We start from the raw sequence: 113,971 nt of genomic DNA on the forward strand, positions 1-113,971 counted from the left end.
TTCGGCAGGCACAGCCGATAGACCCACAACGCCAACCGCACAGATCAGTGCGACGCCGAATCGCCTTCTACTCATGTAATAACCCTCTCCACCCCGACATTGCGCTTGATGGATTCGCCCCCGTGACTCGTCTGAGACGCGCCACGCCGAGGAGAACGATCATTCACGGCTGCAAGCATATGTCCAGCGAACGATCTACACTGCCAGAACAGAGAATTAGCTTATCAGTGTGAACGGACGGTCACCATGTCGATGGAATGCGGCTCACCCTGCGGCGAACGCCCGCGGCTGCGCGCCAACCGTGCCCCGAATGTCCGGCCGGAGACCGGCAAGCAGTCCGAATGCCTTGCACCGGAGAGCTTGCCGGTCCTGGTCGAAGCGGCACAGCCGCTTCGACCAGGCGTAGGAGCCTGGGTCAGAGAGCGCCCCCGGCATCGATCAACTGCGTTGTGCCCGTGATGAACTTGGCGTCGTCGGAGACCAGGTGCAGGACGGTGCCGGTGATGTCTTCCGGCTCCAGAAGCGCGACCGGAAGACGGTTGAGCTTCGCCGTGACTTCTTCGAAGTCCGCGCGGCCCGGATTCTCCAGCTCCGGACGGAACAACCGGTAGGCGGCCTCGTTGAGCATCATGTCCGTGGCGACGGTTGTCGGATGCACTGTGTTCACGCGGATATTCTGCGGGGCAAGCTCTTTGGCCATCACCTGCATCAGGCTGACCAGGCCCGCCTTGGCCGCCGCATAGTGCGCGGTGTTCTCGTGGGCGAGCACGGTCGCCAGCGAGCTCGTGATGACCACCGAACCGCCGCGGCCGCCGGCGATGATGTGCGGCACCGACGCCTTCAGCGACTTCCACACACCCGTCAGATTGACGTCGATCGTGTCCTGCCAGACCGACTCACTCATTTCGAGCGTCGGCGCCGTGCTGCAGATGCCCGCGTTGGCGACGACGATGTCGAGACGGCCCAGGGTGGCCACTCCCTGTTCGACGACGGCGGCCACGCCCGCATAATCGCGCACGTCCGCGTCCCCGGTGACGACGCGCCGCCCGGTCTTCTCGATCAACCGCGCCGTTTCCGCGAGGTCCTCGGCGGTCGCCAGCGGGTACGGGACGGTGCCCACCGTGGCCGTCGTGTCGATCGCGATGATGTCGGCGCCCTCACTGGCGAACCGCACCGCGTGGCTGCGGCCCTGCCCGCGTCCCGCACCAGTTACGAAGGCGACCTTGCCATCCAACTTGCCCACGCATCTCTCCAATCATTCGCAGGCTTCGACCGGCCGCCGCAACTGCGGCGGCCACGAGACCGGCACCAAATTTAATGGTGTTACTAATGTGCCACTGAAGCATAGCGCGTCAACCCCACACGCAGGAAGACCCGGCGAAATTGCAAGCTGAAGTAGTGTTGACTCCGTCACAACATAATTGCACAATGCTTAGACAGCTCCGGTGGTACAGCCCGTCCGCGGAGCGCTTTCGAGAACTCGCCATACCCATGACGAAGGAACACCGATGAACACTGACCTGCAGAACGCGGAGAACTTCCGCACCGGTCCCCCCTACGAGATCTACAAGTATCTGCGCGAGAACGACCCGGTCCACTGGCAGGAAGAGCCGGATGGCCCGGGGTTCTGGGCGCTCACCCGGCACGCGGACATCAAGCAGGTCGAACTCGACAGCGAGACCTTCTCGAACGAGCCGACGGTGACGATCTCGGACAAGAACCAGGTCGGCGACGAGACGCACAAGCACCTGATCTTCTCGGACGCGCCGCACCACACCGCGCACCGCGAGATGCTCGGCGCGGAGATCAGCCTGAGCCGAATCCGACCCGCCCGCGAGGGCATGGAACGGCTGGTCAACTCGATCATCGATCTGGTGATCGAGAAGGGCGAAGCCGACCTGGTCTTGGATCTGTCGGGCAAGATGGCCAGCTTCGCCATCGCCGACCTCATGGGCCTGGATCGCGACCACTCCCTCGCGATGTTCCACGCCGCCGAGGTCCTGACCCGGTCCATCAGCACGACCGAGGGCATCGGCCTGGAAGCCACCATGACGCTGTTCCAGCATGCGACCGACGCATGGAACGAGCGCAAGGACACCCCGCTCAACGACACCCTCAGCCGGATCGCCCACGCCGAGATCATGGGTATTCCGGTCGACGAGTTCCAATTCCAGATCGACTTCCAGCTCCTGGTGAGCGCGGGCAGCGACACCTCCCGCAACGTGCTCTCGACCGGCATGCTTACCCTGTTCGAGCATCCCGAGGCGCGGCAGGCCATCGTCGATGATCCGCGGCTGCTGCCCAAGGCGCTCGAGGAGATCCTGCGCTTCACCCCGCCGATCATGGCCATGCGCCGCACCGCCACCCGCGATACCGAGATCGGCGGCACGAAGATTCGCGCGGGCGAGAAGGTCGTCATGTACTACGGCGCCGCGAACCGCGACCCCGAGGTGTTCGAGAACCCGGACACCTTCGACATCACCCGCAAGCTCAACCCGCACCTGACCTTCGGCGGCGGCCGCCATCACTGCCTCGGCGCCCACCTCGCGCGGCTGGAGCTGACCACCATGTTCGGCGCGATGATCCGCCGGATGCCCGATATGGAACTCGCCGGACCGGTCGACTGGCCCGAGCTCGGCGAGCCGCCGATGGTCGGCGGACCGCACGGCATCCCGGTGCGATTCACCCCCGGACCGAAGGTCGCCGACGGCGCGGTCGAACCGATCTTCGGCTGAGCCGTCGTATCGAATCCGAAGGGAAATCATGAAATTCGCTGTCGACCTCGCGGTCTGTCAGAACATCGGCCAGTGCAGCTTCACCGCGCCCGAGATGTTCACACTCGATGACGACGGGAAGCTGTCGTTCCGCAACGAGGCCACCGACGAGTACGTCTCGCCCGAGCTGACCGATGACGACGCCGATTCGGCACAGAGCGCCGCCGCGCTGTGCCCGATGCAGGCGATCCGGGTCGACTGATCGCACCGTAGGCCCGCGTGAGCGGCGCAGGGGTGGCAGTCGAATGCGGAACTCGCCCGTGTCACCGGCTTTTCAGGTCGGTCCGGTCGGCTCGGTTCATCCCCGAGTCGGCCGGACCGCGGCCGGAGAAATCTACCCACTTCAGACGAATGTTCCAATCATCCACCAAGACAACACTTTCCAAGAACGCGAGGCCGGAGCCAGTAATGAGCGCACACTCGAGTGAGTCGGAACCGACAGCGGCTCTGCTGGTTTCCCGGCGGGCATCGCTGACCTCGGAGGTCATCCTGCTGGAGCTACGCCACCCCGAGGGTCGCGAGCTTCCCGCGTGGAGTCCCGGCTCCCACATCGATCTGCTACTTCCCGACGAGATGGTCCGCCAGTACTCGCTGTGCGGCGACCCGGCCGACGCCACCACCTGGACAGTCGCGGTGTTCCTGGAGCCGGAGGGCAGGGGTGGCTCGGCGTATATCCACCGATCGTTGCAAGAGGGCACCACAGTCCGGACTCGTGGCCCGCGTAACCATTTCGCCTTCGGATCCGGCAAGCGAGTCCTGTTCATCGGCGGCGGAATCGGGATCACGCCGCTCATCCCGATGATGGCCGAGGCCACCGAACGCGGTCTGGACTGGGAACTCCACTACGGCGGGCGATCTCGGACCACGATGGCATTCGCCGACGACCTCCTCACCCGGTTCGGCTCGGACCGCGTGCACCTGATTCCGCAGGATGAGCGGGGACTCATCGACCTCGAGACACTCATCGGCACGCCCCGCACGGACACCACGATCTACTGTTGCGGCCCGGCGCCCCTGCTCGACGCGGTGGAAACCCGTTGTGCGGCATGGCCGACCGACGCACTCCACATCGAGCGGTTCACCGCCAAGGCGGTCGATGACGACCAGAACACCTCGTTCGAGATCGAACTGTCCGCTACCGGTGTGACGCTGACGGTTCCGCAGGATCGCTCGATTCTCGACGTGCTCGACGATCAGGATGTTCCGGTGCCGAGCTCCTGCCGGGACGGCACCTGCGGCACGTGCGAAACCATGGTCCTGGAAGGGGTCCCCGAGCATCGCGACTCCGTGCTCAGCCCTTCCGAACAGGAGAGCAACGAGACCATGATGGTGTGCGTCTCACGATCGCGAACTCCACGCCTCGTGCTCGACCTCTAGGTAGCCCTTCACCCGGCCACGGCCGACTGGGAACCGCTCCTCCGCAACACCTATCGTGAAAGATAGGACAATTAAAACATAAGTATGGCAGGAGTACTCTCGATGTCTTTCGCCGACTCGCGTTTCGATGCGGACGCGCTCCGCCGCCGTTACGACGCCGAGCGCGAGAAACGGCTGGCGGGTCCGCGCCGGGACATCGCGGATCTGACCGGGACGCTCAGCCGGTACCTCGACGACCCGTACACCCCGGTCGTGACCAGGCATCCGGTCCAGGACTCCGTGGAGGTGCTCGTCGTCGGCGGTGGCATGGCCGGAATCGTCGCCCCGGCCGAGCTACGCAAGGCCGGCGTCACCGACACCAGGATCGTCGACGCCGCAGGCGATTTCGGCGGGGTGTGGTACTGGAACCGTTATCCCGGGGCGATGTGCGACGTCGAGTCGCTGGTCTACCTGCCATACCTGGAAGAGCTCGGGTATGTACCGCGCGACAGGTACGCTTCCGCCGCCGAGATCTGGGGTCATCTCCGGGCCGTCGCGCGCCATCACGATCTCTATGACACCGCGCTCTTCCACACCCGCGTGACCGGCATGGTCTGGGAGAGCATGTCCCGGGGATCACCGAGATGAGCTGCCACTCATTCCACACCAGCCGCTGGGATTACGACTACACCGGTCAGGACCTGGAGTACCTGCGCGACAAGGTTGTCGGCGTGGTGGGTACCGGCGCCACCGCTATCCAGTGCATCCCGCCGTTGGCCGCGAGCGCCGCGCAGCTGCCAGGTCTGGTCACGACGCCCTGAACAGCAACGGGCGTCATCGAACGGTGTCGCCGCCGAGTTCACAGACGTGGTTCATCACGTAATGCCGGTGGCCGTGGTGGTTCGCCCGTGCCCGGCAGTGAACTTCATATGCTCTCCCACTCCGGTTGCTATCGACCCCTTCCAACATAGTTACTGGACCACCATAAAGCGTCATTGACAGTCATTACAGACATGATACTATTGTGTTCTAGATCATAAATCTAGTACCAGTGCGGGCCTCACCCGCCGAGGCCCGCGCCGCTAGTGGACACAGGGAGTCAGAGGAGCCAGCGTGGACGTCAATCTGCTCGACCCGGCCGCATTCCGCACCCGCCAGCCGTACGAGGTATACCGGTGGCTGCGCGCGAACGACCCCGTGCACTGGCACGCAAACCCGGAAGGTCGCGGCTTCTGGGTGCTGACCCGCCACGCCGACATCAAGGTCCTCGAGACCAACTCGGAGGTGTTCTCCTCCGAGCCCAACACCCTGCTCAACGACGAACACCTGGTGGGCGACGAGACCCACAAGCAACTGCTCTTCTCCGACCCGCCGCGCCACACCGCCCACCGTCGCTACCTCGCCGCCGAACTCAGCCTGACCCAGGTCCGGTCGAAGCAGGCCGACATGGGGGAGTTGGTCGACGCGGTCATCGACGAGGTGATCGAGAAGGGCGAATGCGACCTGGTGGAGGACATCTCCGGCAAACTCGCCAGCTTTGTCATCGCCGACCTGCTGGGACTCCCCCGCCAGGAATCGCTCGAGCTCTTCCACGCCTCCGACGTGCTCACCCGCGGCGGCAGCCTGCTCGAGGGCCCCGGCGCGGAAGCCCTGGCGGTGATGAACCAGCACGCCGGCGACGCCTGGAAGACATTCAGCTCAGGCCAGGGCAACGACGGTGCGCTGGCGCGGATCGTGCGCACCGAGATCGACGGGATGCCCATAGATCAGATGCAGTTCGCCATCGACTTCTACCTGCTCGTCGCCGCGGGCGGCGACACCTCCCGCAACGCCCTGTCAACCGGCATGCTGGCCCTGTTCCAGCACCCGGAGCAGCACCGGATGCTGGTCGAGAACCCGTCCCTGGTACCGCAGGCGGTCGAGGAGATCCTGCGCTGGGACCCGCCGATCATCTTCCAGGCCCGCACCGCGACCCGTGACGCCGAGGTCGGCGGCCAGAAGATCGCCAAGGGCGAGAAGGTGGTCTCCTACTACGGAGCGGGCAACCGCGACCCCGAGGTCTTCACCGACCCCGAAACCTTCGACATCACGCGAAAGTCCAACCCGCACCTCACATTCGGCGCCGGCCGCCACTTCTGCCTCGGTTCCCACCTGGCACGCCAGGAACTCGTCATCATGTTCACCGCGATCATGAGCCGCATGCCCGACATCAAGCTCGCCGGGCCCGCCCAATGGCACGACCTGCCCGAAGTGCCGTCGGTCAGCGGCCCCGCGTCGATTCAGGTCTCGTTCACCCCCGGGCAGCGGAAATCGGCCGCCTAGCCAGCAGGAACCCTCATCCGGATTCGAAAGGAATCAGATGACCGATCTCGCGGATGCCACCGGCACCCTCGCACCGGCCGCCCTTGCCGACGCCTGGCTCGCCGACTTCGAGGCGGCGCTCGCCGCCCGCGACGCTTCGGCGATCTCGGCGCTGTTCGCACCCAGCGGGACGTTCCGCGATCTGCTCGCGACCGACTGGGACATCCGGCATTTCGCCGGAGAGCAGGAGGTCGGCCGGCGGCTGGCCCGGGCCGCGCGCTCGGCGGCGGTGACCGGTCTGCGCATCCGCGACACCGTGGACGGGGCATGGCGCGACGCGAGCGGGGCGACCCCGGCGATCAACGCATTCGTGCGCTTCGCCAACGACGTCGGCACGGGCGAGGGCGTCATCCGTCTCATCGAGCAGGACGGGAGCCTGGTCGCCGCGAACGTCGTGCTCGAGCTCACCGAACTCGCCGGCCGCCCCGAGGCGGTCGGCGACCGTCGCCCGATCGGCAAGGTGCACAAGCCGGTCGTGGGGCGGCCGTCGTGGGAAGACGAGGTCGACGCCGATTTCCGCCGCGCCGATCCCCAGGTCGTCATCGTCGGCGCCGGGCACAACGGCCTCATGCTCGCGGCGCGGCTGCTCCGCATCGGCATCGGCGCGCTCGTCATCGAGCGCCATGGCCGGGTCGGCGACAACTGGCGCACCCGGTATTCGGCCCTCGCGCTGCACGACCCGGTGCAGGTCGAGGCGCTTCCCTACCTCCCGTTCCCGGCCGGCTGGCCGACCTTCACGCCCGGCTCGAAGTTCGGGGACTTCCTCGAGTCCTATGCGACGCTGCTCGACATCCCGGTCTGGACCGGCGCCAGGCTCGGCGAGGTGCGGTACGACGCCTCCGCCGGGCGCTGGGACGTCGAGGTCACGCGCTCCGACGGCGAGCGGCGCACCCTCCGGACCGGCCATCTCGTCGTCGCCACAGGCGCGCACAACAAGCCGCGCATCCCCGAAGTGGCGGACCGCGACGTGTTCTCCGGCAGCGTCGTCCACGCGACCGACTTCGGCGGTGGCGCGAGCTGGAGCGGGAAGCGGGCGATCGTCGTGGGGACAGGCGTGAGCGGTCACGACATCGCCCAGGACCTCGCCGAGCACGGCGCCGAGGTCACGATGCTGCAGCGCGGCGCGACCTACGTCATGAACGCCTCGACGAACCATGAGCTGTCGTTCACCGGGTACCTCCGGGGCGAGCGGCCGATCGAGGACATCGACCTGATGGGCCAGCTCGTGCCGTACAGTCGGCTTCCCGAACTCGGCAAGACTCGGACGGCGATCGGGAAGGAGCGGGACCGCGAGACGCTGGAGGGTCTCGCGAGGGCCGGCTTCGCGCTCACCGATGGGCCTGGCGGAGCCGGGAACGTCGGCCTCGTGTTCGGCCAGAACCGGCACGGCTACTACTTCAACATCGGAGCGTCCGAACTCATCATCGAAGGCCGGATCGCGGTCCGGAGAGGCAGCATCGCCCGCTTCACCAGAGGCGGCGTCGTGCTCGACGACGGAGCCGAGATCCCCGCCGACCTCATGGTCTACGCGACCGGCTACGAGAGCGTGAACGAGTCGAACCGCGAGCTCCTCGGCGACCTCGTCGACGAGCTGCCGCCGATCTGCACGATCGGACCGGACGGCGAATTCGCCGGCATCGCGCGTCACACCGGCCACGACCGCCTGTGGTTCCTCGCGACCCTCGGCATACCTCCGAGCCGGACCTACTCGAAGCTGCTCGCGATTCAGATCGCCGCGATCGAGGACGGACTCGCCCCCGCGTCGCGGTGACGGCGGCGTTACCACACTTACAACATAATTGTGACACCGGCGCTCTCAGTGGCGGCGGTCGGTTGCGATGGAGGAACTGGACATGACAACGAGTACTGTGCCTGAGGAAGCAACTCACCGGGGCGAGGCCGACGACCATTACGATGCGATCGTCGTCGGAGCAGGCCAGGCCGGCCTGTACGCGCTGCACCTGTTGCGGGAACGCGGACTCCGGGCTCGGGCGATCGATGCGGCATCCGGCGTCGGTGGCACCTGGTTCTGGAACCGGTACCCCGGTGCGCGGTTGCACTCGGAGAGCCACAGCTACCAGTACTTCTTCTCGGAGGAGATGCTGCGCGAGTGGGACTGGAGCGAGATGTTCGCCGGCCAGCCGGAACTCGAGCGGTACTACAACCGCGTCGCGGACGTGCTCGATCTCCGCAAGGACATCGAACTGGAGACGCGCATCGACTCGTTGACCTTCGATGAGACGCGCGATGAGTGGATCGTCGCCACCAACACCGGCAAGACGTATGCCGCAAAGGTCGTGATCGCCGCGACCGGGCTCTTCTCGGCGGCGCCGATCTTCCCGGACGCGCCCGGCCGGGAACGGTTCAAGGGCGAGGCACACCACACGGCCCGGTGGCCGAAGGAGCCGGTGTCGTTCGCGGGCAAGAAGGTCGTCGTGATCGGCACCGGATCGACAGGCGTCCAGGTCATCCCGAACGCGGCGAGGGATGCCGAGCGCGTCACGGTGCTGATGCGTACGCCGAACTGGGTCGTGCCGCTCAACAACCGGCCGATCCCGCCGGAGGAGATGGCGGAGATCAGGCGCGGCTACCCCGAACTGCTCGACTGGCTCAACAGCACCTACGGCGGCTTTCTGCACGGCTTCCAGCCGAAGACGACCAAGGAGTACACCGAGGAAGAGCTGCACGCGCTCTATGAGGAGCAATGGCGCAAGACCGGCTTCGCCAAATGGTTCGGGATGCCGGCGGACGTCCTGTTCGACGAGGACGCGAACACGCACTACGCGAGGTTCATCGAGGGAAAGATCCGCCCACGCCTCGACGATCCGAACGTCGCCGACATGCTCATCCCGAAGCACCCGTTCGGCGCCAAGCCGGTCGACTGCGAGACCCTCGACTACTACGAGGTCTACAACCAGGACAACGTCGACCTCGTCTCGGTCGTGGATCACCCCATCCAGGAGTTCACCGAGACCGGCATCCGGCTCGACGACCGCGAGATCGAGGCCGACCTGATCGTGTTCGCGACCGGGTTCGAGGCCTTCGTCGGCGCCCTCAACCGGATCGACATCACCGGGCTCGACGGGCAGAAGCTGAAGGACACATGGGCCGACGGCCCCAAAACGCTGATGGGCGTTCAGGTGTCGGGATTCCCGAACCTGTTCCTGATCGGTGGTCCGCACGGCAAGGGCGGACACGGCAACTCGCCCCGATGCGCGGATCAGCCGTTGCAGTGGATCGCGGACCTCGCGCGCAAGGTCGTGAACGAGGGCATCCGGCGCATCGACCCTGAGCCCGAAGCGCAAGAGGCATGGACCGAGAAGGTCCAGTCGTCCGCCGAGGGCAGCATCCTGGCGAAGGCCAGGTCCTACCTCTTCAGCGACAACATCCCGGGTAGGAAGCGCACCTACGTCGCGTACTCGGGGGCGCTCCGCGATTTCGTCAACGGACTCGAGGAGTCGGCCGCCAACGGGTATCAGGGATTCCGCATCGTCCGCTGACGCACCAACGCGGCTCGCCGTCGACCGTCACCGCCTCACGACCGGCAACGCCCGGCGTGAGGCGGTGGGAAACCCCGGCACACCGTCACCGAACCGGAAATCGGATAACCGACTCCCGGCGCAGGACACCGGCTGGGGAATCGTCACGGAGTGGGCGAATCCACGTTGAACAGAATCATGTTGCCGCCGTCGACGACGAGCGTCTCACCGGTGATCTGCTGGGACAGCGGCGAGACCAGGAACAGCAGCGCCGTGGCGATATCGGCCGGGTAGGAGAGCCTGCCGGTCGGGGTCTTGGCGATGTTGGCGTCCAGCAACTCCTGGGTCCACTTGGGGTTGGCCTGAGCGCGCGGCGTGCGAACCGTACCGGGCGCAACGGCATTGACCCGGATGCCCGAGGGCCCCAGCTCGACCGCCGAGGTGCGCACCAGCGACATCAGCGCGGCCTTCATCGCCCCGTAGGCCGCGAGTTTGGGTGAACTCTGCAGTCCCGCAACAGAAGCCACCATCGCGATAGCACCGCTGGTTCCGGTCTTCTGCCAGAAGCGGGCCGCGTACTCGATCGCCAGATACGCGTGCTTGAGCACGATCTCCAGGTGCCACTGCCAATCGTCGTCGGTCAGGTCCACCAGCGCCTTGTAGCGGGCCAGGCCCACGATGTCGACCACACCGTCCAGACGGCCCAATTCCCGTTCCACGAAATCGAAGATCGCGGCGACCGACTCCCGGGAGGTCAGCTCCCCGACGTACGGAACGCCACCGACCTCGGCGGCGACCGCCTTGGCACGCTCGTCCTCGCGGTCCACGCACACGACGGTCGCCCCGTAGGCGGCCAGTGCGTGCGCGCTCTGATAACCGATACCCTGTCCGGCACCGAGAACGACGTGAACCTGGCCGTCCAGGCGCATGAGTGCAGCGTAATCAGGGACGACATTGGCGTCCGGCTCGATCGGCATCGGTAGATCTCTCCTGTTGGTATCGGACCGGTGGTTGTCTCACTCGGCGGACGGCGGACGGCGACGCCAGTCGACAGCGCCGTCCTCGACGGTCGCGTGCGCGACCTTGTCGTCGTGGATCTCCGCCCAATGGGCGTGATTGATCTGGTGGATGCTGAAGGCCGCCTGCATCGCGTTGGTGAAACCCTGGATGTCCTGGGTCTGATTGACCGCCTCCTTGATCAGCAGTGCCGCCACGGTCGGCCGCGCGGCGACCGTGCGTGCCAAATCCAGTGTGCGGTCGGCCAATTCGTCGGCCGGGTAGATCTGACTCACCATTCCGACCCGCTGGGCCTCGTCGATCCCGATCGCGGCGCCGGTGAGCAGCAGCTCCTTGGTTCGCCGGATGCCGAACTCCCAGGGATGCGCGAAATATTCCATGCCGCACATGCCGAGCCGGACACCGACGGGGTCGGTGAAGGTCGTGCCCTCCGCGCCGACGATGAGGTCGCAGGACCAGGCCAGCGTCAATCCGGCGGCCATCACATCACCCTGGACCTGGGCGATGGTGATCTTGCGCAGATTCCGCCAGCGCATCGAGTTCTGGTAGTAGTAGTGCCACTCCTGCAGCATGCGTTTCTCCGCGCCCTGGCGGGTGGCGCCGTTCAGCTGGAAAGTGGGGTGCTGATCGGGTCCCGGGGCGCGCTCTTTCTCGCGCTCCGCCGTCCCGAGATCGTGTCCGGACGAGAATGATTCGCCCGCGCCGGCCAGAATCACGACCCGGACATCGTCGTCGGCCTCGGCGCGCAACATCGCCTCGTCGAGCTCGACGAGCAGGGTGCGACTCTGCGCGTTCCGGTATCGCGGACGGTCGAGCGTGATCCTGACGATTCGTCCCTCGTCGAGCGATTCGTAACGGATAGCACGATAGTCGGACATCACAGCCTCACCTGATAGCGATCGGATTCAGCGGCGCGCCCACCGCGCCGGATACGGGCAGCGGAGGAGCGCAGAGCATGAAGTCGTAGCGGCCGTCCGCCGCGCACGCGGTGGCGAGCGCGTCGAGGTCCCAGATCTCACCGATGAGCACCCCGGCGTTGACCAGCAGCACGACATGCATGCCGAACTTGACCTCGGGCAGCGACTCACACGGGACGACTTCCAAACCCCATGTGTCCGAAGCGATTCCAGCTACCATGCGCGGCAACAGGTAGTCACACGCGCTCAGCCCCAGGCCGGGCGCGGGACCGGCGGCGTAATCACCCCAGAACTCTTCCTGCCGACGTCGAGCCATGTGGCCCGTCCGCACGAGTACGAAATCACCCTCCCCGATCTCCACGCCCTGCGCTTGCGCGCAGTCGGCCAGGTCGACATCCTGGATCGCCTGCTCCGGCTCCAGCCACGGCACGTCGAAGTAGCGCGCGACATCGAGCAGTACTCCGCGGCCGGTGGTGGTTTCGACCACCTCGGTGATCGCGTTGTGGCTCGCGCCCTGGCTGGTGACCGTCTGCGGCCCGTGGCCGTTGTAGGTCTCACCGTCGAAGAAGACGTGACAGAAGGCGTCCCACTGGGTGCCCGCCTGCAATGGCATGTAGACGCCGTCGTCGGTGGACTGCATCCCGTGCCGGGCGTTGTCCCAGTCCGCGAGCAGGTCCCCGCCGTGCTTGTACATCACATGTTGCGGATTCACCCGCGCGCTGCCGGGCCTGCCGCGGTTGGGCCCCGTCCGGTCCAGCGGGATGCTCAGCGAGAAGACCTGTCCCGTCTGCACGAGACCCGCCGCGGCCCGCACCGACTCGGTCGTGACGTAGTTGGTCGAGCCGCGCTCGTCGTCGGGCCCCCACTGGCCCCAGGTGCGATATCGCGAGGCCATCTCACGGACGTCGGCCGCACTGTAGGACCGGCGAGCGGAGATCGGCCGCTGCGCCACTCTCGGCTTCTTCGGTGCGCTGATGGGAGCTCCTCGGGGTGAATGGACCGTGCCGGATGGCACACGCTGTTGCGCGCCACCCTTGCAGTTTTAGATGCTACTGTTGTGTATGTCAACAATAACGCAGGTCGGTGGGCTCCTTTAGTTATGTTAGAACATGATACGTTCTTCATGGCGGACATTGCGCAGTCCGCCCACCGACTTTCCAGGAAGGGCGCGTAATGACAGCCCCGTCGACCGTTCCCGACGCCACGACGATCGAATCACTCGCACGGCAGGTGGTGAAAGAGCACCCGCCTCGGGAGGTGCCGCTCACCGAACTCATGGGCGCGTGGTACGACGCCGGGCTCACCTGGGTCCACTTTCCCGTCGGACTCGGCGGCCTGAACGCGGCGCGTGCGCTGCAACCGCTGGCGAACAGCATCATGCGCGAGGCGGGCGGCCCGGAACCTCGCACGGTGAACACGATCGGATACGGAATCGTGGCCGGTACGATCCGCCGGTACGCGTCGCCGGAACAGGCCGCGGCTCTGCTGCGTCCGCTCGCCACCGGCGAGGAGAAATGGTGCCAGCTGTTCAGCGAGCCGGGCGCCGGTTCCGATCTCGCGGGCTTGGCGACGCGTGCGGTGCGCGATGGCGACGGCTGGCGGATATCGGGGCAGAAGGTATGGAACAGCCTCGCCCACATCGCGCGCTGGGGTGTTCTGCTGGCACGAACCGATCCGGACGTCCCCAAGCACAAGGGGCTGACGTACTTCATCATCGATATGCACTCCCCCGGTGTCGAGGTGCGGCCACTGCGCCAGTTGACCGGACGCGCGCAGTTCAACGAGGTGTTCCTCGACGGGGCCTACATTCCGGACAGCCAGCGCTTCGGCGACGTCGGCGCGGGCTGGATCGTCGCGAACAGCACGCTCGGCGATGAGCGCACATCGCTGGGCGACCGGGTTCCAGCACGCGGCAGCGGCGCCATCGCGGACGCCCTGGAACTGTGGCAGCGCTACCCCGAGCGGCAGACGCCGGTGCTGCGAGAGCGCCTGGCGCGCTTGTGGATTCGCGCGGAAACCCACCGGCTCACCAGCAACCGGGCGAGAGTGTCGGCCGCGACCCGCGGCGTAGTGGGCCCGGAAAGCGCCATCACCAAGCTGGTCGGATCCGAACTCACCCAGCACATCTACGAGTTCTGCATCGAATTGCTCGGCCCCGAAGGCACCCTGATCGACACCTATTCTCCCGACGCCCCCGACGACGAGAGCGGCCCCACCGGCATCCAGCGCAAGTATCTGCGATCCCGCGCGAACACCATCGAAGGCGGCACATCGGAAATCCTGCGCAACGTCCTGGGCGAGCGGGTCTTGAAGCTCCCGCAGGAAACCCGCAACGACAAGCGCATCCCCTGGCGCGACGTGCCCCGATGACAGCTCAGCCCGACCCACCGCAAGGAAGTGCGATGCCCCAGGAGTTCGAATTCACCGACGATCTGCTCGAGCTGCGATCGATGATGCGCGACTTCTGCGACGCGACCTCACCCGAGCCGGTCGTGCGCGAAACGATGCTCTCCGACAGCGGTTTCGACCCGGCCCTGTGGCGACGCCTGGGCAGTGAGATCGGTGTGCTCGGACTCGCCGTGCCGGAGGAGTACGGCGGCGGCGGCGCGGGCCTGGTGTATCAGGCGATCGTGTTGGAGGAGCTGGGTGCATCCCTGTTCTGCGGTCCGGTGCTCGGTCTGTGCCTCGCGGTACCGGCGCTCACCGCACTGTCCGACGAGGAGATCAAGACCGGCTATCTGCCGGAAATACTTGCGGGCGAACGGATCGCGACCCTGGCGGCGCCGATCCGGAACGGTGTTTTCGACAGCGATGCGGTCACCGTCTCGGCGGAGCGGGCCCAGGACGGGTGGGTGCTCGACGGCACCGCGGCATTCGTGCCCGACGGCGCGAGCGCCGATCTCATCCTGGTCGCGGCCACCGTCGCGGACCAGGTGGCGCTCTTCGCCGTCGAGGCCGACGCCGCGGGGCTGACGCGCACGGCCCTGTCGACGATGGATCTCACCCGCCGCCAGGCCGATCTCGCGCTGAAGAACTGTCCCGCCCGGCAGATCGCGGATCCGGCCGAAGCGCCCGGGGTCATCGAGCGCGCGACTCTGGTGGGCGCGACGCTGCTGGCCGCCGAGCAGGTGGGAGTGGCCCGCCAGATGCTGGACACGACGGTCGCGCACGTCAGCGGCCGTCTCCAGTTCGGCCAACCCATCGGCGCGTTCCAGGCGGTGAAGCACCGTTGCGCGAACATGCTGATAGCGGTGGAACAGGCGCGCTCGGCCGCCTATCACGCCGCCTGGGCACTCGACGACGCCAGCGATCATCCGCGACTGGCGGTCAGCCTGGCCCGTGCCGTGGCCTCGGAGTCGTCGACCTGGATCAGCACCAGCGCCATCCAGATGCACGGTGGCCTCGGGTTCACCTGGGAAGGAACTCCGCACCTTTACTTCAAGCGCGCCACCACCGACGCGCTGGTGCTCGGCACGCCGGAACAGCACGTCGACGAGGTCGCTCGGGCAGTACTGGACCCGTTGGCGGGCGCGGCCTAGCGGTGCGGCGTCGGCTGTGGCCGGTCGATACGGGCCACAGCCGACGCGGTGCAGCGGGCGGCGCGGTCGAATGGCACCGGCGCTGCACAATCGATTCGCTTCTGGAGCATTGACGGCTATTCGGATCTTAAATATGGTGTAACACAGTTAACAACTCAGTTGTAACTGATATTTACACCATAATGTGCAAGCAGTCCGGTAGCGTCAGACGTCCGGACAAGCCTCGCGCCAGCACTGGAGGCAATGATGCCCGCAGGTCCGCAGAGCAAAATCACCGATTTCAGCCATCACGACGTCGAGTTCGCCCGCGACCCCTTCAACACCCTCGAGCACCTGTTGGAAGACAAACCGGTGGCCTGGTCGACCAAGCACGGCGGGTTCTGGGTCGTCAACCGATTCGCCGATGTCACCGCGGCATTCCGCGACTACGCGACGTTCAGTTCGTGCAAGGGCGCCGCGATCCCGGCGCTCAATCTCGGTGGCGGGCACATCCCGGTCTCGCTCGACCCGCCGGCGCACTCCGCATACCGCAAGGTTCTGAACCCCTGGTTCACCGCCGAAGCGATTACCAAGCGCGAGAACGGTATCCGTCAGTTCGTCCGGGGTGTCATCGAGCCACTGGCACAGGCCGGTGAGTGGGATTTCGTCCGCGATGTCGCCAACGTCGTGCCGGGTTCGATGATCCTCGGCATCATCGGCCTCGGCGCGGAACGTCGCCAGGAGTTCCTCGAACGGATGGAACTCGGCATGACACATCAGGGCACGGACGATCCGGATGTCCTGGCGCGGGTTCAGCGTGACAAGGAGTGGATCGACAACGAGATCCTCACCTGTATGCGAGCGCGGCGCGAACACCCCGAGGACGACCTCATGTCCGTACTGGCCAACGACCCGCTGGGCGATGGCACCGTACTCACGGACGAACAGATGCTCGGGATCGGCATGTTGCTGGTGCTCGCCGGATTCCACACCACCAGTGCGGCATTCGCGGCGATGATGGTTCACCTGTCACTGCATCACGATCAACGAGACCGGCTTCGGGCCGACCCGGCACTGATCCCGGCGGCGGTCGAAGAGATCATTCGGGTGTACTCACCGGCGACGGCCGAGGGCCGGTACCTCACCCGGGATTGTGAACTGGGCGGCGAGACCCTCGAACAGGGCGATATGGTGCTGCTGAACATCGCGGCCGCGAACAAGGATCCGCGCAAGTTCGAAGATCCGTTGCGGGTCGACTTCGATCGCGACAACCGACGTGCCATTTCCTTCGGATGGGGTGTACATCGTTGTCTCGGACAGCATTTGGCTAAGGCCATCCTGCGCATCGAGATCGAGACGGTACTGGAACTCATGCCGGAATTCGAGATCGATCACGAGAATACGGTCCGCTCCGATGCGATGGGCGTCGGTTTCGTCCACGATCGGGTACCGGCTCGGTTGGTGCGGCGATGAGGGCCGGAGTTCACCGCGAACTGTGCGAGAGCAACGCCGTCTGTGTGGCGTTGGCGCCCGACGTCTTCGACCTCGATGAGAACGGCCTCGTGACGGCGATCGACGACGATCTCGAAGACGACCAGGCCGAATCGGTCCGGTTGGCAATTCCCAGTTGCCCGAGGGCGGCTGTCTTCCTGCGCGAAGCCGGCAGCACCGGCGTGGACGACGCATAGACAACCCCGCTCCGCAAACGAATTCGACCTCAGGCTCCCCTCGCGAGCATGAGGTCGAATTCGTTTGCGATCACGCGCATTTGGGCATCACGACCGGCGATCGTGAACGCAGAGTTATTCGGCGGGATCTTCGGCAGCTATCCGGCCGACACCCGGCATCAGTCGACTGTCGGCTCCAGCGGACGCCGGTAGGACAGATCGGTGCGGTCCCGGGTGATCGGACCGGGCTGGACCCGCTGCACCGGCGGCAGATCGGGATCACCCAATCCGCCGACCCACTCCAGCAGCGAGGCCCGGTACGCGATCGCCCACCGGCCGTCGCGTCGTTCGAACCGATCGACGTATCGCCCGCCGTGCAACGTCAGGGGCGTGCCGTTCTTGTTCTGGCCGAGCATGATGAAGTACGTCTCGGTGTGCGCGGTGTCGCCGTCGAGTTCGCAGCTGTGGTTCGTCACGTAGTGCTGGTGGCCGTGTTGATTCTTGCGGTGGCCTTCGAACGCCCACGTGATGAATTCCGCCACCGGCGCTTTGATGATGCCGTGGTCGTCGATCGCGTCGGGGTGGTACGCGGAGGCCAGCAGTTCAGCGTCGTGCCGGTCGATTCCCCGGCAATAACGATGTATGCAGTCCAGAATTTCCTGGCGATCCAGGAGTTCCCGGATCGCCTGTTCCGTCGGCTGCGCCATGACGTCCTCCCTCTGGTGTCGTATCTCTATGAGTGCGCTTGACGAATGAGCGAGGCGGCATGCCAGGCGAGGGCTTGCGTGGGTGCCGAGGTGTTGCCCGACGGCTGGTACGGGAAGACGGACGCGTCCACGACACGAAGCCCGTCCACCCCGCGCACCCGCAGGTGAGCGTCGACCACATCGTCGTCGTTCGGGCCCATCGCGCAGGTACCGAGCGTGTGGTAGCCGCTGGCACCGGCGACGAGCGAGTTGTGCAGGAACTCGTCCTCGGTGCCGATCTCCGGGCCCGGGTAGATCCGCTCCCCGACCAGATCGGCCACCGGCCCCTTCGCGAACAGTTCTTCGGTCCGCGTGCTGATGTGGCGGATCATCTGCTGGTCGTATTCGGTGGACAGGTAGTTCGGCCGGATATCGGGGCCGTCCGCGGAACCACTGGTCCACCGAATTCTCCGGCCCGTACGGCGCGACGGTGAACTTCTTCGTGTACTTGGGCGACTGCATCGTGAAGAAGAAGCCCTTCGGCACCAGATGCATCGGGTGCCGGTCGCGGCCTCCCGCCTCCAGGACGAGCACGGACGCGGTCGGGTCGGCACTCAGGCGTTCGGCGACGACCGAGCCGCCGGCGCCGCTGCCGACGATGATGTAATCAAACTCCATGAGTGTCTCCCGTGACTCTCCCGCTACCTAATCTTAATACAATTATCCTACTAGCAAGTTATAACACAATTAATCGCCTCAGCCCGCGGAGCGGACCAACCTGCCCGGACGGGCACCGGTGGCCTCGCCATCGCGGTAGGTGACCTCGCCGCCGACGACGGTGGCCGTGTAGCCGTCGGCCTTCTGCAGCAGACGCCGACCGCCCTTCGGAAGGTCATAGGCGGCGTACGGTGAGCCGAACGTCAGGCGGTCGAGGTCGATGACGTTGAGATCCGCGCGCAGCCCGCGCCGGATCCGCCCGCGGTCCCGCAGACCCATCACATCGGCCGTATCCGAGGTCATCCTGCGCACGGCCTCGCCGACCGCCATCACGCCACGCTCCTTGACCCAGTACGTCAGCATCCAGGTCTGGAATCCCGCGTCGAGGATGAATCCCACGTGGGCGCCGCCGTCGCCCAAACCCATGATCGCGTTGGGATTGGCCAGCATCTCCTCACAGGTGCGCAGGTCGCCGCTGGCATAGTTCGCGAACGGGACGTGGATGAAGCCCATGCCGCCGTCCTCGAGCAGCACGTCGTAGGCGACCTCCTCGGGACGACGACCCGCACGCTGCGCGATCGCCGCCAGCGAGTCCGCGACGTCGGGGGTGTAGTTGGGCGGGTTCTCGAACCGGTACATGCGGTCGTAGGTCAGGTTCTTCGCCAGCGGCCAAGTACTGAACTCGAAGCGGTCCTCGGCGAGGATCTGCTCCTTGACCTGCGGGTCCCTCATCCGCGCCACGCGCTCGGCGAGGGGCAGGTGAGCCATGCCATGGTAGGTGGCCGTACCGGCGAACGGATGCTGACTGCCCTCGAGCCCCATCAGCAGCCCCACCGACCGCGGCGCCACCACCGGGCGCAGATTCACACCCTGTGCCGATGCCTCGTCCGAGTACTTCATCAGGTCCCGCCACAGATCCTTCTCACCGGCCCCGGCCTGTCCACTCTGCACGAGGCTGTAGACGCCCGGACGTCCCGACTTCCGCAGGGCCCGGCGCATCATCTCGAATTCGCCGATCACATCGGGGTCCTGCACCTCGGCGACGAACTCCAGGAAGCCGCGTCCGCCGTCGGCCATTCCCTGTGCGAGAGCGACCAATTCGCGTTCACGGGCCAGTAGCGTCGGGGTGAACTCACCCGCGAGATTGCGGTGGGCGGTCGAGCGTGAGGTCGACACCCCGAACGCACCGGCCAGCACCGCCTCCGCGACGAGCCGGCGCATTTCGGCCACATCGTCGGCGGTCGCGGGCTCCAGCCGCAACGCGCGATCACCCATGACGTACACCCGCAGCGGCGCATGCGGCAGCAGCGCGCACACGTCCACATCCCAGCGCCTGCCCTCGAGCACGTCGAGGTAATCCCCGAAACTCTCCCAGTTCCACGGCAAACCCTCGTGCATCACGGGAGCGGGGATGTCCTCGACACCCTCCATCAGGTCGATCAGTCCCTTGCGGTTCTCCGGCTTGCAGGGTGCGAAACCGACACCACAATTGCCCATCAGCACGGTGGTCACGCCATGCCACGCGGACGGGGCGACGCTGTCGTCCCACACCACCTGACCGTCGTAGTGGGTATGGATATCGACGAAGCCCGGGGTCACGATCCGCCCGCGCGCATCGATCTCCTCTCGTCCGGCCCCTCGGACCTGTCCGATCTCCGCGATTTTCCCGTCCAGCACGGCGACGTCGGCGGTGAACGGTTCGCCGCCGTCCCCGTCGTGCACTTCGCCACCCCGGATCACGAGATCGAACTGCGCGCTTGCCATACCTTGCTCCTGTTCGGACACCGCGGTCGCAGCACACGACGGCGGCCTGAATATTGTTGTGCGACACACGAATGCGTGTACCGGCGGCGCGGCGGCCGGCGCGAGTTGCCGACCGCCGCGCCGGAGCTGGTCGGCGCCGCGCGCGGCACGGCGCACTTACACGGCGCCGGCCACGCATGCCGACAGCCGTCAGAAGGAGGTGATCACCGATCGCGCGATGCCGCCCTTGGCGAGTTCCTCGTACGCCTTGTTGACGTCTTCGATGCCGATCGTCCGGGAGAGCAGGTCGTCGAGGTTGAACCGGCCCTGCAGGTACAGCTCGGCATACAGCGGGATATCCCGCTTGAAGTTGGTGCCGCCCATATAAACCCCGCGCAGCGCCGTCTTGTTGAACAGCAGCTCGGCCGGGCTGATCTCCATGATCTGCGACGGCGACTGCGCGCCGACCACATAGGCCGTGCCGCCCGGCGCCAGCATCCCCAGCGCCTGCTGGAGCGTCTGCTTGATATTGCCGATGACCTCGAAGGAATGATCGACGCCACCATCGGTGAGTTCGCGCACCGCCGCCACCGGATCCTGCTCGGCCGGATTCACCACATGCGTGGCGCCGAATTTCTTCGCCAGCTCGAGTTTGTCCGGCAGCAGATCGATGCCGATGATCTTGCGCGCACCGGCCAGGGCCGCGCCCTGGATCGTATTGAGTCCCACACCGCCACAGCCGATGACCGCGACGTTGTCGCCGACTCGGATGCCCGCCGAGTTGATCGCCGCGCCCGCCCCGGTGGTGACGCCGCAGCCCAGCAGCGCGGCCTGCGGGAAGGGCACCTCGACCGGAACCTTCACCGCGTTGTTCTCGTGCAGCAGTACCTGTTCGGCGAAACCCGAGATCTCCGAGAACTGGCTGATCGGCTCGCCTCCCAGCCGCAGCCGCGGCGGCTGGTCCGCGGTCCGCTGGGTGCCGGTCGGGTAGTTGCGGCACAGGTTCGTCTCGCCGACCAGGCACCGATCGCAATGCCCGCAGTAGCCGTCGAGACAGGCGACGATGTGATCGCCCACCGCGAACTCGGTGACATCCGGTCCGATCTCGAGCACGACTCCCGAGACCTCGTGACCGAGCACGATGGGAACCGGCGTACCGAGACCGGCCTGGGTCGCTACATAGATATCGCTGTGGCACAGCCCGCTGGCCTTCACCTCGACCAGGATCTCCCGACCCAGCGGGGCGTCGAGGGTCAGGTCGTCACGAACGACGAACGGTTCGCCGATCGCGCTGATGACAGCTGCTTTCATGATGTCCTCTCTCCGTGGTGCCATCTTGTCTTGACGAAGATTTGCAACACCACTTCCGCATACCTATATGGTACTCCTAATCAAGCTAGTATTGTGATAGCCACCACTGCAATAGGTGTGTAGGCAACGAGGAGTCAACGATGTCCGTAGTATCCGCAGTCCGGCCCGAAACGAGCCGGTACCGGACGATCAATCCGGCAACCGGTGAGGTGATTCGCGAGTGGGATCCGCTGACCGACACGGAGGTCGAGGCGCAACTGGCGAAAGCCCACCGTGCCTACCAGGTTTGGCGGGATGTGCCGCTGGAGGAGCGCGTCCGGCTCTTTCGCAAGGTCGCCGACCTGATCGAGGCCAAGCTGGATGATCTCGCCTGGCAGGTGACCCTCGAAATGGGGAAGATCCTGCCGCATGCGAAGGCCGAGGGAGTCGGCTCGGTAGATATGTTCCGCTACTACGCGGACCGCGCTCACGAACTCCTCGCGGACGAGGAGGTGGAAGTACCCGGTATGTCCCGGGCAATCCTGCGCCGTGAACCCGTCGGGGTGGTGCTCGGCATCGAGCCCTGGAACGCTCCCCTGTTCCAGGCCATGCGAGCAGCTGTGCCGAACCTCATGCTCGGCAACACCGTGCTGGTCAAACCCGCCGCGCCATGCGCGGGCTCCACGACGATGTTCGACGAACTCTTCCTCGAGGCCGGATTCCCGGAAGGCGCCTACCAGACGCTGCTGGCCTCGTCGGCCCAGGTCTCGCCCCTCATCGCCGACCCCCGGATCCGCGCCGTCACGCTGACCGGCTCGGATCGCGCCGGATCCATCGTGGGCGAACAGGCGGGTCGGCACATCAAACCCGTCGTGCTCGAACTCGGCGGATCCGACGCTTTCATCGTGCTCGACGATGCCGACATCGCGAAGGCGGCGGCCACCGCCGCGAACTGCCGTCTGATCATCGGCGGCCAGGCGTGCGCGCTCCCGAAGCGGGTCATCGTCACCGAGCAGGTCGCCGACGCGTTCACCGCTCAGTACAGCGAGCTGTTCGCCGGCCAGAAGCTGGGCGATCCCTTCGACCCCGAGACCACGGTCGGCCCGATGTCCAGCGCTGCCGCGGCGGACGAACTCCAAGCGCAGTATCAGGACGCAATCGACAAGGGCGCAACGGTACTCGTGCCGGGCGGACGGGTCGACGGCCCCGGCGCGTTCTTCAAGCCCGCGGTCGTCACCGGCATCACCCCGCAGATGCGGCTCTACTCCGAAGAGGCATTCGGACCACTGGGCATCGTCTTCCGCGTGCCGGACGCCGACGCGGCCGTCGCACTGGCGAACGACACGATATTCGGTCTCGGCGGCACCGTCTTCTCCGAGAATCTCGACGAGGCCCGCCGCATCGCCGGACTGCTCGACACCGGCGGTGTCGGCATCAACACCTGGCTGGGCGCCCCCATCGAAATCCCATTCGGCGGAACCAAGGCATCGGGCGTCGGCCGCGAACTCGGCCGATCCGGAATGGACCAGTTCGCCAACATCAAGACCTACAGCTGGGCCTGAGCCTGCCTGGATACGAACACAAGGGCCGGGATCGGGGACAACCGATTCCGGCCCTCATGTTCGGGCGACGGTGTCAGGACTGCGCGGCAGCCATCACCAGATCCCGATACGGCAGCTGCACGACAATACAGTCAGCGATACCGAGTTCATGTTCGATCCGTTCCAGGGCCGCTACCGCTGCGTCACGGTCGACCGCGGTGATCTCGGTTTCGACGAACACACCAACCCCTGCGACGACGTCGATCGCAATGAGGACGTTGTCGTGCTCGGGATATTGGTACTGAGTTCGCGCCTTCTCGACCTTCGCCAGCTCGATCATCCCGACCGACGCCAGCAGCGCCATCGCGGCATCGGCCTGTTCCGGTTCAGACAGTCGGACGTTAGTCTCACGTTTTGCGATCACATCGCCGTCCCGGTGAGTATCGGCCCCGGACGGCGGCTTATACGTGATCTCCGCGAACCCGTCACGACGCCGAACTCTCAGGCACTCAACGGTTTTCATGAAGTCGACGTCAGGCCGACTGTAGTAGACGTCGGTCTCGTCGAGGCGCCAGGCTTCGCGGTAGCCGCGCTCAGCGAGCCGCTGGCGGAGGGTGTCGCTGTCGGGGAGTTCGCGTTTGCGTTCGACCTCGATCAGGTGCATACGGGGATCATCCTCTCCAGTGGATTGCGGTGTGCGAGCGAGCCGTCCATCCAGCTGATCGACACGAACTTGCCCTCGGCGGTCGCCTCGGCCGCCGTGTCCAGATAGCCCTTGACCATCCGGTGCAAGTTGTCGAACTCGTCGGTGTCCCGCGCGCTCGCGCGGCAGTGTGCCGCCCAGTTGTCGACCCCCTCGCGTTCCTCGGGCAAGGTGAAACTGCGGACCTCCCCGCCGAACCGCCCGAACAGGTAGGCATCCATGCCGATCACTGCGTCGAGACCGGTGCGCTGTGATGTCCGTGGTGCATGTACAGCACCGCGACCACCGCCATGCCGCTGATCACCACGGCGAGGCTGATCATCACGATCGCGAAGATCACGATGTGACGATGCTGCCGATCGGTATAAGTCACGTTCTCACTCCAAGACTTCAGCTAGGGCCGCAAGCGGTGTCGCTGCGGCGCAACAGGTTCCGATACAGGAACAGGCCCTCGTCGGTGAGCCAGTAGACCGGCTCGCGGTGCCGCCCGATGGTGGGCGATGTTCCCGTGGCCACGTATCCGCTCTCCAGCAGCCAGCGCAGCGTGGCGATGGTCGGTGCGAGCGGGAAACTGCCGGACAGACTGCGGGCCGAGATCGGCTTGGCGATCAACCCCAACGCTCGAACAGCCCGAGTCAGGCTGCGGGAGAACTCCACATGGTCACCATCAGGATCCGATACTCGATCCGGCCCGCCCATTCGGGTTAGATGGTTCCGCACGAATTCTCTTGGACTGTAAAGAATTCCGCCCAGTATTCGCCGCGAATCGCGTCCCACAGCTCCGACAGTTTCGGGTACCGCTCCCGCATCTCCGCCAAGTCGGGGGCAGCAGCGAGCACGGCAGCCGAAAACAGGGGGTCTTCCTCGGATTCATTGCGCACCAGCAGAATTCGCACGCAGTGGTGATCCAGGCTCCAACGCGCGACCCAGCCCACCGCCTCGGTACAGCGCTCACTCATCAGGGCCCCTCGAAAAGGTTATCGACCGTCTTCGCTGGCAGGTGCGCTCGCGGTCGGGGCGGATGAGCCCAATACCGAAAGCTTGCTCAGCACATCGCGGATCGTCTGCGTAGACGGCTCGCCGGGGCCGTTCGATTCAGCGGGAAGCGGAGGGAACGCGAGCCCTCGCGCGGCGGCACGCTCCCGCGGGCTCCACCTCGGCGGCATGAGTCGGCCCGCATCCACCAACGTGCGATGCGCCGCCGCTTTCCACATGCACCGATCGACCCGGCAGACGAGATGCCGCCGCATAAGTTCGTGCGCCAACTCGACGTCAGCACGGTCACACACCTGCGGCGATGCCACGATCACCACCGCGCCGGTCACGCCGCACCCGATTCGATCGATGCTGAACGCGAGGCCCGCACCCAGGTCTCCGGCGGGTACACGGTTTCCAGGTCGAAGTCGTCACAGACCAGCGCCGGTTGGTTGTCGACCTGCGCCAGGTCGTACACCACGACCGCCGCCGCATCGAGCCCTGCCGCGATACCCAACGCGTAAGCAATCGGGTCGACCGCATCTCGCGGGGGTCGCACTGTGTATACATACCGATACCCCAACCCGGTCGCGTGACGCTCCACCTCGAGCGCGTGGCGCGGCGCATCGAGGACCGAGACGTCCCCGCGCACGAGTCCGACCGCCTTCGGTCTGCGGTCGCGATCTGGGATATCAGGTTCTGCGGGTTGCATGCTCTCACCACCAGTAACTGTCAGTTGGATTGCGAGTGAGGGGGAATTCGGCCCGCTCACGCGGTGGCGCTGGCAGGGCCGGGGAGTACGTCGTCGCCGAGTTGCTCGGCGACAAAGCCGGTCGCGAGGGTCAGCGCCGCGTCGTGCCCATCGGCGGCGAGCGGGAGCCATGGCAGCGCCAGTTCAGTCATCACAGCCCCGACATGACGGTCGGCCAATGCCCTGAATTTCTGGTTACCGTCGCGAACCTTGTTGGTACCCAACGGAATATCCGGATCGAGCTGGGTGCGGAAGACGAGGTGGTAGCGGTCGCTGTGGGCGCGGGCCAACATCTCCAGATATTCCAACCCTTCCGGGGCGCAGACTTCACCGCGATACTCGAGCGCGGCCCGGTAGTAGCCGAGCGCATCAGGGACCGCGCGGTCGACCAAAACCACATCCCCGTGCAGCCAAGCTTCGAGTTCGTTGCTGATCCCGCGCGTCATGATCCACAACGTCGAAGTCCAGGTGTGATTCCACAGGATCGGCAACCCCATACGTTGGGCTTGTTCGCCCAGGTCCGCGACCGTGGAGACCTGCAAGCCCGTCCGCCGTAGCTCGTGAGCCAGCCGGGCCAGGAAGGTGCTCTTACCGGTGGAATGGGTACCGACCACCGCGATGGTGACCGGCTGATCGAGGGTATTCACCACAAACCTCCTTCAGGTTCTGGGGCAGACAGGAACTCGGGAAGGCCAGCCGCAGTGACCAATTCGGGCCAGTCCAGGTCGCCATCGGTGATCAACGCGCACAGCAACTGCCATGCGGCCCAGGTGTCGTATCCGGCGCGGTGATAGCCCTGTCCGACAATGGAATTGGTGTCGAGGTTGCCGCGTTCGATGAGCTTGTCCAGCGCATACGAGTCCAACCCCGCCCAGACCGTCTTGGCCAGCCGCAAGGTATCCAGGATGAGCGGCGGGTTCCAGTCCGGCAGATGTGCTGCGAGAGCTTTGCGCTCGACAGTTGCGTTGTGGGCGACCAGCACGCGCCCGCACAGGGCTTCCTCGATTTCCTCGGCGACGTCATGCCAGGGCGGGCAGTCGGCCAGGTCGCCGTTGGTGATTCCGTGGACTTTGCGCGTGACGATCGAGGTCACCGGCTGTTGCGGCTGGATCAGCCACGCCCGCAACGCATCCGGAGTTGTCGGCCCATCGACCAGCAACACCGCTATTTCGATGATCTCGGGCGGATTCTGCCCGTTGCCCTCCACATCGACCACCGCCAACTGCCGCTCGTGCAGGGCGGTCGGGAACGGAATCGGGGTCATGATCGCGTGTTCTCCCTCGTGGTGGGCCAACCGAGATCGGCGCGGCCGTGCCGATAATGGTGGTGCGGCTTGTCAATGTCATGGACCTGGTAACCGTGACCGTGTTGCAGGAAGTAGCGGCGTTGTTCGTCCAGCCCGGCCACGGGACAGATGTCGCACAGTTCCCGGATGCCGTAATGACCGTTGTAGTCGGCGATTTCGTGAGCGTATGCCACAGCGCAACTGGTCTTGCGGAACGGCAACGCAGCGGCAGCGGTGCGCGCGGGCATGGCGACGGCCAGATGAACGGCATGTCGCCGATCAGGCCGCCGATCTTCGCGGCACTCTCGTAGAGGTCAATGACCGCGCTGTGATTAACGGCGAACCGGGCCGACCGCCCTCGGCAGCCTCGAGAATCCGCCGCTCCAACTCTTCCGGAAACACCTTGCGGCGGGCACCGTCCGGATACGGTTCGGGCAATCCGTTCGCCCGGTAGTAGTCGCGGATCTGATCTTTGAAGAACAAACCGGTGAACACCGTCGCATGCGCATGGTGGCTCAGCGCGAGCGCGCGGCGTAGATGCTCGTCCGAATCGTTGAGCCCCGGCACGATCGGCCGCCAGTACAACACCACCCGATACCGGTCCGCGCGCTCGAACGCCGTCGTCAGTGACTGCGCCGCGATCGACGAGTCCACCGGCTCCACACGGGGATCATCGATTCCCGAATGAGTCACCAGCACAGTAACTTTGAGATTCTTGATCGAGTTCAAGACCGCGCAGTCCTCCGGCTCGATCCGCCACCGGGTGATCACCAGGACATGATTGGTCAGCCCGCGCGTGTCCAGTAGTTTCAGCATGTTCAAGGTGTGCTGCTTGACCCTCGGCAACATCGGATCGGTAGCCCGATTCAGCAACTGAATCGGCGTCACGTGCGGCCGGAAGTACCGATGACCGGTCAGCAGATCAGCGGCCTCGCGATCGTCCATCAGTGCGCGCGGCACCTTCATTTCGAAGTTCTCGAACAGATGCCGCACGCAATACCCACAATCCAACGGACATCCGACGATCCAGTTCAGACTGAGCCCGGACTTGCGGTACTCGATCACCTCCGACAGTTCCGGCCGCATCCTCGCTCGCTGCGCCGCGTCCAACAGCGGAACGCCGTGGCGGGTAGTCGTTGTCATGGCCTGCGCCTCCCACTCGATTCCAGGCCACCGGTTTCGCGGTGCCTGGATAGAGCAGACCGCCGCAGCCCCCGGGCAAGGAAGATGGCAAATCGCCGGAAAGCTGATTTGCCACCCCCAGGTGGTGGGTAAGAATGAACCAATGCAGGGGGTACCGATGAATGACCCAACCAGCGAGCCGGAACACGAACCGGCAGGCATCGCCGACGAGTTGGCGTGCGAAATCAAACGCCGCAGGCAGGCGGCGGGGCTGAGCCAGCGTCAGCTTGCTGCCAAGATTCGCTACACCCGTCAGTACGTCGGCATGGCCGAAAGGCAAGACGCCGTGCTCCCGTCGCGCGAACTCGTGGCCGCGCTGGATGCCGAGCTAGGTGCTGACGGTGTACTGGTCGCACTGCGCGCGCAGGCACACGACGTACAACGCTCTACGCGCAAGCGCAACAGGGCGACCGCCCCGGAGGACACGGGCACAGACGCCACAGTCATGTTGCGGGTTATCGTCGACGGCCGAGTCGTAACCCTGCCTCTCGACCCGCGTATCGTCGGTGCGGCGGGCGGCGGCCTTGCCAGTCCCGCTCGCAAATCCGAAGACGATGAGGATTTTTCTGTGATAAACCGTCGCGCACTCCTCACTCAAGGAATAGCAGTAGCGGCAACCGGCGCATTAGACCCCGACCTTATTCGAAACTCCGACCCTGTTGATGCTGTTGTTCGTACACGGCAAATTTCCGAACGCACTCTAGCTAGTTTTACTGCCGTGACACGCTTGCTTGCGGGTCAGCGGCAAAGTATTGCACCCGACGCGCTGTTGACACTCATTTCGGCGCATCGAAATTCGGTGACAACGCTGTTTCGGAGTGTGGCCGACGAGCATGTCAAAAATCAAATAGGTTTCCTCCTGGGTGAAACTTCAATCGTGGCGAGCCGTCTCTGGAGCGCGATCGGAGATCGTTCAATGGCGCTGGCGGGTTGCGCTTTCGCCAAGCGCCTTGCGGACGATATCAAAGACCCGGCACTCGGCGGTATCGCAAGAATATTCGAAAGCAATCTACGCTCGGACGCGGCGACCCTGATCGGATCGGATGGAGATATCGTAGATGGCCTCCATTTACTCGGGGAAGCTGCCACCGTCGCCGATGCTCTGCCGCCCTCGGCGCAAGCTCGGATAGCGGCTGAGCAGGCTCAGGCGTTCGCAGTGTTGGAGCTTGCCAGGGAATGCCGGGAAGCGCTGGCGCGTGCACGTCGCGCTGTAGATGAGATCACAGAGCCCGATCAGACTGGCCTTTTCAGCGATTGGAATCAGACACGACTTATGGTCTACGAAGGAACATGCTGGCTGTTCCTCAACAAACCTCGAAAAGCGATACATGCATTGAATCAAGCCATCAGTGCAACGGCTGCGGATAATCGAAATGTCGCACTCGCGGCCCACGTCGACCTCGCGAGCGCCCATGTATTGAGTGGTGAACTAGAGGAGGGGTGCCGCATGCTGGGAGACGCATACGAAAGTCTCGTTGCGATGGGAAACTCGCGAGGGATCGACCGCGCCCAGCGCGCGCTTAGCCGATTCAAGCCATGGCATACCGAAACATCAGTTCGGGACCTTCGAGAGAGGATAGAAACCCTCAAGGTGTCTTAGCATCACCAGTCAAGGAAGTTATGGCCGAGACCACCATATTTGCGTCCAGCCGGTCCAAAGCCGCGTCCGGCGAATGTTGCTCCAGCTCATTTCGGGACATTCGGTGCGCGACGGCAATAACGTAAAAACCTGCGTGACGCGCACACGCAATATCATTCGGAGCATCGCCAATGACGACCGTCCTACTTGCATCGAGCGTTGTGCTGTATCGAGCGGCGAACCGTTCGGCAACCACAGCAGGAAGCTCGAACCGGTCACGTGCGTCATCACCGAACGCGCCGATATCCAGATCCAGATGTTGGTCCAGTCCGGATACGCGAAGCTTGACTTCGGCTGCAACACGTAGGTTTCCGGTCAACACCGTCTGCACGAACCCGTGTTCGTGCAGCGAGGCAATGGAATCGAAGGCACCGGGATACGCTGGCTGATCACGAGCAAGTTCCTGTTCCCCATCGGACATGACGCGAGCCAGTACCTCGTGAAACCGCGAAACACCTTGTTCGGCAACTTCGGATGGAACCCCCGAAGCGGCAGCAGTCTCCACAACGATCGACTGATCGGTGTAGCCATGCACGCGCGCCTTCGGAAAGACGATCGACTCCTCCGGCAGGCCATAGGTGCGGGCGACAGCCCTTCGGAGCCAACGCAAGTCAGCCGGAATCAAGGTGCCGTCGACATCCCACACGACCAGCCCCGCGTAAGCCGCACTCATACCGAACATTCTGGCACGCGGCCTCTCGGGGCCGCACTCTGCGCACCGTAGGGCTAGTTGTGCAACCTTGCTGCCGCAGTTGTAGTCGGCCCCGGTGCGTGCTCAGTTTCGGTAGCCGCGATACTCGACGGGTGACAGTTGGGGAATACGCAGGGATTTCGCTACAAGATGTCAACGACACGTGGCGCAATGGCGCAGTCTTCCTCCTACGAAAGCCCGCACGAGCATCTGCCTCTGTGGCGATGGACAGCTGGGTCACGTCCGTGATCCAGGGCCAGAAGGCGGTCGTGAGCTGTGGGCCGACCTCGTCGACAGACATCAGTGGAACATTCGCCGAGGCGTTGAACGCTGCCAACCGAGCGTTGGACTACTTGTCGGTTACCGGACGGGCAGACTGCGCGATTCGCGATGCACCTGACGATTCTCTGGTTTGGTGGCCGGATCCCGCAGCGGGCGGCGTGGTCATGCGATGTCAATTCGTCCAGCCGCTGGCGATCGAGATCAGTGCGACGGCCGTGGTACACGATGCGAACGGAAACATCGTACCTTCGCTACCACCCAAGCCTTCGGCCGACGACGCGTTCAGATTCGTCCGAATGGCTCGAACTTCCGACGATCTATTCGATGCATATCGCAACATGTTTCTGGCCTTCGAGTCGATACTGAGCGATATACGGCCCCGGGAGCGGGTACGTCTAAAGCAGCCGAGACTCATAGAGTGGCTACCGTGCGTAAAAAAGTCACGCAACTCGGGCAACACAAAATGGGAAACCGAAAACGACTGGTTCCTTGACGCGCTGGACTGTGCAGATCAGCTCGTGCCCCTCTCCGACCTGACGCCGCCAAACGTGACGAACCATAAGAAGTGGATCCTCCGGCGGATCTACAGCGCTGAGCGGTCGGCCCTCATGCACGCCAAGCGCGGACAGAACTACCTGCTGCCTCACGACGCGTCAGATAAAGCGGAGTTGGTCGAGTCGCTGGGCCGACTTTGGTACTACGTCAAGAACCTGATCGAAAAGCACTTCGAGGTCACGGGCCAGTCAAGCCACATGACGCCCTACACGATGAAGCTGCTAGCACAGGAGTTTCTACCGCAGTTCGGCCTAGTCGTCTCGGACTATGATGGGCCAGCTCTTAATCCAGAGGGTGACAACCCGATTGGTGCCGACGCGCGCGTAGTGCACCTGCACGCGTCGGCACCACGAGTAGATCCCAACGACCCCAACCTATGGCGATTGTTGGCACATTGCGATGCAGCCGACGTCGTCCAGCTAAACGCGATTCGGCGATTCGGTCTAATGTTGCCGGACGGCAGCGGAGCGTGTCACGCCGTCTCGGAACTTGTGGGCCCGCTTATATTGGGCACCACAGTTGTGCGACTCGAAATGGACCATGGATTGCGTTACATCAGCCCGACAGGGCCACCGCGCCAGTTCTCATCCTGACGCGACTGTTCGAGTTCCCGACCGGCTGGTTACAGCGATAGCTCTCCGTCGGCCACCAACATTTGGCCGGTGACGAACGACGGCTTCGTCCGAGAGCAGGAAGGCCGCCACGATGCGTTCATCACGCAATACAGCGAGCTACCGTTTCCGGTGACTCCGATGCGCAATCGGGTTGCGCGGCGGAGTCACCGGAGAGTCGTCACCGCTGCGTGACCGTCTCGGTCATCGCCTCGTAGAGCATGGAGGCGCGTTCGGGGCCCATCGTGTCGCTGATGAGCATCGCGCTGGTGCCGGCCCTGCCGTGCAGGTCCGCCATGGTGCGCTCGATGTCATCGGTCTCGATGTCGTAGAGGGCCAGGTACTTTCCCGGCGGAGGTACTGCGCCGTGCTCGTTGCCGGTGATCTTGAAGCGCCGGGCGGAGACGAATCCGGGCACGGCGAGCACGTCGGGAACGTGCGTCCCGTCGTACCACTCGTTGTATTCCGAGTCCTGTCCTTCGACAGCATTGGTGAAGACCACGAATGTGTACTTCGGCATCCCGTTCTCCTCGAATTGTTCACGGTCACTCGCGACCGTTGAGCCGTGGCGAGTAATGCCGGGCAGGTACCGGCATGTACTCCTGAATGTCCCTGCTGTCAGATCAAGTCGAGGGCGCGAAGACTGCGCACATAGTTGTCGATGATCTCGGGAGTGATGTGCGGAATGTCCTCAGCGCCTGCGATTCCCGCGGCGCGAACCGCGTCTCGGAACCGATCGGCGGGCGCGCTGGCGCCGATGGACGCCGGTGCCGGCTTGACGTAGCTGTGCAGAAGCGGCAGTACGGAGTGATGCTTGAGCCGATCCGGCAGCGCCTCGATGGCGGCGCTGAACTGCTCGAACCACGTCTGGTAATCCCCGACCCGGGTGATCGCCTCACCCCGCCCGATGAGCCAGTCGATGTACTTGTCGAAGCCGATGCCGTCCTCATGCGGGTTCATCGTGTGGTAGGTGCGATATCCATCCGCTTCGATCAGCGCATAGATCGCCGAGGCCAGGAAGTCGACGGGCAGGGCGTCGTGGTGTCCGCGGGCCCGCGAACCGTCGGCGGCGAGCGGGTGGAACGAGTCCGGCGCCAGTCCGGTGGCCAGGACGCTCTGCAGCAGGCGGGTGAACATGTCGGGCACGTTGATCTGGCCGGTGTCACGCTCGTTGGCCAGGATCATGTCGCACCGGAACACGGTGACCGGGAGCCCGAACCGGTCGTGTGCGTCGCGAAGCAATACCTCACCGGCCCATTTGCTGTTGGCGTAACCGCTGGCGTATCCGGCCTCGACGCGGCGAACCGGGCTGACCTCGCGAATATCGGCATCCTCGACGAAAGACCCCCGCGGAATCTGGCTGCCGACGCCGACCGTGGAGATGTACACATACGGCTTGCGTACCGTGGTGAGCGCGAGCCGGATCAGCTCCGCGGTCCCGAGTACGTTGGGGCCGAAGAGTTCTCGGTACGGCAGGACGTGGTTGACCAGCGCGCCGGAATCGACGATGAGGTCGACATCTTTTGTGAGTTCACTCCAGGTGTCGTTGTCCAATCCGAGCTGGGAGGCATCCTTGTCTCCGGCGACTACCCGTAGATGTCCCTTCGACAGCGAACGGAACTCCTCGAGCAGAGCGGTCCCTTCGTTTCCGAAGGTCGCATCGAGCCGGGCCTCGGCGGCCGCGTCATCGCTCGCTCGGACGAGGCAGATCACGGTGCCATCGTTGGCTTGCGCACGCCGGAGCCATTCGAGCGCGAGGTACCGGCCCAGGAAGCCGGTGGTGCCGGTGATCAGCACCGTGCGCGGCTCGAGCGACGCGGCAGGCAGTGTGGCGGCCTTCGCGAGAATGTCGGCGCCGATGAGCTTGTCGACGGTGAGATCGCTCGCGCGCAGGTCCGCATTTCCGTCTCCGTGCACCGACTCGAGGGTCGGACGCGCGAACGCGTCCGGGTTTTCCAGGAATGCGGCGAGCGAGGCGAGATCCGTCGCGGGTGAAGTGATCAGTCCGACAGGAACTTTCACATCGAAGATGTCGTGCAACGTCGAACCGAGCGTCAGCGCGTTGAGTGAATCCCCGCCGAGGTCGATGAACCGGGAAGCCGGTTCGACCTCACCGTCTCGCAGGTCCAGGAGCGCCGTGACCACTTCGATCAGGGTGTCCACAGCCGGTCGGCTCCCGGACTTCTCGTGAGCGGCACGCAGCCTTCTGCCGCGCTCGTCCTCCAACTCGGCGTAGAAGGACTCCAGTCGGTCGCCATAATGCTTCTTCAGCTGCGGGCGCGCCAATTTTCCGATTCCGGTGAGCAGTCCGTTCTCGAGCGAAAAGGGCGTCAGCTCGACGATGACGTCGCGAGGAATTTCCGCTGCCGTCAGACCGGCGCTCTCACCGATCTCACGAATTGCCGCGAGCAAATCTTTTCGCAAGGAATCGAGGTCCCCGCCGGCGCGGGCGATCGCGTCCCCGGTGGGTACCGCCACGCAGAGCAGATACGGTCGAGAGCTGTTCCCGTAGACGAACATCTGACGAACCGGCGCAACTGTCAGAGTGGATTCCACGTACGAGATCGTGATGAATTCGCCCTGGGAGAGTTTGATGACATTGTTGCGGCGGTCAAGATAACGCAGCTCGTCCGGCCCGACCTGGGCCATGATGTCCCCGGTCTTGTAGAAGCCGTCCTCGTCGAACACCGTCTCGGTCAACTCGGGACGGCGATAGTAGCCCATGAACATGTAATCGGTCTTGACCAGAAGTTCGCCGCGTGGAAATGGGCGGTCGGTGCTGTAATACCCGAGTTCGGGAACGTCGACGAGTTTGTAGTCGTTGACCGGTGGCCGCATCACATGTCCGTTGCGCAGGATTGCGCCGGCCTCGGTGGAGCCGTATCCCTCGGTCAGAGTCGCGCGGATGAGTCGCTGGACGAAGTCCGCCACCTCCGCCGCGATGGGAGCCGAACCGGTAAACGCGCGAAGCGGCTGATCGCCGAAGTACCGCTGGCGCAACCGGGACAATGCCGTTGCTTCGTCATGCCCGCGGCCACAGTCGGCCTGGAGTTCCTGGTAGAGCATTTCCCAGATACGCGGCACGAAATGCAGCTGGTTCGGCTGTACATCGGCAAGGTCATCGAGAAGCGAGGAAAGGTCGCCATGCCGCGTGAAATATGCTGTGCCGCCGTTCGAGAGCGTTTGATACAGGGTGCTGCGCGCTCTGGCATGGCTCATCGGCAGGAAATTCAGGGTAATCCAGCTCCGAGCCTCGACCCCGTCGCTGATCAACGGGAAGCCGCCGAAAAGCCAGCGCACGATGGCCAGCTGCGAGTACATGGCGCCCTTGGGCGTTCCGGTGCTGCCGGAGGTGTAGATCAGCATCGACAGTTGAGCCGGGTCGCATTCCTCGAAGGCAACCGCGGCGTCCGAGACTCGCTCCAACTCATCCAGAGTGACCGTCTCGACGCCGGGAATGCTGGTATCGGCCTCTGTCGCAGCCGTCGGTACGTCGAAGACCACCACTCGGCCGGTGGCCGCCGGGCCCATGTCGGCCAGCACGGTCGCGAGTTTGGGAAGTTCGTTCGCGGCGACAGCGATCACGCGCGGTTCGGTCTCACGCAGGATCTGTTCCCAGTTCGACAGCGGCGCATTGTTCTGCAACGGCACCGCGACCGCGGCGAGAGGGCCGATCACAGCGAGATCGATCAGCGTGTACTGCGCACTGGTGAAACCGATCGTGGCCACGCGGTCGCCGGGACGGACCTGCAGGCGCGTCGAGAATGCCGAAGCCACCACTAGGACTCGATCCGCGAGGGCCGCATAGGTCATGGACTCCCAGCTGTCGTCGTCACCCCGCCACCTCAGGGCTTTTCGGTCGGAGTATCCGGTAGCGAGGTTCCTGAGCACGCCGGACACCGTTCGTTCAGCGGATATCGCTCGGGACACGGCGATATCGGCGCCGAAGAGGCTGGGCACTTCGCCATGGGACGACTCGGACAATTGAGGTCCTCCAGTACTAGATTTTTTGCGCGTCGCACGTCTGCGGTCGCGAATCGCGAATCGCGCCGTGAACTGCTGGGCGGGCTCAGGATTGCCTCGGTGGCGACTGCGGCCGATCCGGTGGCACAGGCGGCGGTAACCCGCATGCCGTCGTCTACATCACTTATATCATGTAAATAACATAGTAAAGTGTCAGGGGTGCCGTAGTCCACATTTATGGACTACCACTTGTAGGCGACAGGTGGATCATTGGAGCGGCACACCACTTCAGGAAGGTTCGGGATGAGTAGTCTTGCGGGCAAAGTCGCCCTGGTATCGGGCGGCGCACGAGGTCTCGGCGCCGAGTACGTCAGACATCTCGCCGCGGCGGGAGCAAAGGTCGTGTTCGGTGACATCCTGCACAAGGAGGGCAGCGCCCTCGCGGCCGAGCTCGGCGCCGACGTGCGATTCACCGAACTCGATGTGTCCCAACCGGATCAGTGGTCGACCGCGGTCGGCGTGGCCGTCGAGGAGTTCGGCGGCCTCGACGTACTGGTCAACAACGCGGGGATCGTCGACAGAGGGCCGATCGAGGACTTCGCCCTGGAAGCATGGAACAGGGTGATCACCGTCAACCTCACCGGCACTTTCCTCGGCATGAAGGCGGCCATTCCCACTCTCAAGCGGTCGACGAACGGTCCCTCGATCATCAATCAGGCATCTATCGCGGGGATCAGCGGAGTGGCGGGATCGAGCGCCTACAGCGCGTCCAAATTCGGCATCCGCGGACTCACCAGGTCGGCGGCGAAAGAGCTTGCCGGAGATGGAATCCGGGTCAACGCGGTGGTGCCGGGAACATTCGCCACCGCGATGACAGCCGGGTACTCCGGAGTCCCCCCGCAGATTCCGTTGCAACGGATCGGCACGCCCGCCGAGATCGCGCCCACGGTCGTCTACCTGGCCAGTGACGACGCCGCGTACGTGACCGGGGCGGAGTTCGTGATCGACGGCGGATGGCTCGCCTGAGCTCCCCGCGCGTCAGATCCGGGTCAGCACGAAAACAGGGATAGGCCGATCGGTCTTCTTCTGGTAGTCGGCGTAGTCGGGGAAGGCCGCCACCGCACGCTCCCACCACAGGGCCTTCTCCGCGCCGGTTACCTCCCGCGCCTCGTAATCGTGCTTGTCGGCGCGATCCTGCAGTTCGACAAGCGGATTCGCCCGCACGTTGTAATACCAGGACGGGTGCTTCGGCGCACCGCCCAGCGACGCGACGATGGCGTATTCCCCGTCGTGCTCGACCCGCATCAGCGGCGCCTTGCGCAGTCGGCCCGACTTGACTCCGATCGAGCTGAGGACGACCACGCGACAACCCCGGACCGTTCCCCCCTCCGCTCCGTCCGACGCCTCGTACTCCGCGAGTTGAGCGAGAGCGATGTCGCTGGTGCCGGCTTCGTACTCACCCGTCAATGGCATTCGCTTGTTCTCCTTGTAGCTGCTGTGTACGTGCTCCCGGAGTGAACTCGACCGGGACGCGAGCCGGACCGTTCACCGCGGGCAACTCGTCCAGCTCATGCCACGACGGCTGACCGGCGAGGCGCAGGTCCGGCATGCGGGCCAGCAGCGCGGTGAACATCAATACGAGCTCCTGGCGCGCCAGGTGCGCGCCCAGGCAGAAGTGCCGTCCGGTGCCGAATGTCAAGTGCGGATTGGTATTTCGGGTGATATCGAAGGTCTCGGGCTGCTCGAAGACCTCCGGGTCGCGATTACCCGCCCCGTAGAAGGACACCACCTTGTCGCCCTCGGCGATCGGAGTTCCCGCGATCGTGGTGTCGCGAGTCGCGGTGCGGCGCTGATAGATGATCGGCGGATCCCAGCGCAGGATCTCCTCCACCGCGCCCGGTACGAGGCCGGGATCGTCGAGCAGCATCCGGTGCTGTCGCGGATGCTGCAGCAGGGCGATCACCCCGGTGGAGACGGCATTGCGTGAGGTGTCGCTGCCGGCGTTGACGAGCAGGTGGAAATCCATCGCGAATTGCTGCTCGTCGACCGGCACGCCCCCGATTTCGCCGTGCGCTATCCGGGTCAGGGTGTCGTCGCCGTCAGCGGCGCTGAACTTCTTCCAGGCTTGCGCCGAATGTTCGGCGAAGACCTGCAGTGCGCGTGCTCCCGGCCCCTCGGTCCTGCTGTTCGCGCGGGTGAGGATCTCCACCGCCCAGAAGAGTTCGAGCGCCTCCTCGCGGTCCAGGCCGAGCAGGTCCGCGATCACGAAACTGGCCAGCCGACCGGAGATGTCGCTGACCAGGTCGCACTCGCCCCGCTCGATCACCGCGTCGATGATGTCGTCGATCAGCTGCGTCATCTGCTCGTGGCTTCGCCGCACCCGCGGCAGCCCCAGCTCGGGCGAGAGGAACTTGCGGTGCGCGGTGTGGTGCGGCGGGTCGGAGAAGATCAGATGCCGATGCGTCTCGTCGCCCATCACGGTGTCGGTGGCCAGCACCGTGTTCGGCTCGGACGAGAACGTTTCCGAATCCGATTCCACCGCACGGATATCGGCGTGCCGCGTCAACGCCCAGAAACCGGGGCCGTACTTGGGATCGTCGTGCCAATGCACCGGATCGTGTTCGCGCAGCCATCGATAGACGTCGTAGGGCTGCCCGCCGCTGAACAACGCGGGGTCGAGCAGGTTGATCTCCATGTTTCTCCTGGTCATAACGAGAGCCCGCCGTCGGCGACGAGCAGTTGGCCGGTGACGAACGAGGCCTCGTCCGAGAGCAGGAAGGCCACCACGGCGGCGACTTCCTCCGGCGCGGCGACCCGGCCCATGGGGATCCGCTCGCGCAGCTTCCGCTCACGTTCGGCATCGCTCATCAGGCGCTCGATCATCGCGGTGGACATGTGGCCGGGACCGACCGCGTTGATCCGGATTCCGCGGCCCGCGTAGTCGCGGGCGGCCGCCTTGGTCATCCCGACGACGGCGTGCTTGGAGGAGGCGTATGCCGTAATGCCTTGTGCGCGAACGACAGCGCCCGCGTAAGAGGCGACATTGACGATCGAACCGGCATTCGCCGCCACCATGGCGCGCAGTTCCGCACGCAGGCAATGGAACGTGCCGCGGAGATTGATCTCGTAGGTGCTGTCCCACACCTCATCGGTCAGCTCGGCGGCCGGCGCCGGAGGCGGACTGACACCCGCGTTGTTGACCGCGCAATCCAGACGCCCGAATTCTTCGAGGGTGACCGCCACGAGACGCTCCACCGCGTCGAGATCGGTCACATCGGTGGGCACGGCCAGTGCCCGGCCCGACGCGGCGGTGATCTCCCCGGCCACCTTGTCGCACAGATCTATTCGGCGACCGGCCACGACGACCGCGGCGCCTTCGGCGGCCAGCCGGAGCGCACACGCGCGCCCGAGCCCGCTCGTCGCGCCGGTCACCAGGACGACGCGGTCTTCGAAACGACGCATCTGATCAGTAACCTCGCGGGCCGAGTCGCACATCGGTCGAGACGTCGGTCGCATCGGTGGGAGGCTCTTTCCTGTCCGGGTCGAAATCGAAGCCCGGCATACCGATCAGCTCCGGTGTGATGCGCGGCTTGCGGCCTGGGCCATAGTGTTCGCCGTCCAACGGCCAGTCGTATCCTTCGAGGTCGTCGGTGTCCTTGCCGAGGATCTCGCCGGTCTTCTCGTACTCCGCCAGCACGGCGTTGAGCCCGAACCGCTGCACCGGGCAGACCTTCATGCAGATCGAGCAGCCCGCCACCTTGCCCATCACCGGCAGGCAGCGCTTCGTGTTCAGCTTGGCCTTGACCACGCCGCGGCTGGCCTTGCGGACCGCGGGGATCGCGCCCGGGGGGCACCGGCGAACGCAGATCTGGCATTCGTCACAGACGCCCTCCAGCCCGAAATCGACCGGCTCGTCGTGCACGAACGGAGCGTCCGTCGTCATGACATGCAACCGGCAGCGCGAGCCGGCGTGTGGTGTCAGCAGCTGGCCGTTCAGACCTAGCTGACCGAGCCCGGCGGCAACGGCGTAGGCGATGTTCATCGATTCGCCGACGAAACCCTCCGGCCGAGCTCGGTAGCCCTGGTCGCGAATCCACTCCGCCAGCAACCGCATTCGGTCCTCGAGCACCCCGTAGGCCGACAACGCGGCCTGTTCGGAACGGACGCTCGGAATCATCTGCGTGGAGTCGTAGTCCTGCTCCAGGATCCCGACGATGACGGTGTCGCCGACGTTCAGTCCGTGATATTCGGCGAAGTTGTACTTGATGTCGTACGCGGTCAGTCCGATGGCGCTGAGCCCGAGCCGGGCCGCCTCCAACCGCAACGCCTGGGTCAGCGCGGCGGGGTCGACATTCCTCGGCGGACGCGGCGGTTCGAGTTCACGGACGAAGCGGGCACGGCGCCGTGCGGCCCGCTGGATCCGCGGGGCCAGCAGCAACGTGGACATCCACAAACCGGCTGTGGGACTTTCGTTTCCGCGCATGCCCGGGTGCAGCTCGAGGAAGTCGTGCAGCGGGTGGTCGTCGAAGGCCTGCTGTTGTTCGTCGCGCAGAAGCCGGATACCCGGTTGCGTCTTCAGCGCTTCCGGCGGAGCAGCGATGGGCTCGGTCCACACATCCTCCTCGACGCGTCGTCGGCGTAGACCGGGAGCGAGCGTCGGGAGCCACCACATCTTCGGGCGGTACGGGAGGCCGTACTTCGCGATGGGGGTCAGGGCGTGCTCGACCTCGTGCACCACACGGTGCAGCTCGCGCTGCAGACGGTTACGCGTGTGCCGCCGGGCCTGGGCGTCGGCGGTCTCGCACGAATTCCCGGTAGCCGGGTTGAGCAGCCGGAACATTCTCTTCGGCATCGTCATAACCAATCTCAACGTGTCGGATCCGGCCCGACCTGCACGAGCTGCTTCCCGAAATTGGCTCCGCCCAGAAGCCCGATGAATGCGGTGGGCGCGGCCTCGAGCCCGTCGACGATGTCTTCCCGGTAGCGCAGTCGTCCCTCGCGAACGGCCGGAGCCGTCTCGTCCAGGAACTGCTGCTGGTGCGATGCGGTGTAGGGCCCGAAGGTGAAGCCCTGCACGGTAATAGCCCGCGAGAGGATCAGCGACATCATCCCGGGCAGCCGGTCCGGCCCCGCGGCGGGCCGCGTCCCGTTGTATTCGGAGACCAGGCCGCAGACCGGCACCCGCGCGCCCGCGTTGAGATGCGGCAGCACAGCGTCGAGCACCCGGCCGCCGACGTTTTCGAAGTAGATGTCCACACCGTCGGGGACGGCCGCCGCCAATTCGTCGGCGAAGGCGGGTGAACGATGGTCCAGCGCCGCCGCGAACCCGTTGTCGCGCAACCACGCGACCTTGTCCGGTCCACCGGCGATGCCGACCGCGCGACATCCGGAGAGCAGTGCCAGTTGCCCCACCATCGAACCCACGGGACCGGTAGCCGCCGCGACCACAACGGTCTCACCGGGATTCGGGCGGCCCACCAGATTCAGCCCGACGTAGGCGGTGAACCCCGGCATGCCCAGCACGCCCAGCGCGGTGCTGACCGGCGAGACATCGGGATCGAGACGACGTACCGTCGCCGCGCTCCGCACACCGGCGCTCTGCCAGCCCAGGTCGGCGAGAACGATGTCTCCCTCGGTGAATTCCGGGCTGCCCGAGTCCACGACCTCGCACACCGTTCCGCCGGGAAGTACCTCGTCCAGAGGCAGCAGTGGCGATGCCGACCGGTACGTGTGGGCGTAACCCAACCGGCCACGCACATAGGGATCGAGCGAGAGGTAGATCGTCCGCAGCAGTAGCTCCCCCTCCTGCGGACGCGGCACCGGCACCTCCTCCACCCGAAAATCGCTCGGCCTCGGAGCCCCCGCCGGTCGCGATGCGAGAACGATCCGCCTACTCATGGTCACGTCGTCTGTCCATTCTTTTTCATTGACGCCTGGGCTGATCCCATTCATTATTACACCACCATTGTGTGACGCTAGCAACAATATTGCGTCGGGTCACTCACCTTTCGGTCGACGGGCGAACCCGCCCCGACCTGCAGAAAGTCAGAAGGATTCTTTGATGAACGAGCTCATGCCCTTCGTTGTCGCAGGGCTGGTAGCGGGCGCAGTGCTCGGCATCGCAGGGGCCGGACTGGTGCTCACCTACAAGACGTCGGGCATCTTCAACATCGGCCACGGTGCGATCGCCGCGGCGTGCGCCTTCGTCTTCTACTGGTTGTACGTCGGACAGAACTGGCCCTGGTGGCTGGCGGGATTCGTATCGGTGCTGGTGCTGGCGCCCGCGCTCGGACTCGTACTGGCCCTCGTCGTTCGCCGCCTGGCCGAGCAGCGACCAGCGATGAAGATCGTGGCCACCGTCGGCATCGTGCTCGTGGTCCAGGGTCTGGCGACGGTCAAGTTCGGGTACAACACCCTGCGTGTCCCGCAGTACCTCCCGCACGGCTCCGAGGTGCTCCACATCGGCGGGGCGAACGTCTCCTACGCCCAACTGACCGTCATCGCGATCTCGATCGTCGCGGTGGCGTGCCTGTTCTGCTTCTTCCGCTTCAGTCGTACCGGCCTGGCCATGCGCGCGGTGGTCAACGATCCCGACCTGGTCGCCCTGCACGGCACCAATCCACAAGTGGTGCAACGCTTCTCATGGGCCATCGGCTCCACGTTCGCCGGTCTGTCCGGAGTGCTCATCGCCCCGATGACCGGTGTCGACTCGGTGGCGCTCACGTTCATGGTCGTCCAGGCCTTCGGCGCAGCCGCCGTCGGCGGCTTCTCCAGCCTGCCCTGGACATACATCGGCGCCCTCGTCGTAGGCGTGGCGGCAACCATCACCACGAAATTCGCCATCGACCACACCGCGCTCAACGGCATGTCCTCGGCGCTGCCGTTCCTGGTGCTGGTGATCGTCCTGATGGTGACCCCGAAGCGCAAGCTCGACACCCCCGCGAGAGCAGAACGCGCACCGAAGATCCCGTATCAGGGGCCGACCGGCTCCCGGCTCGTCGCGGGCGTGGTCGTGGTCGCCCTCCTGGCTTTCGTTCCACAACTGTTCACGAGCCATCTGTCCTATTTCACCATCGGCCTCACCCAGGCGATCGTGCTGCTGTCGCTCGGACTGCTCGTGCGCACAGCCGGTTTGGTCTCGCTGAGTCAGGCGACCTTCGCCGGAATCGGCTCGGTCGTATTCGCGCTGCTCTCGGCGCACACTCATCTACCGTGGCTGGTCGACGTGCTGCTCGGCGCGCTCGTCGTGGTCCCCGTCGCCGCGCTGCTGGCGCTGCCCGCGATCCGGCTCCAAGGGCTGTTCCTGGCCCTGGCGACACTGGGTTTCGGGCTCACCGTCGAGCAGTGGATCTACCCGCAGGGCTGGTTCTTCGGGACGACGGGCACCGGCCGACCGATGCCACGGCCATCCGGGATGAGCACCGATACCAGCTATTACTACGTCGTTCTGTTGTTCTTCGTGGCCATCGCCGGGGTGATGATCGTCATCCACTACTGCCGGCTGGGCAGGATGCTTCAGGGCCTGTCCGAAGCGCCGCTGGCCGTGCGAACCCTCGGGTTGAACACGAGCCTGCTCAAGGTCGTCGTCTTCTGCTTGGCGGGGTATATCGCCGGGATCGGCGGAATTCTCTACGGCTCCTCGGTCAACTTCACCGTTCTCGGCGACTCCTACTACTCGTCGTACTATTCGTTGGTACTGGTCGCGACGTTGGCCCTCATGCCGTTCCGCGAGCCGTGGTACGCGATCGTAGGCGTGGTCACGGCGATCATCCCGGCGTACTGGCACGACGTCAACGCCGGTGCGTGGCTGAATGTGCTCTTCGGCGTATTCGCCGTCCAGGTCGCCATGCAGGGTGGTCCGGCCCCGCTGCCGCAACGCGCCCGCGCGGTGATCGACCGGATCTTCGGCGGCAAGCCGAAATCCGCACCGTCCGTGCTCGAACGCGCGGATCCGCGCAAGACCCCGGCCGCGGCCACGGGCATCGAGGTCCGCGATCTGACCATGCGCTACGGCGGACGCACCGCGGTCGACAACGTCGGCTTCGCCGCACCGACCGGACAGATCACCGGACTCATCGGTCCCAACGGTGCCGGGAAGACCACGACATTCAACGCGGTCAGCGGGCTGCTCACGCCGACATCCGGCCGAATCCTCCTGCACGGCAACGACGTGACCCGCTTGGACTCGGCGGCACGCGGGCGCCGGGGCATCGGACGGACCTTCCAGCTGATGCAGCTCGCCAATTCGCTGACCGTCGCCGAAAACGTCGCTCTCGGTATGGAATCCGCAATGGCGGGCTCGCGACTGCGCGCTCAGCTGGTCGCCTCCCCCGCCGAGCGACGTGCCACACGCGAGGCAACCGAATACGCCATGGATCTGTGCGGCATCGGCCATCTCCGGGACGTCAGCGCCGGTGAGCTGTCCACCGGTCAGCGGCGACTGGTGGAGCTCGCCCGTTGTCTCTGTGGACAATTCGACGTCCTGCTGCTCGACGAGCCGACCTCCGGCCTGGATCCGGTCGAGACCGAACGCATGGGCGAGACCCTGACGAACATCGTGAACCGCCGGGGCTGCGGAATCTTGCTGGTCGAACACGACATGGGCCTCGTCCTCGATATCTGTGCCGATATCTACGTGCTCGACTTCGGCGAATTGCTGTTCCACGGCACACCGGATGAGGTCCGCACCAGCCCCGTGGTTCAAGCGGCGTATTTGGGATCGTCCAACGAGCTGGATATGGCTCTCGATGAAAGTGCACTGTGAAGATGAGGAACTCCGCGCCGAACGAGGCGCCGACTCGCACCGCGACCGACTCGCCCGCCCTCGAATTACGCGGGGTGAGCGCGAGTTACGGAACAACCGCGGTGTTGCGTGATGTGTCGCTGCGTGTGGCGCCCGGCTCGGCCACCGCGCTGCTCGGCCCGAACGGCGCGGGGAAAACGACCACCCTGCGCCTGGCCTCCGGCTTGATGAAGCCGTCCACGGGCACCGTCGAGCTGTTCGGGAAGGACATTACCGGCACCGCGCCCCACCGCCGGGCAAACGATGGACTCTGTCATATCCCCGAGGGCCGCGGCGTCTACCGCAACCTGACCGTCCGCGAGAACCTCGCGATGCAGTCGACCAAGGCGACCGGCAAAGACGCTGTCGATAAGGCGATCTCGGCCTTTCCCGTACTCGGCAAGCGGCTGTCCCAGAAGGCGGGCACCCTGTCGGGCGGAGAGCAGCAGATGCTCGCTCTCTCGGCCGCGTACCTGTCCGAGCCGCGCGTAGTCCTCGTCGACGAGCCGTCGCTCGGTCTGGCGCCGATCATCGTCGACACCGTTTTCGAATTCCTGAACACACTGCGTTCGTCGGGAATCGGCCTGCTGCTCGTCGACCAGTTCGCGCTGCGCGTCCTCGAAATCGCCGACCACGCCTATGTCCTGCGCCGCGGCGCGATCGTCTACGACGGTGATCCCCAGACGCTGCTCGACGGGAACATGTTCGAGAAATACGTCGGAGAAACGGAATGAACCGACAGATCCCGAGGCTCTCATGACCCCGCAGTCCTGCGCTCCCAGCCCCATCGCCGAGAAACTGGCCCGGCTCTACGCCTTCGACGACGAGATCATCGCCGATCCGTTCCCGGTCTACCGAGCGATGCGCGCGCAAGAACCCGTAATCCGGGTGTCGTCCGTCGTCGCGGTCTCCCGCTCATGATGCCGCGGCATTCCCCGATCCCGAGTTGCTCGACATCGGCCGCGCGAACGCGCGACAGCATCTCGATCTCGGCTACGGCATCCATACCTGCCTCGGCCAGTGGCTCTCCCGGCTGGAGATCGACGTCGCCCTCGCCGCGCTCTACCGGCGTTACCCGGACCTGCGGGTCGCGGGGCCGGTCACCTACCGGCGCAGTATGAGCTGCGCTACCTGTCACGTGATGGTCGACGACGTCTGGACCGACACCATCGGGGCGCCCGGCCAGGACGAGCTGGGCATGCTCGATCAGACAGCGGCTCCCGCGACGGCAACGAGCAGGTTCGGCTGTCAGCTGATCGTCGAGGAGACATTCGACGGACTCGTCCTACACGTTCCCCCGACACAGGAGTAACGACGACCTATGCACGAAAGCGCCTCTGTCGCAATCATCGGGGCCGGTCACGCGGGCATAGAGCTCGCTTCCGCGCTGCGCATGAACGGATTCGGCGACAGTCTCGTCGTCATCGGCGACGAGACACATCTGCCCTACGCCCGCCCCATCCTGTCCAAGGGATACCTGCGCGACGGCATCGCACCGGAGCGAATCGCGTTGCGGCCCGCGAACTTCTACGAGAAGTTCGATGTCCGGATCCGGACCGGTACGCCCGCGACCCGAATCGACCGCGCCCACAAGGAGATCGGGCTCGCGAACGGTGATCTGATCAGCTATGGCACACTGGTCATCGCCACCGGTGGCCGGGCCAGGACGCTGCCCGCCCCGGCGCTGCGCGGGGCCGCCAACGTTCATCATCTACGCACCGTCGACGACGCTTCCGCACTGCGCGAACAACTCACCCCGGGTGCCAGGCTTGTGGTGCTCGGCGGTGGATACATCGGTCTCGAGGTGGCGGCGACGGCCCGCGGGCTCGGGTTGGAGGTCACCGTGATCGAGGCCGCCGGCCGAGTACTCGGCCGGGTCGCGGGTACGGCGCTGTCCCGTCATCTCCAGGACCTCCACGAGGCCGAATCCGTTCGGGTGCGGGTCGATACGCGGGTCCGGGACCTCCGCCGGGAGGGTGACCGGATCACCGCGGTCGAACTCGAGGACGGCACGGTCCTCGACGCCGACCTGGTTGTCATCGGTGTCGGGATCGAGCCCAACGACACCCTGGCCGCGGAATGCGGCCTCGCGGTATCCGACGGGGTACTCGTGGACGAATTCTGCCGCACAGCCGATCCGGCGATCTTCGCGATCGGGGACTGCTCACGCCATCCCGACCAGCAATGGGGCGGTTCGCGAAGGCTGGAATCCGTGCCGAACGCCGCCGAACAAGCGCGCACCGTATCGTCGGTGATTCTCGGAGAAGGCAAGGCGTACACCAGCATTCCGTGGTTCTGGTCCGACCAGTTCGGTACCACCGTGCGCACCGTCGGGTTGTCCGGAGCGAGCGATACCGTCGTGCACCGGCACGTCGACGGCAAGCTGCACGCCGTCTTCTTCCTGCACGACGGCGAGCTGCGAGCCGCGGAAATGGTCAACGACACAAAGGGTTTCGCCATCGCCCGCAAACTCGTCGCACAGCGCGCCCGGATCGAGACAGCATTGCTCGCCGACCCGGATGTTCCGCTGGCGTCGATCCTGGAGTCGCTGGAACCGGATCACGTGTGAGCCGCAGCCCCGGACGCCTGGCGTCCGGGGCCGGAAGTCCCTCGATCCGACCAGCGGATCACATCGACACCGCGGGGTTCGGCACTGCGCCCGGGGCGGGCGAAGCGGTGAGCCACGGATGCCGCAACGGGCTGATTCGACCTATTTGGCCGGGACGAACGGCTGGTTGATCGTGCTGAAGTACTGGATCGCCGCTCCGATCGCGATCGGAGCCGTGACGAAAATCTGACCGAGCAAGGTACCGACGGCACCGACAGCGAGGACGCCGGCGACGCAACCGACAGCCGCAGCCGGGATGAACGCGCCGAACAGGCCGATGATGGTGGCCGAGGCGACCGTCGCACCGGCGATACCGCCGAGGACGCAGCCCAGGGCGCCGCCACCGAGGCCACCGACCAGGGTGCCGATGGTGGCGCCCGTGGTGATAGAGCTGGTCAGGCGGCTCCAGGCGGCCTGCTCGCGGTCATATTCGGTCTTCCACGGTGCCTTGTTCTCATACGGCAACGCGACCGGCTTGTATACCGCGTGCTCGCGATCGATCTGCGGAGTCAATGTAGCGGTGCGACCGGAAATCTGTGCCGCGATCGGGAATTCGAAGTCGTCGATGCGGAACTTCAGCGGGGTGCCGGCGAGTACGGCGCCATTGGCCGCCTTGATCTCGAAGATGCCGTGTTCGACAGCCAGCGAACCCGCGCTCGTCGTGATGATCGATGAATCATTGACCGCCTTGGCAGTGAAATTTATTGCGCCATTGCGGCTTTCGGGCGCGGCCGGGGCAACCCCGGAGGTACCCGCGGCCACGCCTACGGACGGCACAGCCGGTCCGGTCGGTGCCGCCCAGGCGGTACCCATGCCCGCTCCGACAATCGAAACTGTCGCCGCGGTGCTCACCACGATATGCGCCAATTTGCTCATGATTCGACCTCATCTCGAATTTCCATGTTTTGATCACGACTTCAGGGCAGTCGCCGCCACGGCTGGCGATACCGGCGGCCATCGCCCGTCGATGGACAGGCGTATACCTAGCCGGCCAATTCCCGTAGACGAATTACGCCTCAGGAGTGGACTTTCCAAGGGAAAATGCTGGGGGACCGCAATCGCGGGACAGGGTGCCGACGCTGTTCAGGTCGGCGACCACGAATCACAAATGAATATCCTCGATCGGCGGGCTACCGGCGATCGAGGACAGTTGCCACGCTCTCGAGCGGCGAAGACATCGAGCCCTTCCGCTCAATCATGCTGGCTATTGCTTTCAAAGTAATCCAACGTGAGCAAGATCGCAAGTGTTCAGCCAGATCATGCCCCTGACATGGGGATTCCCTTGTAACCAGCAGCATAATTACGGGGTCTGCCATGCAATCTACATCACATATGGCCATCGGCGTCCGGGACCGGAGCGGTCGCCGGCCCGCTACGCGAACAGCCCGAGCAACGAATGCGGATCTTGCTCGTCCAGGACCCGGACGGCACGTTTCACCAGTTCGACGAGTGGCTCGACCAGCTAGCGGCCGACAGCCGAACATAATTATCTTTAAAACATGTTCAAGTGATGCATGACTCATCTAGTGTCTAGCCGACCCGGTCCGCCGCCCGACGGACGGGCAGCACTACGAGGAGCACGAACGTGTCACCGATGAACATCCCCAGCAGGCGATTCTTACGATATGGCGTCGCCATGGCCGCCGGATGCCTGCTGCTGTCCGCCTGCGGCGGCACCAGCACGAGCGACAGCGACGGCGATACGGGTGCCGTCGCGAATATGCCCCCCGGCACACCGATAACCATCGGCTACGTCGCCTCGGAATCGGGCCCCCAGGCGAACAACGGCATCACCGGAGTGGCGACGGCGAAGGCATGGGTCAAAGCGACCAATGCCGCCGGCGGCATTCTGGGACACCCGGTCGTGCTGAAGGTCACGGACTCGAAGAACACCGTCCCTGGGGCCCAATCCGCTGTCCAGGCATACAAGTCCGACAGCAGCGTCGACCTTCTGATGCTGACCGACCTGGTCGCCGAGACGGCGATGAAGGGCGTGCTGGCCGATACGAATATGGCCGTCCTCAGCGGTGGCGGTTCGTCGGACGACGCGACGTGGGGCGCCGCGCCGAATCTGTTCCAGGACGTCTCCGGTCAGCGCGCGGTGGTGCAGTCGATGATCCAGGGAGCGAAGTCCGCGGGGGCGACCAAGGTCGGATTCGCCGCGTGCGCGGAAGTCGCCGTCTGCGCGCAGAACGCCAAGCCCGCGGAAGCGTACGCGTCCCAGCTCGGCTTGAAATTCGGTGGTGCGCAACAGATCTCAGCGACGGCTACGAGCTACACCGCGCAGTGCCTGGCGTTCCGGAACGCCGGTGTCGACTCGATCGCGATGAACATCGGCGTCGATGTCGGCGTGCGCCTGATCGCCGACTGCCTGCAGCAGGGATACACCGGAACCTTCGCCATGCCGAACTCCGGCTTCGACCAGACCAAGGTGGGCAAGGTCTCCGGGGCGAAAACCGTCGACGCGACGCAGGGCTTCCCATGGTGGGCCGATACGCCCGCGGTAGCGGCGTTCCGCAACGCGATGAACAAGTACTCTCCGAAGACGCCGTACACCAGCGGCCAGGCCACCTCCGTCTGGGCATCGCTCGAACTGCTCGCGAAGGCGCTGAACAACGCCAAGCCCGCCGAGATCAACCGGGACAGCGTGATGTCGGCGATGTACACGATTCAGAACGAGACGCTCGGCGGCCTGCTGGCCCAGCCCATCAGCTACGCGAAGGGGCAGAACAGTCCCACCGTGTGGTGCCTGTGGGAATTCAAGTACAACACCGGCGACAAGGATCCGACAGCGATCCCGCCGACCGGTCCGTCGGGCAACGGCGCGACCGGTGACCTCGCGAGCACCTGCGTGAAGCCGGTCTCCTGAGCCGCTGGCGACCCGTCGAACCCGCCATTCGGCCGGGCCTGCCGGTGTCCCCTTCCCGGGGACTGCCGGCAGGCTCTACGCACGCTATGGGCCCACAACTGTCATGCTGTAATGTTGCAGTAATAATGCAATGATGAATTCGGTCCGGGGCAGGAGGAAACAGCATGGATGACACCCCATTGCCGACCCAGACCTGTCCTGCCGCACCCGAGAGCGATATGTCGGCGGCGACATCGGCCGCTGGAACTCCCGCGGCCGCAGGTGCGCTCACCGGTGTCCGGGTGGTCGATATCTCGCGCGTTCTCGCCGGACCGTACGCGGCACAGCTGCTGGGTGACCACGGCGCCGATGTCATCAAGGTCGAGCCGCCCGCGGGCGACGGGACCCGCGCCTGGGGCGAGACATACGGGGAGAATGTCAGCGCCTACTACGCCGGGTTGAACCGCAACAAGCGCCATACCAGCGTCGACCTGGCGACTCCGGGCGGACGGGAACTGCTGCTGCGCATGCTCGACCGCGCGGACGTCCTCATCGAGAATTTCAAACCCGGCACGATGGAGCGCTGGGGCCTGGATACCGAGGATCTCCTGGCCCGATTCCCGCGCCTGATCTATTGCCGCATATCCGCTTTCGGCGCCGAAGGCCCGATGGGCGGGCTACCCGGATACGACGCGGTACTCCAGGCGTACGCGGGCATCATGCATCTCAACGGCGAGCAGGGCCGGGGGCCCCTGCGCGTGCCCATGCCGATCACCGATCTCACCACCGGACTGCACGCGTTCTCGGGCATCCTGCTCGCCCTCTACGAACGCGCGGCGTCCGGCCGGGGCCAAGTGGTCGAGATCAGTCTGCTCGACAGTGCGATCAGCCTGCTGCATCCGGCGGCCGCGGCCTACTTCCTCGATGGCAAGCGGCCCCAGCGCATGGGCGCCGGGCATCCGAGCATCTCCCCGAGCAACATCTTCCGGACCGCCGGTGGCCATGACATCTACGTCTCGGCGGGTACCGACCATCAATTCCGGCTGCTGTGCGATTTTCTCGATGCGCCGGAGCTGGCCGAGGACACGCGTTTCCGGTCCAACCACGACCGCCTCGAACACGACGGCGAGCTGACGGAGCTCCTGGCGAAGCTCATCGCCGATCTGGCCACGGACGACGAGATGGTTCGCCGAATGATCGCCCAGGGCATTCCGGCGAGTGTCGTCCGGCCGCTGGACGAGGTGCTCGACGACCCCCAGGTCCAGCTCAACGGAATGGTGCAGGCGGTCGGCGATTTCCGGGTTCTCGGTATCCCCGTCAAACTCGGCCGCACGCCGGGCAGCCTTCGAACTCCCCCCGCCCCGCAGGGCCGGGACACCCGCGAAGTGCTGATCGATATGGGTCTGACCGATACGCAGATCGATGAACTGATCGCCCAGGGAATCGTGGCCCCGCCTCTGCCCTAGCCCCCTCCGCAAGCACGAAAGGAACGCGATGGAGTTCGACAACATTCTGTACAAGGTCCAGGACCGGATCGCAACGATCACCTTGAACCGGCCCGAGAAACGCAATGCGCTCAGCCCCGGCCTGCGCCGTGACCTTCTGACGGCGCTGAAATCCGCCGAGCAGGACGACGATGTGACCGTCGTCCTGCTCGAGGGCGCGGGTCAGTCGTTCTGCGCCGGTTACGACATGAACAGCTACGCCGGCGGCAGCAAGAACCCCGAGCGCCCCGAGGGGTGGAATCACAGCCCACTCTACGAGTCCTGGACGGGTCAGTTTCCGCGCAGTTGTCTGCGCGACTGGCTGACGATCTGGGATCTGATGAAGCCGGTCGTCGCCAAGATCCACGGTCATTGCCTGGCGGGCGGATCGGAAATCATGTCGATGTGCGACATCGTGTTCGCCTCGGACGACTGCCTGATCGGATACCCTCCCACCCGCGCGCAGGGGACGCCCGACATCGAGTACTTCCCGTGGAAGATGTCCATGGCGCAGGCCAAGTATCTTCAGCTCACCGGTCATTCCGTCACCGGCGCCCGCGCGGCGGAAATGGGCTGGATCGCAAAGAGTTTCCCCGCCGAGGACCTCGACGAGCAGGTGGCGCGCGAGCTGCGCCCGATCGCGAAATTGCATCCGGCGATGCTCGCCGCGAACAAGTTCACGCTCAATCAGTCCTACGAAACGATGGGGTTCCGGGCCGCGTTGCAGGCGTCGGTGCCGTGGTACGTGCTGGCCCGCAGTTTCCGGCCGGGCGGCGGCGAATTCCAGACCAAGGCCGCCGAAGAAGGGCTCAAGAAGGCGCTCGCCTGGCGGGACGGTCCCTTCAAGGAAGAAGGGTTCCCGCTCTGAGCCGCGGCCCCGACAAGCACACCGATAGACCACCACTACAGAACGGATCCGCACGATGACAACGGCGGCAGTCAAGGAACTCAATCACGTCGCGATCGGTGTACGCGACCTCGACGCATCCCTGCGGTTCTACACCGAAGGGCTCGGGCTGCGGAAGACCCTCGAAAAGCCGGTCAGCGACCTGACCTGGCGTTTGATGCGGTTGCCCGAGAACACGACCGGGCTGTCGGTCTTCGTGCAGGGGCCCTCCCGGGTCGGGCAGCTCGAGCTGGTCAAGTGGGATCTGCCCGAACCCGAGGGCGATGCCCCGAAGTCCCCCGGGCGCATGGGATACGGGCAGCTGTCCTTCCCGGTCGATCCCGAACACATCCACACCATCTACGAGCGCCTCGTGAGCATGGGATACGACGTCTATTCGGAGCCGACGACGACGATCGTCAAGAACTACGGCCCCGTCACCCTGTTCCTGTGCGAGGACCCGGACGGCAACCAGATCGAGTTGATCGCCCTTCCCCCGGCCGATGTCGTCAAGGAATTTCGCGCGAAACTTCTTGCGGAACAACAGAACAGCTGAATTCGTCCGGCGATCGCCGATGGACCGCGGATGGTGTCGGATACGACTCGCCGCGTGGCCTTCGCCGATCGCCGATCGTGCGGGACGAATCTCTCTCGCAGCACGAGCGGCGGCGGGCGCGCGGATCACCGGGCAGCCTTCCGCCGCTGCGGCATATCGCGAACCGCATCGGCATCCATGCCTCATCCAGATCGGGCGAGTAATGACCAAATATCCCTCATCGGGCGACGACCTCATCACCGAGGAAATGCGGGCGGCGATCGGTCGCGTGGTGGACTGGCAGGTGTCATTCCCGATCGCGGAGTCCGACATTCGGCGATGGGCGATCGCGGTCTACTACCCCGATGCCCCGCCGCCGCGGTTCCGGAGGTCGAACGGGCAGTTACTGGTCGCGCCCGAGGAGTTCAACCCGTTCGCATGGTCGGTCGACCAACGGATGACGCCGGTCATCTCCCCTGGCCGCCGCGATACCGACAGGCTGGAGAAAGCACTGGGGTTATCCGGCCCCGGACTGCGTCATCAGCTCAACGGCGGATCCGAGGCGGAATACGGGGTGCCGATGCGTGTGGGCGATGTGATTCATTCCGAGACCAGACTCGCTGACTATCGGGTCACCGCGGGGCGACTCGGACCGATGCTGATCACCAAGACCGCCGTCACCTGGACGAATCAAGATCACGAACTGGTCCGCACCGGAATCGACACCTCGATTCGCTACGGCCGCAATGGAAGTGAGCACTGACGATGCGGAATACGGCAGCGCACGAAGCTCGGGTGGGCATGGTGATCGAGTCCCCGCACCGCACCTCGGGCCTGGCGGAGTGGAACCGATTCGCCGCGGTGAACGACGAGTTCGTACCCATCCACATGGATGACGACGCGGCCCGTCAGGCGGGCTATTCCGGCGCGATCGGTATGGGACGACTACAGTGGTCCTACGTCCACAACATGTTGCGCGAGTGGCTGGACGGAACCGGGCGAATCGTCACGGTACGCCTGCGGTTCCGCGCTCCCGCGCTGAAGGACGCCGGATTCGTCTGCCGCGGCGTCGTCCTGGCTGTGCGCGACACCGACTCGGAACGGCTGCTCGATCTCGACATCGCTGTCGTCGACGACGAAGGCACCGTGCTGGCTCCGGGTACCGCCACCGTGGCGATTCCCGGAAAGCCTTGATGCTCAACGGTATCCGCAACCGAATGTCACGACGCGTCCTACACGGCCGACTCGTCAACCATCGCACCAGCGGCTGCTCGATCTCGGCAACGCCGTGGCCGCCGACGAGGGCACCATGCCGCCCCCGGCCACCATGGCAACACCCAGAAGCCTTGACACTCAACGATATCCGCAACCGAATGCAAAAAGGTGCGCCCTGCCGCTCGATCTCGATAACGCCGCCACCGAAGGCATCACGCCGGTCCCGGGCATCGTCACCAGACGATGCCCGGAAAGCCTTGACGCTCAGCGGTATCCGGTACCGGCGACCGAGTGCAGCGGCTCACCCTGCACGACCACACCGGCCTCGATCAGCTCATCGACCTTCGAACTGTCGATACCCGCCTCGATCAGGATCTGCCTGCTGTGCTCACCCATACCGGGCGTGGTCATCATCGGGTTATCTGCATGGCGGCCGAATGCCGCGTACTGGCGCGGCATGTAGGACCGGTTTCCGTCGGGCCACGTCACCACGCCGATATGACCGTCGGCCAACGTCACCTCGTCGAAGAGCAACTCTTTGTTGTCCCGTCCGCGAGCGACGGTGCCGCCGTGCGGCTCGACCAGGGCCGCGATCTGCTGACTGGGCAGTTCCTTGCAGGCCACGGTCAGTGCGGCGGCCAGCGAATCGTCACTGTGCAACGCCGCGGCGTCGGCGAGACCTGCTTTCAGGGCTGTCTCGGCCGACGGGAGGTGCACCCGGACCCAGCCGTCGGCGCACTCGTAGTATCGCGAAATCGCCGATGGGCCAGGGTAATCGCGCCCGCCGGACTCCGCCGGACGACGACCGGCGAAACGAACCAGCTCACCGTTCTGCATGTATGCCGACGTCGCGGCGAGCGAGGTGGCCACCGCCTGACCGCCGCGACCGCTGATCTGCTGGTACAGCGCCGCGCAGGTGCCCAGTGCGGCCAAGGTCGCGACGCCGACATCGTTGACCGACACCGTGCAGAAGACCGGCTCCGCCGCGCCGCCCTGGCCGCGCATGATGCCCGACAGCGCCTGAATGACCGGATCGTAGCCGGGCTGCCGGCCGAGCGGGCCTATCCCGCCGTATCCGGTGATCGACGTGGTCACGATGTCGGGGCGGAAGGCGCGCAGATTCTCCAGATCGATCCGCAACCGTTCGACGACACCGGGACGGAAATTGTCCAGAACGACATTGCAGGTACCAGCGAGCTCGCCGAATGCCGCATAACCGCGCGGATCCCTCAGGTCGATGGACAAACCTCGCTGACCACGGTTGATCATGTAACCGCGCACCCGGAATTCGTCGCCGCCGGTCGTTTCTACCTTCACCACATCGGCGCCGAGACCGGCCAGCAACTGTCCGGCATAGGGACCGGCCAGCACGGTGCCCAGGTCGAGCACACGGATGCCGTGCAGCGGCCCGCGGCCGGGAAGAGCGCCGGCATCCTGTGGCGCTCGGCGAGCGTGCCGCTCGTGTCGGTCGTCTTCCCATTCGACTGTGTCGGAATAGGTTCGCGCCTGGTAGTCCGGCTCGGGCAGCTGAGAGAAGCGAACGGGGTTGCCGCCCATCACTACTCGGCCGACCTGCGGATCATCGATCTCGATCCGCTGGCCCAGGGCGATGATCTGCGGGTGATCGAGCCAGGTGTCGCGGTCGCCCACCGCACTGGCCGGGCAACCGGCCTCGGCGAATTCGGCGAGCCAGGCGTCGCGGTCCTTCGCACGAAAACCCTCGGCGATCCGCGCCCGGACCTGGTCGCGGAGATCGACCGCGTAGATCTGCTCCCGATTGGCCGCGATCCGCGGGTGTTCGGTGATATCGGTCGTGCCCAGCAATTCGAAGGCGATGTCCTGGAACTTGACGCCCAGCGCCCCCAGGAACAGCCACTCACCGTCACCGCACTGATAGGTGCCGAAAGCCGGATTGGGGCCGCCCGGCCCGACACTCGTGGTGGGCAGGGAGACCAGCGGGTCGGCGAACATGGTCGTGGTCGCGGCGACTATCGCGCCGTGCAGCGGATCCACGACCACCCGCTGTCCGACACCGGCGGTCTCGCGGCCGACGAGGGCGGCGATCGCCGACGCGGCCGCCCAGGTGCCCTGGAGGTAGGTCGCGAACGGATAGACGCAGTCGACCGGGCCGCCGCCGAACGACGTCTGCCGCCGCGCGATCCCGTACTCGGCCTGCATGAAACGATCAGCGGTGAGCGGATCGAGGTCCTTACCGGCTCCCCAACCCGGCACGTGCAGGTGGACCAGGCCGGTGGGTTCGGGCCCGTCGACCGGTACGCCGAGGGCAGCCGCGGCCTGCGCGCCACTCGTCACCACCACATCGGCGCCCGCCACGAGTGCGGGACCACGTCCCATGGACGTAATGGTCTTGTTACGGTGCCACATGACCGAGCCCGGCAGGTCGGCTCCGGCATCGTTCAGGCCATCCTGCAGGCGGATGACCTGGGCGCCGAAGTCGCCCAGGATCATCGATGCGATCGGACCGGCGATTCCCGACGTCGCATCGATGACCCGCACGCCCGCGAGAGGTCCCTCGGATCGGCGACCGCTCATGCTCGCCTTCTTTCGTAATCGAAGTGTAAATCAAAACCAACATAGTTGTATCACAACTAAGCTTGGTGGTGAGCGGCTCCCGAGGCATGAATGATCTGCTCGATCGACCGCACAGTGGCCTCCGGCGCATCGATCGGTACATGGTGGTACGCGCCGGGCGCGATACGACACGGCACGTCGCGGCCCAGCACGGCGGACAGATGATCAACGGTCGTCTGGTCCACCAGCTCACTGTGTTCGCCGTAGAGGAACTCCACCCGGCACCGGATCCCCGACGTCGCGGCGTCCAGCTCGTCCCGCGGAATGCGCCCCATCGCATAAGGATCGAATTTCCAGCGCCAGCCCTCGGCGTCCTCCCGCAAGCCGGCGGCGGCAATACGGGCCAGCGTCTCGTCGTCCGCGATCGTGCCCCGCGGACGCAGCCGGAAGCGGGCAATCCCTTCCGCGTGCGAGCGGTAATGAAAGACCTGACGCGACAGCGGCCGCAGGACCGGCCTGCTCACCACGGAACTGTCGATCAGCAGCAAGGACCGTACCGCCTCGGGATACTCCGCCGCCGCCAGCATGGCGACCAGACCTCCCATGCTGTGCCCCACCACATGGACCGGACCGGCTCCGAGTCTGCCCACGACGGCCGCGATCTCAGCGCTCCACGACTGCGCGGAGTACGACGTCCGATGCGCACTGTCACCGTGCCCCGACAGCTCCATCACGACCACGTCGTGATCCGCCGCCAGCACAGGAGCGACGTGGATCCACCATCCCGCGTGCGCCGCACCGCCGTGCACCAACACGATCGGCGTCCCGCCGGGACGGCCGAAACGGCGATACCGGATCTGGGCCCCGTCCACCACGACGGACTCGGTACTGCGGTCGAGCCAGCTCATCGGACGACCGACACCCACCGGGCTCGGACGCTGATACCGCCGTTTCGCATCGTGACGTCGGCCCCTTCCTTCTTGTCGCGCGGCATATCAGCTACCGATCAACGGCGGATTTCGACCACGCAAACATGTTCAGCAAGCTTACATCAGCATTATTGGTAGGCCGTACGTGGCGTCGGACACCACAATCAGGCCAGGAGCGAGTCGATCTCGGTCTTCGCGATCGCGTAGCTCTCGTCCTCGGTGAGCGACTGCCCACCGGCTTTCAGCATGCGGGCCGTGCCGCGGCGAAGGTCGTCGGCATACCGCGCCTCGATCACGTCGAATTCCAGATTCTTGACATAGATGCGCAGGCGGTCGCGCAGCGCGCTGTCCGAATCCGCCGCCTCCACGACACTCGGCAGCGTATTCGTCTGCACCAGCAGCGCGTGCGAAACGCGGCGGGCGTCGTCGTCTCGGAGCCCGATGAGAATCTCACGCTCCGAGGCGCGAATGAGATGGTCCTTCCACCAGTCGAAGTCTTCTTCGGCGTCGATGGCGACCAACTCGATGAATGGTTGGGCGAGGGTGCGAGCCAGCGTCTCGACGGCGGTGCTCAGATACAGCTTGCGCTGCGCCGACGGCAGCGCGCCCAACGTGGTCGTCAACTCAGCTCGGGCATCGGCCGTGGAGAAGCAGTATCGCCTGATCCCGTGTATCGAGCCGTCCAGCAGGCCGTACTCGTAATTGAAGACTCGGAAAGGATTGACCGCACTCGGATTGCGCGTGGGCCGCCCGACCGCGGCGGCGGCGTCCTTCGTGAAGGCCCAGACCGGGCCGTCGAGCCGACTGCCACGCAGGATGTCGTTGTGAATCGGCGCTCCGTAGAAACGTTGCGGCAGAACCGCTCCCGGGCCCCGCGCGTACGCGATCGTCACGCCGGAACTCTGCGCCTGACGCAGAAAACGGTTGTTGTCCAGGTAGGTCAGCGACGCCGTATAACGGACCAGCGGCGGGGGGCGAAGCCCGCCGACGCTGGACACGGCGTCATAGAGCCGGGCCGTCCAATCCTCACCCCATACCTCTCGGGCGGCGTCGGCGATCGTGTGCGCGACCGCCGTATCGTCACCGCAGAATCGGGTACCGACAGTGGCCACCCCCAGCAGACCCAGTAATGCCGTTGCCGCGGAATCGAATCCGGATACGCCGACAGAGGAATGCACCAGCAACCCCAGAGATTCGGCGAGCCCCCCGAAATCGGTGGTGGTGTCCAGGACGAACTCGGGACGCAGATCGGCGAGGCGCCGTACCCCCTCGGCGGTGAATTCGCGCTTGCGGTCGCCGCTTTCCATCGCCGCGACGACGAACTCCTGCAGGATTTGGGAACCGTGCGAATAGTCGCCGGTGCCGGAATCCTCGGTCAGCGAGTCGCGCAGGCTGCGGGCGAGATCTCGCGCCCCGATGCCGCGGATGCGCTCGAGGAAGTCCATCAACTCGCGGCGGGCGACCGGTGAGAACGCCGCCGGCGCCCGCCGGTTGGCCGCGATCGCGACCTCGGACAGCGACACTCGCGGATTGCTCCGCCCCCCCGCACTGCCCGATTCGTAGATCCGCAACGTGCCTTTGCGCACCCACTGATTGACCGCCTGGCGACTGACCCCGACGACACGCGATGCCTCCGCCTGTGTCACCAGGTCGGGTGGCGCCTCGGACGGCTCGTAACGAAGCCGGAGTCGCTCCGCCGCGCGCTCGAGGGCCCGCACGAGTTCGCCGACCGGAACCGCGCCGTTCTCGCCGAGCGTGATCGCCAGGCGTTCCAGCGCAGCGGCCACTGTTTCGGTCTGCTTGTCCATGGTCGCCTCAGAATACAAGTCCGACGAGCCGCTTCCGCCGCCAGGTATCGTGTCAATAGCATCACTTGACATGATCTTGGGCCGTGACTACCGTCACAGGCGGTGAACGTCAGCGAGACCGAGGAGCACGCCCATGAAGATCGAACAGATCCGAGACCTGGCGCAACAAGCCGCTTACCTGCTCCCGGCCGCACCGATGGACAATGACGCGCTGAATTGGCTCAGCTGGCGCGAACTCGTGTGGGACACGGCCCATCGCCTCTCCGAGATCGGCGGAACGGCCCTGGCCCAAGCGGGCTATGCCCCGTCACACGATGTGGACCGCGGCGTGGTCTCGGCCGAGGATCTACTCGGACTGGCCACACAGCTGTATGCCGATATCGGACCGGCCGGCGCCTGCGAACTCAGCCGCGACCATCGATAGGACCGCGCCGTGCGACCGGGCTCGTCACGCCGATCGCAAGCCCCACTTACCTAGCGTCCTTATACATCTGCAGCCAAGTTAGACATAATAGTCAGCATGGTTACTGCACAATTAGGAAATTCCGGCCCGGCCGCTGACGTCCTCATCGGCGGCCGGTGGCGCCAGGGCGGGGCGGGCGAGTTCCCCGTCCACAACCCGGCCGATCGCAGCGTTATCACCACCGTTTCCAACGGCGATGTGGCCGACGCGAACAGCGCCGTCGACGCGGCCGCCGACGCCCTGCCGGGCTGGGCCGCGACGCCGCCTCGCGAAAGATCCGAGATCCTGCGTCGCGCCTTCGAATTGATGACGCAGGACCGCGAAGAGCTCGCGGCCCTGATCGCCGCCGAGAACGGCAAGTCGCTGTCCGACGCGCGCGGTGAGGTCGGATACGCCGCCGAGTTCTTCCGATGGTTCGCCGAGGAATGCGTTCGCAGCGGCGGCGGTTTCGGATCGTCGCCCGCCGGTGGCACCCGGACGATCGTGACCCACAAGCCGGTCGGAATCGCCGCCCTGGTCACACCGTGGAACTTCCCCGCCGCCATGGCAACCCGCAAACTCGCACCCGCTCTCGCGGCGGGGTGCACGACCTTGCTCAAGCCCGCGTCGGAAACGCCCCTGACCGCCCTCGCCATCGCTCGGCTGCTCACCCGCGCCGGGGTGCCCGACGGGGTCGTGAACATCGTGCCGACCCGGACATCCGGCGCGGTAGTGGGCACATGGCTGGCCGACCAGCGAGTACGCAAGATCTCCTTCACCGGGTCGACCGAAGTAGGACGTGTCCTGCTGCACCAGGCCGCCGACCGAGTCGTGAACGCCTCGATGGAGCTCGGCGGAAACGCACCGTTCATCGTCACGCAGGACGCCGACCTCGATGCCGCCGTCGCGGGTGCGATGATCGCCAAATTCCGCGGCGGCGGCCAGGCGTGCACCGCCGCGAATCGTTTCTATGTCCACGCGGACGTCATCGATGACTTCGCCCGGCGTTTCGGTGACGCGGTCGAGAAGCTGACCGTCGGCCCGGCCGCGGCGGGAGCGGATATCGGCCCGCTGATCTCGGCCAAGGCCGTCGAGGAGGTGACCGCGCTCGTCGACGGCGCCGTCGCGAAGGGTGCCCGGATCGCGCGGCAGGCGACCGTGGCCGACGGGGTCACCGGATTCTTCTTTCCGCCGACCGTTCTGGTCGATGTTCCCGCCGACGCGGACGTCGTACTTCAGGAGATCTTCGGCCCGGTCGCCCCGCTCGTCGCCTGGACCGACGAGGCAGCGGTGATCCGGGAGGCGAACCGTACCGAAATGGGTTTGGCCGCATATGTTTACGCGGGCGAATTGCAGCGGGCAGTGCGTATCGCGGAGGCGCTGGACTCCGGAATGATCGGCATCAACCGCGGTCTGGTGTCCGACCCCTCGGCCCCGTTCGGCGGTATGAAGCAGAGCGGCCTGGGCCGCGAGGGCGCCCGAGCCGGACTGGAGGAGTTCCTGGAGACGCAGTACTTCAGCGTCGACTGGTCGTGAGCTGACTTCGGTGCGGCGGGTCGATCCGACGAGGCGACATTCCGAATCGGTGGTGTTCGATCCGCCGCAACGTACTCGACGCGGTCATGGGCGGGTGCGTTCAGCACACTGAACGCACGCACCCAGCCGACGGCACCGGGACTCGAGTCGCGACGTATGCCGCGATGACTACTCGGCGAGGCCGACCGCGGCCGACGAGTTCGGATTCCGCCGCGACGAGTCCGCGGCCGACGGTGTAGCCGCGGCGAGGTCGCTCGTGCGGGTCTCCGGCAGGAAGCAGGCGAACCCACCACTCACCACGGCCGCGGCGATCATGAAGACCGCGACCCACACCGCGCTCGTGCCACCCGTGGCGGCGAAGATCGCGGCCGCGGCCAGCGGAGACAGTCCGCTGCCCAGCACCTGGGCGATCTGATAGGTGGTCGACACCGCTGTGTAGCGGATCTCGGTGGGGAACAGCTCGGTCAGCAGGACCGGAGCCACGGCCATCACGCAGGTGTTGATCGCGGCGAAATACACGAACAGCGCGGCGACGACCGCCACGGTCGAGCCCGTGTCGACGAGCAGGAAACAGGGGTAGGTGAACAGCGCGGTGGCGATGATCCCGCCCAGCACGACCGGTTTACGCCCGACGCGGTCCGACAGCGTCGCATAGAACGGCGTCGTCGCGATGGCCGCGATCTGCGCGAAGGTGACCGCCAGCAACGCTGTTTTCGCCGAGAAACCGGCATGCGGCGCGTACGAGATGATGAAGACGCCGAAAACCCCTTGGCCGCAATAGGCTCCGGCCTGGAAGAACACGGCCTGAACCACGTGGCGCGGGTACCTCCGCACCAGGGCGACGATCGGCATGACAGGTCGGCTCTCGGACCGCTGACGGACGAACAGCGGACTCTCCGGCACGCGGGATCGGAAGTACAGCCCGACACCCAGCAGCACGAAACTCCCCAGGAACGGAATTCGCCAGCCCCAGGACACCAGGTCCGGCGTCGGCAGGGACGCCACCAGGAACATGATCCCGTACGACAGCACCGATCCGCTGGGAGCTCCCATCGCGGCCGCGCTGCCGAACCGGCCGCGCCGCCCGTCCCGGGCGTGCTCGGTAGTCATGAGCACCGCACCGCCGTACTCACCGCCCACCGCGATCCCCTGGATCACTCGCAGCAGCACCAGCAGTACCGGTGCGAGACTGCCGACCTGCGCGTAGGTGGGCAGTAGGCCGATGATCCCGCTGGACAAGCCCATGATCGTCATCGTCGTGACCATCACCGTCTTGCGGCCGAGACGATCACCGAAGTGCCCGAACAGGATTGCGCCACCGATCCGGGCGAAATGGCCGGTGGCCAGGGTCGCCAGCGACACGATGGTGCCGACCAGCGGACTCAGGTCGGTGAAGAAGACCTTGTTGAACACCAGCGCCGCGGCTGACCCGTAGAGCAGGAAGTCGTAGTACTCCATCATCGTGCCGAGATAGCTGGACAGTGCCACCCGGCGGGCCTGACGTACTCGTTGTGATGAGGCCTCGTCTGGATACATAGCGTGGATCTCTTTCGAAAACAGTGCGATCCGGCGCAGCGGCCGGGGCAGATTGCCGTGCTCGATCGCGGCAGATCCTGTCGAATACGTCACTCCGGCAAGACAATCGAGATCGTCATACTATCATGCACAAATTATGTTGTAATGGAGTTTATGCTCGAAGACGAGGTTATGAACCACAACATCAACGTGCTACAGGACCGACTCGAGATCGAGGCCGCGCTGCGCGCCTACGCGTACGGACTCGATGAACGACGCTGGGAAGCATGGGAACTGGCCTTCACCGACGACGCGATCATCGACTTCACCCCGATGGGCGGCAAACGCGAGACCCCTGCCCAGATGCAGGCGCGGCTGTCCGTGCCCGACCCCGCCTGGCTGTTCGCGCAGCACCCGTTGATCAACACCGTCATCGAGATCAAAGGCGATGAGGCGCAGGCGTTCTCGGATTACCAGATGGAGACCGGTCGTCGCACGGACACGCCCGGTGAGATCATCCGCGTCTCCGGTGGCGGCTCCTACTCCGACCGGTTGCGCCGCACCAGCGACGGATGGCGCATCTACAACAGGTCGATCTCCTTGAAATGGCGTGAGCGTCGACGGGTTACGGACGAGATCTCCCGCTGAAGGATCTCACCGAGGACGGACCGCGGCTGATTGCTACCGCTGCCGATGATCGGCGGCGCCGGCTCGTTCGGGGTGCGGGTACGGGTGCGCGGCCACGGTCGCCTCGGACTGCATGACACGCAGTCCTGACATCGCCTCGCCGTACGCGGCGATCACGCGATCCTCCGCTGCGTAGTCGAAGGCGTCGATCATGTTGTCCACCACCTTCTTTCCCGGCGGATGGTCCAGGTACCAGCGCACGGTCGCGCCGAGCGCCTCCCGGGCCGGGACGATTTCGGTGTAGTGCAGCCGGTCGATGGCCTTGTGCACATCGACGAGGACATGGGCGGTGTGCGCCAACGGAAAGAGCCCACGCCCGGGTCCAGCGAACTCCCATGGGACAGAGACGATCTCGATCGTCCGTTCCATCGCCGCGGCCGTCATCTCGATCCACTGCGCCAGACTGTACTGCCGCAGATCGCCGGCATTGAAAACCTGCCCCGAGGCCCGCTCCGGGTTGTCGACCGCCGCCATGAGGAAACCGGCGGCGTTCTCGGCGGCGCAGCGCATCAGTATCGACAGCCCCGCGTCGGGAACGATCAACTGCCGCCGACCGTCCATGATCCTCTTGATGATCGACCACTCCCGCGGGTACAGCTGCCGCGGCCCATAGATCGACGGGTAGCGAAAGATCGTCGCGCGGAACGCTTCCCGACGGTGCAGATCGAATACATGGCGTTCGGACTCGTGGATGAGACGAGAGAACCGCTCACCATCGGACTCGATGTCCACCGGCGGGCGGGCGACGTCGGACGCGAACTCATCAGCCGAAACAGGAAGTCCGGCGGGAACGAGTCGCCCGGGTTCGTGATAGCCGGGATAGACCGGCAAACCGCTCACGGCGATGAACGCCTCGCACATACCGGCGATTGCGTCGGCGACATGCCGCAATCTCCCGTAGGTGGCGATCACGAGATCGAAGCGGCGGGAGCCCAGCGCCTGCTCGATCGATTCACGGAAATGCGGGTCGGCATGGATGTGCTCGAGGTCGTCCTGCTCGGCGAGTTCGTGCGAACCACGGTGCAGGACCACGACCTCGTATCCGCGCTCGGCCAGCCCGCTGACGATGTGCGGGCCGGTAGGTCCGGTTCCACCGATGACCAGAGCGGTTCTACTGGTTTCAGGCATCGGTATGTCACCGTCCGGGACGGGACGCGGGTATCACTCGCTCGCCCGCAGTATCCGCGCCGTGTCGGGCGCACCCACCATGCGGCGCTTACGTTCGGCGACCTGCCAGCGGCCGTCGACCCTGCGCAGGTGCCATTCGTTGATGGACGCGCTGACCAGCCGGATATCGAGACCGTCCTGGTGCAGGATGAACGAGTAGTTGTTGGCGACGGCCGCATCGCCCCGCACCGTGATCGACTGATTGTTGCCCTGCATATGCAGGCTGCGGCCGACGAATCCGTCTCCGTGTGCGGCGCTGCGGACGGAGAGGAAGTTCTTCATCTCCGCCAGGCCCTCCCAGCGAACGATGGCGTATGGATCGGGCTCGCGATCGGTCGACACGTCCATCACACAGTCCTCGGTGAACAGCCCGAAGTACTCGTCGTCGAGCTGAGCATCGGCGTAATAGCCGTATCTGGCAAGGAGTTCCCGGATCGCTTTCTCGTCCTCGAGGACGGCGAGCCGAGCCTCGAGGGCTTCGATTCGGTCGGCCAGGCTCCGGTCATGGCTCACGGCGACAACTCCTGTTCGTGCTCCGGGGACTACCCGTCAGCCGATCGACGTCTTGTGTTCCGAGTGCTCCGGCCAGGTGAGACGGGTGTAGGTCGGATCGCTCTTGTCCCGCGTACCCCGGAAGTGACCGCCCGGCACGGCGTTGGTGGCGGGAACGGTGCCGTCCCAGTCGATCACGACACGGCGATAGACCAGCTGCCAGCGGCCATCGATGCGCTGGAAGTAGTCGGCGTATCGGCCGATGGACTGGTACAGCGTGTCCGGGGTGGTCTGCATCCAGTACGCGAAGTACGTCTCGCCGTACGCCTCATCACCCTCGACGTCGAAGGTCGACTGCCCCATCAGGTGATAGAGGAACGGCGACGCCGTGGTGAATCCCGGGTTGTTGACGATGAATTCGGCGAATTCGTCACGGCCGCCCCGGAACCGTCCGTGGTCGTCGAAGGACTTCTCCGCGTAGCAGGCGAGGATGCCTTCGCGATCCTTCCGGTCGACCGCCCGCGCGATCCGGGCGACGAGCTCGGTGAGCTCGAGCTTGTCCGCGATCAGGTCCAGTCTGCTGTTGTCACCCATGACCAACTCCTGTCAAAGTTATTTTGTAATTATGTATATCAAGTAAGTAGGGGCGATCCGGCCGATTCGGCCGAATCAGTCCGCCGGACCGAACGCGGGCACCACCCCGTGCTCGCCGACCTCCCGGTAGCGCACGGTCAGTGGCATGCCCACCACCGCGTCGCCGGGATCCATGTCGACCAACCGGCCCAGCAGCCGCACGCCGCAGTCGAGTTCGACCAGCGCGACCGGATACGGGATCTGTTCCTTCAGGTCCGCGGCGTAGGCGCGGTGGTAGACGACGAAACTCCACAGCGTGCCGGTGCCCTCGACCTCGGTCCAGGTCGATTGCCGCGCAAGGCATTCCGGGCACACACCGGCGGCGGGCCAGCGGACGTAGGCGCACTCGTCGCAGCGCTGGAACACCAACCGCCCTTCCCGGGCGTTGTCCCAGAACGGCTGATCGTCACCGGTGAGACCGTAGGGAGCCGGGCTGGTCATGCGACGACCTCCTTGGCGAAGATCGTGCTGGCGGCCTTCATCATTCCGAAGGTGGAGCAGTACTGGGCGACTCGGACGTCATCGAGCTGACGCGCACCGGCCTCGCCGCGCATCTGCCGGACCAGCTCGCACAGGTGCAGGAAACCCCACATATAAGCCTCGGAGAGCTGCCCGCCGTTGGTGTTGAGCGGCAGCTTGCCGCCATATCCGATCGCGCCGGAGGTGAACGCCTCGCCCACGCCCCCGGGCTCGACGAAGCCGAACGCCTCGAGCATCTGCATCACCCACACGCTGGTCGGGTCCTGAATGTAGAGCGCGTCTACCGCGGATCGGTCCACCCCGGCAGCGGGAAAGATCCGCTCGGCGACCTGCCCCAGCCACGGACGCATCCACTGGTCGGCGTTCTGCCGGTCACGCAGACCGGTCTGCTGGGCGATGCCCATAACGTAGACCGGTTTGTCGGTCAGTTCCCGCGCGATGTCCTCCCGCGCGACGATCAGGCAGGCGCCGCCGTCGGAGATCATGCACAGATCGGCACGACGAAGGGGCGCAACCAGATACGGCGAGGCGAGGTAGTCATCGATCGTCAGCGGATCGCGGAAGATCGCCAGCGGATTCTCCTGGGCGTACTTGCGCTGCGAGACCGCGATCTGCCCGAGATCGGCTTCGGTTGTGCCGTAGAGCTTCTGATGACGCCGGAACGCCATACCGCCGATGCCCGCCACATTGAGGAAACCGTTGACCGTCGCGTCGTCCTGCCGGCCCAGCGGATACGCGAACCGATTCCCGGCACTGCGCTGATTGGTCCCGTAGACGATGGCGACCGTGGAAGCCAAGCCGGCGTCGATCGCCGCGACGGCCAGGTGCAAGGAGAAATTGCAGGTGCCGTAGTCGAGCGTGGCGCTGTAGGCGGGATTGAGCCCGGCGAGACGACCGATCTCGGTGTCGATCCCGAACCCGCCGTAGGACTTACAGGTGATCAGGCCATCGATCCGGGACTTGTCGATACCGGCGTCGGCGAGCGTGATGCGCAGCGCCTCGACGGCCACCTCGTCGGGTGCGATACCCGGCAGCTCGCCTTGCAGCGTGTTGCCGACGGCGACGACCGCGCTGCGACCGCGAATCGCGCCCGGCGTGTGCGAGGAGTCGGCCATGGATCAGATCACCCCCTCGGCGGCGAGCCCGTCGACGTCGTCCTTGGACAGGCCGAGCAACTCCTCGTAGACCTGGTAGTTGTGCTCGCCGTAGGTCGGCGCGGCCCGGCCCACCGGACCGCCGATGTACTGCGGGTTGTCGCTCAGCGACACCGAGGGCGCGGCGACGGGCCAGCGGCCGAAGTCGGTCGCGTCCAGTTCGGTGAGCCAGTTCAGCGCGCGCAGTTGCGGATCACGTTCGACCCGATCCTCGGCCGTCTGCACCACACCGGCGGCGATCCCGACGTCCTGCAGGCGCGTCATCAGCGAGTACCGCTCGCACTCCGCGGTCCACGAGCCGATCAGCGCGTCCAGATCGGCCCTGTTCTGTTGCCGCGCTTCGGATGTCGCGAATTCGGTCCGCTCCAGCCATTCGGGGTGACCGGCCTCCTTCGCCAGCCGCTCCCATTCGTCCTGACCGGCGCAGGTGATCGCGATCCACCGATCGTCGCCCGCACACCGGTAGATGCCCTCCGGGGCCGCGGTCGAATAAGGCGACCGGTTACCGGCACGCTCGTAGACCCGGCCGTTGACGCCGTGATCCAGCAGCGGAACCGCACCGAGGAACAGGCCCACCTCGCACTGCGAGGCGTCGATCCACTGCCCTTCGCCGGTCATCTCGCGGTGGTAGACCGCGGTGAGCAGGGCGAGCGCGAAGCTGTACGCGCCGTACCAGTCGAGATAGGAGTAGCCCCATCCCGCGGGCGGGAACGGGTCCGGCAGGCCGCTCATCTCGGAGATGCCCGAGAACGCTTGCGCCACAGGGCCGACCGTCCTGAACCGTCCGTAGACACCCTTGCTGCCCATACCGGACTGCTTGGCGTAGATGATCTTCGGATTGATCTCCCGCAGCACGTCGTAACCCAGGCCCCACGCCTCCATCACGCCGGGCGAGAAACCCTCGGCGACGATGCTCGACTCGGCGACCATGCGCTTGGCCAGGCGCAGACCCTCGGGATGCTTGACGTTGAGCGAGATACCCCGCTTGCCGGGGTTCTTGTTGTTGTACTGCGCACCGACCGGACCGCCCTGATCGGCGGGCCAGCGCGAGGGCACCGGTCCGGTCGCGCGCTCGCGCGCCTCCCGCCCGCCGACCGGCGCACCGCCTCGGCGCGGATCGAGGTTCTTGTGCCACTCGACCTTGATGACGTCGGCACCGAGCGCGGCCAGGAACCGAGTGGCACCGGCGGAGGCCAGCATCCAGGTGAAGTCGAGCACCCGAATCCCTTGCAGCGCAAAGGGAAGACCGTGCGGGGAGAGTCGTTCACTCTCGACACGCGGCAGGTACAGCGGCTTCGCGGGCGTGCGGGGCGCGATCTCCAGAATCGAGCGCCGATCCTCGTCGAGCAGCGGCGCGCGGCGGCCGGTGACCCAGTTCGAACCCTGGGTCACCCATTTGCTCGTCGGGTAGCGGAGGGACTTGCCGAGTTCGGGATGTTCGACATCGGTGTAGGTCTCGCGCTCGAGCCAGTGCTCGTCCTGCGCGCTCTCGTGCGGTTTGCGCACCGGAACCCACATCAGCCCGGCCTGCTGGGCTTCCCGCCACGGAACCGAGTCGAACATGTACCGCCGCATGGTCTGCTCGACGACGTCCATATTGCTGGCCGCGCCGCCCTCCATGCCGGGCAGCACGCGGGAGTCCTTCTCGGTCTCCTCGCTCCCGTCGCTGATGGTGCCGCCGACGCCCCACTCGTCCAGGAAAGGCCCGAGCAGCTTGGCATTTCGCGTCATGGCCAGGTACCAGCGACCGTCCTTGGTGCTGAAGATGGTGCGATGACGCGAGACGTTCGGCGCCGAGTGACGGCACGTCTGCCGGTTGAACGGCGTGCGCAGCGCGACCCACGACATCAGGTCGCCCTCGGTGTTCTTGGCCACCGCCTCGTGGATCGCGCACGACAGGTGCTGTCCGTGCCCGGTCCGGTTCCGCACGCTCAACGCCGCGACCAGAGTGAACGCCATCTGCTCACCGGCGATGGCGTACGAGTGGCCCAGCTGCGGCGCGATCGGCGGAGTGTCGTAGACCAGCTTGGGATCCGGGTCGTAGCCGTTGTTCATCACCACGCCGCCGAGCGCGAGATGCACCAGGTCCGAAGACTTCAGATGGGCCTGCGGCCCGGTCTCGCCGAAGGGGGTGATCCGGCCGTAGATCAGCCGCTCGTGGCGGGCGCGCAACTCGGCGCTGCCCAGGCCCAGACCGTCCAGGTAGCCCAGCGGGGTCGAATCCAGGACGATGTCGGCCGCCGCGACGAGACGTTCGTAGTCGCCGCGTCCCTCGGCGGTGTCGAGGTCGAGAACGATCGACTGCTTGCCCCGGTTGTACGCCCAGAAGTGCAGCGACCGTTCCGGGTCGGGGGTGTCGTCCACGAACGGGCCGAGCGCACGCGTCGGGCTGCCGCCGGGCGGTTCCACCTTGATCACCTCGGCGCCGAGACCGGCCAGCACCAGACCGCAGTATTCGCCCTGCTGATCACCGACTTCGATGACCCGGACCCCGGCGAGCGAGCCACCGTTTCCGGCTGTTTCCGATGAGGTCATTCTGCTCCTCCGTGATGAGCGCGGCGCGCGAACCACCGCTGCGACGTCTGGGACATGTCAGGCCGCCTCCGGCCAGCCGAGCCATGCCGCGATGGCCTCCCCGAGGACGAGATCCCTTTCGGGAGTGGTCAACTCGGGGGTGTGCTGCACGAAGACATCCACCAGCTGCTCGTAGGGCACCGGGAGCCGGGACAGGTCCGAGCCCCAGAAGACTCGATCGGCGCCGAACGCCTCGACCAACCGGTAGACGGCCGACGAAATGGACGGGAAGGGATAGGGCTCGCGGACGAAACACGGCAGCGCCGAAGCCTTCACCGCGATCCCGGGATACTCGGCGAGCGCGAGCAACGGTTCGATCGCCTCGACCAGCGGCCGCTCGGCGTTCTCGACCGCGGCGTGATCGACCGCGATCCGCAGGCCCGGATACGTGCGAGCCAGGTGCGCGTAGAGGTCGTACCGGCCGGGTGCGTAGATGCTCAGCGGAACGCCGAATTCCTGTGCGGCGGCGAAGAATCCGCTCGAGGTCGCACGTTCCAGGGTGCCCGCGACATCGCCCCGGTTGAGTGACATCCGAATTGCCAAGCGGCCGGGCACATCTCGCCAGTGCGCCAGCTCCTCGACCGCCCCGGGGTCGCCGGTCGCGAAACGGCAGATCGCCCCGAACCGCGCGGGTTCGGCCGCGGCGGCGGCCAGCACGTAGTCGTTGCGAGAGCCCTCCCAGGTCGGCGCGAGCAGCAGCGCGGCGCTCACGCCCGCGCGGGCCATCGACTCCCGGACCTCCGGGACCTCGAGCGGGACCGCGCGCTGCGGTTCGATCGCGTCCGCCGGCCAGGGACGTTCGGGCGTAGCGGCCTTCCACACGTGGATCTGAGCGTCGATCACGCGCGAACGAGAGGCCGGGACCTGATCCGATGTCATCAGCGCGACCGTTCCCGCGGCTTCGACGCGGCCAGCGGATACTCGTCGAAGTCGCTCATCTCCAGCTTCTCGTACTGCGCCTCGTGCTCGGCCCGGGTGAACGGCCAGATGACCGGAACGCCGACGGTCTGGCTGTACCAGTTCTTGCCTTCGGAGTAGGTCGTGCCGGGCAGCGCGTCCAGCACTTTCTGCAGGAAGGCGTCGGTCGCCTGCTGCGTGGGCGCGTAGCCGCGCTTCGTCCGGGCGATCACGTCGAAAAGCCGCATCAGATAACCGACTTCGTGCGCGAGCGTCGTCGGGATCGAGAGGGAGTTGACCGGGGCGAACGGTCCGCACAGTAGGAAGAAGTTCGGGAATTCCGGCACACCGATCGCCCGGAACGCCGCGACACCCTTGCTCCATGCCTCGTCGAGCGTCCCGCCGTCGGGGCCCACCACGTTCATCGGGCGCATGTACGCGTGGGCGTCGAATCCGGTTGCCCAGATGATCACGTCCAGTTCGTGCAGGGTCCCGGACTCGTCCACGATTCCGTTGGGCTCGACCCGCTGGATCCCGCCGAAGACCGGGTGCACGTTCGGCTGCTGCACCACGCGGTAGTAGTCCGGCGTCTTGGCGATGCGCTTGACGCCGAGCGGCTCGGTCGGGGTGAACTTCGCGCGCAGCTCGGGATCGGGGATCTCGTCGTGCAGCATCTTCAGGAAGCGCCGCTTCATCTCTTCGCGGTCGGGCCCCGGCACCAGACGCCACGTCTCGTTGCCGTCGGTCCGCACACGCTGTGCCGCCATGCGTTTGTCGTAGCGAGCCGCCAGCCGCGGAATGCGCAGCTGGATCCGCTCCCACAGCGAGTACGGCGGATTGTCCTTCACCTGCATCCACTGCGGCGTCCGGATGAAGTGGGTGACCTCGTTGCCGAGTTTGCCCAGCGCCGAAGTGATCTGCACCCCACTGGATCCGGTACCGACGACCCCGTACCGCAGCGAGCGATCCGACAGGTCGATCGAGTGATCCCACTGCGAGGAATGAAAGGCGCGGCCGCGGAAGGTTTCCGCGCCGGGCACCTTCGGCACCGAGGGCATCCGGAGGAATCCGGAGGCCGCCACGACGATGTCGAACGTCGCGGCCGAGCCGTCCGCGAGGGTGACCTGCCACGCGCCGTCCTCCCAGACGGCCGCTTCGACTTCGGAGCCGAAACGGATGTGCGGCAACAGATCCTGATTGCGCGCGAAGCCCTGGAGGTAGGACCGCACCTCGGAGCCCGGCGCGTAGCGCTTGGTCCAATGGAAGCTGCGCGCGAACGGGAATTCGTAGTTGCGGGTCAGCACGTCGACATGCAACCCCGGGTAGGTGTTGGTGTCCCAGGTGCCACCGGCGGCGTCGCGCTTCTCGTAGATCGTGAAGTCCAGACCGGCCTGCTTCAGGTGGTAACCGAGAAACAGTCCCGACATCCCGGCGCCGACTACCGCCACCCGCAATGGCTGCTGCATTCCCACGTCTCCGTTCTGCGCCCCCGACGTTGCGACGAACGCACGTCGTTGCGACAAACACCCAAAACCATAATCTAGGATAGTTATATCATAGTACTGAACACGATTAAATCTCACCGAGGGCCGGTGGACGCCTCGTCCATCGACTTTCTTCCACAACTAGGATGGAAGTCACACCATCAGAGCCTCTGCTCCCAGATCCGGCGCCGGTAAGCATCGGGATCTGTGACCGTCACGCTCTCGGTTTCGATACGGCGCACCCGACGGCCGTCGTCGTAGACCGGCCAGCCCGGATCGCCACCGGCGATGAATCTCACCCAGGTCGAATGAACGACGTCGGCCAGCGCCTGGGGTGCGTCCGCTCCCCTGAGCTGCTTCCCCCACGGATCGGCGAGAGTGTCGAAGACGAAGGGGATCTCGATGGTGTGGCAAGCGCCGAGCCTGCCGTCGAATGTGCCCGGCTGCCAGGCGAACTCGTATACATATGCGGACGATCCCGCGGCGTGACGCGCCTCCGCGTAGCGAATCGAGGGCACCCGGCAGAACCAGTCGGACTGGATCGCGACGAAAAGATCCGCGGGCCCAGCCGCAGGCAGATGCTCGCGGTAGGCGGCGATGACGGCTCCCGCGTCGACACCCAAGCGCGCCACCGTGCCGTGCAGCATCTCGTCGGTCATGGTGTCCGCCAAGCCCGTCGGCGCGGAGAACAGACCGTACTCCTGCCCGTTCCACCCGAGCAGCAGATCCACCGTGCTGCTCGCACCGGCGCGGGCGGCCTCGACAGGGTGCCGAGGCAGAGTGTCGCCATCGATGACCGGTTGCAGCACCAGACGGGTGAACGGCGCGAATCGAGGGTCCTTACCGGCGCTGAGCCGCCCGATCACCGTATTGGTGGCCTGATGGAGAGTCTCGACCGGAACAGTATCCAGCGACGCGGCCGTCGGCTCCAAGTCCAGTTCGATGCCGAGCTCCCGGGTGACGATCGAGGCGACCTCCGCGGTGTGGACGTGATGGCCGTCCCCGCTCTGCGAGATCGCCCGGCGGATCAGCCCTTCGCTCCGCGGCATCGCCAAGAGGGTCAGCACACTCATCGCTCCGGCGGACTCCCCGGCGACGGTGACGCGCTCGGGATCGCCGCCGAACGACGCGATATTCGCGCGCACCCAGTCCAGTGCGGCGAGCTGATCGAGCAGACCACGGTTGGCGACCTGGTCCGGCAGCAGCAGAAAGCCCTCGACGGCCAATCGGTAATTGATGGTGACCACCACTACACCGCTGCGGGCGAAGGCGGAGCCGTCGAAGGCGGTCGTCGAGCCCGCGCCGGTCGCGAAGCCGCCGCCGTGGATCCACACCAGCACCGGGCGACTGCCGACCGTGCCCGGAGTCCAGATGTTGAGGTTGAGCCCGTTGCGTCCAGGCCGAACCGGGTCCGGGAGCAGCGCGTCGATGACCGCCGATCGCTGCGGAGGGGTCGACACGGTCGGGCCGTATCGCGTGGCATCGTGCACGCCCTCATGCGGCACAGGCGGTTCCGGCGCCGCGAAGCGCAGCGCTCCGACCGGCGCGGCCGCGTAGGGGATCCCCTTGAAAGTCAGCACGTCACCGACCCGCGCGCCACGGAATGTCCCCTGCGGGATCGTCACCTCCATGCCGGAGCCTCCAGCCAATCTTGTCGTTGTCGTCATGCGCACGATTGATACGGCGGCGCCGCAGCTGCCGCGCATCCCTATCTATCGTCTAATTGTGCCACTTTGCTACTATGACACAATAGTGAAAGGGAGGCGTGACGCAATGGCGTTGTCCGACAAAGAACGACTCGAACTCCTGACCACCCCCGGAGCGGCGTTCCCGCTCCAGGACCGCACGGTGGACGGACACACGTACCAAGTCTTCGACCGCGAGCCTCGGACACTGCGAAATGCCTTCGCGGAGATGAGAACCCACGGCAGCGCCCGTGCGATCGGCTACCGCGACGAATACTGGTCCTACGACGACCTGTGGTCGGAGATGACGGCGGTGGCCCATGCGCTGCGGGACCGGCACGGGGTCGTCGCCGGTGATCGAGTCGGCATCGCCATGCGCAACTACCCCGAGTTCGTCATGATCTTCGGTGCGATTCAACTACTGGGCGCGGTCGCCGTGCCGTTCAATGCCTGGCTCAAAGGCCCCGAACTGGCCGAGCTCGTCGTCGAGGCCGCACCCGTGGCACTGTTCGCCGATCGGGAACGCGTCGAGCTCGCGCGCGGCCTCGAATTCGCCGGCGGCGCGACGGCCACGACACTGGTGGGCGTGCGGTGCCCGGCCACCGAAGGCGTTGTCGCATACGAGGATCTGCTCACCGATCGACGCCCGGCCGCGTCATCCCACGCTCCCGAGGTCGAGGTCTCCCCCGACGACATCTCGACCATCCTGTTCACCTCGGGCACCACCGGACGCCCGAAAGCGGCCGCACACAGCCACCTCAACCACTCCGCATCGCTGCTCAACAAGCTGATTCGGGCGGTGAAGGTCGATGTCCCCGCGGACGGCGGCCCGGTCCGGGTCTCCCCCGCCCCGCATTCCTGCAAGCTGGTGACCTTCCCGTTCTTCCACATCGCGGGAATCAACACCATGTACAACAGCCTCTACGCCGGTCAGACATTGATCCTGATGTACAAGTGGGACGCCCACGAGGCGATCCGCCTGGTCGAGCAGGAGAAGGTCAACGAGATCTCCGGGCCGCCCTTCATCGTGCAGACGTTCCTGGAAGCGGCCCGCGAAGGCAGCGCGGACCTGAGTTCCCTCCGCGTCCTCGGTATGGGCGGAGCGGCAGCGCCACTCGGAGTGATCGCCGAAGCCCGGAAGGTGCTGGGGCCGGACATCTTGCCGCGCACCGGATACGGAATGACCGAGACGACCTCGGGCGTCGTCGCGATCTCCGGCGCCGACTTCGAACAACGTCCGACCAGCGTCGGCCGACTGCTCCCGACGGCCGAGATCGGCATCATGGACAACAACGGCGAACTGCTGGGCGTCGACGAGGAAGGCGAGGTCGCATTCCGTGGCCCGCAAGTCATCCGGGGATACGCGGGCATCGCGGACAGCCCCGACTTCCGCGACGGATGGTTCTTCACCGGCGACATCGGCCGCGTCGACAAGGACGGATTCGTCTACCTGGTAGGCCGGGTCAAGGACATCGTGATCCGCGGCGGGGAGAACATCAACTGCTCGGAAGTCGAAGCCTGCCTGTCCAGTCATCCCCATGTCATCGAGGCCGCGGCCCTGGGCGCACCACACCCCACCCTCGGTGAGGAACTCGTCGCCATCGTCCACGTGCACACCGACAGCACGGTCGACGTCGATGAGCTGCGCGACTATGCCGCCGAGCGGCTCGCGAAATTCAAGGTTCCGGTCCGGATCGCGATCATTCACGAGTTCCTGCCGCGCACGGCGAGCGGCAAGGTCATCAAGCGCGAACTGATCGGCCAACTCGGCCTCGGCTGGCTGCTCGGGCCGGAGACGGCCTCCGCGTGATCACGACCGATTCGTAAGAAGTTTTTATTAATGATCAAGTTGTGTTACAACCATGGAAGAGTTAGCCTACGAAAAGGGCCGCTTCTCGTATGGGGGAGCGACGCCGAGGTGTCCAGAGGAGTTTCCAAATGACCGCTACCGAGACCGAGACGACCACGACGGAGGCGACCACCTTCGACGTCCTCGTGATCGGCGCCGGAATTTCCGGCATGTATCAGCTTCACCTGCTGCGTGAGGAAGGGCTGTCGGTCCGCGTCCTCGAGGCCGGCAGCGACGTCGGCGGGACCTGGCACTGGAACCGTTACCCCGGCGCCCGGCTGGACTCCGAGTCGTACAGCTACCAGTACGCGTTCACGACCGACCTGCTCGAGGATTGGGACTGGAGCGAACTCTTCTCGGGCCAGCCGGAACTCGAGCGCTACTTCCAGACGGTGGCGGATCGTTACGATCTGCGTCGCGACATCGAGTTCGACACCCGCGTCACCGCAATGACTTTCGACGAGCAGGCGAACACCTGGAAAGTCACGACCGATACCGGGAAGACCTTCGTCGCGCCGCTGGTCATCACCTGCACCGGCGTGCTCTCCGCGCCGATCTACCCGCACATTCCCGGGATCGACCGGTTCCGCGGCGAGAGCTATCACACCGCGCTGTGGCCCAAGGAAACCGTGACCTTCGAGAACAAGAAGGTCGTCGTCATCGGTACCGGCGCCACCGGCATCCAGGCCATCACCGAGGTCGCGAAGACCGCGGGGCACCTCACCGTCTGCCAGCGCACCGCGAACTGGGCTGTGCCGCTGCGTAATCAGGCGATGACGCCCGAGCGGATGGCCGAAATCCGTGCCGGATACCCCGACATGTTCGAGAACCTGCAGCACACCTTCAGCGGCTTCCTGCACGACTGGGATCCGGTGCCGACTACCGCCTACAGCCCCGAAGAACTCCAGGAGCGGTTCCAGAAGGCATGGGACGGACCGGGTTTCGCGAAGTGGATGGGGCTGCCCAACGACATCGCCACCAGCGCCGAAGCCAATCAGAAGTGGTGCGACTTCCTGGTCGAGCGAATCAAGGAGCGGGTCTCCGATCCGGCGACGGCCGCCCGCCTGACCCCGAACGACCACTATTTCGGCACCAAGCGAGTGCCCTGCGAGAGCGGCTATTACGAGGTCTTCAACCAAGAGAACGTCGACCTGGTCTCGCTGAAGGAAAATCCCATCGTGGAGATCACCGAGACCGGTGTGCGCACCGAGAGCGGTGACATCGACGCGGACATGATCATCTTCGCCACCGGTTTCGAAGCCTTCAGCGGTGCGCTCAAGCGGATCCATATCACCGGCGTCGGTGGGCGGACTCTCCAGGAAGCGTGGTCGGACGGTCCCGTGACCTACCTGGGCGTCCAGGTGGCGGGCTTCCCCAACCTGTTCATCATGGGCGGTCCGCACGGCAAGGGCGGCCACGGCAACGGCCCGCGCTGCGCGGAGAAGGTCCAGGAGTGGATGACGGACTTCGCGAAGCACATTTTCGACGAGTCCATCGTGCGAGTCGAGGCCGATCCGCAGGCACAGCTCGAATGGTCCGACGAGGTACAGGAGCGCGCGATGAAAGGTCTGATGGCACAGACCAAGTCGGCCTTCTTCGGAGACAACCTCGCGGACGACGACCCGAACAAGCCGCGCAAGCGCACCTATCTCGCCTACGTCGGCGCGCTCGACGAATACGTGGACCGGCTGAAGAATCTGACCAAGAACGGATACCCCGGATTCGTGATCACCTCGTAGGTGATCCTGCCCGGCAGATGATGAACGGGTTGCCACGTCGATCGACGTGGCAACCCGTTTTCGTTCGGAACCGACAGCCGGTGAACCTCCGGCACCCGGCTCGTACCGCGAGTTATCCGGTGATTTCCCGAATCGATATCGCCCCCTCGGGGCAGGAGAACGCGATGTCGTCCATGGCCCGCCGTTCACCACTGGGGAACGCGCGCTCGTTCACCTGGCCGTAGCCGACGTCGTCGGAAACGAACGCATCCGGCGCGAGTACGAAGCAACGCCCGTGCCCCGCGCAGATATCCGTGTCGATCGAAAACCTCAGTCGCGCATCGTCATTCATGATCTACTCCCTCGCTATCGGCCGACCCGAGTCGACCGCTGATCCTGCTGTTCACTGATCCGTCAGTCCGGGAAACCGCAGCGGCAGATTGTGGAGTTGTTGCATGAACGATCCGTAGCGGTGACTCGGCACCCACCCCGGCGTCACCGAGTACTCCGGGATCCGCTCGTGCCACACTTCGAGCGCGATGCGCATCTCCACCCGGGCCACGTGGGAGCCGATACAGCGATGCACACCCAATCCGAATGCGGTGTGCCGGTTGGGTGAGCGATCCAGTTGGATCCCCTCCGCCAACCGGCGATCCGCGGCGGCCCGGGCGAGGAAGATGCGGTCGCCGGGTTCGATCTCGACGCCGTTCAGCGTGCCCGCCTGCTTGGCCACCCGGGTGTTCGATCCGCCGGTGTTGTAGACGCGGGTCAGCTCCTCCAACGCCGACGGAATCAGCGTCGGATCACTCACGATCGATCGACGGTCCTCCGGATGCGTGGCCAGGTGGTAGAGCACATAGGCCAACTGGGTACTGGTGGTCTCCTGACCGGCGATGAAAGTCAGCGAACCGATGCCCAGCAGCGTCGGTTCCGCGATCTGTTCGCCGTCGACCCGCAGGTTCACCAGGGCCGTGGCCAGGTCGTCGCGCGGCTCGCGCCGCCGCAACTCGAACAGCTGACCGATCAGGCCCTCGATCTCCTCCTCGATCGCGCGCCGCGCCTCGGCGGTCGGGAAGTCGAACGCCGCCTTCTCCGCCAACTCGAACATCCGTTGCATGTCACCGCCCTCGAACCCCATCCAGCCGAGAAAGAACCGGGACGGCAGTTGGGAGGCGAAATCACGAGTGACGTCGCATGATCGCTTGTCGAAGATTCCGTCGATGAGCTCGTGACACAACTCGCGTATCCGGGGTTCGAGTGAGATCAGCTGGTTCGGCGCGAAAAGCGGGATGAGGGCCTTGCGGTATCCGGTATGTTCCGGCGGATCCATCGAGAGCGGCGGAACATGCAGTGTCACACGCTCTTTGGTGAACGCCATCTCCGTCGGCGAACTCGACCAGACCGCCGGCGCCTGCAGAACCGCCTTGACGGTGTCGTAGTCGGCCGCGACGAAGAAGCCACGATTGACCGGACTGTAGAAAAGCGGGGCCACCGATCCGGCCGCATCCCACATCTCGTGCGGATCGACACCCCATCGCTCGTCGCCCTCGAGATCGAACGAATGGACCGGTATACCGGCGCTCCGCGCTCGCTCCAACATCGTGGCCATCGGAACCTACCTTCTATTGATACTCATTGCGCCGCAGCGCCTTTCAGAATCAGATCGGCGGCGATCCACGCGAGGGCCATGGTGGGCGCCACGCAGTTGCCCGAGGGCTCCCAGCGCAGCACCGACGCGTCGGCGACCCGCAGGCCGGTTGTGCCACGCACCCGAAGCTCACCGTCGACCACATCGGTGTCGGCGGGGCCCATCGCGCAGCTACCCAGCGTGTGATAGCCGGAATTACCGCGGTTCAGCCCGTACGACAGGATCTGCTCATCGGTCGAGATGCTCGGGCCGGGTTCGAGTTCCTCGGACACGTACTCGGAAAGCGGTGCGGTAGAGACGATCTCGCGGGCCTTGCGGAAGCCCTTGATCAGCAGTTGCCGGTCGTGCTCGGTGGCCAGGAAGTTCGGCACGACCTTCGGCGCGTCGGACACGTGCCTGCCGGTGATGTGTACCGAGCCCTCGCTGGTGGGGTGCAGGCCGAAGGTGACGAACCGGGCGCCGGGTTCCTTGTCGACCACCAGCCGCCCGGTCATCGGGTTGACCGACGACGTCGAGATCGGCGTGAAGAATGCCTGGGTATCGGGGCGATCCGACGCGGGGTCCGACGCGTACATCGCGGTCAGACCGAATCCGCCGTGCGCGATGAGGCCGCGGCGAGTGAACAGATACTTGAAGCCGGTCCACATCTGCCGCATCGTGCTTGATGCCTGCCAGTTGTAGCCGCGGATGTTGCGGAGCTTGAACTGGAACAGGATGCCCCGGTGCTCGCGCATGCCCTCGCCCACCCGCGGGCTGTCGACCACGACCGGAATGCCCAGGCTGTTCAGCAGATCGGCTTGACCGACGCCGGACCGCTCCAGCAGCATCGGCGATTCGAAGGCTCCGGCGCACAGGATCACCTCGCGGCGCGCCTTGTAGGTGACCGGGGTGACGCCGCGCCGCAGCGCCGAGACACCGACCGCCCGGGTGCCCTCGAACAGGATCCGATCCACCTCGGTGTGCAGGGCGACGGTCAGATTGCGCCGTCGCCGCGCGGGACGCACCAGCGCGCGGGACGCGCTCACCCGCAGACCGCGCCAGATGCTCGAAGCGACGTACGACACCCGGTTGTTGTCGCTGCCGTTCATATCGTCCTCGTAGTCGATGCCGTTCTTCACCATCGACTCGATCAACAGATCGGAGACCTCCTCGCGCGGCCGGGCGATGGAGATCCCGACCGGACCCTTGTCACCGCGGAAATAGGTTCCCCCCAGCTCGTGGCGCTCCAGGGCACGGTAGGCGGCACAGAACCTCTCCCAGTTCCAGCCCGTGAGACCGATCTGCTCGTACCGGTCGTAGTCGGGGGCCCAGCCGCGATTCCAGACCATGCCGTTGATCGTGGTCGAGCCGCCCAGGACGCGACCTCGGTGCCAGACCTCGTGCGCGCCGTCGCCGTATTTCTCGGTCACGTAGTCCTTGGCGTACTTCTTGTTGTTGAGCGTGAAGTAGAAGCCCTTGGGCACCAGGTGGATCGGCGCGGAGTCGGGCCCGCCCGCCTCGATCAGCAGAACCGAGATCTCCGGGTCCGCGCTCAATCGGGAGGCCAGCACGGATCCGCTGGCACCGGAGCCGACGATGACGTAATCGAACTCGGTCCTGTCAATGGCGTTCACGAAGCACCTTTTCCTGTTCATACTATGCTTACCAAGGTAGCCGAAATGTGGGCTAGATAGTAAGGGCCTGGCAGAACCAACCCTCTAGTTGTGTTGTACATGGTTTGGGGAATATACTTCAACAACTATGAGCCAAACGACGCACGCAGCCACGTCGGCAACCGGACCACTCGCGGGAGTGCGAGTACTCGACCTCTGCCGAGTCGTCTCCGGCCCGTTCGGCTCGCTCCTGCTCGCCGACCTCGGCGCCGAAGTGATCCGGATCGAGCCGCTGCCCAGCTCCCCTGCGGCCCCGACCGGCGCACCGACCGGCCTGAGCGAAGAAGAAGCGTTCAACTGGGGCATGAACCGGAACAAGAAGTCGATCGGCCTCGACCTCAAGAGCAAGGCGGGGCAGGAGATCTTCCACCGGCTGGTCGCCGAGGCCGACGTCGTCTACGACAACTTCCGTCCCGGGGTGACCGAACGACTCGGCATCGACCGCGACACCCTGCTGGCCCACAACCCGACGGTGATCACCTGCTCTCTCACCGGATTCGGGGCCGACGGACCGTGGGCGAAACTCCCGGCCTACGACCCGATCGTCCAGGCCATGTCCGGCGCCATGAACTACACCCGGATCGACCGCAACGGATCTCCGGTGCGGTGGGGCATCCCCATCGGCGACCTCTTCGCGGGAATCTATGCCGCGATCGGCGTGCTCGGCGCGGTGATGCACCGGGACCGCGCGGGCGTCGGTCAGCATGTCGAGGTCTCGATGCTCGACGTCATGCTCGCGCTGAACACCTACCGGGTGCCGCAGGCGCTGACCTTCGGCCAGGAACCCGAGCCGTCTCCCTTCGAAGGCGGACAGGGCACGGTCCCGTTCGGCAATTTCGAATGCTCGGACGGGTGGATCGCCACCTGCATCAGCCAGCGCATGTGGAAGGACGCGTGCAACGTCTTCCAGCGGCCCGATCTGATAACCGACGAACGGTTCGCCACCGGCCACGCCAGGCACGAACACCGTGACGAACTCGTCGCCGTCCTGCAGGACATCTTCCGCGGACGCAGCGCCGACGAGTGGCAGGACGAGCTGATGGCCGCGGGCGTCGTCTGCGGGAAGGTCACCGAGATCGGCGAGGTCTTCGAGCACCCCCAGGTGCTCGCCCGCGAAATGGCCGTCGAAATTCGGGATCAGTACGACCGGGTCGCCACAGTCGCGGGAGACTCGCTCAAGTTCAGCGATGCCGCCACCTGGCGCGCCCCGCGGGCACCCGGTGCGGATACCGCGCTGGTGCTCTCCTCGCTCCTGGGCACCACCGAAGACGAGCTCACCCGGCTGAGCGACGAGCGGGTGATCCACCTGGGTGACGCGTCCGGCGGCACTCCGCTTGCGCCGCATCGCCGTTTCGTCCCCGAGACGACCACAGACGCCGAGCCGACCCAACGGCCGCTGCACGGCGTCACCGTGCTCGAGCTCAACGGTGACGAGCCCAGCAAGGGTTTCGCCGCGCAGTTCCTCGCGGACCTCGGCGCCCGCGTGATTCGGGTCGACCGCCCGGTCGGCCAGGTCATCGAGCCGTATCCGGACCACTCGCGCGAGGCGTCCTTCCGTGCCGGTCTCAACCGCGGAAAGCTCAGCGTCATCGCGAATCTCAAGGACAGCGACGGCCACGCGCTGTTCGACCGGCTGGTGGAAAACGCCGACGTCGTCCTGGACAACTACCGGCCCGGCGTGCTGGAACGGCTCGGCATCGACAACGAATCGCTGCGCGCCATCAACCCGCGCATCATCTCGACCTCCATCACCGGCTTCGGACACACCGGACCGTGGAGTTCCTACCCGGCCTTCGACAACGCGATCCAGGCACTGGGCGGCGGCATGAGCATCACCGTGGACCCGAAGCTGCCCGATGTGCCGATCCGGTGGGGCAACCCGATCGGCGGACTGACCGGTGCGATGTTCGCGACCCTGGGCACCCTCGCCGCGCTGCGCGAACGCAGCACGACCGGGCGCGGCCGCAAACTCGACATCAGCCTGCTCGACTCGCAGGTCGCACTGCTGTCCTACCGTGTCCCCCAGGCGGTCACGGTGGGCAGGAGGTTCCTGCCCGAACCGCGTCGCGGCGGAACCGGATCGCTGCCCTTCGGCGCCTTCGCGACCAAGGACGGCAAGTGGTTCGTCATCTGCATCACCCCGCAGTTCTGGAGCCGCTTCTGCCAGGCCGCGGGCGCACCCGAATGGGAGAACGATCCGCGCTTCGCCACCGAGCCGCTGCGCCAGGCCAACGAGGCAGAGCTGTACGCCCTCGTCGAGCCGAGCTTCCTGCAACGGACCGCCGAAGAATGGCAGAACCTGTACATCCAGACGGGACTGCCCGGTGCGGTTGTGCTCACGCTCGCCGAAGCCTTCGCCCATCCGCAGGCCCTGTCGCGCTCCATGCGCGTGCGGCTGCCGGACTCCGAGGTGCCGGACGGGATCGAAGTGGCCAACGCGGCCTTGAAATTCTCTGTGTCCGAACCGGTTCCGCCCGCATCCGCACCTGTGCCGGGTCGTGACACCGCGGCACTGGCCGCCGAGGTCGGCTTCGACGCACCGATCGCCGAAGCCGATTCACCTGCCGCACGGTGGGAGGCCGCGGCGTCGTAGAGAGGGTCCCTGGAATGACGGTGCCACGGAAATAAGCTCGGCCACAAGCACTTACGTGCTCCCGGCCCGTTGCGCACCGTCATCCCTCTCCAACGGCACTCATCCGGGGCCTACGACTCGATCGGCTCACTGGTTCAGCAGACCGTTCGAATGCTGACACGCTACGACGTGGTGCTGTCTCCCACGACCAGTGTGCTGGCCGGTGCCGCGAAGAGTCCGATGATCGGTGAATCCGACGGAGCAGCCAATTTCACCTCCGTATTCAACGCCGCCGGAGGAACCGATTCGGTGGACGCGCAAATCGAACTGGCCCGTGCGGAAGGATTCGGATCACCCGGGCGTTCACCAGCTCAACTGCGGACGCGCCGCCGAGTTCGCCGCGAGGCGCTCGGCGCGGCGGATGACCGGTGCGTCGATCATCGCCCCGTCGAGTACGGCGACGCCGTCGATTCCCCGCGTCGCTCCGAGAATGCGCTCCGCCCATGCCTTTTCGGCTTCGGTCGGGAGAAAACCGTCGTTCACGACCGATACCTGCTTGGGGTGGATGCACAGTTTGCCCCCGAAACCGAGCTCCTTGGCATGCGCCAGGTCGCGTTCGAGGCGCTCCGGTTCGTCGAATGCGGTACTGACACCATCGATCGGGGCCGGCAGCCCCGCGGCGATCGCCCCCAGCACCAGCTTTCCCCGGACGTGCGCGAGCGCGGTATGCGAATCGGGATCCACGCCCAGTTCCGCCGAGAGGTCGACGTTGCCCAGCGCCACGCGGACGACGCCCTCGGCCGCACACACGGCATCGATATCCCGGATGCCGCGGGCCGTCTCGACCAGAGCGACGACGCTTCCGTATCCCAGCCTCGCCACCACGTCGCCGAGCACATCTGCCGATTGCGCCTTGGGCAGCATCACGGGCGCACCGGTTGCGCGCAGCGCTTCGACGTCATCGGCATGCCACGCGGTGCCCGCTCCGTTCACCCGCACCATCGCCCTACCGCCGCGAGACAGCCATTCGACGGCGTACTCCCGCGCCGCATCCTTGCGATCGGCGGCGACGGCATCCTCCAGGTCGATGATGACAACATCGGGCCCGACGCCGACCGCTTTGTCGAAGCGGTCCGGTCGATCTCCCGGAACGAACAGGAAGCTGCGAGCCGTTGCCAGCGCGGCGTTCGCTCCGGCAACCCTCGAAGTCTCTTCGGATGACACGGTTCTCCTGACCAGTACCTCGGCGCTCACCGCAGTGTACGCAGCCACCAGTGGCGAGCTTCTAATCATGCTGCTAACAGCTTAAAATAATGTTAGCTTGTGTTGTCAGCATCACTGTAATAGGTCCGTCCACGGACTCGTCACACCTGTACCGAACAGAGTCCGGCCGTGGCCGCCACTACCCATGGAGGAGCCGATGACAACCGAGACTCTGCCTGCCCCCGACGCGGATCACGCACCGACGACCGATCGTTACGACGCCATCGTGATCGGCGCCGGACCAGCGGGACTGTACGAGCTCTATCTGCTCCGGCAGAAGGGGCTCGACGTGCGGGTGATCGAGGCAGGTAGCGGTGTGGGCGGCACCTGGTACTGGAACCGGTACCCGGGCTGCCGGCTGCACTCCGAGAGCGTCACCTACCAGTACTTCTTCTCCGAAGAGATGCTCGCGCACTGGGACTGGAGCGAGGTGTTCGCCGGGCAGCCGGAGCTGGAACGGTATTTCGACAAGGTCGCCGACATCTACGACCTGCGCCGGGACATCGAATTCGAAACCCGTGTGGTCTCGATGACTTTCGACGAGGACACCGACGACTGGACCCTGGTCACCGATACCGGAAAGACCTTCACCGCACACGTTGTCGTCTCCGCGACCGGCATGCTCTCGGCACCGATCTACCCCGACGTCCCCGGCCGGGAGTCCTTCCGCGGGGAGGCGTACCACACCGCGCGCTGGCCGAAAGACGAAGTGTCCTTCGCGAACAAGAAGGTGGTGGTCGTCGGCACGGGATCCAGTGGCGTACAGATCATCCCCCAGATCGCCGCGACAGCGGACCACCTGACGGTGCTGATGCGCACGCCCAACTGGGTGATCCCGCTGAACAACCGGGCGATCGAACAGGACGAGCTGACCGACCTTCGCACGCGGTGGCCCGAACTCCACGAGAAGCTGAAGAACACCACGGGCGGGTTCCTGCACGATGTCGATCCGACTCCGACAACGTCCTACAGCCCGGAGGAGCTGCTGGAACGCTATGAGAAGGCATGGGCCGGAACCGGTTTCACGAAGTGGTTCGGCATGCCGGTCGACGTTCTGACCGACGAGAAGGCGAACCGGCATTTCGCTGAATTCATCGCGGAGAAGGTCCGTAGACGTCTCGCGGACCCGAAGATCGCCGACCTCCTGATTCCGCAGCACCTCTACGGCGTCAAACCGGTCGAATGCGAGTCCGGTAATTACTACGAGGTCTACAACCAGGACAATGTCGAACTGGTGCCGGTCGCACAGGACCCGATCCAGGAGATCACCCCGACGGGTATCCGCACCGGCTCACGTGAGATAGACGCGGATGTCATCGTCTTCGCGACCGGCTTCGAGGCGTTCGTCGGCGCGTTGAACCGGATCGAGATCACCGGTGTCGGCGGCCGAACCCTGCGGAAGAACTGGGCGGACGGGCCGGAAACGTATCTCGGCGTCCAGGTTGCCGGTTTCCCGAACTTGTTCATGATCGGCGGGCCGCACGGTAAGGGCGGCCACGGCAACTCACCGCGCTGCGCCGAGGGGCCGCTCGAGTGGATCGCGGACCTGACCGAGAAGATCACGACCGAGTCGATCAAGCGCGTCGAACCGGATCCGCGAGCACAGGCCGAATGGACCAAACACGTCTACGAGACCGGAAACGCTTCGTTCGTGGCTAAGGGGAAATCGTATCTGTTCGGGGACAACGTCCCGGGCCGCAAACGCGCATACGTCGCCTACATCGGATCACTGCCGGAATTCGTATCGCGACTGCGGACGGTCGCGGCGAACGACTACGAGGGCTTCGTCATCACCCGCTGAGCCGAACCGTGCCGGTGGAGCCCCGATTACGGACTCCACCGGCACGGTTCGTTCTCCTGGAAAAGCGAAGCGCGCCTTCCCGATTAGCCCCGGCCGCGGAAGAACGTCCGGAGGTCACCGACCAGCAATTCGGGCTGCTCGGCCGCCGCGAAATGCCCGCCGCGCGCGAACTCCGTCCAGTGCTCGACGGCGTAATGATCGTTCGCTATCCGGCGAGACGTCGGATAGAGCTCTTTCGGAAAGACTCCGATGCCGGTGGGAGTCGAGACTCGCTCGACACGCGGCCGTTGCACGCCGCCGCCGTTGAATGCGGCGGTCTCGTAATAGAGTCGCGCGGACGAGCCCGCGGTTCCGGTGAACCAGAAGGTGGCCACGCCCGCGAGGATCTCGTCCTTGCTCATCACCGACTCGAGATCGCCGTCGCAGTCGGTCCAGCTACGCAGTTTCTCGACGATCCAGGCGGCCTGCCCGACCGGCGAGTCGTGCAACCCGTAGGCAAGGGTCTGCGGCTTCGTCGACTGCATCGCGACGTAACCCGTATCCACCGCACGACGCCGATCATTGGCCTCGATCTGCGCCTGTTCCTCGGCCGTCGGCACTCCGTCCAGCGGACGCAGGCCGCTTTGCAGGAGCGTGAGGTAGAGGCCACTGAGCCGGTCCGGAAAGCGCTGTGCGAGTTGAGTACCGATGGGTGCGCCCATATCCGTACCGAAATACCCGTAGCGACCGTAACCGAGCAGTTCCATCAGCTCCGCGAGAGCCGATCCCACCCGCCCCACATGCCAGCCGCGCGCTGTCGTCGGACCACTCCAGCCGTAACCGGGAATGGACGGTGCGACAACATGAAAGGCGTCGTCCGCCGATCCTCCGTATGCCACGGGATTCGTCAGCGGCCCCAGCACCTTCGCGAATTCCAGTGGGGTACTGGGCCATCCGTGCACCATGAGCAGGGGGCGAGCCTGGGCGAATGGCGAGCGGACGTGCAGGAAATGCACGTTCTGCCCGTCGATCGTGGTGGTGAACTGCGGCCGCGCATTCATCTCCGCCTCGGCCGCTCGCCAGTCGAATTCCGACGCCCAGTACTCACACAACTCGCGCAGGTAGGCCGGATCAACCCCGTAGTCCCAACCCGCGCCGGGTATCTCATCGGGCCAGCGAGTCTGCGTCAGGCGCCGACGGAGGTCGTCCAGCGCGTCATCGGAGACGTGTATCGAGAAGGGGGTGCACCCGACCGTGGTCATCACATCGTCTTTTTCTGTGTCAGCCGAAAACGAACCCGCGGAAGCCATCTGCGAACGCCTCCTCACATCGTTCACGGTAGGCCGGAATGCCACCGCTCCACAGCAGGTACGCCCGCTTCTTACCGTCGATATTCGACCCGAACGCCCAGGACCGGGCATTCTCCAGGACCGTCCCCCGCACGCTGTCGGCGACGATGTCGATCCAGGTGTCCTCGGCCTCCCGCGACGTCGTCACCACGGAGTGGCCCTGCTCTGTCATGAACGTGAGCAGACGAGTGACCAGGTCGGCCTGGATCTCCGTCGCCCGCGGGATATTGCCGGTCGTACTCTGCGGGCCGCCGACGATGAACAGATTGGGAAAGCCCGCCGCCTGCAGACCGAGATGTGTGCGCGGCCCGGCCTCCCAGTGGTCTCCGAGTTCCCGGCCGCCGGAACCCCGAATGTCCATGCGCGTCAGCGATCCCGTGGCCGCCTCGAATCCGGTCGCCAGCACGATCATGTCGAAGTCCATCTCGCGCCGCGTCGTCGCGAGGCCGGTCGGCGTGAAACGCTCGATGGGTTCCTCACGCAGGGAGACCAGCTCGACGTTGTCCTGATTGAAGACCTCGTAGTAGCCGTTCTCCAAGGGGGGACGCTTCATGCCGTAGGTGTGGTCGTCCGGGATGAGCATCTCGGCCACGGCCGGGTCCTGGACCCGCTCGCGAATCTTGGCGCGAATGAAATCCGTGACGGCCGCGTTGGCGGCGGCGTCGGTGGTGATGTCACGAAAGTTGTTCATCACCATGGTCAATCCCGGCTCGTCGTACAGCCGCTGGAACCACGCCGTCCGGTCCGCGTCGGAAACCTCGAACGCGGCGAGGTCACGAGGACGGTGGATGAACCCGGCCGGGGTCGACAGGCACAATTCGTGGAGCTCGTCGAAACGGGCCCGGATCCGCTCGGCCTTCTCGGAACTGATCGGCCGATTGTTGATCGGCGTACACCAATTGGCGGTGCGCTGGAAGACCGTGAGCTCCGAGGCGTCGCGAGCAACGAACGGAATGATCTGCACGCCACTGGAACCCGTGCCGACAACCGCCACCCGCTTGCCCTTGAAGTCCACAGGCGCGGCAGGCCAAAGCGCCGTGTGGTAACTCTCGCCGCGATACTCCTCGAGCCCCGGCGCGGCCGGAAAGACCGGTGCGGACAGAAGTCCGACGGCGGTGATCAAGAATCGTGCCCGATAGACAGCGCCGGCTGTCGTCGTCACGAGCCACCGCGACTGTTCTTCGCTGAATTCCGCCGACGCCACCCGGGCATCGAATTCTATGTAAGGACGAAGTCCGAGCCTGTCGACCGCGAAGTTGAGGTAGCGCTCGGTTTCCGGTTGCCCCGCGAACTCCTCACTCCACGTCCATTCGTCGCGCAGTTCCGGGGAGAAGAAGTAGCCGTAGGAGTAGCTCTCCGAATCGAATCGGCAACCGGGATACCGGTTCCAGTACCAGGTCCCCCCTACACCGCCCCCGGCCTCCAACGCCTTCACCGTGAATCCGTGTTCGCGCAATCGATACAGCTGATAAATGCCGGTGATCCCCGCTCCGACGACAAGCGCGTCGAGTTCGACCTCGGCTGCCGGGCTACCGTTGTGCTCGTTCATGGTTCCTCTCCGGCCCAGGCTGGCTGCGGGGGAGGTACTCGTACCTCGACGTTCCAGCCTCCGGTGTCCCGGACGTCGCGATCCGATGAAGTACACCGTGGCTTATATTTGTTCTAAAGCTATGCTTGAGACACGAATATGTCAATGCATGTAACACAATTAAGACAAGGGAACCCGCCGCGGACACGCGGGCGCTGACAGCGGCAATCACGGCCGCTGACAACGAAAAACCCGAGCCGACATCGCATCAGGATGTCGCTCGGGTGTTTTCAGTCGGCGCTATGCGGAATTTGCTATGTCGTCGGTTGGGTGACCTGTCCGAACAATTCGCCCAGCTTGGCCCGCGCCACCTCGAGCCGGTGCGCGAACTCGTTGCGCTCGGCTTCGAGTCGATCTCGTTCCGCGGTGAGAAGCTCGACATCCTCCTCGGATGGCCTACTCGCGGCCTGGAGATCCTCGGGGGAAGTCAGCAGCAGTTCCTGGACGAGCGCCCGGGCGAGCTTGCGGTAGTCGATGTCGGCCACCGACTGCCGCGTGGCATCGGCAGCCGGGGAAGCCAGGATCGGCCTCGGCTGCAGCGCAGCCGAACTCAGTCGCCCCGCATCCTCCAGCCGGATGGCGTAGGTCCGCTTACCCTTGATATCCCGCGAGATCTGCCCTTCCTTGTCCATGGCAGCTATCAACTGGATGAAGGCAACACTGGAACCCTGGTAGTCGACAGCGTCCATGAGAAGCGACGTTGCACGCCCGGACGGGTCCTCGACAGGTCCCGATTGCTCCAGTAACTGCCGGATCCTCGTACGTGCCGTTAGATCGCGCGTCACTTCCTCCACCTCATGCTTCCCTGGCCGGTTCTATCGACTACTGACGATGTAGAGCAGTAATACGAATAGTAGCAAGTGTACCCGTGGAACATAAGGTTGCAACACGAATAGGATTCTCGCCACCATTGGACCGCGGGTAGATCCGGACAGTGGCGGGACCACCGCCCGAACGACTCAGAAGTGACCGATTCCCCGGACGTGTCTCACACGCACATCCCGGCGGCAAGCCGCAGGAGCCTGTACGCAAGCGACTGTTCCCCGGTTCCGAGGAGCGCGAGTGCGGCATCGATGGTCTGCTTGTCGGAGCCGGCACTGACCTTGAGACCTTCCGCGGCAGCGAGAACCAGGTCGTCCCATGCCTGCCTGCTGCGCCGGTCGTTGGCTATGACCGGTCGATCCAGTGGCGGAATGATCGCAGCGGCCGCGAGGGTGAGGGACGCGATCCGACGAGCACCGGAGAGCCCGAGAGCAGGCGATTCGCACGTCCGCTCGACAGAGACATGTTCACGGATAAGTGAACAGCCGCTCCCGCGACGCCCGATCGGCCGTCGGCCATGTACTGCACGCTGCATCGTTGCACGCTCCTGACGTTCGTCGGCTTCCGTACTCCAGGATGTGCAGTACATGACCGATCGGCATGCGTATAAGTACGGAGACAGATACGGATGTGACGCCGGACAAGTCGCGAGGCACGATCCACAACCCCTGTTTCACCAGCACCGAGGCACATTTTCCAGCCTGAACCAGCGCATATACGGACAGGCACCCAAACCGATCCCCACCTCGGACCACAGAAACCGATAGCGACCGGCTATCACAGCCATACCGACGGCGAGGAGTTCACAGCACAGCACCACCATGATTTCAGCACCGATGCGAACTCCCTCTATTCGGCATCCGACCTGGAGAACGTCGCGCCGAACCGAACCGATCACCGCACCGGCACACTGTTCGAGAAGGTTTCCGGGATGCCGGTGTTGCCGGGACGGTAGGCTCGGCGAACCGGGCCCGCCGATCGGGCGGACCAGATAGCGCTGGGTTCGACCAGCAGACCGACGACGAGGCGATCATCCGATGCGGCAGGGATCTCAACGAGGACGAGGCAACGTCCCTGGCGAGACGTCGAGTCTGGTGGGGCGGCGGGCCGAGCTCGCGGCGATCAGGCGCATCATGCGAACATCACGATTGGTGACTCTCACAGGTCCGGGCGGTGTCGGAAAAACACGGCTTGCGCTGCACATCGCGAACAGCGCACGCGGCGCCTTCGCGGACGGGATCTGGATGGTGCCGCTGGCGGAACTCTCGCAGGCCGACCTGATCCCCTCCACGATCATGTCCACCATGGGAAAGGTCGGTCCCAACCGGACCGATCTCGATGACCTGCTCGCCCTTTTGGACAACCTCGAACTGCTGCTCGTCCTGGACAACTGCGAACACCTCGCCGGACCGTGCGCAGAAATCGCGTCGGCGATCCTCGAAAGATGCCCGAAGGTCCGGCTCATCATGACCAGCCGAGAGGGACTCCGTATCGACGGCGAGGCCATATTCACCGTTCCGCCGTTGTCCCTACCCGGTGCGGGAGAACGCGTAGCCTCCGGCAGCGCCGTATTGTTCGATGCTGTCGCACTTTTCAAGGAACGCGCGTCGGCGGTCAGGCCGGATTTCGTGCTGAGTCCCGAAGACGAGCCCCAGGTCGTCGAATTGTGCCGTCGACTCGACGGCCTTCCCCTGGCGATCGAGTTGGCCGCGGCGAGCATGAGGTGGTTGCCGCTGAGTGAGCTGACCGTCGGCGCGGCGAATCCGCTCGCACTGGTAACGCCCCACCGCAGGAGTTCCCCGGACCGCCAGCACACTCTGCGGGCATCGCTGGACTACAGCTATGAACTCTGCTCACCCGGAGCCCGATCGCTGTGGGCATGGATGTCGATATTTCGCGGTGGCGCCGAACTGGATGCGATCCGCTCGGTATGCGGTCCGGATCTCGGAGCAGTCGAGCCACTGGTCGCCGAACTGGTCGACAAGTCACTGGTGACGCTCACCGGCGACCGCTACGTCATGCTGGAGACGATTCGTCAATACGGATCCGAACTGCTGGCATCGGCCGGGGACGAGAGCGCCGCGCGCCGCGCGCATGTGGAGTACTTCGCCGCGATGACCTCCGATCTGGAGGCCAATTGGTCCGGCCACGATCAATCGAAACATCTCGGTTGGGCCAAAATGAATCAGGCGAATATCAGGATCTCGCTGGAATACTGTCTCGAGTCGGCCGAACTCCTGGACACCGGCCTTCGGATCGCCGCCGGACTGTGGTCCTTCTGGGCCGCATGCAATTTCGAGAGCGAAGGAGGCATGTGGCTCACACGGCTGATAAACGCCGACGCGGAGCTGTCGGGGTCGCCGCGACCTGCGCTCGCCCGAGGGCTATGGGTCATGGGTTTTCTCACCGTGGTCGACGGCCAGCTCGAGCAGGGTAGGCGCAGTCTCGACAGAGCTATCGCGATGGCTCGGGAGATCGGTGATCTCGCCGCCGAGGCGAATGCGACTCATGCTCGTGGTTTCGCCGAACTGCTGGCCGGTCGAATCGACAGTGCTCTCGACTATCTCGAGCACAGCGTGAAATTGGAGCATGGCGTTCCGGAGCCGAACCCTTTTTACGCGTTCGCACTACTGACCTTCGGGCTCGCCCTGTGCTTCAGCGAACGCCGAGAGGAGGCGGCATCGATATTGGAACGGGCCCGTTCCCTCTTCGCGGAGGGCGGAGGCGAGTTCCTGTACTCGTGGAGCCTGGTCTTTCTCGGACTCGACGCATTGCTGAGCGGTCGTCTGGACGCGGCGTCGACGTTTCTGACCGATGGCCTGGCCCGTAATGTCCAGGGCCCCAGGAACAATCAGGGAGTCATCTGGGCGATCGAGATTCTGGGCTGGACGGCGCTCTACGAGGGCGACGCCCGTCGCGCCGCGCGATTGATGGGCGGCAGCGAGACCCTCGCCGACGAAACCGGCCCCTACCTCGCTGGTTTCACGACTTTCCGCAGGTTGCACGAGGACTACACGACCCGCGTGCGGACAGCACTCGGCGGCCAGGTATTCGAACAGGAGCGCTCGGCGGGACAACGGCTCGATCTGGAAGCCTTGATCGCCGCGGCCATCGATGACAGCCGCGCTACCCAGGCCCCGAAGGCCGAGGTATCCCCGGCGAAGCTCGATCTGCCGCTCACTCCCCGCGAGCGCGAGATAGCCGAAAGAGTCGCCGCCGGCCTGACCAACCGCGCCATCGCCGCGGAATTGGTGATCTCCAAGCGGACGGTCGACACCCATGTCGAGAACATACTGGTCAAGCTGGGTTTTTCATCGAGGACCCAGATCGTTGCACTGCTGACGTCCATGGACTCCGCATCCAGCAGGAGTTGACCGCGCCCGTCCGGGCCGGGACTACCCATGGTGCTGAACCCGCTCCACGATTAGATCACTGCCACTTCAATGCCCAATGCAGCATAGACTGAGCCTACAATTATGCTGAGAGTGATTTCAGTACCGCGCCCACCGGGGCCGCGGCGGGAAGGGCAGCGTGACACGAGAACTTCAGCACTGGATCAACGGCGCATCGGTACCGGTAGGCACGGCGCAGATCACCGTCGTGACCGGCCCGCTCGAACGCGCCGAGGTCGCACGCGTACCGCGTGGGACGGCGGCGCAGGTCGACGAGGCCGTCGCCGCGGCCAAGGCGGCCTTCGGGAAATGGCGCGACCTGGCCCCGGTGGAGCGCGGCCGGCTGTGCGCCGAGCTGGCACGACGCCTGCGGGAGCGATCCGACGAGTTCGTCGAGGTGGAGGTTTCCGAGACCGGCAAGCTCATCGGCGAGATGCGCGGGGGCCTGCAGACATCGGCCGACTACTTCGAGTACTACGGCGGCGTGGTCCGCGCGCTGTTCGGTGAGACCATCGGCCTCGGGGCCCAGGACCACGCGTTCACCACCCGCGAACCCTACGGCGTCGTCGGGATGATCACGCCCTGGAACGGTCCGCTGACCCAGGCCGCGCGTGGCGTCTCCGCCGCGCTCGCGGCGGGCAACACCGTGGTCATCAAACCCGCGGAGTTCACCTCGAGCACCACGGTCATGCTGGCCCAGCTCGCGTCCGAGGTCGGCTTCCCGCCCGGCGTGCTGAATGTGGTGCTGGGCAAGGGATCTCAGGTCGGCCAGGCCCTGGTGGAGCATCCCGACGTGCGTCTGATCGCGTTCACCGGCTCGGCCGAGACCGGCCGGGACATCGCGCGGGTCGCGGCGGATCGGCTGGTCCCGGCCATTCTCGAACTGGGCGGAAAATCGGCGAACATCGTCTTCGAGGACGCCGATCTCGACAAGGCCGTGACCAGTGCGCTCACGGTGACGGTCGGCGCCGGACAACAATGTGCCGCGCTGAGCAGGCTGCTGGTCCACACCGATATCTACGACGAACTCGTCGCACGAGTCGGTGCGGCGATGGCCGAGAAGACGCCGGGTGACCGCTTGGCTCCGATGACCACCGAGGGCCAGTTCGAGAAGGTGCTCGAGTACTTCGACGTGGCCGAGAAGGACGGCGCGCGCCTGGTCACCGGCGGGCACGCCGTGGAAGGCGCCCTGGCCGCGGGACGATACGTGGAGCCGACGGTGTACGCCGACGTGACCTCCGAGATGCGGATCTTCCGGGAGGAGATCTTCGGACCGGTGCTCGCCATCTCACGCTTCGAGGACGAACAGGGAGCGATCGACCTCGCGAACGACTCGGAGTTCGGGTTGGTCGCCAGCGTGTGGACGCGCGACATCGGCCGCGCGTTGCGGGTCGCGTCACGCATCGACGCCGGGCAGGTCATGGTCAACGGCGGCCGGACCGGCATCGAAACGCCCTTCGGCGGTTACAAGGCCAGCGGCCTCGGACGCGAGAAGGGTTTCGAATCGCTCCAGCATTACACGCAGCTCAAGACAACCGTCGTCTCCACCCGGTGATGTAACCCGTCTTTGCTATTTCTAAATATGTTACTATTATGTAGTGACATCACTGCGATGAGATCTGGCCCGTAGGCAGACTCTCGCGTAGTCCGGAATCCTGGAGGCTGCCATACCATGACCCAGCTCGCCACCGCGTCGACCGCCGCCGACGCTGCATCTCAGATCTACCGCGACGCAGCGCTCGGCTGGCTCGAGGAATTCGGCCGAGCAGCCGAGCAGAAGGATGTCGCCGACATCGTCCGCCTCTTCGCAGCGGACCCCTGGTGGCGCGACATGTACGCGCTCACTTGGGATCTGACCGGCATGCACGGCGCCGACGACATCGCCGAGGTCCTCACGACCGCACTGCCCGCCACCGGACTGCGCGACATCGCACTCGACGAAACCCGGCCGGTCACCTTCGAGAACGATACGTATATCGAAGCGGTCTACACCTTCACCACCGATATCGCGACGGGCCGCGGCGTCGTCCGGCTCGTCGAAGAGGACGGCGATTGGCGAGCGTGGGTGCTCTCGACGGTTCTCACCGGTTTGAAGAATTTCCCGTTCAAACAGGTGACCACCGAGGACGTCAGCCATCCCGAATTCAACTACGCCGCGGTGCCGGGAACCCGCAAGACCGCCGAGGAGATCAAGGAGGAACGGCGCGCCTTCCGGGATTCCGATCCGAGCGTCCTGATCGTGGGCGCGGGTCACTCCGGCATGTTTCTCGCGGCCTACCTGGAAACGCTCGGTGTGCCGACGCTTCTGGTGGATACGTACGCACGCGCGGGCGACAACTGGCGCCTGCGGTACAACGGTCTGCTCCTGCACGACATGAAATGGGCGGTGCAGTTCCCCTACATGCCCTTCCCGCCCGCATGGCCGATCTTCCTGTCCAAGGATCTGCTCGCGGACTGGCTCGAATCGTACGTCGAGCACATGCGACTCAACCTGTGGACGAGCACCGTGGTCAACCGCGCCGATTACGACGCGGAAAGCGGGCGCTGGACCGTCGAGTTGAACCGTGACGGCGAGGCTCGCACCCTGAACTCCAACCACCTGGTCATCTCGACCGGTCTGAACGGTCTTCCGAAGACGCCGGAGATCGAGGGCATGTCCGAATTCAAGGGTGTGGTAGCACATTCCAGCGCCTACGAGGGCGGCGCCATCGCGAAGGGCAAGCGCGTCGTGGTGGTCGGCGCCGGATCCAGCGGCCACGACATCGCCCAGGACGCGTACGAGAACGAGGCGTCGGCGATCACCATGGTGCAGCGCAGCGCTACGTACCTCATCTCGCAGCGCTACGGGGTGCCGATGCAGTTCGGCAAGTACTACAGCCACGATCATCTCCCCATCGAAGACGCGGATCTGCTGGCGAGCGTCAACCCCACAGCGCTGGCGCGCAAGCTCGGCCCGGGGATCACGAAGAAGATCGCCGAGACGGACCGCGAGCTCCTCGAGGGGCTGGATCGTGCGGGCTTCCGCACCACCTTCGGACCGGAGGACGCCGGACTGACTCCGATCGCGTCGACCGGCGGTTCCTACTACATCGACAAGGGCGCGTCCCGGCTCATCATCGATGGAAAGATCCGCATGCAATCCGGCGAGATCGCGCGGTTCACCCCGACCGGTGTCGTCTACAGCGACGGGACCGAAGAAGAAGCCGACATCGTCGTGCTGTGCACCGGCTACACCAACGTGCGTGAGTCCGTCCGGCCGATCCTGGGCGACGAAGTCACCGATCAGCTCGCCACCGTGTGGAACATCGACGATCGCGGGGAAGTACGGACCTCGATGCGTCACTCGGGGCACGAGAAGCTCTGGTTCGTGGCCAACGGCCTGCGCATCGCCCGCATCCTGGGCAAGCCGCTGGCCGTGATGATCAAGGCCATCGACGAGGGCCTGATCGATCCCAAGATCAGCGTGGAGAAGAAGGCTCCCGAGCCGAAGTGACCTCACTTCTCGCGTAATCGAAATATTAAGGCGCTGCCGGGTTTTCGAATCCGGCAGCGCCTTTTCGCGGATCTGGTGTCACTCAGCGCAGTAGCGCATCACGCAGCACCCGAACCTCCTCGGCATCGTGGCGCTGCGCGATCGACGTTTGCCTGGCCAACGAGGCGAACGCGTGGAATGCCCCGCGGATGAGACGCAACTCGACCGAAACCCCCGCCGCGAGCAGAGTCTGGGCGTAGGCGATGCCCTCATCGCGAGTCGGGTCGAGCTCGAGCACGCAGACATGGGCCGGGCATGTCCCGGAAACCTGTTCCGCCGTCGCGCGCCCCGGCGCGGCGAGCACATCGACTCCAGCAGCGCCGACCCGGTCAGGGCCCAGATACGACGCCCACGCGTAGGCGGCATTTCCCTTGTGCCACACCGGCGTATCGACGAATTCACGGGCGCTGGGCGTGCCCTGGCGATCGTCGAGCACAGCCATCGACAGGACCTGCAATCGCGGTGGCGGAACAGGCAACTCCCGGGCCCGCAGGGCGAGCGCGGCGGCCAGCCCGCCGCCGGCGCTGATTCCGTGCAGTGCGATTCGCTCCGGATCCACGCCGAGATCGCCCGCATGCTCGCTCAGCCAGCGATACGCGATCTCGCAATCCTCGAGCGCCCCCGGGTAGCGGTTCTCCGGCGCCAACCGGTAGTCGACCGATACGACGACCGCGCCCACCTCGCGTGAAAGTTCCACCAGCCGTGCATGTCCGGTATCCAACCCGCCGCTGACGAATCCACCGCCGTGCATGTGCAGGATCGCCGGTCGAGGGTCCGGCGCCTGCTCGGCGGGCCGGTAGATCCGGACCGGTACGAGCGAATCCACGCCGGATCCGATTCGTTCGTCGCGGACCACCACCCCCGCCTCGTCCACCAGGGCTGCCTGCTCGGCAGCCCCGGCGAGCGAGGATTCCCGGAACCCGGGAACGGAAAGGTCGATGTACGAGATCCCTTCTGCCAGAACGAGAAGCTCGGGATCGACTCTGGTCCGCCAGTCGGTCATCGCACCCCACCGATCGCTGACCCCCGCCGCTTTCCTGAAACAACGAGCCCTGCCACCGCAAGTCCTTCCTCATTGGTCGACGCGCCTCGCCACAAGGGCAGACAAAACAGGTCCCTCACGCGATGGCGCAAACCGTCGTCCACCTCACCGCCACGACATAGCAGCAGCAAGCTGGAGACACAATTATAAGATAAGAACTATACGATAGTGGATACCGGCAGCTTCCGGTACGCAGACCGTCCTCGGAACCTGGATCGGTGACATGCAGCCAGTGTGCGACCCTGGGTTAGCTCACGGCGTCGATCGAATCCGTCCCGTCCTCGGACGCATCGTCACCGACGAAATCGTCTGCGTCGAATTCACGCGTCCGGTTCCAGTAGCAGAGGAAGGCAGCGAACGGCATACGCCGAGGGCAACCACGGGATCACACCGAGTCGCCGCGTAAACGCCCACGCATCCCGAGTTGTTCGACAGCCGATGTCTTCTCCGCAGTGGGCCATTCGGCTGCGGCAAAATCACGGCCGACGCGACCCGCCCGGTACGGCATGTCCCGCCCGAGTCGACATCCCGAAACGACGAACATGTTCGAGCACCTCCACTGATGCCCTCACGATAGGCTGGCTTCGGCGAAAGGGTGAGTACAGAGTGTCTGTCGACCGGAATGAGACCGGTTGGGCTGTGCACAGAGATGACCGATGATGATCCACTGCGAACCCGCCGTGAAGTGACCACGCCCATCACGGCGGAGTTGAGCACGGCCGGTTTCGAAGATGCGACCGAGATCGGGCGTGGTGGTTTCGCGGTCGTGTTTCGGTGCCGGCAACCGGAGTTGGACCGGACGGTGGCGGTGAAGGTCTTGACCGCGGAATTGGACGCCGACAACAAGGCGCGGTTCGTCCGGGAACAACGGGCGATGGGCCGGTTGACCGGGCATCCGAACATCGTCACTGCCTTGCAGGCAGGCGTCACCGGCGGTGGACAGCCCTATTTGGTAATGCCGTACCACGCGTTGGACTCCCTCGATGCCTGGCTCCGTACACACGGCCCACTCACCGTGGAAAACACCTTGTCGATCGGAGTGAAAATCGCCGGTGCGCTCGAGAGCGCGCATGAGCTCGGCGTCGTGCACCGGGATGTGAAGCCGGCCAACATACTGCTGACCGAATACGGGGAACCGGCGTTGACCGACTTCGGGCTCGCCCATATCCCTGGAGGGTTCCAGACTGCCGCAGGCACGATGAACTTCCGCGACGCTACCTTCGCCGGCGGGGCACACGCGTCCTCCAGGTCCAGAAAAACGAGGTCAGCGTCGCTGGCCGCCGCTTTCTCGATCATCCGCGGGTTACTGGCCGGCGTCGCGAGCTCACTCCGCCTGCTGCGCACTGTGCTGTCACGGCGGATCTACGTCATACGACGCGCGACGTCAATCGCTGCTTGTCACCGACATCGCCTCATGTGATCGGTCGTTCACGAAATTTCCGGCGCTAATTTCGCCAAGAAACCCGTATTGAGGTGCATATATACCGACTAGTGCACGACCGCTGATCTGGCCTGGCATCACTTTTATATTGAGACGATCTAGCTCACAACTCGGCGAGCCGGCGACACGGGAAGCAGACCTACGCAGCGGCAACGCCTGCGCTCCGGTATCGATGGGCGCAAGGTCGGGCCGCCAGGAGTGAATCGGGTCCCGATCTACAACAGCTACGCACCTGGAGTCACCTACCGCCCGACTGGACGACGAAGTCGCGCATTGATCATCGGCGCGGTCGCGTGAACGCCGGACTCCGCGCCGACCGACTGGCTGTTGCGGATTTCTTCGAGACCGGCACCTGACGGACAATTACGCTCACCGGTAGCACGGCGCTCTCACCGAGGAAGGCCACGGATATCAGCAGCGAAATCTCCTGCTCCACATCGGATTTCGCGCACCACAGATAGATCTAATCGTCCGATTCCCGTGTATCTCGCCCACCGACGAGCGCGGCGAAGTATGACGCACTGATATTGCCGCCGGAGATGACGACCCCGATGCGTCGCCCGGTGAGCCGAACCCGATCGGACAGCAGCGCGGCCACGGCAGCCGCTCCGGTCGGTTCGGCGACGATCTTCATCGTGTCGAACAGAAACGACATGCCCGCCACCAGTTCGTCATCCGTGACCAGGGCGATCTCCTCGACCAACCTCTGGTTCACGGCGAAGGTGAGTTCCCCCGGAATATCGGCCGCCTGAGCGTCGGCGATGGTCCGCGGGACCGGTATCCGAACTCGCCGACCGGCCGCGAGTGACCGTTTCGTGTCATCGCCGTCGACAGGTTCCACACCGATGACACGAACACCGGGGCACAGCGAAGTCACGGCGGTGGCACAGCCCGCCATCAACCCGCCGCCACCCACCGGTGCGAGAAATGCGTCGAGCGGCCCGACCTCCTCGACGAGCTCGAGCGCCGCGGTCCCCTGCCCCGCCATGACCCGCGGATGATCGAACGGCGGGATGACGGTCAGTCCACGCTCAGCGGCCAAGGCTTCACCGATCGCGGTCCGATCCTCGCCGTAGCGGTCGTACGTCACGACCTCTGCCCCATACCCCTTGGCAGCGGCCATTTTCGAAGCAGGAGCGTCCTCGGGCATCACGATGACCGCTGAGGTGCCCAGCAATCGCCCAGCCAAGGCAACCGCCTGCGCATGGTTCCCCGAAGACCAGGCCACCACCCCGCGCGCGAGTTGCTCCGAGGTCAGCTCGGCAAGCGCGTTGTAGGCCCCCCGAAACTTGAACGCACCACCCCTCTGAAGGTTCTCACACTTCAAGAACACCTCGGCCCCAACCCGCTCGTTCAACATCCGAGACGTGAACACCGGAGTCCGAAGCGCGACACCAGCCAGCCGCTCCGCCGCCGCCCGCACGTCCTCTATAGTGATAAGACTCGCCACCCCGGCATTCTGCCATCCGGAAGTTCACCGTTCACAGATGTCATCCCCGGTGCGGCACAGCCCAACGAACTGTGCCGCACACCCGCGCCAGATCCGTTGTGCAGCATGCCGAACCGACACCAGCAGTCCAACTCGTCTTCCCGCCTGGCAGACCACGAGCTCGAACTGAGCTCAAACCCCAATGCGGGCACGAAGTTTGGTGAGAAACCGCCCGAGATGCGGGTCGGACTCCGGGATCCCGTCCGAATCGATGTCCCACCACGCTCCACCATCGAATTCCCTTGGGTCCAAGGCATACTCGCGCTGCCGAGACCCGCGAATGACGTACCAGAGCGAGACGTCGGTATGCGAAAGGCCTTGCCCGACAGTCTGTGTCACGGTCAGGAACAACGGACAGTCACCCACGACGGTGAACTCGGCATCGACACCGAGTTCCTCGGCCGCCTCGCGCCTGGCCGTGACGAGCGGATCCTCCCCGGGCTCCACATGCCCGCCCATCGGCAAGTGCAATCCGGCGAGCCGGTGCCTCCCGAGGAACAGGGCACGTTCCTCGGGATCGACGAGCACGACGTAGGAAACCAGATGTTGCGGCGGGACAGCAGGTTTGACCCGGCGGAAAATATCGTCGGTACCGGCGAACCACGCGCAAGCGCGGTCGATGTGTTGCCGCTCGAGGGAATCGAGCGGCGTGATCGCTTCCACGATCTCAGCGACGAGCGCGGTGGCAGGCTGCATGACGAGTGACCATAGCCGCCGCCACCGACAACCCACTGCCCCGAACCGAATCCGGAGGATCAGCCGGCTCTGTACCTCAACGCCAGCTCACCTGTGCACTCTTTCGCGGCTCACTCGGCTGCTCCCACAACACCCGGGATCCCGGCCTCCGACCGCGTGGCGGGCACCGTCGGCTCCGATGCGTCGGCGCCGAGCACCGTGTTCCTGGCCGAAGCCACGGCCAACAGACTGACCGCGCAGACTCCACCGATCAGCACGGCGACCGCGATCGAGGTGCCGAACCGTGCGTACAGCGATTCGGCCAGCAACGGAACCAGACCGCCACCGACGATCGACCCGATCTGATAGCACAGCGACGACCCGCTGTATCGCACCCCCGCGGGGAACATCCGGGCGAGCATCGCCGGCTGGGCGCCGTTGATGAGCGAATTCGCCACCGCGATGAGCAGCAGTCCGAGCGCGACGAGCGGCACGACCGCGGTGTTCACCAGGGCGAACATCGGTAGCACCAGCACGATCGCCAGACCCGCACCGGTGAGGTAGATCGGCCTGCACCCGAACCGGTCACTGATGCGCCCACCGATGAGCATGAAGGCGATCCACGGCACGCTGATCGACACGCTGATCCACAACATCGTGCCGGCCGCCATGCCCAGCCGATGAGTTCCGTAGCTGACCATGTACACCGAGATGAAGGTGCCGAGAGTCGGTCCGGCGAACGACAGCAGGCTGCCCGCGACCACCTGTCGCGGAGACCCGCGCAGGAGTTCGACGAACGGGACACGAGCGATCTTCCTGGCCTGCTGCGCCTGGTCGAACTCTGCTGTCTCCGTGATGGATTTGCGTACGACCAGGCCGATGACGATCAGCACCGAACTCAGCAGGAAGGGGATGCGCCACCCCCAGGAGTGCAACGCTTCGGCCGGGAGCACGGCCGCGATCACCAGGAATACCGCTTGCGACAACAAGGCGCCCGAGGGAATGCCGATCTGGGGAAACACACCGAAGAGCGCGCGTCGATTCGGAGGCGCGTGCTCGACCGCGATGAGCACCGCACCACCCCACTCCCCGCCGACTCCCACACCTTGCAGTAATCGCAAGGCGACGAGCAGGATCGGCGCCCATACCCCGATCGTCGCGAAGGTCGGCAGGAAGCCGATCGCGGTGGTCGCCGTGCCCATCGTCAGTAGCGATACCACCAACATCTTCTTGCGGCCGACCCGGTCGCCGAAGTGCCCCATGACGAGTGCGCCGAGCGGCCGAGCCACGAACCCCACCGCGAAGGTCGCCAGCGCCGCGAGAGTTCCGCCTACCTGCGAGAAGCTGGGAAAGAACTGTTCCCGGAACACCAGTGCCGCGGCTAGTCCGTAGATATTGAAGTCGTACCACTCGACCACGCTGCCGATGAAGCTGGCCAACACGACCTTGCCGGGGCTGTTTGTGGTGTTCATCTATCACTCCTCCTCGAGTGGCGTCTGTCACGCAGACTAATATCCTGTGATGCAGAACACCAGACCCGAAGAGCAATCCAGTGCAATCCCATTGGCTCGAGCCATCGGCAGTGTTATGTTCCGTATGGCAGTCCTGCTGTCTGTCATACAGACACTCTTTGCGGCGACGGTCGGACGACGGTCCGTGGATCGACCGAGCGCCGATGCGCACACCCCAGCGAGAGGTGACATCGATGTCCGAGACGAGCGTGGAACAGGGAATCCAGCAGGCAGGCGGGGCGGTGCCGCTGCTGCGGAACTCCACGATCCGCCCCCATACCTTCCCGGTGACCGCGGAGTTCACCAACTGGCGCACCGAGCAACGCGCCTGGCGAGATGCCTGCGCGCTGCTGGATCAGTCACACCACATGACCGATCTCTACATCACCGGGCCCGACGCCCATCGCCTGCTGTCCGACCTGGCCATCAACAGCTTCGCGAACTTCGGCCCCGGTAAGGCGAAGCAGTACGTCGCGGTGAACCACGAGGGATATCTGATCGGCGACGCCGTGCTCTTCCACCTGGAGGAACAGCACTTCGACCTCGTCGGCCACCCCATGGTGCTCGACTGGGTGCAATACAACCTCGAGATCGGCGACTACAACGCCACCACCGAGCGCGACGACAACTCCTTCGACCGCGTATCCGGTCCCCCGCGTGTCTACCGCTACGAACTCCAGGGTCCGACCGCCGCGGCGCTGATGGAAAAACTCACCGGTGCACCCTTGCCCGACGTGAAGTTCTTCAACATGGCCACCTTCACGATCGGTGGACACACGGTCCGGGGGCTGCGACACGGCATGGCGGGACAGCCCGGCTTCGAGCTGTTCGGCCCGTGGGACGAGGGCGAGAAGGTGCGCGAGGCCATCCTCGCGGTCGGCGACGAATTCGGCCTCGTCCGCGTCGGCGCCAAGGCGTACTCCGCGGCCAACCTCGAGTCGGCCTGGATCCCCGCCCCGCTGCCCGCGATCTTCTCCGGGGAGAAGTTGCGGGAGTACCGGGAATGGCTCCCGCTCTCGGCGGCAGGCTCGCTCGGCGGCTCGATGGACTCCGCGAACATCGAGGACTACTACGTGACGCCCTACGACGTCGGGTACGGCCGTCTGGCGTCCTTCGACCACGATTTCGTGGGACGCGAAGCCTTACAAGGGTTCTCGGAGAACCCCCGGCGCGAGAAGGTCACGCTGGTGTGGAACTCCGACGACGTCACCGAGGCGATCGGCTCCCTCTACCGGCCCGGTGTACCGGCGAAATACATCGAGATCCCGAAGGCACGCTACGCCTTGCACCAGAGCGACCAGGTGCTGCACAACGGCGAACTCGTCGGCATCTCCATGGATGCCGGATACCTTGCCAACGAACACCTCATGGTGTCGCTGGCAACCATCGATCTCGAGCACAGCCGCCCCGGTACCGAGCTCACGCTGCTCTGGGGGGAAAGCCCGAACTCGACCAAACCACTGGTCGAACCGCACGCGCAGCGAGAAATTCGGGTGACGGTCCAGCCCGCCCCGTACGTCCGGTACGCGCGAGAAAACTACCGGACGCGATGACGACGCGGACCAACCCACCGCCCCACAGGCACACATCTCGTTCGGCGTCGAAGGTTCTCCGCAATATCAGCTACGAGATCATGCCGTTTCGCAGGACCGAAGAGGCAGTTCTCGAACACGTGCCGACAGATGTCCCCCTGACCATCACAGTGACAGAATCGAAGGGAGTCGACGCGACCGTCGATCTGGCCACAAGGTTGTCCACGCAGGGTTACCGAGTGGCGCCACATCTGGCGGCACGCCTGATCGAAGACCGTGCGCACGCCGACGGCCTGCTCGCGCGACTCGCCGACGCGGGCGTCGAGCGGTTGTTCATCATCGGCGGTGACGCGCCGACTCCAGCGGGAAAGTTCACCGCGGCCGCGGACCTGCTCCGAGTGATCGAGCAGGACAGCCGATTCCGTTCGATCGGAATCGGCGGGTACCCCGAGGGGCATGCGCACATCGGCGAGGACGCGCTGTGGACGGCCCTGGCGGACAAGGCCCCGATGGCCTCCGAACTCATCACGCAGATCTGCTTCGACGAGAAGACCACCGTGGACTGGGCGCGCGCAGTTCATCGCGCGCATCCCGAACTCGAAGTCCGCGTGGGTGTTCCAGCGCCGGTGAGCAAGCAGAAGCTGGTACGGATATCGGCGGGGATCGGACTCGGGCAGTCCGCCCGCTTTCTGCAAAAGCAGCAGAATGTGGTCTGGCGGCTGATGCGACCCGGCGGATACCGCCCCGACAAACTGCTGCGAGCCTTGACGCCGCACCTGTGCTCGCCGGATCTCAACATCGGCGGAATTCACCTTTTCACGTTCAATGAACTCGAGCGGACCGAGAAGTGGCGACAGGCTCTGCTCGCCCGGCTCGGTGACGGATAGAGCACCCGAACAGGACAGCACATGGAATCGTTGCCAAGCCACAGCTCCGGAACATGTCACCACTCCGGTGACCAAGGCCGGCTTCTCGTGTTCGGTGCGGACGGACCGGGGATCGTCGCGGAAGTATCGGCCATACTCGCCGGCCACGGGGCGAATATCGTTTCACTGGACCAACATTCGACCGGACTGCAAGGCGGCCGATTCTTCCAGCGAGCGGTGTTCCATCTGGCCGGGCTCGACACCGCGCGAGCAGCACTCGAAGCGGATCTGCACCGTCGTCTCACCGAACGCTTCGGCCTGGAATGGTCGCTCATCGACGCGGCGATACCGAAGCGGGTGGCGCTGTTCGCGTCCAAACTGGACCACTGCCTGCTCGAATTACTGTGGCGACACCGGCGCGGCGAATTACCGATGGAACTGGTCCGCGTCGTGTCCAACCACGCGGACCTGGCCTGGGTTTCGGACCGTTTCGATGTGCCGTTCACCCACATTCCGGTCGAGAAGGGCAATAAGCAACAGGCCGAAGCGGCACAGCTGGAATTACTGAAGGGCGAGGTGGACCTGCTGGTTCTCGCACGCTATATGCAGATCCTGTCCGGCGACTTTCTTTCCGCGATCGGTATACCGGTCATCAACATTCACCACTCGTTCCTGCCCGCGTTCATCGGCGCGGCGCCCTACCACAAGGCGAAGAAGCGCGGCGTGAAACTGATCGGCGCGACCGCTCATTTCGTCACCCCCGACCTCGACGAAGGCCCGATCATCGAGCAGGACGTCGTCCGGGTCGACCACACCGACACCACCGCCGACCTCGCCCGCAAGGGTGCGGATGCCGAGAAACTGGTGCTGGCCAAGGCGGTGAAGGCGTTCTGCGAAGACCGCATCATGCGCGACGGCCAGACGACAGTGGTGTTCTGATGCAACCTCGGAGGTGAGAACCTGTACCCGTGACCACATGGACTGACCGTCTGGGCGAACTGACCGAACCGTCCGATCGGGTCGCGCCCGCGTACCCGATCGCCTCGGTCGACAACACCCTGCGCATCCTGTTGTTGTTGCGCGACCGCGGTCGCCTCACCCTCAATGACGTCGCCGCCGAGTTGGGCATCGCGCGTTCGAGTTCGCACCGGCTGATGGCCATGCTCACCTATTACGACTTCGTACGCCAGGACCCGCTCGACCGTTCCTTCCATATCGGGCCCGCCGTGATCGATATCGGCCTCACGGCGGCACGCACACTGGACATCCGGGCGCTCGCGCGACCGATCCTCAACAGGCTGGCCGAATCGACGGGCATGACCGCACATCTCGTGCTGCCCCGAGGCCGGACCGTCCTGTTCACCGACGGCGTGGAAAGCCAGCGCACGATCCGCGCCGCACTGCGCACCGGGAGCACGCTTCCGGCTCATGTGAGCAGTGCGGGTAAAGCGTTGCTCGCGACGCTGTCCGACCAGCAGTTGCGTGAGCTGTACACGGGCAATCCCCCGGAATCACCCACCGACAGATCGATATCCTCGGTCAACGCCTTGCTGACCGAGGTCGGTCGAATTCGGCGGGTGGGCTACGCGGTCAACCGCGGCGAGAGCGAGATCGGTGTCCTCGCCATGGGTGTCGCCTGCCTCGTCCCCAACGCCGACCTCGTCGCGGGCCTGTCCGTCTCGGGCGCCGAATCCACGATCGACGAGACATGGGAGCACCGCACAGCCCAATTGCTCCGCGAGTCCGCCACCGAGCTCGTCACCCGGATACAGACCTACCAGGTGTAGCAACCGGCCGCTGCGGCCGACCCGGGAGCCGGTACGCGAGCGAATCGAGATCCTCCGCGACGGAACTTGGGGATACGCTGGGCATTGATGGAAACCAAAGCGTGTGCCCCAGCCCGGACGTGCTGATAAGACGGCCCGCAGCTGATGAGCCAGGAGGATCCGTTCCGGACCCTGCGTGATCTGCCCGCACCGGTCACAGACGAACTGAGCGCGGCCGGGTTCACCGATGCCCAGGAGATCGGGCGAGGCGGTTTCGGCGTGGTCTATCGCTGCACCCAGGCCGAGCTGGACCGGACGGTCGCGGTGAAGATCCTGACCGCCGAGCTCGACGCGACCAATCGCGCCCGGTTCTTCCGGGAGCAGCAGGCGATGGGCCAGCTGACCGGGCACCCGAACATCGTCACCGTGCTGCAGGTGGGAGTCACGGCCGGCGGACGGCCCTATCTGGTGATGCCGTATCACCCGCTGGACTCACTCGAGGCACGGATCCGCAAGAACGGTCCGCTGCCGACGGAGACCGCGTTGTGGATCGGGGTCAAGATCGCCGGGGCGCTGGATACCGTCCACCACCTCGGCATCGTGCATCGCGACGTGAAGCCGGGAAACATCCTGCTCACCGATTACGGCGAACCCGCGCTGACCGACTTCGGCATCGCGCGCATCCCCGGGGGCTTCCAGACGGACGCGGGCATGTTGACCGGCTCGCCGGCCTTCACCGCCCCCGAGGTGCTCGAGGGCGAGACGCCCACCGCCGCCGCGGACGTCTACGGCCTGGGCGCGACCCTGTTCTGCGCGTTGACCGGCCACGCGGCCTTCGAACGGCGCAGCGGCGAGAACGTGGTCACCCAATTCCTGCGGATCACCAGCCAGCCGGTGCCGGATCTACGCGAGAGCAGCATCGACGACGACGTGGCCGCGCTAGTGGCGACCGCGATGACCCGCGCTCCCGCTGGTCGGCCCACGGCCGCGGCCCTGGGCGAGACGATCCGGCAGGCCCAACGCCACCACGGATTCGCGGTCGACGCCATGGCACTGCACACCGAACCTCGCGAGCGCCGGGACCGCAAGCCCGCCGCGCGCAATTGGTCGCCACCGCCTCCGGCAGCACGGGCACAGAGCGCCGGCAGCCTGCCGCTGGAGTTGACCAGTTTCATCAACCGCCGCACCGAGGTGGCAGAGGCGAGGAATCTGCTCACCTCGACCCGGTTGCTCACGTTGGCCGGGGTCGGCGGGGTCGGCAAGACCCGGCTGGCGCTGCGGGTCGCGACGGCCGCGCGCCGGGAGTTCGCCGACGGCGTGTGGTTCGTCGAGTTCGCCGACGTGTCCGACCCGTCGCTGCTGGTCGATGTGGTCGCAGTCACGCTCGGACTGCGCGACGAACCATCCCGATCGCTACAGGAGGTGGTCGTCGAGTACCTGTCCACCAGACAGTCGCTGCTGGTATTGGACAACTGCGAACAGGTGGTGGCGGCCGTGGCCGCACTGGTCGAGACCCTGCTGCAGGACTGTCCGGACCTGCGTGTCCTGGCTACCAGCCGCGAACCACTCGACATCGCCGGTGAATCGGTGCTGCGGGTGTCGCCGCTGACTGCTCCGGCCACCGACCGCAAGCCGTCGCCGCGGAGCCTGCCGCGCTACGACGCGGTCACGCTGTTCACCGAGCGCGCGGCCGCGGTCGTGCCAGGGTTCGAGCCAACCGACGACAACAAATCCACCATCGCCCGCATCTGCGCCCGGCTCGACGGGCTGCCACTGGCGATCGAACTCGCCGCCGCGCGCATGCGCACGATGTCGCCCGAACAGATTCTGCAACGCCTCGACGACCGCTACTCGTTGCTCACCCGCGCCAGCCGCACCGCACCGCACCGCCAGCAGACCTTGCGCTGGTGCATCGACTGGAGCTACCAGCTGTGTACTCCCGTCGAGCAACAACTGTGGGCCCGGCTTTCGGTCTTCAGCGGTCGCTTCGAACTCGACGCCGCCGAACAGATCTGCGGTGCGGGCCTGACTCCCGGCGCTCCCCTCGACGCGCTGTCCTCACTGGTCGACAAGTCGGTCGTGATCCGCGAGGAATCCCGCACCGTGGTGCGGTTCCGCATGCTCGACACAGTGCGCGACTACGGCCGGGACAAGCTTCAAGAGTCCAACCAGGACCAGCGGTGGCGGCGCCGGCACTGCGAGTGGTATCAGCGGTTGGTCCTCGACGCGGAGGCCGAGTGGATGAGCGACCGGCAGCCCTACTGGATCGCCAGGCTCGAGCGCGAACTCGCGAACCTGCGCGACGCGTTCGAGTACAGCCTGGCGCAGGACAGCGAGGAGGCAGCCGGAGCCAGGCTGCGGACCGCCGCCGCACTGCTGTGGTTCTCGATCTTCCGGGGTCTGTACAGCGAATTCCGACGCTGGATAGAACGCGCGATCGCGCACCCTGCCCAAGGGCCGGTACCGGACCGCGTCAAGGCGCTGAACGCGGGCTGCGTTCTGGCGTCCATGCAGAGCGATCTGCCGACCGCGGCCGACCTCGCGCGGCAAGCGCGTGTGCTCACCGAACAGGCTCCCACTCCGATGAACCAGGCGCTGACCGCTTACGCCGAGGGCCACGTGGCGCTTTATCGCCATGAGCACGCCCTCGCGTCCCGCTACTTCGAACGCACCATCGAGCTGCTCGGCTCGAACCGGCAGGAAACGCTGTACATCGCCTGTTCGATCCTGCTCGGTTGGGTGCATGAACTGACCGATGATCACAAGCGCGCGATCGAGTGCTACGAGAAAGTAGTGCCGATCACCGAGGCGTGCGGCGAGACGCTCTTCCAGTCGTCGGCGTTGTGGGCCATGGGCGTTTCCGAGTGGGCACAGGGCGGGCGGTCCCGGGCAGTGGAGTTGCTCGAAAATTCGCTTCGCGTCAACGGGCGAATCCGCAGCCCGCTCATCACCGCGGCGGATCTCGAGGCGCTGGCATGGATCGCCCGAGCCGACGGTGATGCCGAGCGCGCGGCCATCCTGCTGGGAGCCGTGCAAGAGATAGACCGGTCCATGGGCACCGTGGCGACCCTGCCGCTGGTGCCGCGCAATCACGAGGAATGTGTCCGGCTCGCGCGCGCCGCCCTGGGAGAACGCCGATACGATTCGGCCATTCGGCGCGGCCGCGCGATGGACATGAGCGAAGCCATAGCCTATGCACTCGGCGAGCGGCCCGCCGCCGCACCGCCCGAACCGGGCCCGTCGACACCTCTGACCAAGCGCGAGCAGCAGGTCGCGAACCTCATCGCCCGAGGCCTCACCAACAAGCAGATAGCCACCGAACTGGTGATCTCCCTACGGACCGCCCAGGGCCACGTCGAGCACATCCTCAGCAAACTCGGATTCACCTCCCGCGCCCAGGTCGCAGCCTGGATCACCGAGGGAAGCGATGAATCCGACGATGGTCCCGACCCGATTCGCTGAATCTCCGGACGATCCGAAACGACCGCTGACCGCAGTCCGCGCGGCACCGTCAGTGGCCGCGCCGGCCGATCACGACACGATGTGCCCTCACCGATCGGGGAACCGAGGTTCGTGCCGTGAGCTTTCAACCCCGCACTTCCTCGAAACGGATTGCGTCGGTGGATCCTTCGGAGAGAATCGACCGATGTTGGGGAGGATGGGCCGATACGGCACGCGGACGACCAAGTACATGACGCGAGTTGCTCGTTACCTGAACCGTGTAGGACTGTTTCCCGCGATCGTCACCGCGCTCGGCTTCGGCGCCGTCCTCGCTGCCGGCTCCTACTGGGCTCTGCACGGACTCATCGCGACCAGTTCGGCACAGGCGGCACCGATCGATGTCACCAAGCTCGCGCTCACCGTGGTCGCCGGAGTGGGCGGCATCGTGGCCCTGGTCGTGGCCTACCGCCGCCAGCGTGACCTCGAGCAGGGCCGGTTCGTGGAACGGTTCGGCGCCGCGGCCGCGCAACTCGGCGACAGCGACGTCGCGGTCCGCCTCGCCGGGGTGTACGCGCTGGCGGGCGTCGCCGACGAATCGGCCGGGCTACGCCGCCAGCAATGCATCGACGTCCTTTGCGCATACCTGCGCCTGCCCTACACATCCGACGTCGGCGCCAACGACATGACCAAGGAGATTCTGAAGTACCCGGCTTCGGAACCGGCAGGCCCCGAGAAGGAGCGGCACTTCGAGTACCGGCACAACGACCGCGAAGTCCGAGCCACCATCGTCCGCATGATCGCGGACCACCTGCGTTTCGACGCCGAATACAGCTGGTCCGCAAGTGATTTCGACCTCCGTACCGCCAACCTCGAGAACGCGGACTTCACCGCCGCGCGGTTCGGCGGCTCCGCTCGGTTCGAGGGCGCGACCTTCTACGGCACCGCCCTGTTCGCGGAGGCCACGTTCGCCGAGGACGCACGGTTCGGACGCGCCAGTTTCCGCGACGCCGCCCAGTTCGGGCACGCCACATTCGCCGGCAAGGCATTGTTCGAGGACGCCACGTTCGCCAGCGCCGCTCAATTCGAAAACGCCACCTTCTCCGACGTCGCCCGGTTCGGTGGTGCCACCTTCTCCGGCGGCGCCGGGTTCGTGAGCGCGACGTTCTCCGACGTCGCCTGGTTCAACCGCGCGACGTTCTCCGGGGACACCCGGTTCCAGCACGCCGCGTTTCCCGGCGAGGCCAAATTCGAGGGCACCACATTCTCAGGCGTCGTCCGGTTCAGGCACGTCACGTTCTCCGGCGAGGCTTGGTTCATGCACGCGACGTTCGCCGACGCCGCCTGGTTCAGCGCTGCGACATTCTCCGGCAATGCCCGATTCGAGCACGTCACGTTCTCGAGCACTGCCGACTTCGGCGGCACGACGTTTTCCGGTACCAGCTGGTTCGGCGACGCCACTTTCGGCGGCAGCGCCGGGTTCGTCGGCGCCAGATTCCTCGGCGAAGCATGGTTCATGGGGGCGACGTTCTCCGGCGACGCCGGCTTCGAAGGCATCGCGTTCGCCGGGGAGACCAGGTTCGAACGGGCCGATTTCGGAGGCGAGACCGTCTCGTTCGCCGGCCCACAGCAGTGGGGCCCACCGAAACCAGTATTCGACTGGGACGAGGACCACACCCAAAAACCGGCCAACGTCCAACCCCAGCACTGGCCACCGACCACAGCAGTCGCCGCCGAACGATGAGCTTGATGTGTCGAACAGGCAAATCCACCCGCTGCGATCGAGACCTCGATCCCACGATGAACCGATCGGTTCAGTGGGAGCTAAGGGGTTCGAGTCCCCCTTAGCTCCACTCAGATATCTGCATGTCAGAGGCAGGGTAGTTAGACTGTCTCCGTTCACGTCAACGCTCGTTACCAGCGGTCCGGTAACAGCACATCTCAGGGGATGTCGGCTGATACCCAACCGGAGGTAACAGATGCCCACCCCACGCCCCCGTCCCCGCAGCGACGGGACGGTCGCCTGGCAGGTCCCGTTCAGCATCTACGAGCACGGCCGCTCCTCGTGGCCACCGACCGTAACCGACCATAGGATCGTGACGACGAAACATCGGGTTCACCAGGTGCTTTCGGCGACCTCCATCGTTCACGGTTGAGCTCGCATCCCCACACGAGTCAGGCCCGACAAGTCACATGACGGTACGAACTGTTCGGTAGGACATAACAACTCGGCTGCTGCAGCACCGAATCGCGTTGCCGCACGGCATGTCAGCCATACGATCGCCCTGCTCCAGGCGCTCTCCCGGGGCGCTCCATCCCGCGGTCAGCGGTAGCCCAAGCCGCGGACCGCGTGCTGTACCGCAGTCTGGCGTGGCCTGGGCGAGCATTCTCTCGGGCCACGCCTTCTGGGCAGCCGCATCTGAAGTTCGTGCACAGCGCTCTGGCTGGCGCTACGAACGATTCGGCGACCACCACACCACCTTCATGCCACCAGCGACTCCCCCAACGAGGTCGAATCTGTATCGCCGCGTGCAGGACCTCGATGAAAGGCTCGAATGCTGTGACAGAGGAACTGTGCCGCCTGGTGCACCATCACACGAGGTGCGAACATCGCCGGTCGGAACAAAAAGCGTCCGTTCTGCCGGACGAGACATTTCGATGCGTGTTAGACAATGCCGCGATGGCGATGGCGATCGGTGACACAGACGGCACTCTTCTCTATGCCAACCACAGTCTGGCCGACATGATCGGTGTTCCGGTGGAGCAGTTGCAAGGGATCTCGATCTATCGTTTCGTCCACCCCGACGACCAGGACGAGATCGACACGGTGGTGTTCGACGGCTTGGTCCGGGCGCGGGAGGGCATAGCGAAGCTGCACCGCCGGTTGGTCGGGATAGACGGCAGCATCAGGTGGGTGGCGTTCACGATCTCCTACGTGCGGGGTTCCGCGGGGCTCCCGGACTATCTTTT

95 protein-coding genes and 1 pseudogene are annotated in these 113,971 nt (G+C 65.3%); 45 read left to right on the top strand and 51 right to left on the bottom strand.

Features of this window, described 5'->3' with window-relative positions:
- Positions 1-415: 415 nt before the first annotated feature.
- Positions 416-1,243, bottom strand: coding sequence for a mycofactocin-coupled SDR family oxidoreductase (locus tag NM2_RS23705; RefSeq protein WP_067672948.1), 828 nt, complete (start codon positions 1,241-1,243; stop codon positions 416-418).
- A gap of 265 nt (positions 1,244-1,508) precedes the next feature.
- Between NM2_RS23705 and NM2_RS23710 the strand changes: the two genes are divergently transcribed.
- The 8 genes from NM2_RS23710 to NM2_RS23740 all read left to right on the top strand — a co-directional run bounded on the left by NM2_RS23710 (position 1,509) and on the right by NM2_RS23740 (position 9,991).
- Positions 1,509-2,735, top strand: a complete 1,227-nt coding sequence (locus NM2_RS23710) for a cytochrome P450 (RefSeq protein WP_067672950.1) — start codon at positions 1,509-1,511, stop codon at positions 2,733-2,735.
- Between the two features lie 28 nt (positions 2,736-2,763).
- Positions 2,764-2,976 (top strand): ferredoxin, encoded by a 213-nt coding sequence (locus NM2_RS23715; RefSeq protein WP_174575668.1) that lies wholly within the window; start codon positions 2,764-2,766, stop codon positions 2,974-2,976.
- 206 nt (positions 2,977-3,182) lie between these two features.
- Positions 3,183-4,151, top strand: coding sequence for a PDR/VanB family oxidoreductase (locus NM2_RS23720; protein ID WP_067672954.1), 969 nt, complete (start codon positions 3,183-3,185; stop codon positions 4,149-4,151).
- Positions 4,152-4,253: 102 nt separating this feature from the next.
- On the top strand, positions 4,254-4,778 hold the full coding sequence (locus tag NM2_RS23725) for an NAD(P)-binding protein (protein ID WP_169816230.1): 525 nt from the start codon (positions 4,254-4,256) through the stop codon (positions 4,776-4,778).
- Positions 4,775-4,951 carry a hypothetical protein gene (locus NM2_RS49280; RefSeq protein ID WP_157121268.1) on the top strand — a complete coding sequence of 59 codons (177 nt, stop codon included), beginning with the start codon at positions 4,775-4,777 and terminating at the stop codon, positions 4,949-4,951. The genes NM2_RS23725 and NM2_RS49280 overlap by 4 nt, the downstream gene beginning before the upstream one ends.
- A 292-nt stretch (positions 4,952-5,243) precedes the next feature.
- Positions 5,244-6,452: a cytochrome P450 gene (locus tag NM2_RS23730; protein WP_067672958.1), complete on the top strand. Its 1,209-nt coding sequence runs from the start codon at positions 5,244-5,246 to the stop codon at positions 6,450-6,452.
- 37 nt (positions 6,453-6,489) lie between these two features.
- A complete protein-coding gene (locus NM2_RS23735) occupies positions 6,490-8,262 on the top strand; it encodes a flavin-containing monooxygenase (protein WP_067672960.1) in 1,773 nt (590 codons plus the stop codon).
- An 82-nt stretch (positions 8,263-8,344) separates the two neighbouring features.
- Positions 8,345-9,991, top strand: coding sequence for a flavin-containing monooxygenase (locus NM2_RS23740; protein ID WP_067673117.1), 1,647 nt, complete (start codon positions 8,345-8,347; stop codon positions 9,989-9,991).
- 143 nt (positions 9,992-10,134) lie between these two features.
- On the opposite strand, the gene NM2_RS23745 is transcribed toward NM2_RS23740, so the two are convergent.
- The 3 genes from NM2_RS23745 to NM2_RS23755 are packed head-to-tail and all read right to left on the bottom strand — an operon-like array spanning position 10,135 to position 12,856.
- Positions 10,135-10,947, bottom strand: coding sequence for an SDR family NAD(P)-dependent oxidoreductase (locus tag NM2_RS23745; protein WP_067672962.1), 813 nt, complete (start codon positions 10,945-10,947; stop codon positions 10,135-10,137).
- Positions 10,948-10,986: 39 nt separating this feature from the next.
- Positions 10,987-11,865 (bottom strand): enoyl-CoA hydratase, encoded by an 879-nt coding sequence (locus tag NM2_RS23750; RefSeq protein ID WP_067672964.1) that lies wholly within the window; start codon positions 11,863-11,865, stop codon positions 10,987-10,989.
- A gap of 7 nt (positions 11,866-11,872) precedes the next feature.
- Positions 11,873-12,856 carry a cyclase family protein gene (locus tag NM2_RS23755; RefSeq protein WP_067672966.1) on the bottom strand — a complete coding sequence of 328 codons (984 nt, stop codon included), beginning with the start codon at positions 12,854-12,856 and terminating at the stop codon, positions 11,873-11,875.
- A gap of 221 nt (positions 12,857-13,077) precedes the next feature.
- On the opposite strand from NM2_RS23755, the gene NM2_RS23760 reads away from it, so the two are divergent.
- The 4 genes from NM2_RS23760 to NM2_RS23775 all read left to right on the top strand — a co-directional run bounded on the left by NM2_RS23760 (position 13,078) and on the right by NM2_RS23775 (position 17,110).
- Positions 13,078-14,274 carry an acyl-CoA dehydrogenase family protein gene (locus NM2_RS23760; protein ID WP_067672968.1) on the top strand — a complete coding sequence of 399 codons (1,197 nt, stop codon included), beginning with the start codon at positions 13,078-13,080 and terminating at the stop codon, positions 14,272-14,274.
- Between the two features lie 32 nt (positions 14,275-14,306).
- A complete protein-coding gene (locus tag NM2_RS23765; protein WP_067672970.1) occupies positions 14,307-15,443 on the top strand; it encodes an acyl-CoA dehydrogenase family protein in 1,137 nt (378 codons plus the stop codon).
- 246 nt (positions 15,444-15,689) lie between these two features.
- Positions 15,690-16,895 (top strand): cytochrome P450, encoded by a 1,206-nt coding sequence (locus NM2_RS23770; protein ID WP_169816231.1) that lies wholly within the window; start codon positions 15,690-15,692, stop codon positions 16,893-16,895.
- Positions 16,892-17,110, top strand: a complete 219-nt coding sequence (locus NM2_RS23775) for a ferredoxin (RefSeq protein ID WP_067672974.1) — start codon at positions 16,892-16,894, stop codon at positions 17,108-17,110. The genes NM2_RS23770 and NM2_RS23775 overlap by 4 nt, the downstream gene beginning before the upstream one ends.
- Before the next feature lie 158 nt (positions 17,111-17,268).
- On the opposite strand, the gene NM2_RS49285 is transcribed toward NM2_RS23775, so the two are convergent.
- The 4 genes from NM2_RS49285 to NM2_RS23795 all read right to left on the bottom strand — a co-directional run bounded on the left by NM2_RS49285 (position 17,269) and on the right by NM2_RS23795 (position 21,546).
- On the bottom strand, positions 17,269-17,796 hold the full coding sequence (locus NM2_RS49285; RefSeq protein WP_067672976.1) for a nuclear transport factor 2 family protein: 528 nt from the start codon (positions 17,794-17,796) through the stop codon (positions 17,269-17,271).
- 26 nt (positions 17,797-17,822) lie between these two features.
- The gene (locus tag NM2_RS52625; protein WP_157121269.1) at positions 17,823-18,389 is read right to left on the bottom strand and encodes a GMC oxidoreductase; all 567 of its coding nucleotides are present in this window, start codon (positions 18,387-18,389) and stop codon (positions 17,823-17,825) included.
- A 142-nt stretch (positions 18,390-18,531) separates the two neighbouring features.
- Positions 18,532-20,256: an N-acyl-D-amino-acid deacylase family protein gene (locus tag NM2_RS23790; RefSeq protein ID WP_067672980.1), complete on the bottom strand. Its 1,725-nt coding sequence runs from the start codon at positions 20,254-20,256 to the stop codon at positions 18,532-18,534.
- Positions 20,257-20,445: 189 nt separating this feature from the next.
- Positions 20,446-21,546 carry a zinc-binding dehydrogenase gene (locus tag NM2_RS23795; RefSeq protein ID WP_067672982.1) on the bottom strand — a complete coding sequence of 367 codons (1,101 nt, stop codon included), beginning with the start codon at positions 21,544-21,546 and terminating at the stop codon, positions 20,446-20,448.
- Between the two features lie 140 nt (positions 21,547-21,686).
- On the opposite strand from NM2_RS23795, the gene NM2_RS23800 reads away from it, so the two are divergent.
- Positions 21,687-23,087, top strand: a complete 1,401-nt coding sequence (locus NM2_RS23800) for an aldehyde dehydrogenase family protein (protein WP_067672984.1) — start codon at positions 21,687-21,689, stop codon at positions 23,085-23,087.
- 73 nt (positions 23,088-23,160) lie between these two features.
- On the opposite strand, the gene cyaB is transcribed toward NM2_RS23800, so the two are convergent.
- From cyaB to NM2_RS23850, 10 genes are all read right to left on the bottom strand, one after another.
- Positions 23,161-23,730 (bottom strand): class IV adenylate cyclase, encoded by a 570-nt coding sequence (cyaB, locus tag NM2_RS23805; RefSeq protein ID WP_067672986.1) that lies wholly within the window; start codon positions 23,728-23,730, stop codon positions 23,161-23,163.
- A complete protein-coding gene (locus NM2_RS23810) occupies positions 23,721-23,990 on the bottom strand; it encodes a hypothetical protein (protein WP_157121270.1) in 270 nt (89 codons plus the stop codon). Before NM2_RS23810 ends, cyaB begins: the two co-directional genes overlap by 10 nt.
- A gap of 5 nt (positions 23,991-23,995) precedes the next feature.
- Positions 23,996-24,142: a hypothetical protein gene (locus tag NM2_RS49300; protein ID WP_157121271.1), complete on the bottom strand. Its 147-nt coding sequence runs from the start codon at positions 24,140-24,142 to the stop codon at positions 23,996-23,998.
- Positions 24,143-24,159: 17 nt separating this feature from the next.
- Positions 24,160-24,426, bottom strand: a complete 267-nt coding sequence (locus NM2_RS23815; protein ID WP_157121272.1) for a hypothetical protein — start codon at positions 24,424-24,426, stop codon at positions 24,160-24,162.
- Between the two features lie 47 nt (positions 24,427-24,473).
- The gene (locus tag NM2_RS23820) at positions 24,474-24,728 is read right to left on the bottom strand and encodes a hypothetical protein (RefSeq protein ID WP_067672992.1); all 255 of its coding nucleotides are present in this window, start codon (positions 24,726-24,728) and stop codon (positions 24,474-24,476) included.
- Positions 24,729-25,090: 362 nt separating this feature from the next.
- Positions 25,091-25,303, bottom strand: a complete 213-nt coding sequence (locus tag NM2_RS23830; RefSeq protein WP_067672999.1) for a hypothetical protein — start codon at positions 25,301-25,303, stop codon at positions 25,091-25,093.
- Between the two features lie 209 nt (positions 25,304-25,512).
- A complete protein-coding gene (locus NM2_RS23835; protein ID WP_067673119.1) occupies positions 25,513-26,142 on the bottom strand; it encodes an AAA family ATPase in 630 nt (209 codons plus the stop codon).
- Positions 26,139-26,759 (bottom strand): 3'-5' exonuclease, encoded by a 621-nt coding sequence (locus tag NM2_RS23840; RefSeq protein ID WP_067673001.1) that lies wholly within the window; start codon positions 26,757-26,759, stop codon positions 26,139-26,141. Before NM2_RS23840 ends, NM2_RS23835 begins: the two co-directional genes overlap by 4 nt.
- Positions 26,756-27,028, bottom strand: a complete 273-nt coding sequence (locus NM2_RS23845; RefSeq protein WP_067673003.1) for a hypothetical protein — start codon at positions 27,026-27,028, stop codon at positions 26,756-26,758. The genes NM2_RS23840 and NM2_RS23845 overlap by 4 nt, the downstream gene beginning before the upstream one ends.
- A 31-nt stretch (positions 27,029-27,059) precedes the next feature.
- Complete coding sequence (locus NM2_RS23850) at positions 27,060-28,124, bottom strand: hypothetical protein (RefSeq protein ID WP_174575669.1); 1,065 nt, start codon at positions 28,122-28,124, stop codon at positions 27,060-27,062.
- On the opposite strand from NM2_RS23850, the gene NM2_RS47735 reads away from it, so the two are divergent.
- Positions 28,081-29,562 (top strand): helix-turn-helix transcriptional regulator, encoded by a 1,482-nt coding sequence (locus NM2_RS47735; RefSeq protein WP_169816232.1) that lies wholly within the window; start codon positions 28,081-28,083, stop codon positions 29,560-29,562. The two genes, NM2_RS23850 and NM2_RS47735, sit on opposite strands and share 44 nt — an antisense overlap.
- Here the strand turns inward: NM2_RS47735 and NM2_RS47740 are convergent.
- On the bottom strand, positions 29,549-30,274 hold the full coding sequence (locus tag NM2_RS47740) for an HAD family hydrolase (RefSeq protein WP_084531488.1): 726 nt from the start codon (positions 30,272-30,274) through the stop codon (positions 29,549-29,551). The two genes, NM2_RS47735 and NM2_RS47740, sit on opposite strands and share 14 nt — an antisense overlap.
- Before the next feature lie 242 nt (positions 30,275-30,516).
- On the opposite strand from NM2_RS47740, the gene NM2_RS23870 reads away from it, so the two are divergent.
- Entirely contained in the window at positions 30,517-31,722 is a 1,206-nt protein-coding gene (locus tag NM2_RS23870; protein ID WP_067673014.1) for a hypothetical protein, read from the top strand.
- 199 nt (positions 31,723-31,921) lie between these two features.
- On the opposite strand, the gene NM2_RS23875 is transcribed toward NM2_RS23870, so the two are convergent.
- Positions 31,922-32,260: a DUF4286 family protein gene (locus NM2_RS23875; protein WP_067673016.1), complete on the bottom strand. Its 339-nt coding sequence runs from the start codon at positions 32,258-32,260 to the stop codon at positions 31,922-31,924.
- Between the two features lie 98 nt (positions 32,261-32,358).
- A complete protein-coding gene (gene car / locus NM2_RS23880; RefSeq protein WP_157121273.1) occupies positions 32,359-35,631 on the bottom strand; it encodes a carboxylic acid reductase in 3,273 nt (1,090 codons plus the stop codon).
- Positions 35,632-36,006: 375 nt separating this feature from the next.
- On the opposite strand from car, the gene NM2_RS23885 reads away from it, so the two are divergent.
- Positions 36,007-36,729 carry an SDR family NAD(P)-dependent oxidoreductase gene (locus NM2_RS23885; RefSeq protein ID WP_067673021.1) on the top strand — a complete coding sequence of 241 codons (723 nt, stop codon included), beginning with the start codon at positions 36,007-36,009 and terminating at the stop codon, positions 36,727-36,729.
- 12 nt (positions 36,730-36,741) lie between these two features.
- Here the strand turns inward: NM2_RS23885 and NM2_RS23890 are convergent, their stop codons facing one another.
- From NM2_RS23890 to curA, 5 genes are read right to left on the bottom strand one after another with little or no spacing between them, the layout of a single operon-like run.
- The gene (locus NM2_RS23890) at positions 36,742-37,176 is read right to left on the bottom strand and encodes a nitroreductase family deazaflavin-dependent oxidoreductase (RefSeq protein ID WP_067673023.1); all 435 of its coding nucleotides are present in this window, start codon (positions 37,174-37,176) and stop codon (positions 36,742-36,744) included.
- Complete coding sequence (locus tag NM2_RS23895) at positions 37,160-38,398, bottom strand: cytochrome P450 (protein ID WP_169816233.1); 1,239 nt, start codon at positions 38,396-38,398, stop codon at positions 37,160-37,162. Before NM2_RS23895 ends, NM2_RS23890 begins: the two co-directional genes overlap by 17 nt.
- 11 nt (positions 38,399-38,409) lie before the next feature.
- Positions 38,410-39,165, bottom strand: coding sequence for an SDR family NAD(P)-dependent oxidoreductase (locus NM2_RS23900; RefSeq protein ID WP_157121274.1), 756 nt, complete (start codon positions 39,163-39,165; stop codon positions 38,410-38,412).
- A 4-nt stretch (positions 39,166-39,169) separates the two neighbouring features.
- Positions 39,170-40,555 carry a hypothetical protein gene (locus NM2_RS23905; RefSeq protein WP_157121275.1) on the bottom strand — a complete coding sequence of 462 codons (1,386 nt, stop codon included), beginning with the start codon at positions 40,553-40,555 and terminating at the stop codon, positions 39,170-39,172.
- Between the two features lie 14 nt (positions 40,556-40,569).
- Positions 40,570-41,601, bottom strand: a complete 1,032-nt coding sequence (curA, locus tag NM2_RS23910) for an NADPH-dependent curcumin/dihydrocurcumin reductase (RefSeq protein WP_067673121.1) — start codon at positions 41,599-41,601, stop codon at positions 40,570-40,572.
- Between the two features lie 163 nt (positions 41,602-41,764).
- Here curA and NM2_RS23915 point away from each other — a divergent pair, with 163 nt between their 5' ends.
- Genes NM2_RS23915 through NM2_RS23930 form a run of 5 tightly spaced genes read left to right on the top strand, consistent with a single transcriptional unit; the run spans position 41,765 to position 47,054 of the window.
- Positions 41,765-44,467, top strand: a complete 2,703-nt coding sequence (locus NM2_RS23915) for a branched-chain amino acid ABC transporter permease/ATP-binding protein (RefSeq protein ID WP_067673031.1) — start codon at positions 41,765-41,767, stop codon at positions 44,465-44,467.
- Between the two features lie 2 nt (positions 44,468-44,469).
- Entirely contained in the window at positions 44,470-45,219 is a 750-nt protein-coding gene (locus NM2_RS23920; protein ID WP_067673033.1) for an ABC transporter ATP-binding protein, read from the top strand.
- Between the two features lie 22 nt (positions 45,220-45,241).
- Positions 45,242-45,406, top strand: a complete 165-nt coding sequence (locus NM2_RS49305; protein WP_157121276.1) for a hypothetical protein — start codon at positions 45,242-45,244, stop codon at positions 45,404-45,406.
- A 25-nt stretch (positions 45,407-45,431) separates the two neighbouring features.
- Complete coding sequence (locus tag NM2_RS47745) at positions 45,432-45,797, top strand: 2Fe-2S iron-sulfur cluster-binding family protein (protein WP_084531490.1); 366 nt, start codon at positions 45,432-45,434, stop codon at positions 45,795-45,797.
- A 9-nt stretch (positions 45,798-45,806) separates the two neighbouring features.
- Complete coding sequence (locus tag NM2_RS23930; RefSeq protein ID WP_067673035.1) at positions 45,807-47,054, top strand: NAD(P)/FAD-dependent oxidoreductase; 1,248 nt, start codon at positions 45,807-45,809, stop codon at positions 47,052-47,054.
- A gap of 141 nt (positions 47,055-47,195) precedes the next feature.
- Here NM2_RS23930 and NM2_RS23935 read toward each other — a convergent pair whose 3' ends face one another.
- Positions 47,196-47,906: a DUF8020 domain-containing protein gene (locus tag NM2_RS23935; protein ID WP_067673125.1), complete on the bottom strand. Its 711-nt coding sequence runs from the start codon at positions 47,904-47,906 to the stop codon at positions 47,196-47,198.
- Between the two features lie 781 nt (positions 47,907-48,687).
- Between NM2_RS23935 and NM2_RS23940 the strand changes: the two genes are divergently transcribed.
- The 6 genes from NM2_RS23940 (at position 48,688) to NM2_RS23965 (ending at position 54,040) form a co-directional block, all read left to right on the top strand.
- On the top strand, positions 48,688-49,962 hold the full coding sequence (locus tag NM2_RS23940) for an ABC transporter substrate-binding protein (protein WP_084531491.1): 1,275 nt from the start codon (positions 48,688-48,690) through the stop codon (positions 49,960-49,962).
- Between the two features lie 164 nt (positions 49,963-50,126).
- Positions 50,127-51,407, top strand: coding sequence for a CaiB/BaiF CoA transferase family protein (locus NM2_RS23945; protein ID WP_245718182.1), 1,281 nt, complete (start codon positions 50,127-50,129; stop codon positions 51,405-51,407).
- Positions 51,408-51,435: 28 nt separating this feature from the next.
- Positions 51,436-52,293, top strand: a complete 858-nt coding sequence (locus tag NM2_RS23950; RefSeq protein ID WP_067673039.1) for an enoyl-CoA hydratase-related protein — start codon at positions 51,436-51,438, stop codon at positions 52,291-52,293.
- Between the two features lie 55 nt (positions 52,294-52,348).
- On the top strand, positions 52,349-52,867 hold the full coding sequence (locus NM2_RS23955; protein WP_067673041.1) for a VOC family protein: 519 nt from the start codon (positions 52,349-52,351) through the stop codon (positions 52,865-52,867).
- A 202-nt stretch (positions 52,868-53,069) separates the two neighbouring features.
- Positions 53,070-53,609 carry an FAS1-like dehydratase domain-containing protein gene (locus tag NM2_RS23960; protein WP_245718183.1) on the top strand — a complete coding sequence of 180 codons (540 nt, stop codon included), beginning with the start codon at positions 53,070-53,072 and terminating at the stop codon, positions 53,607-53,609.
- Between the two features lie 2 nt (positions 53,610-53,611).
- Positions 53,612-54,040 (top strand): MaoC family dehydratase, encoded by a 429-nt coding sequence (locus NM2_RS23965; RefSeq protein WP_067673043.1) that lies wholly within the window; start codon positions 53,612-53,614, stop codon positions 54,038-54,040.
- 285 nt (positions 54,041-54,325) lie between these two features.
- On the opposite strand, the gene NM2_RS23970 is transcribed toward NM2_RS23965, so the two are convergent.
- The 3 genes from NM2_RS23970 to NM2_RS23980 all read right to left on the bottom strand — a co-directional run bounded on the left by NM2_RS23970 (position 54,326) and on the right by NM2_RS23980 (position 59,330).
- Positions 54,326-56,614, bottom strand: a complete 2,289-nt coding sequence (locus NM2_RS23970; RefSeq protein ID WP_067673044.1) for a CoA transferase — start codon at positions 56,612-56,614, stop codon at positions 54,326-54,328.
- Between the two features lie 56 nt (positions 56,615-56,670).
- On the bottom strand, positions 56,671-57,501 hold the full coding sequence (locus NM2_RS23975; protein ID WP_067673046.1) for an alpha/beta fold hydrolase: 831 nt from the start codon (positions 57,499-57,501) through the stop codon (positions 56,671-56,673).
- Between the two features lie 185 nt (positions 57,502-57,686).
- Complete coding sequence (locus tag NM2_RS23980; RefSeq protein ID WP_067673048.1) at positions 57,687-59,330, bottom strand: hypothetical protein; 1,644 nt, start codon at positions 59,328-59,330, stop codon at positions 57,687-57,689.
- Positions 59,331-59,463: 133 nt separating this feature from the next.
- On the opposite strand from NM2_RS23980, the gene NM2_RS23985 reads away from it, so the two are divergent.
- Both NM2_RS23985 and NM2_RS23990 read left to right on the top strand, forming a co-directional pair.
- Entirely contained in the window at positions 59,464-59,754 is a 291-nt protein-coding gene (locus tag NM2_RS23985; RefSeq protein ID WP_067673050.1) for a hypothetical protein, read from the top strand.
- Between the two features lie 96 nt (positions 59,755-59,850).
- Positions 59,851-61,308, top strand: a complete 1,458-nt coding sequence (locus NM2_RS23990; protein WP_067673052.1) for an NAD-dependent succinate-semialdehyde dehydrogenase — start codon at positions 59,851-59,853, stop codon at positions 61,306-61,308.
- Between the two features lie 168 nt (positions 61,309-61,476).
- On the opposite strand, the gene NM2_RS23995 is transcribed toward NM2_RS23990, so the two are convergent.
- The gene (locus NM2_RS23995; protein WP_067673054.1) at positions 61,477-62,937 is read right to left on the bottom strand and encodes an MFS transporter; all 1,461 of its coding nucleotides are present in this window, start codon (positions 62,935-62,937) and stop codon (positions 61,477-61,479) included.
- 51 nt (positions 62,938-62,988) lie between these two features.
- Between NM2_RS23995 and NM2_RS24000 the strand changes: the two genes are divergently transcribed.
- Positions 62,989-63,471, top strand: coding sequence for a nuclear transport factor 2 family protein (locus NM2_RS24000; RefSeq protein ID WP_067673056.1), 483 nt, complete (start codon positions 62,989-62,991; stop codon positions 63,469-63,471).
- A 33-nt stretch (positions 63,472-63,504) separates the two neighbouring features.
- Here NM2_RS24000 and NM2_RS24005 read toward each other — a convergent pair whose 3' ends face one another.
- From NM2_RS24005 to NM2_RS24045, 9 genes are all read right to left on the bottom strand, one after another.
- Positions 63,505-64,638 (bottom strand): NAD-dependent epimerase/dehydratase family protein, encoded by a 1,134-nt coding sequence (locus NM2_RS24005; protein WP_067673058.1) that lies wholly within the window; start codon positions 64,636-64,638, stop codon positions 63,505-63,507.
- A gap of 33 nt (positions 64,639-64,671) precedes the next feature.
- Entirely contained in the window at positions 64,672-65,190 is a 519-nt protein-coding gene (locus NM2_RS24010) for a nuclear transport factor 2 family protein (protein WP_067673060.1), read from the bottom strand.
- Between the two features lie 36 nt (positions 65,191-65,226).
- Entirely contained in the window at positions 65,227-65,763 is a 537-nt protein-coding gene (locus tag NM2_RS24015; RefSeq protein ID WP_067673063.1) for a nuclear transport factor 2 family protein, read from the bottom strand.
- A gap of 75 nt (positions 65,764-65,838) precedes the next feature.
- On the bottom strand, positions 65,839-66,243 hold the full coding sequence (locus NM2_RS24020; protein WP_067673064.1) for a Zn-ribbon domain-containing OB-fold protein: 405 nt from the start codon (positions 66,241-66,243) through the stop codon (positions 65,839-65,841).
- A complete protein-coding gene (locus NM2_RS24025; RefSeq protein WP_067673066.1) occupies positions 66,240-67,397 on the bottom strand; it encodes a thiolase family protein in 1,158 nt (385 codons plus the stop codon). Before NM2_RS24025 ends, NM2_RS24020 begins: the two co-directional genes overlap by 4 nt.
- Before the next feature lie 3 nt (positions 67,398-67,400).
- A complete protein-coding gene (locus NM2_RS24030; RefSeq protein WP_084531492.1) occupies positions 67,401-69,971 on the bottom strand; it encodes a CaiB/BaiF CoA-transferase family protein in 2,571 nt (856 codons plus the stop codon).
- A gap of 57 nt (positions 69,972-70,028) precedes the next feature.
- Complete coding sequence (locus NM2_RS24035; protein ID WP_067673068.1) at positions 70,029-70,889, bottom strand: amidohydrolase family protein; 861 nt, start codon at positions 70,887-70,889, stop codon at positions 70,029-70,031.
- Positions 70,889-72,373 (bottom strand): flavin-containing monooxygenase, encoded by a 1,485-nt coding sequence (locus NM2_RS24040; protein ID WP_067673070.1) that lies wholly within the window; start codon positions 72,371-72,373, stop codon positions 70,889-70,891. The genes NM2_RS24035 and NM2_RS24040 overlap by 1 nt, the downstream gene beginning before the upstream one ends.
- 179 nt (positions 72,374-72,552) lie before the next feature.
- The gene (locus tag NM2_RS24045; RefSeq protein ID WP_067673073.1) at positions 72,553-74,022 is read right to left on the bottom strand and encodes a carboxylesterase/lipase family protein; all 1,470 of its coding nucleotides are present in this window, start codon (positions 74,020-74,022) and stop codon (positions 72,553-72,555) included.
- Between the two features lie 142 nt (positions 74,023-74,164).
- On the opposite strand from NM2_RS24045, the gene NM2_RS24050 reads away from it, so the two are divergent.
- Both NM2_RS24050 and NM2_RS24055 read left to right on the top strand, forming a co-directional pair.
- The gene (locus NM2_RS24050; protein ID WP_067673075.1) at positions 74,165-75,886 is read left to right on the top strand and encodes a class I adenylate-forming enzyme family protein; all 1,722 of its coding nucleotides are present in this window, start codon (positions 74,165-74,167) and stop codon (positions 75,884-75,886) included.
- Positions 75,887-76,014: 128 nt separating this feature from the next.
- Entirely contained in the window at positions 76,015-77,664 is a 1,650-nt protein-coding gene (locus NM2_RS24055; RefSeq protein WP_067673077.1) for a flavin-containing monooxygenase, read from the top strand.
- Between the two features lie 112 nt (positions 77,665-77,776).
- On the opposite strand, the gene NM2_RS24060 is transcribed toward NM2_RS24055, so the two are convergent.
- From NM2_RS24060 to NM2_RS24070, 3 genes are read right to left on the bottom strand one after another with little or no spacing between them, the layout of a single operon-like run.
- Positions 77,777-77,995 carry a ferredoxin gene (locus NM2_RS24060; protein WP_218025972.1) on the bottom strand — a complete coding sequence of 73 codons (219 nt, stop codon included), beginning with the start codon at positions 77,993-77,995 and terminating at the stop codon, positions 77,777-77,779.
- Positions 77,996-78,046: 51 nt separating this feature from the next.
- Complete coding sequence (locus tag NM2_RS24065; protein WP_067673079.1) at positions 78,047-79,252, bottom strand: cytochrome P450; 1,206 nt, start codon at positions 79,250-79,252, stop codon at positions 78,047-78,049.
- A gap of 23 nt (positions 79,253-79,275) precedes the next feature.
- On the bottom strand, positions 79,276-80,904 hold the full coding sequence (locus NM2_RS24070; protein WP_169816234.1) for a GMC family oxidoreductase: 1,629 nt from the start codon (positions 80,902-80,904) through the stop codon (positions 79,276-79,278).
- A 127-nt stretch (positions 80,905-81,031) separates the two neighbouring features.
- On the opposite strand from NM2_RS24070, the gene NM2_RS24075 reads away from it, so the two are divergent.
- Positions 81,032-83,536 (top strand): CaiB/BaiF CoA transferase family protein, encoded by a 2,505-nt coding sequence (locus tag NM2_RS24075; protein ID WP_084531496.1) that lies wholly within the window; start codon positions 81,032-81,034, stop codon positions 83,534-83,536.
- 342 nt (positions 83,537-83,878) lie between these two features.
- On the opposite strand, the gene NM2_RS24080 is transcribed toward NM2_RS24075, so the two are convergent.
- Entirely contained in the window at positions 83,879-84,739 is an 861-nt protein-coding gene (locus tag NM2_RS24080; protein WP_245718184.1) for an HpcH/HpaI aldolase/citrate lyase family protein, read from the bottom strand.
- A gap of 196 nt (positions 84,740-84,935) precedes the next feature.
- Between NM2_RS24080 and NM2_RS24085 the strand changes: the two genes are divergently transcribed.
- On the top strand, positions 84,936-86,579 hold the full coding sequence (locus tag NM2_RS24085) for a flavin-containing monooxygenase (RefSeq protein ID WP_067673137.1): 1,644 nt from the start codon (positions 84,936-84,938) through the stop codon (positions 86,577-86,579).
- Positions 86,580-86,662: 83 nt separating this feature from the next.
- Here NM2_RS24085 and NM2_RS24090 read toward each other — a convergent pair whose 3' ends face one another.
- The 3 genes from NM2_RS24090 to NM2_RS24100 all read right to left on the bottom strand — a co-directional run bounded on the left by NM2_RS24090 (position 86,663) and on the right by NM2_RS24100 (position 90,184).
- Positions 86,663-87,820 carry an epoxide hydrolase family protein gene (locus NM2_RS24090; RefSeq protein ID WP_067673084.1) on the bottom strand — a complete coding sequence of 386 codons (1,158 nt, stop codon included), beginning with the start codon at positions 87,818-87,820 and terminating at the stop codon, positions 86,663-86,665.
- 19 nt (positions 87,821-87,839) lie between these two features.
- Complete coding sequence (locus tag NM2_RS24095) at positions 87,840-89,456, bottom strand: flavin-containing monooxygenase (protein WP_067673086.1); 1,617 nt, start codon at positions 89,454-89,456, stop codon at positions 87,840-87,842.
- A gap of 293 nt (positions 89,457-89,749) precedes the next feature.
- Complete coding sequence (locus NM2_RS24100; RefSeq protein ID WP_067673088.1) at positions 89,750-90,184, bottom strand: hypothetical protein; 435 nt, start codon at positions 90,182-90,184, stop codon at positions 89,750-89,752.
- Between the two features lie 1,284 nt (positions 90,185-91,468).
- Between NM2_RS24100 and NM2_RS24115 the strand changes: the two genes are divergently transcribed.
- From NM2_RS24115 to NM2_RS24125, 3 genes are all read left to right on the top strand, one after another.
- Positions 91,469-93,691, top strand: coding sequence for a LuxR C-terminal-related transcriptional regulator (locus NM2_RS24115; RefSeq protein ID WP_169816235.1), 2,223 nt, complete (start codon positions 91,469-91,471; stop codon positions 93,689-93,691).
- A gap of 157 nt (positions 93,692-93,848) precedes the next feature.
- Positions 93,849-95,264 carry an aldehyde dehydrogenase family protein gene (locus NM2_RS24120; protein ID WP_067673097.1) on the top strand — a complete coding sequence of 472 codons (1,416 nt, stop codon included), beginning with the start codon at positions 93,849-93,851 and terminating at the stop codon, positions 95,262-95,264.
- A gap of 117 nt (positions 95,265-95,381) precedes the next feature.
- The gene (locus tag NM2_RS24125; RefSeq protein WP_067673099.1) at positions 95,382-97,202 is read left to right on the top strand and encodes a flavin-containing monooxygenase; all 1,821 of its coding nucleotides are present in this window, start codon (positions 95,382-95,384) and stop codon (positions 97,200-97,202) included.
- Positions 97,203-97,284: 82 nt separating this feature from the next.
- On the opposite strand, the gene NM2_RS24130 is transcribed toward NM2_RS24125, so the two are convergent.
- Complete coding sequence (locus tag NM2_RS24130) at positions 97,285-98,244, bottom strand: alpha/beta hydrolase (protein WP_067673101.1); 960 nt, start codon at positions 98,242-98,244, stop codon at positions 97,285-97,287.
- 688 nt (positions 98,245-98,932) lie between these two features.
- On the opposite strand from NM2_RS24130, the pseudogene NM2_RS24135 reads away from it, so the two are divergent.
- A pseudogene (locus NM2_RS24135) lies at positions 98,933-99,484 on the top strand (serine/threonine-protein kinase); the annotation flags it as partial.
- Between the two features lie 703 nt (positions 99,485-100,187).
- Here the strand turns inward: NM2_RS24135 and NM2_RS24140 are convergent.
- The 3 genes from NM2_RS24140 to NM2_RS24150 form a co-directional block, all read right to left on the bottom strand.
- Positions 100,188-101,174 (bottom strand): pyridoxal-phosphate dependent enzyme, encoded by a 987-nt coding sequence (locus NM2_RS24140; RefSeq protein ID WP_067673105.1) that lies wholly within the window; start codon positions 101,172-101,174, stop codon positions 100,188-100,190.
- A gap of 171 nt (positions 101,175-101,345) precedes the next feature.
- Complete coding sequence (locus NM2_RS53040) at positions 101,346-101,909, bottom strand: NUDIX domain-containing protein (RefSeq protein ID WP_067673107.1); 564 nt, start codon at positions 101,907-101,909, stop codon at positions 101,346-101,348.
- A gap of 110 nt (positions 101,910-102,019) precedes the next feature.
- Positions 102,020-103,360 carry an MFS transporter gene (locus tag NM2_RS24150; RefSeq protein WP_067673109.1) on the bottom strand — a complete coding sequence of 447 codons (1,341 nt, stop codon included), beginning with the start codon at positions 103,358-103,360 and terminating at the stop codon, positions 102,020-102,022.
- Positions 103,361-103,593: 233 nt separating this feature from the next.
- Between NM2_RS24150 and NM2_RS24155 the strand changes: the two genes are divergently transcribed.
- From NM2_RS24155 to NM2_RS24185, 7 genes are all read left to right on the top strand, one after another.
- Positions 103,594-104,952 (top strand): glycine cleavage system protein T, encoded by a 1,359-nt coding sequence (locus NM2_RS24155; protein WP_067673139.1) that lies wholly within the window; start codon positions 103,594-103,596, stop codon positions 104,950-104,952.
- An 80-nt stretch (positions 104,953-105,032) separates the two neighbouring features.
- Positions 105,033-105,818: a methylenetetrahydrofolate reductase gene (locus NM2_RS24160; RefSeq protein ID WP_157121279.1), complete on the top strand. Its 786-nt coding sequence runs from the start codon at positions 105,033-105,035 to the stop codon at positions 105,816-105,818.
- Positions 105,819-105,839: 21 nt separating this feature from the next.
- Complete coding sequence (purU, locus tag NM2_RS24165) at positions 105,840-106,736, top strand: formyltetrahydrofolate deformylase (protein WP_067673113.1); 897 nt, start codon at positions 105,840-105,842, stop codon at positions 106,734-106,736.
- A 29-nt stretch (positions 106,737-106,765) separates the two neighbouring features.
- Positions 106,766-107,584 carry an IclR family transcriptional regulator gene (locus tag NM2_RS24170; RefSeq protein WP_084531501.1) on the top strand — a complete coding sequence of 273 codons (819 nt, stop codon included), beginning with the start codon at positions 106,766-106,768 and terminating at the stop codon, positions 107,582-107,584.
- 144 nt (positions 107,585-107,728) lie between these two features.
- Positions 107,729-111,025, top strand: coding sequence for a protein kinase domain-containing protein (locus NM2_RS24175; RefSeq protein ID WP_067673115.1), 3,297 nt, complete (start codon positions 107,729-107,731; stop codon positions 111,023-111,025).
- A gap of 229 nt (positions 111,026-111,254) precedes the next feature.
- Entirely contained in the window at positions 111,255-112,745 is a 1,491-nt protein-coding gene (locus NM2_RS24180) for a pentapeptide repeat-containing protein (RefSeq protein WP_067673143.1), read from the top strand.
- Between the two features lie 816 nt (positions 112,746-113,561).
- Positions 113,562-113,971: PAS domain S-box protein (locus NM2_RS24185; RefSeq protein ID WP_169816236.1), on the top strand; the 410-nt coding region annotated here is incomplete at its 3' end.

It is taken from the genome of Nocardia miyunensis NBRC 108239 (assembly GCF_001613065.1).
GTDB classification, from domain to species: domain Bacteria; phylum Actinomycetota; class Actinomycetes; order Mycobacteriales; family Mycobacteriaceae; genus Nocardia; species Nocardia miyunensis.

Coding starts and splice junctions, on each gene's coding strand:
- NM2_RS24030 (WP_084531492.1), bottom strand. CDS start 69,971: ATGACCTCATCGGAAACAGCCGGAAACGGTGGCTCGCTCGCCGGGGTC.
- NM2_RS23905 (WP_157121275.1), bottom strand. CDS start 40,555: ATGCCGAAGAGAATGTTCCGGCTGCTCAACCCGGCTACCGGGAATTCG.
- NM2_RS24090 (WP_067673084.1), bottom strand. CDS start 87,820: ATGACCACGGTCGGGTGCACCCCCTTCTCGATACACGTCTCCGATGAC.
- NM2_RS24055 (WP_067673077.1), top strand. CDS start 76,015: ATGACCGCTACCGAGACCGAGACGACCACGACGGAGGCGACCACCTTC.
- NM2_RS24180 (WP_067673143.1), top strand. CDS start 111,255: ATGACGCGAGTTGCTCGTTACCTGAACCGTGTAGGACTGTTTCCCGCG.
- NM2_RS23810 (WP_157121270.1), bottom strand. CDS start 23,990: ATGGATGCCTACCTGTTCGGGCGGTTCGGCGGGGAGGTCCGCAGTTTC.
- NM2_RS49305 (WP_157121276.1), top strand. CDS start 45,242: ATGACCCCGCAGTCCTGCGCTCCCAGCCCCATCGCCGAGAAACTGGCC.
- NM2_RS24160 (WP_157121279.1), top strand. CDS start 105,033: ATGCCGTTTCGCAGGACCGAAGAGGCAGTTCTCGAACACGTGCCGACA.
- NM2_RS24000 (WP_067673056.1), top strand. CDS start 62,989: ATGGAGTTTATGCTCGAAGACGAGGTTATGAACCACAACATCAACGTG.
- curA (WP_067673121.1), bottom strand. CDS start 41,601: ATGAGTAGGCGGATCGTTCTCGCATCGCGACCGGCGGGGGCTCCGAGG.
- NM2_RS23960 (WP_245718183.1), top strand. CDS start 53,070: ATGACCAAATATCCCTCATCGGGCGACGACCTCATCACCGAGGAAATG.
- NM2_RS53040 (WP_067673107.1), bottom strand. CDS start 101,909: ATGCAGCCTGCCACCGCGCTCGTCGCTGAGATCGTGGAAGCGATCACG.
- NM2_RS23900 (WP_157121274.1), bottom strand. CDS start 39,165: ATGCGTCGTTTCGAAGACCGCGTCGTCCTGGTGACCGGCGCGACGAGC.
- NM2_RS49280 (WP_157121268.1), top strand. CDS start 4,775: ATGAGCTGCCACTCATTCCACACCAGCCGCTGGGATTACGACTACACC.
- NM2_RS24150 (WP_067673109.1), bottom strand. CDS start 103,360: ATGAACACCACAAACAGCCCCGGCAAGGTCGTGTTGGCCAGCTTCATC.
- NM2_RS24050 (WP_067673075.1), top strand. CDS start 74,165: ATGGCGTTGTCCGACAAAGAACGACTCGAACTCCTGACCACCCCCGGA.
- NM2_RS24045 (WP_067673073.1), bottom strand. CDS start 74,022: ATGGAGGTGACGATCCCGCAGGGGACATTCCGTGGCGCGCGGGTCGGT.
- NM2_RS24095 (WP_067673086.1), bottom strand. CDS start 89,456: ATGAACGAGCACAACGGTAGCCCGGCAGCCGAGGTCGAACTCGACGCG.
- NM2_RS24060 (WP_218025972.1), bottom strand. CDS start 77,995: ATGAATGACGATGCGCGACTGAGGTTTTCGATCGACACGGATATCTGC.
- NM2_RS24155 (WP_067673139.1), top strand. CDS start 103,594: ATGTCCGAGACGAGCGTGGAACAGGGAATCCAGCAGGCAGGCGGGGCG.
- NM2_RS23940 (WP_084531491.1), top strand. CDS start 48,688: ATGAACATCCCCAGCAGGCGATTCTTACGATATGGCGTCGCCATGGCC.
- NM2_RS23850 (WP_174575669.1), bottom strand. CDS start 28,124: ATGCCTGCCGGTTCGTGTTCCGGCTCGCTGGTTGGGTCATTCATCGGT.
- NM2_RS23930 (WP_067673035.1), top strand. CDS start 45,807: ATGCACGAAAGCGCCTCTGTCGCAATCATCGGGGCCGGTCACGCGGGC.
- NM2_RS23760 (WP_067672968.1), top strand. CDS start 13,078: ATGACAGCCCCGTCGACCGTTCCCGACGCCACGACGATCGAATCACTC.
- NM2_RS23955 (WP_067673041.1), top strand. CDS start 52,349: ATGACAACGGCGGCAGTCAAGGAACTCAATCACGTCGCGATCGGTGTA.
- NM2_RS49285 (WP_067672976.1), bottom strand. CDS start 17,796: ATGGCGCAGCCGACGGAACAGGCGATCCGGGAACTCCTGGATCGCCAG.
- NM2_RS24020 (WP_067673064.1), bottom strand. CDS start 66,243: ATGACCAGCCCGGCTCCCTACGGTCTCACCGGTGACGATCAGCCGTTC.
- NM2_RS23965 (WP_067673043.1), top strand. CDS start 53,612: ATGCGGAATACGGCAGCGCACGAAGCTCGGGTGGGCATGGTGATCGAG.
- NM2_RS24065 (WP_067673079.1), bottom strand. CDS start 79,252: ATGGCCACGATGTTGGAGCGAGCGCGGAGCGCCGGTATACCGGTCCAT.
- NM2_RS23715 (WP_174575668.1), top strand. CDS start 2,764: ATGAAATTCGCTGTCGACCTCGCGGTCTGTCAGAACATCGGCCAGTGC.
- NM2_RS23725 (WP_169816230.1), top strand. CDS start 4,254: ATGTCTTTCGCCGACTCGCGTTTCGATGCGGACGCGCTCCGCCGCCGT.
- NM2_RS23890 (WP_067673023.1), bottom strand. CDS start 37,176: ATGCCATTGACGGGTGAGTACGAAGCCGGCACCAGCGACATCGCTCTC.
- NM2_RS24130 (WP_067673101.1), bottom strand. CDS start 98,244: ATGACCGACTGGCGGACCAGAGTCGATCCCGAGCTTCTCGTTCTGGCA.
- NM2_RS23770 (WP_169816231.1), top strand. CDS start 15,690: ATGCCCGCAGGTCCGCAGAGCAAAATCACCGATTTCAGCCATCACGAC.
- NM2_RS23895 (WP_169816233.1), bottom strand. CDS start 38,398: ATGGAGATCAACCTGCTCGACCCCGCGTTGTTCAGCGGCGGGCAGCCC.
- NM2_RS23915 (WP_067673031.1), top strand. CDS start 41,765: ATGAACGAGCTCATGCCCTTCGTTGTCGCAGGGCTGGTAGCGGGCGCA.
- NM2_RS23975 (WP_067673046.1), bottom strand. CDS start 57,501: ATGAGCTGGCTCGACCGCAGTACCGAGTCCGTCGTGGTGGACGGGGCC.
- NM2_RS24175 (WP_067673115.1), top strand. CDS start 107,729: ATGAGCCAGGAGGATCCGTTCCGGACCCTGCGTGATCTGCCCGCACCG.
- NM2_RS23820 (WP_067672992.1), bottom strand. CDS start 24,728: ATGAGTGAGCGCTGTACCGAGGCGGTGGGCTGGGTCGCGCGTTGGAGC.
- NM2_RS23720 (WP_067672954.1), top strand. CDS start 3,183: ATGAGCGCACACTCGAGTGAGTCGGAACCGACAGCGGCTCTGCTGGTT.
- NM2_RS23950 (WP_067673039.1), top strand. CDS start 51,436: ATGGAGTTCGACAACATTCTGTACAAGGTCCAGGACCGGATCGCAACG.
- NM2_RS23870 (WP_067673014.1), top strand. CDS start 30,517: ATGGACAGCTGGGTCACGTCCGTGATCCAGGGCCAGAAGGCGGTCGTG.
- NM2_RS23800 (WP_067672984.1), top strand. CDS start 21,687: ATGTCCGTAGTATCCGCAGTCCGGCCCGAAACGAGCCGGTACCGGACG.
- NM2_RS23945 (WP_245718182.1), top strand. CDS start 50,127: ATGGATGACACCCCATTGCCGACCCAGACCTGTCCTGCCGCACCCGAG.
- NM2_RS23920 (WP_067673033.1), top strand. CDS start 44,470: ATGAGGAACTCCGCGCCGAACGAGGCGCCGACTCGCACCGCGACCGAC.
- NM2_RS24075 (WP_084531496.1), top strand. CDS start 81,032: ATGAGCCAAACGACGCACGCAGCCACGTCGGCAACCGGACCACTCGCG.
- NM2_RS23710 (WP_067672950.1), top strand. CDS start 1,509: ATGAACACTGACCTGCAGAACGCGGAGAACTTCCGCACCGGTCCCCCC.
- NM2_RS24125 (WP_067673099.1), top strand. CDS start 95,382: ATGACCCAGCTCGCCACCGCGTCGACCGCCGCCGACGCTGCATCTCAG.
- NM2_RS23970 (WP_067673044.1), bottom strand. CDS start 56,614: ATGAGCGGTCGCCGATCCGAGGGACCTCTCGCGGGCGTGCGGGTCATC.
- NM2_RS23985 (WP_067673050.1), top strand. CDS start 59,464: ATGAAGATCGAACAGATCCGAGACCTGGCGCAACAAGCCGCTTACCTG.
- NM2_RS23990 (WP_067673052.1), top strand. CDS start 59,851: ATGGTTACTGCACAATTAGGAAATTCCGGCCCGGCCGCTGACGTCCTC.
- purU (WP_067673113.1), top strand. CDS start 105,840: ATGGAATCGTTGCCAAGCCACAGCTCCGGAACATGTCACCACTCCGGT.
- NM2_RS24015 (WP_067673063.1), bottom strand. CDS start 65,763: ATGGGTGACAACAGCAGACTGGACCTGATCGCGGACAAGCTCGAGCTC.
- NM2_RS23750 (WP_067672964.1), bottom strand. CDS start 11,865: ATGTCCGACTATCGTGCTATCCGTTACGAATCGCTCGACGAGGGACGA.
- NM2_RS23935 (WP_067673125.1), bottom strand. CDS start 47,906: ATGGGTACCGCCTGGGCGGCACCGACCGGACCGGCTGTGCCGTCCGTA.
- NM2_RS23840 (WP_067673001.1), bottom strand. CDS start 26,759: ATGACCCCGATTCCGTTCCCGACCGCCCTGCACGAGCGGCAGTTGGCG.
- NM2_RS47740 (WP_084531488.1), bottom strand. CDS start 30,274: ATGAGTGCGGCTTACGCGGGGCTGGTCGTGTGGGATGTCGACGGCACC.
- NM2_RS24035 (WP_067673068.1), bottom strand. CDS start 70,889: ATGACATCGGATCAGGTCCCGGCCTCTCGTTCGCGCGTGATCGACGCT.
- NM2_RS24025 (WP_067673066.1), bottom strand. CDS start 67,397: ATGGCCGACTCCTCGCACACGCCGGGCGCGATTCGCGGTCGCAGCGCG.
- NM2_RS23735 (WP_067672960.1), top strand. CDS start 6,490: ATGACCGATCTCGCGGATGCCACCGGCACCCTCGCACCGGCCGCCCTT.
- NM2_RS47735 (WP_169816232.1), top strand. CDS start 28,081: ATGAATGACCCAACCAGCGAGCCGGAACACGAACCGGCAGGCATCGCC.
- NM2_RS23765 (WP_067672970.1), top strand. CDS start 14,307: ATGCCCCAGGAGTTCGAATTCACCGACGATCTGCTCGAGCTGCGATCG.
- NM2_RS24005 (WP_067673058.1), bottom strand. CDS start 64,638: ATGCCTGAAACCAGTAGAACCGCTCTGGTCATCGGTGGAACCGGACCT.
- NM2_RS24040 (WP_067673070.1), bottom strand. CDS start 72,373: ATGCAGCAGCCATTGCGGGTGGCGGTAGTCGGCGCCGGGATGTCGGGA.
- NM2_RS23885 (WP_067673021.1), top strand. CDS start 36,007: ATGAGTAGTCTTGCGGGCAAAGTCGCCCTGGTATCGGGCGGCGCACGA.
- NM2_RS23795 (WP_067672982.1), bottom strand. CDS start 21,546: ATGAAAGCAGCTGTCATCAGCGCGATCGGCGAACCGTTCGTCGTTCGT.
- NM2_RS23790 (WP_067672980.1), bottom strand. CDS start 20,256: ATGGCAAGCGCGCAGTTCGATCTCGTGATCCGGGGTGGCGAAGTGCAC.
- NM2_RS24085 (WP_067673137.1), top strand. CDS start 84,936: ATGACAACCGAGACTCTGCCTGCCCCCGACGCGGATCACGCACCGACG.
- NM2_RS23740 (WP_067673117.1), top strand. CDS start 8,345: ATGACAACGAGTACTGTGCCTGAGGAAGCAACTCACCGGGGCGAGGCC.
- cyaB (WP_067672986.1), bottom strand. CDS start 23,730: ATGCACCTGATCGAGGTCGAACGCAAACGCGAACTCCCCGACAGCGAC.
- NM2_RS23845 (WP_067673003.1), bottom strand. CDS start 27,028: ATGCCCGCGCGCACCGCTGCCGCTGCGTTGCCGTTCCGCAAGACCAGT.
- NM2_RS23775 (WP_067672974.1), top strand. CDS start 16,892: ATGAGGGCCGGAGTTCACCGCGAACTGTGCGAGAGCAACGCCGTCTGT.
- NM2_RS23875 (WP_067673016.1), bottom strand. CDS start 32,260: ATGCCGAAGTACACATTCGTGGTCTTCACCAATGCTGTCGAAGGACAG.
- NM2_RS23980 (WP_067673048.1), bottom strand. CDS start 59,330: ATGGACAAGCAGACCGAAACAGTGGCCGCTGCGCTGGAACGCCTGGCG.
- NM2_RS23745 (WP_067672962.1), bottom strand. CDS start 10,947: ATGCCGATCGAGCCGGACGCCAATGTCGTCCCTGATTACGCTGCACTC.
- NM2_RS24100 (WP_067673088.1), bottom strand. CDS start 90,184: ATGGACGCTGTCGACTACCAGGGTTCCAGTGTTGCCTTCATCCAGTTG.